At 44.3% G+C, this 115,343-nt stretch carries 106 protein-coding genes, 2 tRNA genes and 5 pseudogenes (1 of these 113 running past the window's edge); 62 read left to right on the top strand and 51 right to left on the bottom strand.

All coding sequences use genetic code 11. The annotated features are described in order from the left end of the window. Both R7E38_RS02675 and R7E38_RS02670 read left to right on the top strand, forming a co-directional pair. Window positions 1–492, top strand: partial view of an FAD-binding and (Fe-S)-binding domain-containing protein gene (locus R7E38_RS02675; RefSeq protein ID WP_042521968.1) — the final stretch only. Its footprint begins 2,544 nt before the window's first position; 492 of the gene's 3,036 nt are visible here — the last part of the coding sequence; its start codon lies off the left edge, out of view; it ends in the stop codon at window positions 490–492. 73 nt (window positions 493–565) lie between these two features. Beyond that, entirely contained in the window at window positions 566–1,027 is a 462-nt protein-coding gene (locus tag R7E38_RS02670; protein WP_054576439.1) for a methyltransferase family protein, read from the top strand. Window positions 1,028–1,137: 110 nt separating this feature from the next. On the opposite strand, the gene R7E38_RS02665 is transcribed toward R7E38_RS02670, so the two are convergent. From R7E38_RS02665 to hutC, 6 genes are all read right to left on the bottom strand, one after another. Beyond that, complete coding sequence (locus R7E38_RS02665) at window positions 1,138–1,863, bottom strand: DUF3581 domain-containing protein (protein WP_017821813.1); 726 nt, start codon at window positions 1,861–1,863, stop codon at window positions 1,138–1,140. A 335-nt stretch (window positions 1,864–2,198) separates the two neighbouring features. Then, on the bottom strand, window positions 2,199–3,734 hold the full coding sequence (gene hutH, locus R7E38_RS02660; protein WP_017634855.1) for a histidine ammonia-lyase: 1,536 nt from the start codon (window positions 3,732–3,734) through the stop codon (window positions 2,199–2,201). Between the two features lie 11 nt (window positions 3,735–3,745). Further along, on the bottom strand, window positions 3,746–5,443 hold the full coding sequence (gene hutU, locus R7E38_RS02655; protein ID WP_226082919.1) for a urocanate hydratase: 1,698 nt from the start codon (window positions 5,441–5,443) through the stop codon (window positions 3,746–3,748). Window positions 5,444–5,516: 73 nt separating this feature from the next. Continuing rightward, window positions 5,517–6,527 carry a formimidoylglutamase gene (hutG, locus tag R7E38_RS02650; RefSeq protein WP_226082922.1) on the bottom strand — a complete coding sequence of 337 codons (1,011 nt, stop codon included), beginning with the start codon at window positions 6,525–6,527 and terminating at the stop codon, window positions 5,517–5,519. Window position 6,528: 1 nt separating this feature from the next. After that, window positions 6,529–7,779 carry an imidazolonepropionase gene (hutI, locus tag R7E38_RS02645; RefSeq protein ID WP_064353834.1) on the bottom strand — a complete coding sequence of 417 codons (1,251 nt, stop codon included), beginning with the start codon at window positions 7,777–7,779 and terminating at the stop codon, window positions 6,529–6,531. A gap of 129 nt (window positions 7,780–7,908) precedes the next feature. Further along, window positions 7,909–8,616, bottom strand: a complete 708-nt coding sequence (gene hutC / locus R7E38_RS02640) for a histidine utilization repressor (RefSeq protein ID WP_054700691.1) — start codon at window positions 8,614–8,616, stop codon at window positions 7,909–7,911. A gap of 248 nt (window positions 8,617–8,864) precedes the next feature. Here hutC and R7E38_RS02635 point away from each other — a divergent pair, with 248 nt between their 5' ends. Continuing rightward, a complete protein-coding gene (locus tag R7E38_RS02635) occupies window positions 8,865–9,608 on the top strand; it encodes a sporulation protein (RefSeq protein ID WP_213896030.1) in 744 nt (247 codons plus the stop codon). Window positions 9,609–9,614: 6 nt separating this feature from the next. Here the strand turns inward: R7E38_RS02635 and R7E38_RS02630 are convergent, their stop codons facing one another. Next, window positions 9,615–10,592, bottom strand: coding sequence for a DUF3187 family protein (locus tag R7E38_RS02630; protein ID WP_005377942.1), 978 nt, complete (start codon window positions 10,590–10,592; stop codon window positions 9,615–9,617). Between the two features lie 402 nt (window positions 10,593–10,994). Here R7E38_RS02630 and thrS point away from each other — a divergent pair, with 402 nt between their 5' ends. The 6 genes from thrS (at window position 10,995) to R7E38_RS02600 (ending at window position 15,870) form a co-directional block, all read left to right on the top strand. Next, complete coding sequence (gene thrS / locus R7E38_RS02625; protein ID WP_005395892.1) at window positions 10,995–12,923, top strand: threonine--tRNA ligase; 1,929 nt, start codon at window positions 10,995–10,997, stop codon at window positions 12,921–12,923. A 3-nt stretch (window positions 12,924–12,926) separates the two neighbouring features. Beyond that, a complete protein-coding gene (gene infC / locus R7E38_RS02620) occupies window positions 12,927–13,478 on the top strand; it encodes a translation initiation factor IF-3 (protein ID WP_080276913.1) in 552 nt (183 codons plus the stop codon). Between the two features lie 120 nt (window positions 13,479–13,598). After that, window positions 13,599–13,793, top strand: a complete 195-nt coding sequence (gene rpmI, locus R7E38_RS02615) for a 50S ribosomal protein L35 (protein WP_005377932.1) — start codon at window positions 13,599–13,601, stop codon at window positions 13,791–13,793. A gap of 40 nt (window positions 13,794–13,833) precedes the next feature. Further along, entirely contained in the window at window positions 13,834–14,187 is a 354-nt protein-coding gene (gene rplT / locus R7E38_RS02610; protein WP_004727974.1) for a 50S ribosomal protein L20, read from the top strand. A gap of 189 nt (window positions 14,188–14,376) precedes the next feature. Then, window positions 14,377–14,694 (top strand): heavy metal-binding domain-containing protein, encoded by a 318-nt coding sequence (locus tag R7E38_RS02605; RefSeq protein WP_005377919.1) that lies wholly within the window; start codon window positions 14,377–14,379, stop codon window positions 14,692–14,694. Between the two features lie 366 nt (window positions 14,695–15,060). Next, window positions 15,061–15,870, top strand: coding sequence for a helix-turn-helix domain-containing protein (locus R7E38_RS02600; RefSeq protein ID WP_005377917.1), 810 nt, complete (start codon window positions 15,061–15,063; stop codon window positions 15,868–15,870). Here the strand turns inward: R7E38_RS02600 and R7E38_RS02595 are convergent. Beyond that, on the bottom strand, window positions 15,863–16,048 hold the full coding sequence (locus R7E38_RS02595; RefSeq protein ID WP_017821820.1) for a hypothetical protein: 186 nt from the start codon (window positions 16,046–16,048) through the stop codon (window positions 15,863–15,865). The genes R7E38_RS02600 and R7E38_RS02595 overlap by 8 nt on opposite strands. Window positions 16,049–16,318: 270 nt before the next feature. Between R7E38_RS02595 and R7E38_RS02590 the strand changes: the two genes are divergently transcribed. The 6 genes from R7E38_RS02590 to pheT all read left to right on the top strand — a co-directional run bounded on the left by R7E38_RS02590 (window position 16,319) and on the right by pheT (window position 25,331). Beyond that, the gene (locus R7E38_RS02590) at window positions 16,319–17,107 is read left to right on the top strand and encodes a TetR/AcrR family transcriptional regulator (RefSeq protein WP_005377913.1); all 789 of its coding nucleotides are present in this window, start codon (window positions 16,319–16,321) and stop codon (window positions 17,105–17,107) included. A 249-nt stretch (window positions 17,108–17,356) separates the two neighbouring features. Beyond that, window positions 17,357–19,735: an efflux RND transporter permease subunit gene (locus R7E38_RS02585; protein WP_226082924.1), complete on the top strand. Its 2,379-nt coding sequence runs from the start codon at window positions 17,357–17,359 to the stop codon at window positions 19,733–19,735. 19 nt (window positions 19,736–19,754) lie between these two features. Then, window positions 19,755–20,546, top strand: coding sequence for an outer membrane lipoprotein-sorting protein (locus tag R7E38_RS02580; protein WP_213915729.1), 792 nt, complete (start codon window positions 19,755–19,757; stop codon window positions 20,544–20,546). 10 nt (window positions 20,547–20,556) lie between these two features. After that, on the top strand, window positions 20,557–21,732 hold the full coding sequence (locus R7E38_RS02575) for a hypothetical protein (RefSeq protein ID WP_213889992.1): 1,176 nt from the start codon (window positions 20,557–20,559) through the stop codon (window positions 21,730–21,732). A 191-nt stretch (window positions 21,733–21,923) separates the two neighbouring features. Continuing rightward, on the top strand, window positions 21,924–22,907 hold the full coding sequence (gene pheS / locus R7E38_RS02570; RefSeq protein ID WP_065645301.1) for a phenylalanine--tRNA ligase subunit alpha: 984 nt from the start codon (window positions 21,924–21,926) through the stop codon (window positions 22,905–22,907). A gap of 18 nt (window positions 22,908–22,925) precedes the next feature. Next, the gene (pheT, locus tag R7E38_RS02565; RefSeq protein WP_226082926.1) at window positions 22,926–25,331 is read left to right on the top strand and encodes a phenylalanine--tRNA ligase subunit beta; all 2,406 of its coding nucleotides are present in this window, start codon (window positions 22,926–22,928) and stop codon (window positions 25,329–25,331) included. Window positions 25,332–25,545: 214 nt separating this feature from the next. Here the strand turns inward: pheT and R7E38_RS02560 are convergent, their stop codons facing one another. Continuing rightward, window positions 25,546–26,427 (bottom strand): AEC family transporter, encoded by an 882-nt coding sequence (locus tag R7E38_RS02560; protein WP_213886315.1) that lies wholly within the window; start codon window positions 26,425–26,427, stop codon window positions 25,546–25,548. 534 nt (window positions 26,428–26,961) lie between these two features. Here R7E38_RS02560 and ihfA point away from each other — a divergent pair. Next, on the top strand, window positions 26,962–27,258 hold the full coding sequence (gene ihfA, locus R7E38_RS02555; protein WP_005377899.1) for an integration host factor subunit alpha: 297 nt from the start codon (window positions 26,962–26,964) through the stop codon (window positions 27,256–27,258). A 122-nt stretch (window positions 27,259–27,380) separates the two neighbouring features. Here the strand turns inward: ihfA and R7E38_RS02550 are convergent, their stop codons facing one another. After that, window positions 27,381–28,160 (bottom strand): phosphoribosylglycinamide formyltransferase, encoded by a 780-nt coding sequence (locus tag R7E38_RS02550; protein WP_017821825.1) that lies wholly within the window; start codon window positions 28,158–28,160, stop codon window positions 27,381–27,383. 315 nt (window positions 28,161–28,475) lie between these two features. On the opposite strand from R7E38_RS02550, the gene R7E38_RS02545 reads away from it, so the two are divergent. After that, the gene (locus R7E38_RS02545) at window positions 28,476–29,126 is read left to right on the top strand and encodes a thiopurine S-methyltransferase (protein ID WP_021707633.1); all 651 of its coding nucleotides are present in this window, start codon (window positions 28,476–28,478) and stop codon (window positions 29,124–29,126) included. 72 nt (window positions 29,127–29,198) lie between these two features. On the opposite strand, the gene purT is transcribed toward R7E38_RS02545, so the two are convergent. The 7 genes from purT to R7E38_RS02510 form a co-directional block, all read right to left on the bottom strand. After that, window positions 29,199–30,374 carry a formate-dependent phosphoribosylglycinamide formyltransferase gene (gene purT, locus R7E38_RS02540; protein WP_226082928.1) on the bottom strand — a complete coding sequence of 392 codons (1,176 nt, stop codon included), beginning with the start codon at window positions 30,372–30,374 and terminating at the stop codon, window positions 29,199–29,201. Window positions 30,375–30,519: 145 nt separating this feature from the next. Beyond that, entirely contained in the window at window positions 30,520–31,407 is an 888-nt protein-coding gene (gene cdd, locus R7E38_RS02535) for a cytidine deaminase (protein ID WP_138939958.1), read from the bottom strand. Between the two features lie 430 nt (window positions 31,408–31,837). After that, window positions 31,838–32,515, bottom strand: coding sequence for an LrgB family protein (locus R7E38_RS02530; RefSeq protein ID WP_005385454.1), 678 nt, complete (start codon window positions 32,513–32,515; stop codon window positions 31,838–31,840). Between the two features lies 1 nt (window position 32,516). Continuing rightward, window positions 32,517–32,891, bottom strand: coding sequence for a CidA/LrgA family protein (locus R7E38_RS02525; protein ID WP_005385452.1), 375 nt, complete (start codon window positions 32,889–32,891; stop codon window positions 32,517–32,519). Window positions 32,892–32,946: 55 nt separating this feature from the next. Continuing rightward, entirely contained in the window at window positions 32,947–34,368 is a 1,422-nt protein-coding gene (gene sbcB, locus R7E38_RS02520) for an exodeoxyribonuclease I (RefSeq protein WP_085569561.1), read from the bottom strand. A 157-nt stretch (window positions 34,369–34,525) separates the two neighbouring features. Beyond that, window positions 34,526–35,899, bottom strand: coding sequence for an L-cystine transporter (locus tag R7E38_RS02515; protein WP_005377885.1), 1,374 nt, complete (start codon window positions 35,897–35,899; stop codon window positions 34,526–34,528). A 200-nt stretch (window positions 35,900–36,099) separates the two neighbouring features. Then, the gene (locus R7E38_RS02510) at window positions 36,100–36,789 is read right to left on the bottom strand and encodes an NAD(P)H-binding protein (RefSeq protein WP_053350419.1); all 690 of its coding nucleotides are present in this window, start codon (window positions 36,787–36,789) and stop codon (window positions 36,100–36,102) included. A gap of 248 nt (window positions 36,790–37,037) precedes the next feature. Here R7E38_RS02510 and cobT point away from each other — a divergent pair, with 248 nt between their 5' ends. The 8 genes from cobT (at window position 37,038) to btuD (ending at window position 45,103) form a co-directional block, all read left to right on the top strand. Next, window positions 37,038–38,081 (top strand): nicotinate-nucleotide--dimethylbenzimidazole phosphoribosyltransferase, encoded by a 1,044-nt coding sequence (cobT, locus tag R7E38_RS02505; RefSeq protein ID WP_226082933.1) that lies wholly within the window; start codon window positions 37,038–37,040, stop codon window positions 38,079–38,081. Then, window positions 38,081–38,887, top strand: a complete 807-nt coding sequence (locus R7E38_RS02500; RefSeq protein ID WP_054576446.1) for an adenosylcobinamide-GDP ribazoletransferase — start codon at window positions 38,081–38,083, stop codon at window positions 38,885–38,887. Before cobT ends, R7E38_RS02500 begins: the two co-directional genes overlap by 1 nt. After that, entirely contained in the window at window positions 38,884–39,417 is a 534-nt protein-coding gene (gene cobU, locus R7E38_RS02495) for a bifunctional adenosylcobinamide kinase/adenosylcobinamide-phosphate guanylyltransferase (RefSeq protein ID WP_226082934.1), read from the top strand. The genes R7E38_RS02500 and cobU overlap by 4 nt, the downstream gene beginning before the upstream one ends. Before the next feature lie 11 nt (window positions 39,418–39,428). Then, window positions 39,429–40,043, top strand: coding sequence for an alpha-ribazole phosphatase family protein (gene cobC, locus R7E38_RS02490; RefSeq protein ID WP_182016176.1), 615 nt, complete (start codon window positions 39,429–39,431; stop codon window positions 40,041–40,043). Between the two features lie 128 nt (window positions 40,044–40,171). Then, entirely contained in the window at window positions 40,172–41,968 is a 1,797-nt protein-coding gene (locus tag R7E38_RS02485) for a M3 family oligoendopeptidase (RefSeq protein ID WP_226082935.1), read from the top strand. 274 nt (window positions 41,969–42,242) lie between these two features. Continuing rightward, window positions 42,243–43,271 carry a succinylglutamate desuccinylase gene (locus R7E38_RS02480; RefSeq protein ID WP_017820882.1) on the top strand — a complete coding sequence of 343 codons (1,029 nt, stop codon included), beginning with the start codon at window positions 42,243–42,245 and terminating at the stop codon, window positions 43,269–43,271. Between the two features lie 82 nt (window positions 43,272–43,353). Further along, window positions 43,354–44,349, top strand: a complete 996-nt coding sequence (gene btuC / locus R7E38_RS02475; RefSeq protein ID WP_005377877.1) for a vitamin B12 ABC transporter permease BtuC — start codon at window positions 43,354–43,356, stop codon at window positions 44,347–44,349. Next, entirely contained in the window at window positions 44,336–45,103 is a 768-nt protein-coding gene (btuD, locus tag R7E38_RS02470; RefSeq protein WP_080960060.1) for a vitamin B12 ABC transporter ATP-binding protein BtuD, read from the top strand. Before btuC ends, btuD begins: the two co-directional genes overlap by 14 nt. Window positions 45,104–45,171: 68 nt before the next feature. On the opposite strand, the gene R7E38_RS02465 is transcribed toward btuD, so the two are convergent. From R7E38_RS02465 to R7E38_RS02455, 3 genes are all read right to left on the bottom strand, one after another. Beyond that, window positions 45,172–45,747, bottom strand: coding sequence for a nucleoside triphosphate pyrophosphohydrolase family protein (locus R7E38_RS02465; RefSeq protein ID WP_005397767.1), 576 nt, complete (start codon window positions 45,745–45,747; stop codon window positions 45,172–45,174). Between the two features lie 110 nt (window positions 45,748–45,857). After that, window positions 45,858–46,430, bottom strand: a complete 573-nt coding sequence (locus R7E38_RS02460; protein WP_017633946.1) for a DUF1415 domain-containing protein — start codon at window positions 46,428–46,430, stop codon at window positions 45,858–45,860. Between the two features lie 89 nt (window positions 46,431–46,519). Continuing rightward, the gene (locus R7E38_RS02455) at window positions 46,520–47,743 is read right to left on the bottom strand and encodes an MFS transporter (protein WP_005377873.1); all 1,224 of its coding nucleotides are present in this window, start codon (window positions 47,741–47,743) and stop codon (window positions 46,520–46,522) included. 106 nt (window positions 47,744–47,849) lie between these two features. Between R7E38_RS02455 and R7E38_RS02450 the strand changes: the two genes are divergently transcribed. Further along, entirely contained in the window at window positions 47,850–48,719 is an 870-nt protein-coding gene (locus R7E38_RS02450) for a LysR family transcriptional regulator (RefSeq protein WP_005377872.1), read from the top strand. Window positions 48,720–48,746: 27 nt separating this feature from the next. Here R7E38_RS02450 and R7E38_RS02445 read toward each other — a convergent pair whose 3' ends face one another. Then, complete coding sequence (locus tag R7E38_RS02445; RefSeq protein ID WP_005377871.1) at window positions 48,747–48,977, bottom strand: glutaredoxin family protein; 231 nt, start codon at window positions 48,975–48,977, stop codon at window positions 48,747–48,749. A gap of 138 nt (window positions 48,978–49,115) precedes the next feature. Between R7E38_RS02445 and R7E38_RS02440 the strand changes: the two genes are divergently transcribed. Both R7E38_RS02440 and rlmF read left to right on the top strand, forming a co-directional pair. Further along, window positions 49,116–49,631, top strand: a complete 516-nt coding sequence (locus R7E38_RS02440) for a M48 family metallopeptidase (protein WP_005377870.1) — start codon at window positions 49,116–49,118, stop codon at window positions 49,629–49,631. Beyond that, window positions 49,618–50,745, top strand: coding sequence for a 23S rRNA (adenine(1618)-N(6))-methyltransferase RlmF (gene rlmF / locus R7E38_RS02435; protein WP_226082937.1), 1,128 nt, complete (start codon window positions 49,618–49,620; stop codon window positions 50,743–50,745). Before R7E38_RS02440 ends, rlmF begins: the two co-directional genes overlap by 14 nt. 72 nt (window positions 50,746–50,817) lie before the next feature. Here rlmF and R7E38_RS02430 read toward each other — a convergent pair whose 3' ends face one another. From R7E38_RS02430 to R7E38_RS02405, 6 genes are all read right to left on the bottom strand, one after another. After that, a complete protein-coding gene (locus R7E38_RS02430; protein ID WP_005397755.1) occupies window positions 50,818–51,138 on the bottom strand; it encodes a hypothetical protein in 321 nt (106 codons plus the stop codon). Between the two features lie 70 nt (window positions 51,139–51,208). After that, window positions 51,209–52,804 (bottom strand): S41 family peptidase, encoded by a 1,596-nt coding sequence (locus R7E38_RS02425; protein ID WP_053350409.1) that lies wholly within the window; start codon window positions 52,802–52,804, stop codon window positions 51,209–51,211. Window positions 52,805–53,169: 365 nt separating this feature from the next. Further along, entirely contained in the window at window positions 53,170–53,934 is a 765-nt protein-coding gene (locus R7E38_RS02420) for a hypothetical protein (protein ID WP_005377865.1), read from the bottom strand. A gap of 30 nt (window positions 53,935–53,964) precedes the next feature. Then, on the bottom strand, window positions 53,965–54,639 hold the full coding sequence (locus R7E38_RS02415; protein WP_053303155.1) for a GntR family transcriptional regulator: 675 nt from the start codon (window positions 54,637–54,639) through the stop codon (window positions 53,965–53,967). Between the two features lie 152 nt (window positions 54,640–54,791). Continuing rightward, window positions 54,792–56,324: an aldehyde dehydrogenase (NADP(+)) gene (locus R7E38_RS02410; protein WP_053350408.1), complete on the bottom strand. Its 1,533-nt coding sequence runs from the start codon at window positions 56,322–56,324 to the stop codon at window positions 54,792–54,794. A 21-nt stretch (window positions 56,325–56,345) separates the two neighbouring features. Then, window positions 56,346–57,347: a 4-hydroxyproline epimerase gene (locus R7E38_RS02405; RefSeq protein ID WP_017820891.1), complete on the bottom strand. Its 1,002-nt coding sequence runs from the start codon at window positions 57,345–57,347 to the stop codon at window positions 56,346–56,348. 109 nt (window positions 57,348–57,456) lie between these two features. Here R7E38_RS02405 and R7E38_RS02400 point away from each other — a divergent pair, with 109 nt between their 5' ends. The 7 genes from R7E38_RS02400 (at window position 57,457) to R7E38_RS02370 (ending at window position 65,265) form a co-directional block, all read left to right on the top strand. Next, on the top strand, window positions 57,457–58,713 hold the full coding sequence (locus R7E38_RS02400) for an NAD(P)/FAD-dependent oxidoreductase (RefSeq protein ID WP_033905157.1): 1,257 nt from the start codon (window positions 57,457–57,459) through the stop codon (window positions 58,711–58,713). A gap of 123 nt (window positions 58,714–58,836) precedes the next feature. After that, window positions 58,837–59,910, top strand: coding sequence for a polyamine ABC transporter substrate-binding protein (locus R7E38_RS02395; RefSeq protein ID WP_017820893.1), 1,074 nt, complete (start codon window positions 58,837–58,839; stop codon window positions 59,908–59,910). An 86-nt stretch (window positions 59,911–59,996) separates the two neighbouring features. Next, complete coding sequence (locus R7E38_RS02390; RefSeq protein WP_005377853.1) at window positions 59,997–60,971, top strand: ornithine cyclodeaminase family protein; 975 nt, start codon at window positions 59,997–59,999, stop codon at window positions 60,969–60,971. A gap of 56 nt (window positions 60,972–61,027) precedes the next feature. Then, window positions 61,028–61,942 carry a dihydrodipicolinate synthase family protein gene (locus tag R7E38_RS02385; protein ID WP_005377851.1) on the top strand — a complete coding sequence of 305 codons (915 nt, stop codon included), beginning with the start codon at window positions 61,028–61,030 and terminating at the stop codon, window positions 61,940–61,942. Window positions 61,943–62,015: 73 nt separating this feature from the next. Then, complete coding sequence (locus R7E38_RS02380; RefSeq protein ID WP_005377849.1) at window positions 62,016–63,137, top strand: ABC transporter ATP-binding protein; 1,122 nt, start codon at window positions 62,016–62,018, stop codon at window positions 63,135–63,137. Beyond that, window positions 63,134–64,414 carry an ABC transporter permease gene (locus tag R7E38_RS02375; protein WP_053350407.1) on the top strand — a complete coding sequence of 427 codons (1,281 nt, stop codon included), beginning with the start codon at window positions 63,134–63,136 and terminating at the stop codon, window positions 64,412–64,414. Before R7E38_RS02380 ends, R7E38_RS02375 begins: the two co-directional genes overlap by 4 nt. A gap of 2 nt (window positions 64,415–64,416) precedes the next feature. After that, window positions 64,417–65,265, top strand: a complete 849-nt coding sequence (locus R7E38_RS02370; RefSeq protein WP_053350406.1) for an ABC transporter permease — start codon at window positions 64,417–64,419, stop codon at window positions 65,263–65,265. A 120-nt stretch (window positions 65,266–65,385) separates the two neighbouring features. Here the strand turns inward: R7E38_RS02370 and R7E38_RS02365 are convergent, their stop codons facing one another. Beyond that, window positions 65,386–65,820: a hypothetical protein gene (locus tag R7E38_RS02365; RefSeq protein WP_042521922.1), complete on the bottom strand. Its 435-nt coding sequence runs from the start codon at window positions 65,818–65,820 to the stop codon at window positions 65,386–65,388. 302 nt (window positions 65,821–66,122) lie between these two features. On the opposite strand from R7E38_RS02365, the gene R7E38_RS02360 reads away from it, so the two are divergent. Next, complete coding sequence (locus R7E38_RS02360; protein WP_017820899.1) at window positions 66,123–68,567, top strand: collagenase; 2,445 nt, start codon at window positions 66,123–66,125, stop codon at window positions 68,565–68,567. Between the two features lie 160 nt (window positions 68,568–68,727). Here the strand turns inward: R7E38_RS02360 and R7E38_RS02355 are convergent, their stop codons facing one another. From R7E38_RS02355 to R7E38_RS02325, 7 genes are all read right to left on the bottom strand, one after another. Then, a complete protein-coding gene (locus tag R7E38_RS02355; protein WP_053350405.1) occupies window positions 68,728–70,524 on the bottom strand; it encodes an aminopeptidase P family protein in 1,797 nt (598 codons plus the stop codon). After that, complete coding sequence (locus tag R7E38_RS02350) at window positions 70,524–71,516, bottom strand: ABC transporter ATP-binding protein (RefSeq protein WP_017633963.1); 993 nt, start codon at window positions 71,514–71,516, stop codon at window positions 70,524–70,526. The genes R7E38_RS02355 and R7E38_RS02350 overlap by 1 nt, the downstream gene beginning before the upstream one ends. 9 nt (window positions 71,517–71,525) lie before the next feature. Continuing rightward, complete coding sequence (locus tag R7E38_RS02345; RefSeq protein WP_017820901.1) at window positions 71,526–72,509, bottom strand: ABC transporter ATP-binding protein; 984 nt, start codon at window positions 72,507–72,509, stop codon at window positions 71,526–71,528. A gap of 10 nt (window positions 72,510–72,519) precedes the next feature. Then, entirely contained in the window at window positions 72,520–73,452 is a 933-nt protein-coding gene (locus R7E38_RS02340) for an ABC transporter permease subunit (RefSeq protein WP_213893804.1), read from the bottom strand. Window positions 73,453–73,461: 9 nt separating this feature from the next. Continuing rightward, complete coding sequence (gene oppB / locus R7E38_RS02335) at window positions 73,462–74,382, bottom strand: oligopeptide ABC transporter permease OppB (protein ID WP_005377838.1); 921 nt, start codon at window positions 74,380–74,382, stop codon at window positions 73,462–73,464. A gap of 144 nt (window positions 74,383–74,526) precedes the next feature. Continuing rightward, a complete protein-coding gene (locus R7E38_RS02330) occupies window positions 74,527–76,137 on the bottom strand; it encodes a peptide ABC transporter substrate-binding protein (protein WP_213893805.1) in 1,611 nt (536 codons plus the stop codon). 264 nt (window positions 76,138–76,401) lie between these two features. Then, entirely contained in the window at window positions 76,402–77,508 is a 1,107-nt protein-coding gene (locus R7E38_RS02325; protein WP_226082942.1) for a M20/M25/M40 family metallo-hydrolase, read from the bottom strand. Window positions 77,509–78,047: 539 nt separating this feature from the next. Between R7E38_RS02325 and hppD the strand changes: the two genes are divergently transcribed. The 8 genes from hppD (at window position 78,048) to R7E38_RS02285 (ending at window position 83,660) form a co-directional block, all read left to right on the top strand. Next, window positions 78,048–79,121, top strand: coding sequence for a 4-hydroxyphenylpyruvate dioxygenase (gene hppD, locus R7E38_RS02320; protein WP_005377835.1), 1,074 nt, complete (start codon window positions 78,048–78,050; stop codon window positions 79,119–79,121). Continuing rightward, window positions 79,114–80,244, top strand: a complete 1,131-nt coding sequence (locus tag R7E38_RS02315) for a homogentisate 1,2-dioxygenase (RefSeq protein WP_213972310.1) — start codon at window positions 79,114–79,116, stop codon at window positions 80,242–80,244. The genes hppD and R7E38_RS02315 overlap by 8 nt, the downstream gene beginning before the upstream one ends. A gap of 9 nt (window positions 80,245–80,253) precedes the next feature. Continuing rightward, complete coding sequence (locus tag R7E38_RS02310; protein ID WP_047100685.1) at window positions 80,254–81,291, top strand: fumarylacetoacetate hydrolase family protein; 1,038 nt, start codon at window positions 80,254–80,256, stop codon at window positions 81,289–81,291. Window positions 81,292–81,312: 21 nt separating this feature from the next. Next, window positions 81,313–81,981: a maleylacetoacetate isomerase gene (gene maiA, locus R7E38_RS02305; protein WP_005377832.1), complete on the top strand. Its 669-nt coding sequence runs from the start codon at window positions 81,313–81,315 to the stop codon at window positions 81,979–81,981. 195 nt (window positions 81,982–82,176) lie between these two features. Next, a complete protein-coding gene (locus R7E38_RS02300) occupies window positions 82,177–82,836 on the top strand; it encodes a DUF2726 domain-containing protein (protein WP_226082943.1) in 660 nt (219 codons plus the stop codon). A 119-nt stretch (window positions 82,837–82,955) separates the two neighbouring features. Further along, entirely contained in the window at window positions 82,956–83,294 is a 339-nt protein-coding gene (locus R7E38_RS02295) for a hypothetical protein (RefSeq protein WP_005377830.1), read from the top strand. A gap of 179 nt (window positions 83,295–83,473) precedes the next feature. Next, a tRNA-Val gene (locus R7E38_RS02290) sits at window positions 83,474–83,550 on the top strand. Between the two features lie 33 nt (window positions 83,551–83,583). Next, window positions 83,584–83,660 (top strand) — tRNA-Val (locus R7E38_RS02285). A 195-nt stretch (window positions 83,661–83,855) separates the two neighbouring features. On the opposite strand, the gene R7E38_RS02280 is transcribed toward R7E38_RS02285, so the two are convergent. Together R7E38_RS02280 and R7E38_RS02275 are read right to left on the bottom strand one after the other, a co-directional pair. After that, the gene (locus R7E38_RS02280; protein WP_033905174.1) at window positions 83,856–84,668 is read right to left on the bottom strand and encodes a tyrosine-type recombinase/integrase; all 813 of its coding nucleotides are present in this window, start codon (window positions 84,666–84,668) and stop codon (window positions 83,856–83,858) included. 51 nt (window positions 84,669–84,719) lie between these two features. Continuing rightward, window positions 84,720–85,001 (bottom strand): annotated as a pseudogene (locus R7E38_RS02275) (helix-turn-helix domain-containing protein); the annotation flags it as partial. A 172-nt stretch (window positions 85,002–85,173) separates the two neighbouring features. Here R7E38_RS02275 and R7E38_RS02270 point away from each other — a divergent pair. The 6 genes from R7E38_RS02270 (at window position 85,174) to R7E38_RS02245 (ending at window position 89,579) form a co-directional block, all read left to right on the top strand. Further along, window positions 85,174–85,389: a hypothetical protein gene (locus R7E38_RS02270; protein ID WP_033905175.1), complete on the top strand. Its 216-nt coding sequence runs from the start codon at window positions 85,174–85,176 to the stop codon at window positions 85,387–85,389. A gap of 551 nt (window positions 85,390–85,940) precedes the next feature. Beyond that, window positions 85,941–86,384: a hypothetical protein gene (locus R7E38_RS02265; protein ID WP_033905177.1), complete on the top strand. Its 444-nt coding sequence runs from the start codon at window positions 85,941–85,943 to the stop codon at window positions 86,382–86,384. 151 nt (window positions 86,385–86,535) lie between these two features. Then, window positions 86,536–86,844 carry a hypothetical protein gene (locus tag R7E38_RS02260; protein ID WP_033905178.1) on the top strand — a complete coding sequence of 103 codons (309 nt, stop codon included), beginning with the start codon at window positions 86,536–86,538 and terminating at the stop codon, window positions 86,842–86,844. A gap of 833 nt (window positions 86,845–87,677) precedes the next feature. Continuing rightward, window positions 87,678–88,334: a hypothetical protein gene (locus R7E38_RS02255; RefSeq protein ID WP_104975270.1), complete on the top strand. Its 657-nt coding sequence runs from the start codon at window positions 87,678–87,680 to the stop codon at window positions 88,332–88,334. Further along, window positions 88,334–88,615, top strand: coding sequence for a hypothetical protein (locus tag R7E38_RS02250; RefSeq protein ID WP_262663869.1), 282 nt, complete (start codon window positions 88,334–88,336; stop codon window positions 88,613–88,615). The genes R7E38_RS02255 and R7E38_RS02250 overlap by 1 nt, the downstream gene beginning before the upstream one ends. A gap of 556 nt (window positions 88,616–89,171) precedes the next feature. Then, window positions 89,172–89,579 (top strand): hypothetical protein, encoded by a 408-nt coding sequence (locus R7E38_RS02245; RefSeq protein ID WP_033905182.1) that lies wholly within the window; start codon window positions 89,172–89,174, stop codon window positions 89,577–89,579. Between the two features lie 174 nt (window positions 89,580–89,753). Here the strand turns inward: R7E38_RS02245 and R7E38_RS02240 are convergent. The 4 genes and pseudogenes from R7E38_RS02240 to R7E38_RS02225 form a co-directional block, all read right to left on the bottom strand. Next, window positions 89,754–90,731 (bottom strand): annotated as a pseudogene (locus tag R7E38_RS02240) (DDE-type integrase/transposase/recombinase). A 1,033-nt stretch (window positions 90,732–91,764) separates the two neighbouring features. Further along, complete coding sequence (locus R7E38_RS02235; protein WP_161781338.1) at window positions 91,765–91,929, bottom strand: hypothetical protein; 165 nt, start codon at window positions 91,927–91,929, stop codon at window positions 91,765–91,767. Window positions 91,930–92,539: 610 nt separating this feature from the next. Next, on the bottom strand, window positions 92,540–93,109 hold the full coding sequence (locus R7E38_RS02230; protein WP_064353863.1) for a hypothetical protein: 570 nt from the start codon (window positions 93,107–93,109) through the stop codon (window positions 92,540–92,542). Continuing rightward, window positions 93,109–93,438, bottom strand: a complete 330-nt coding sequence (locus R7E38_RS02225; protein ID WP_081248153.1) for an AHH domain-containing protein — start codon at window positions 93,436–93,438, stop codon at window positions 93,109–93,111. Before R7E38_RS02225 ends, R7E38_RS02230 begins: the two co-directional genes overlap by 1 nt. Before the next feature lie 652 nt (window positions 93,439–94,090). On the opposite strand from R7E38_RS02225, the gene R7E38_RS02220 reads away from it, so the two are divergent. The 4 genes from R7E38_RS02220 (at window position 94,091) to R7E38_RS02205 (ending at window position 96,663) form a co-directional block, all read left to right on the top strand. Continuing rightward, on the top strand, window positions 94,091–94,360 hold the full coding sequence (locus R7E38_RS02220; protein ID WP_225452469.1) for a YegP family protein: 270 nt from the start codon (window positions 94,091–94,093) through the stop codon (window positions 94,358–94,360). A gap of 1,000 nt (window positions 94,361–95,360) precedes the next feature. Continuing rightward, on the top strand, window positions 95,361–95,594 hold the full coding sequence (locus tag R7E38_RS02215; protein ID WP_033905186.1) for a hypothetical protein: 234 nt from the start codon (window positions 95,361–95,363) through the stop codon (window positions 95,592–95,594). Window positions 95,595–95,778: 184 nt separating this feature from the next. Continuing rightward, complete coding sequence (locus tag R7E38_RS02210) at window positions 95,779–96,072, top strand: hypothetical protein (protein WP_033905187.1); 294 nt, start codon at window positions 95,779–95,781, stop codon at window positions 96,070–96,072. Between the two features lie 165 nt (window positions 96,073–96,237). Further along, window positions 96,238–96,663: a hypothetical protein gene (locus R7E38_RS02205; protein ID WP_064353871.1), complete on the top strand. Its 426-nt coding sequence runs from the start codon at window positions 96,238–96,240 to the stop codon at window positions 96,661–96,663. A 356-nt stretch (window positions 96,664–97,019) separates the two neighbouring features. On the opposite strand, the pseudogene istB reads toward R7E38_RS02205, so the two are convergent. The 10 genes and pseudogenes from istB to R7E38_RS02155 form a co-directional block, all read right to left on the bottom strand. Continuing rightward, window positions 97,020–97,760 (bottom strand): annotated as a pseudogene (gene istB, locus R7E38_RS02200) (IS21-like element helper ATPase IstB). Window positions 97,761–97,770: 10 nt separating this feature from the next. Further along, window positions 97,771–99,283, bottom strand: a pseudogene (gene istA, locus R7E38_RS02195) (IS21 family transposase). Between the two features lie 193 nt (window positions 99,284–99,476). Next, window positions 99,477–99,680 (bottom strand): annotated as a pseudogene (locus R7E38_RS02190) (histone acetyltransferase); the annotation flags it as partial. Between the two features lie 150 nt (window positions 99,681–99,830). Further along, window positions 99,831–100,211, bottom strand: coding sequence for a hypothetical protein (locus R7E38_RS02185; protein WP_170893833.1), 381 nt, complete (start codon window positions 100,209–100,211; stop codon window positions 99,831–99,833). A gap of 153 nt (window positions 100,212–100,364) precedes the next feature. Further along, complete coding sequence (locus R7E38_RS02180) at window positions 100,365–100,769, bottom strand: DUF1801 domain-containing protein (RefSeq protein WP_031780989.1); 405 nt, start codon at window positions 100,767–100,769, stop codon at window positions 100,365–100,367. A 141-nt stretch (window positions 100,770–100,910) separates the two neighbouring features. Continuing rightward, entirely contained in the window at window positions 100,911–101,243 is a 333-nt protein-coding gene (locus tag R7E38_RS02175) for a YnfA family protein (RefSeq protein ID WP_005377819.1), read from the bottom strand. Between the two features lie 64 nt (window positions 101,244–101,307). Next, window positions 101,308–101,775 carry an Sbal_3080 family lipoprotein gene (locus R7E38_RS02170; RefSeq protein ID WP_005385757.1) on the bottom strand — a complete coding sequence of 156 codons (468 nt, stop codon included), beginning with the start codon at window positions 101,773–101,775 and terminating at the stop codon, window positions 101,308–101,310. 416 nt (window positions 101,776–102,191) lie between these two features. Continuing rightward, window positions 102,192–102,875 (bottom strand): DUF4336 domain-containing protein, encoded by a 684-nt coding sequence (locus R7E38_RS02165; protein ID WP_054574095.1) that lies wholly within the window; start codon window positions 102,873–102,875, stop codon window positions 102,192–102,194. Between the two features lie 249 nt (window positions 102,876–103,124). After that, the gene (locus R7E38_RS02160; RefSeq protein ID WP_005377816.1) at window positions 103,125–104,600 is read right to left on the bottom strand and encodes a Na+/H+ antiporter NhaC family protein; all 1,476 of its coding nucleotides are present in this window, start codon (window positions 104,598–104,600) and stop codon (window positions 103,125–103,127) included. Between the two features lie 18 nt (window positions 104,601–104,618). Then, window positions 104,619–105,962: a glutamine synthetase family protein gene (locus R7E38_RS02155; RefSeq protein WP_053306915.1), complete on the bottom strand. Its 1,344-nt coding sequence runs from the start codon at window positions 105,960–105,962 to the stop codon at window positions 104,619–104,621. Between the two features lie 340 nt (window positions 105,963–106,302). On the opposite strand from R7E38_RS02155, the gene R7E38_RS02150 reads away from it, so the two are divergent. From R7E38_RS02150 to gabT, 8 genes are read left to right on the top strand one after another with little or no spacing between them, the layout of a single operon-like run. Next, the gene (locus tag R7E38_RS02150) at window positions 106,303–107,049 is read left to right on the top strand and encodes a gamma-glutamyl-gamma-aminobutyrate hydrolase family protein (protein WP_005377814.1); all 747 of its coding nucleotides are present in this window, start codon (window positions 106,303–106,305) and stop codon (window positions 107,047–107,049) included. Between the two features lie 18 nt (window positions 107,050–107,067). Continuing rightward, window positions 107,068–107,625: an HTH-type transcriptional regulator PuuR gene (gene puuR, locus R7E38_RS02145; protein ID WP_005377813.1), complete on the top strand. Its 558-nt coding sequence runs from the start codon at window positions 107,068–107,070 to the stop codon at window positions 107,623–107,625. 35 nt (window positions 107,626–107,660) lie between these two features. After that, complete coding sequence (locus R7E38_RS02140) at window positions 107,661–109,145, top strand: aldehyde dehydrogenase (RefSeq protein WP_053303135.1); 1,485 nt, start codon at window positions 107,661–107,663, stop codon at window positions 109,143–109,145. Between the two features lie 37 nt (window positions 109,146–109,182). Then, entirely contained in the window at window positions 109,183–110,460 is a 1,278-nt protein-coding gene (locus tag R7E38_RS02135; RefSeq protein ID WP_226083650.1) for an NAD(P)/FAD-dependent oxidoreductase, read from the top strand. A gap of 17 nt (window positions 110,461–110,477) precedes the next feature. Further along, window positions 110,478–111,344: an N-carbamoylputrescine amidase gene (gene aguB, locus R7E38_RS02130; RefSeq protein ID WP_017820918.1), complete on the top strand. Its 867-nt coding sequence runs from the start codon at window positions 110,478–110,480 to the stop codon at window positions 111,342–111,344. A 12-nt stretch (window positions 111,345–111,356) separates the two neighbouring features. Further along, window positions 111,357–112,439, top strand: a complete 1,083-nt coding sequence (gene aguA / locus R7E38_RS02125) for an agmatine deiminase (protein ID WP_065274435.1) — start codon at window positions 111,357–111,359, stop codon at window positions 112,437–112,439. Between the two features lie 54 nt (window positions 112,440–112,493). Continuing rightward, a complete protein-coding gene (locus R7E38_RS02120) occupies window positions 112,494–113,921 on the top strand; it encodes an NAD-dependent succinate-semialdehyde dehydrogenase (protein ID WP_226083647.1) in 1,428 nt (475 codons plus the stop codon). A gap of 14 nt (window positions 113,922–113,935) precedes the next feature. Further along, window positions 113,936–115,207, top strand: coding sequence for a 4-aminobutyrate--2-oxoglutarate transaminase (gene gabT, locus R7E38_RS02115; protein WP_206959183.1), 1,272 nt, complete (start codon window positions 113,936–113,938; stop codon window positions 115,205–115,207). The last annotated feature ends 136 nt before the right edge of the window (window positions 115,208–115,343 follow it).

The following is a 115,343-nucleotide window of genomic DNA, read 5'->3' as shown; positions in this document are numbered from 1 at the left end:
GATTTGGATATCCCATTAGTTGGCGTCGATCCTGCTTTGGTGCTGTGTTATCGAGATGAATACGCTGAAGTGCTTGGCAGTAAGCGAGGTAATTTCGATGTACTAACAGCCCACGAATGGCTTTACCCAAGACTAGAAGCGTTTGAAAGCGGAGAGCATAAGGCGCAGGAACCTTGGTATCTGTTTGCTCACTGTACTGAGAAAACCAAAATGCCAAATGCGGAAAAAGAGTGGGGCGCTATTTTTGCTCACTTTGGTGCAGTTTTGAATACGGTACCTGTTGGTTGTTGTGGTATGGCGGGTACGTTTGGTCATGAGGTTGATAAGTTGTCGATGTCGAAAGACATTTACAATTTAAGCTGGAAGCCGAGCTTAGATAAGTTGGATAACGAGAGATGTTTGATTACAGGCTATTCTTGCCGCAGCCAAGTTAAACGCTTTGAAGGAACGAAGCCCAAGCATCCCGTTCAGGCATTGTTAACTTTGTTGTAATCGGACTAGATCAAGCCCAGTTTTACTGGGCTTTTTAGAAACCGTATTTAGACCCTTTCAAAGGATATGAATCTTGAGAAAACTTGAACTCAAAGTCCCACCTGTTGTGGTGTTTTTGCTAGTCATACTTTTGATGTACGGACTTAAAGTTTTGACGCCGAGCATGAACATTCGAGTACCCTTTGTTGAATTTGTAGTAGGTGTATTAACTTTGTTGTCTGGCTACATGGGCATTGCTGGCGTGTATGAATTTCGCAAAGTAAAAACCACAGTGAACCCAGTAAAACCTGAAGCAGCATCTTCTGTTGTAAGAACTGGTGTGTTTGCCTTTTCACGCAACCCTATGTACATGGCATTATTGCTTCTAATCATAGCAACTGGTTTGTGGTGGCAGCACTTGAGTGTGGTGCTTTGTGGCGTGATATTTGTCAGTTATATGAATCGGTTTCAAATCAAGCCTGAGGAACGCGTTTTAGAGCGATTGTTTGGTGAAGAGTATGTGGATTATAAAAACCATGTTCGTCGTTGGCTCTAAGCATTGCGTTTAGTTTTGTTTGGATGAGACATAAAAAGAAAGCCCAACGGTCGACGTTGGGCTTTCTTTTAGTAAACACGTTTTTTGTGCGCTTCTGATAGGGCAGTCTACTAGGCTGCCTTAACGAACTTTGCTAGGAATGCATCCTTACGTTCATTAAAGCGGCGTACAAGGTCATCAACCGCTTCTTGGTCATATGGCTTCAAGCCACTTGCAACCATGCGCTTAATACCTTTACCAACGACTTCACCGTCTTCTTTAAACGCAAAGTTTAAGGTGACTACACCTCGTTTTCCTTCTACGTCGAATGTTGCGCCAGTGAAATCCACCTCTGGATGCGTAAGGTCTAAGCGTGAAAATTCGACTTCCATGCTTTCATAAATAACTAATGGACGCTGGCAGTTGATCATCATTTGCTTCTCTTCCATAAGAGGAACCATGATGTGAGGGAAGTTCATACCAGAAAATTGCACGTAATTTGTCACTACATGCTCAATAAATGCCGGATCGTGGTTAGTTTCACCTTCACGGGACATGTGTAAGTATTCTTTACCTGCCTCGTCAACAACAGCGCTTTCTTTGTCACACTTATTTTCAATATGAAGTGCTACACCATCGTTTACCATGCCAGAGAAGTTAAAACGCATCTTTTGGCTAACGCCTTCTTTACTGAGAAGCACAGCGAAAAGTAAATCCCCAGGGACACAAAAGCGTTTGTTGTCTTCATCATGAATTGGGTTGTAGTCACCTGCGACACGTTTTGCAAAGTGGCTTGCTTGTTCGCGAGTGAACTGAAACTGGTGATTAGTGTTTGAAAAATAAGGTGTTAGAAACATAATTTTTACGTAGTAACCAAAACTGTGTGGGATTATATGCGAATATCTGCGTAGCAATGGTCCATCCAGTGAAAACTTCACCGTATCCTAACAATAAGACACTATTTCGGCGGATAAACCGTTAAAAACGCATACTTTAGCAACGCTTTTATTTGTGAAAACAATAAACAACGACCTTTTCGCTCGCCTATCTTTTAAAGTATAGCCATCAAAGTAGACAGGCGTTCATAAATAGTGCCATCAATATGTTTAATCGTATATAAAAAGGCTCCACGCAGAACGTAGAGCCTTCAAGTCATTATCTGTTTATTCGATGAAATGCCAGTTATGCTTGGTTATTGAACACTTGGTAACAAGCTCTCTGGCATGAGCGTGTTGTGGATAGCCAGCTTAAGCAGAGTATTTGCCTGTTCAATGTCTGGAGCAAAGTAGCGATCTTTATCGTAGAACGATACTTTTTCACGCAACATTTGTTTCGCAATCTCAATACGCTCAGAGGACTTGTTTGGCGCTCTAAAGTCTAGGCCTTGTGCTGCTGAGAGGTATTCGACAGCCAGAATACCGCGAGTGTTTTCGCCCATTTCTTTCAATCTGCGAGCCGCGAATGTTGCCATTGAGACGTGATCTTCTTGGTTTGCAGATGTTGGCAAGCTGTCTACTGACGCTGGGTGAGCGAGTGTTTTGTTTTCACTTGCTAACGCAGCGGAGGTAACCTGAGCAATCATGAAACCAGAGTTCACACCACCATTGTCGACTAAGAACGGTGGCAGTTTTGATAGCGCGCTATCGATAAGTAATGCCATACGACGTTCAGACAAGCTGCCGATCTCGGCAATCGCAAGTGCTAGGTTGTCGGCTGCCATTGCAACAGGCTCCGCGTGGAAGTTACCGCCAGAGATGATGTCACCATCTTCAGCAAACACCAACGGGTTATCTGATACGGAATTCGCTTCTACTTGTAGTACTTCCGCCGCATTGCGGATTTGCTGTAAACACGCCCCCATCACTTGAGGCTGACAGCGCAAAGAATACGGGTCTTGTACTTTTTCACAGTTAGTGTGCGAATCACCTATTTCACTCGATGTGTCTAACAAATGACGGTATGCGAGTGCTGCGTCCATTTGGCTGCGATGACCACGTACACGGTGAATGCGCGGATCGAATGGACGTCGGCTGCCGAGAGCGGCTTCAACAGACATTGCACCACAAACGGTTGCTGACGCGAAAAGGTCTTCCGCGATAAACAGGCCTTCCAATGCGAACGCTGTGGATGCCTGAGTCCCATTTAGTAGCGCTAAGCCTTCTTTTGGCGCCAGAGTGATAGGCTCTAGACCTGCGATTTTTAAAGCTTCTTGCCCGGAAATGATATTACCGTTGTGGCGAGCTTGTCCTTCTCCCAGTAATACTGTGCTCATATGGGCTAGAGGAGCTAAGTCACCTGATGCGCCAACAGAGCCCTTTTTAGGTACGCAAGGGTAAACTTGTGCGTTGACTAGGTCGGTCAGCATATTAATGACTTTTAGGCGAATCCCAGAAAAGCCACGAGACAGACTATTGATTTTTAATACCATCATCAGACGAACCGTTTCATCTGACATAAACTCACCGATACCTGCCGCATGAGAGAGAACGATACTGCGTTGCAGTGTTTCTAAATCTTCTGGTGCTATTCGTGTGTTAGCCAATAGCCCAAAACCAGTGTTAATTCCGTAAACCGTTCGATCTTCCGCGATGACTCGGTCTACGACCTGTGTGCTTTCTTCAATGGCCGGAATGGCTTCAGGATCCAAAGTAAGGTTGACTGGTGAACGGCTCACTTGGCGTAGTTCGTTTAAGCTAATATGACCTGGCTTTAGCGTTAAATTTAACATCTCTTTCATCCTTACTTGAGCTTCTTCAGTTCTTCGTTGAGCATTGGCAAATCTAGCCCTTGCTCTGCTGCACATTGTTTAGCGATATCGTATCCCGCATCAGCATGACGCATCACGCCTGTTGCTGGGTCGTTATGCAGCACGCGGGCAATACGTTCTGAGGCATCTTCACTGCCGTCACAGCAGATAACCATACCTGAGTGTTGCGAGAAGCCCATACCTACGCCACCACCGTGGTGTAGTGAAACCCAAGTTGCGCCGCCCGCCGTGTTGAGTAGCGCGTTTAATAATGGCCAGTCTGATACGGCGTCAGAACCGTCCATCATACCTTCGGTTTCACGGTTCGGGCTTGCTACAGAGCCAGAGTCTAAGTGGTCTCGACCAATGACAACGGGCGCCTTAAGTTCGCCATTTTTCACCATTTCGTTGAATGCTTGACCAAGACGCTCACGATCTTTAAGACCAACCCAGCAAATACGCGCAGGTAAACCTTGGAACTGGATGCGTTCGCGAGCCATATCTAGCCAGTTATGTAAGTGCGGATTATCTGGAATTAGCTCTTTTACTTTTTGGTCGGTTTTATAAATGTCCTCAGGATCGCCAGAGAGAGCAGCCCAACGGAAAGGACCGATACCTTCACAGAATAGAGGACGAATGTAGGCTGGAACGAAGCCAGGGAAATCAAATGCGTTTTCTATGCCTTCTTCCAAGGCCATCTGGCGGATGTTGTTGCCATAGTCGAGTGTTGCGGCGCCGCGATTTTGCAGCTCTAACATCGCTTGAACTTGCACAGCCATGGATTTTTTCGCGGCTTTTACGACCATTGCTTCATCTTGCAAACGCATTTCTGCTGCGTGAGACATGCTCCAGCCTTGTGGTAAATAGCCATTGAGCGGGTCGTGTGCAGACGTTTGGTCTGTTACGACATCAGGCGTGATATTACGTTCTACCAGCTCAGAGAAAACGTCTGCTGCATTACCTAGTAGACCAACCGATACTGGTGTGTCTGACTCTTTAATGATAGCTAGCGCTTCATCTAAAGAAGTCGCTTTCTTATCGACATAGCCTGTACGTAGGCGGTAATCGATACGTGACTCATCACACTCTACTGCAATCATGGAGAAGCCCGCCATTGTACCAGCGAGAGGTTGAGCACCACCCATGCCACCGAGACCACCTGTTAGAATCCAACGGCCCTTTGCTTCACCGTCAAAGTGTTTTTTTGCAACAGATACGAACGTTTCGTATGTGCCTTGTACGATACCTTGCGAGCCAATGTATATCCAGCTGCCAGCGGTCATTTGGCCGTACATCATCAAGCCTTGTTTATCGAGCTCGTTGAAGTGTTCCCAGTTTGCCCAATGCGGAACAAGGTTTGAGTTTGCGATAAGCACGCGTGGAGCATTTTTATGAGTAGGGAAAACACCAACAGGCTTGCCTGATTGAACTAAAAGCGTTTGGTCATCTTCGAGTCTTTCAAGTACTTCAACAATCTTGTCGTAACATTCCCAGTTTCGCGCTGCTCGGCCAATGCCGCCATATACAACCAGTGAATGTGGATGTTCTGCAACATCAGGATCAAGGTTGTTCATCAGCATACGAAGAGGGGCTTCGGTTAGCCAAGATTTTGCGCGCAGTTTATCTCCGTGAGGTGCACGAATTGTTCTGCTTGTATCAAGTCGTGGATCTTGTCCCTGGCGCTGTGTCATTTCAGACTCCTTTAGTTTCTCGTGATGACCAAGTACTTGCTTGGTCGTAATAATCAGTGGCATCTGGGATGCATTATGGTTTGTGCTGTTTTTCCGCCATTGCGTTGGCGATATCCCAACACAAACGGGCAGCTAATCGTGCAGTTTGACTATCGACGTCATAATTTGGGTTGTATTCGGCGATATCAGCCAGCATTAACTTATTTTTGTAATGAAGAATTCGATCTAAAAAGGGTGCAATAGTGTCGTAACTCACTCCCCGAGCTGCTGGTGCGCTGACTCCAGGTGCGGTTGCGGCAGGAAATACATCCAGATCAATGGTCAAATAGAGGTAGTCACAGTCGTCAATAAAATGCTGAAGCTGAGTTAAGTGATAACTGTGGTTTAAGTAGCAGAGCTGATTGTCCTCTACATACCAAACATTTAACACATCTGCTTTTTCAAATAGCGCTTTAGTGTTGCTACTACGGCTTACACCAATACAAGCGTAATGAAAGTCCCAATCGTTACGTTGACAAAAATGATGAATTTGGTTGAAGGGTGTACCAGAGCTCGGTCTTATGTCGGCGAGGTTACTCTCAAATGCGCGCAAATCGAAATGCGCATCGAAATTGATAATGCCGATTTTAGGTTTCTTCTCTGGATAGTGCTCTTTAAAATACCCCGCTAAGCCGGAAAACGAGGCCCACGCAATCTCATGCCCACCACCCAGCACGATGACTGGCGTATGGGGCAGTGCGCTTGAAATGGTTGCTGCACATAGAGCTTGGCTCTCCTCCAGTAAGTCGTCTTCACACACCACAGTACCTAAGTCATATAGTGGGGCGTCTTGGTGCCATGCTAAATTAGCGAGTGCTCGTCGGATTAAGTCTGGCGCTTTTTTCGCGCCAATGCGTCCTTTGTTTCTCGCAACGCCAGCGTCGGTAGCAAAACCGAGTAATGAGACGCCATGCGCAACGGCACTCAACTCATCTGCTTTTTGGCGTTGAACAACGTGATGAATTCGCTGACCAAGCTTGCCGTCCTCGGCATCATGACGGCCTTGCCAATGAAATAGGGGAGAGTGTAGGTCGAATTGAGACATATTAGTGGCCTCCGTGTGAAATGTATTCACCATTTACTATACGACCTACCAGACGTTTTGCTCCGACTTGATAGCTTAAATCCGCAGGGCTTTCGATATCCCAGATAGAGAAGTCCGCATCAAACCCTACTTTGATTTCGCCACGTGAGTTTTGATAACCCAGAGCTTTGGCTGCATGTTGCGTTACACCACGCAGTGCTTCTTGCGGTGTAAGGCGAAATAGTGTGCACGCCATATTCAGCATGAGTGTGAGATCAGAAAATGGTGATGTACCTGGGTTGACGTCCGTAGCAATTGCCATCGGCACGTTATGCTCTCTCAACAACTCGATCGGTGGTAACTGAGTTTCTCTTAGAAAATAAAAAGCGCCAGGCAATAGAGTGGCGACGGTGTTTGATCGAGCAAGTGCTTTAACACCTTGCTCATCTAAAAACTCGATGTGATCCGCTGACAGACCGTTGTATTGCGCAGTGAGGGCTGTACCACCGAGATTAGAAAGTTGCTCAGTATGCCCTTTAACCTTTAAGCCGTGGCGTTTTGCAGCTACAAACACTTTTTCTGTTTGTTCAAGATTGAAACCAATCGATTCACAAAAAACATCGACACTCGTAGCTAATTCTTCCTTTGCGACAACAGGGATTATGTCCTGACAAATGTGCTCAATATAATCATCTGCACGACCTTGGAACTCTGGCGGAATGGCGTGAGCGGCGAGAAGTGTAGTGGTGATTTTAACTTTGCGCTCTTGTTCAAGCATTTTGGCTGCACGGAGCATTTTTATTTCATCATTCAGTGTCAATCCATAGCCAGATTTCACCTCGACAGAAGTGACGCCACTCGCGAGTAACCCATCTAAACGTGGTAACGCTAACTCAACTAGTTGTGCTTCGGTTGCAGAGCGTGTCGCATGTACCGTTGAGAGAATCCCGCCGCCTTGTTTGGAAATTTCTTGATATGGCACGCCGTTTAAGCGCATTTCAAATTCGTTGGCACGATTGCCCGCGTAAATAAGATGAGTGTGGCAGTCGATCAAACCTGGCAGAACTAACTTGCCTTGAAGGTCGATACTCTGAGCGTAATGTTGGGCAGACAGCAGAGACTCGGTTTGCGGTGCGTCTTCACCAATGGCACAAGTACTGATCGCAACGATTTTTCCAGATTTAATACCAATGCGCGCTGGAGGCGTTGGAAGGTATCCGCATTCTCCCGATTGCATGGTAACTAGACGTGCGTTTTCAATCAGCAAATCCATGTTTGTGTCCCTGTGTTTATTTGTATCATTAAATGTATATACAAATAAATAGAGCAAAATAAGAATACTGACAAGATTGATGTTGCTAAAATGTGATCAAAACGTAGATCTAGAGGACAAATCTTGTCCTTAAATGAGCACTTTTGAGCTCAGCTTATATTTGTTACCAGGGTGATAAAGTAGGGCGGTACTGACTAATTTATCTTGGCTCCACGTTCTGCGATTCAAGAGAAGGCAAGGTTCATTGGCTTGCATTTTTAAGTCTTGCTTAATACGGCTTTCAGGCACAATTGCCTCTACAGTATGTTCTATCGCGCTGAGTGGGCAATTATTTGACAGGTATTGATTTGGAGTGATTTGTGTGAAGTCTTGATTTAAATAACTCGGGGCATATTGGCTATTCACCCAGCGGAGCTCCAATTGAATCGGCGTTTGGTCTTCATAGTGAATAATTTCACTGTAAAACACTGTCGTGCCTAGCATAACGCCGAGTTTTGTCGCAATGTTGTCATCTGCTTTTATAGCAATTTGTTTGAGCACTTTACTGCCATACTTTCGCCCTCTATCGCTGACTTCTTCGGCAATGTTTCGAATGTCTAGCAGAGGAGATTCTGACTTTTCACCAGGATCACACACGAACGTGCCTAAACGTGGGCGACGTTGTAATCGGCCCTCATTTACTAAATCCCGAATTGCTTTGTTCACTGTCATTCTACTGACACCAAATTGCTCGGTAAGCTCAATCTCGGTGGCGATGCGATGACCAACTACCCACTCTCCAGCCTCAATTTTATCCAGGATAAATTGTTTAATTTGAATGTAGAGTGGTGCAGACATAATCATTTTCCTTTATTTGACTATACAAATACTGCTTAATTTAGGTACAAATTGCAAACATTTCTCGACGAATGTACCGCTTAGTGACCGAGCAATCCTATTGCAGAGCTGAATGACTCTTGCTGCTGAGTATTATTTGGATTGATGATTGAATTCAAACATTTTCTTGTGGTCTATTGCTTGCACAGCAGAAAACAATTGTGTAAACAAACGATTATTAGAAGAAAAATCGCTAAAAAAGGAAAAGTATGTTTAAAAAATTGAAAGCATCACTGGGGATCGGCTCTGCAAAAGTAGATACCACTTTGGACGAAATGAGCGTGTTTCAAGGAGCGACGCTGAAAGGGCATGTTCATATCAAAGGCGGAGACGTCGAACAACAAATTGATGCTATTACGATTAAATTGAACACGGAAATGAAAGTCGAAGTGGATGATAGCGTAAGTTACCAAACCTTCACTATTGATCAATTGAAAGCAGTTGACCCTTTTGTGATTCAACCTAATGAAGAAAAGCAGGTTCCGTTTGAGCTAAAACTGCATGATGAAACGCCAATTACTGCGGTTAGCGCACTTAAGAATCAATGTCATGTTTGGGTCGAGACGACGTTAGATATTGATTTTGCGATTGACCCGCGTGACCGTGACTATATTGAAGTGAAACCACTACCAGTAGCATCTCGGGTTATTCAAGCGATCGAGCAAGCTGGCTTCACTATGGTTAAAGCCGATGTTGAAAAAGGCTTTTTGCGCGGTGGCTCGTTTGCCTCTCGCTCTGGTATTTATCAAGAGCTAGAGTTCCGTAACAGCGGCTTTATCTCATCAAAAGAAATTGAGCTCTCTTTTATTCTGGAAGGGCAGGTCATGCATTGTTTGGCAGAGATTGACCGTTCGCTCAGCTTGGCTGGTGACCAATATCGCTCGTTTACGTTGCCGATCAATGCAACCGATGCTCAAGTCGCTGCCGCAGTTACACCAACGCTAAATCTATAGCTCTCATCAACTTGATGAAAATATGTACCGATATCCTATTGTGAAAGCGATATCGGTACTGTTATCCATGTTTCTTGCGTTCTCTACGGCTAAAAACTCAAGCGCTGAATTTTCCATTAGATATCGATAGCCCAATACCAGTTCATTAGAGGCATCAGCAAACTCTGTGGGCCCTTCTGTTGAGCCTTGATACCAATGATATTCCAACATCAGGTGATGGTTATCTTCTAAGGCATAACGGTACCCACCCGCAATGGCAATCGTATTATGTCGATAGGGCAGATCGAGCAAGGCACGGTCATCCGAGCGAAAAGTCATGCCAATCATCGAATAAAATGCATGAGCATCACTTAAGTAGCTGTAGTTTAATTGGAAGCCTTGCTCGAAACTGCTACCTTGAAAAGTGCCGTGAGCCACATCGTTAAAATACAAACTGCCGCCAATCGATAGGCCGTGATGTTCATTTTGGAACACTTGATACTGTAAGTAAGTAGATAGGTTATTGGCCAGTGTTTGTCCTTCGAAATCATCTTCAAGCACATCATATTGCGGCATTGAAATGTAAAAACGATCTCTGTCTACTTTATCCCGCCCATTTTGTCCGATACCGAAAAGTTTATGGAAGCTTTTCGTCAGTCCATCTAAATGGTTGTCAGCGGCAAAGACCCATCGATAGTTGAGCTCCCACTGCCAACGGTTGCTGACTTGCCATTTGCTGCCTAATTCGATTTGATTGTGGTAATAATCCAGTGCGTATTCATCAGTATGAGCCCAAACACTTGCCACGGTTCCCGAACCATAGGCTTCGACAAAACCAGAGGGCAGACTATGCCCTGAACGCAGTATGTTGGTGTGACTAACCACTTGCATTGGGGATTGTGCGTAAGAACGCAGCGGGCCATATAAGTCATTTGATGCGAAGGCTTGCAAAGAACATATCGAGGTGCTTAGAAGTACCATAAAGCGCGATTTGAAATAGACCATGATGAATACCTACATACAAACTACTCTATAAAACAACTATATACCTAAATCGCACGTTGAGCTCTCGCCAAGCGTGTTAAGCTTTGTATCGGTTCAAACGTAATAGGCGATATTGTAATTTGTTGTGTAAGTTCATTGGGGGGCAATTCCGTTTACAAGTTATGCGGTCTCTTAAAAAGCATGATCAGATTGTCGTGACGGGTCTGCGGTTAAGTTCTTATGACAAAACAAAATCGCGCTTTGCATTCTAAATGTGAGCTAGGTACAATCCCATTTTCGATAACGGTCCGGTATTCGTGTTACCGAGAGGCCTTTATTGACTCTCAACTATTTTCAACAAATAGCTTCTAATTTGAATAACATGTGTTGCTTGGTGTGCAACACCACTGTAAAGGACATAGCATGCCTATTATTACTCTTCCTGACGGCAGTCAGCGTCAATTTGACAACCCAGTTTCTACTATGGAAGTTGCGCAATCGATCGGTCCTGGTCTTGCAAAAGCAACTATCGCTGGTCGTGTAAACGGTAACCGCGTTGATGCGTGTGATCTAATTGAAGAAGACGCAAGCCTTGAAATCATCACAGTTAAAGATGAAGTAGACGGTCTAGAAATCGTTCGTCACTCTTGTGCTCACCTTCTTGGTCACGCTCTTAAGCAGCTTTATCCTCAAGCTAAAATGGCGATCGGTCCAACCATCGACAATGGCTTCTACTACGATATCGACCTAGACGAATCTCTAACGCAAGAAGATCTTGAAAAGATTGAAAAGCGTATGAAAGAGCTAGCGAAAACCAAGTACGAAGTGGTTAAGAAAAAAGTAAGCTGGCAGGAAGCGCGTGATACGTTTGAATCACGTGGCGAACCATACAAAGTTGAAATCCTAGACGAAAACGTATCTCGCGATGATCGTCCAGGCCTTTACCACCATGAAGAATACATCGACATGTGTCGTGGTCCTCACGTTCCTAATATGAGCTTCTGTCAACACTTCACTTTGCTGAATGTTGCAGGTGCTTACTGGCGTGGTAACAGCGACAACAAAATGCTTCAACGTATCTACGGTACGGCTTTCCACGACAAGAAAGCACTGAAAGCGCACCTAACTCGCCTAGAAGAAGCGGCGAAGCGTGATCACCGTAAGATTGGTAAGCAACTAGACCTATTCCACATGCAGCAAGAAGCACCGGGTATGGTGTTCTGGCATCACAATGGTTGGTCTATCTTCCGTGATCTAGAAGTATTCATCCGCGCTAAGCTAGATGAGTACGGTTACCAAGAAGTGAAAGGTCCACTTATGATGGACCGTGTTCTTTGGGAACGCTCTGGGCATTGGGACAAATACGCTGATGCAATGTTCACAACTTCTTCTGAGAACCGCGAATACGCGATTAAGCCAATGAACTGTCCAGGTCACGTACAGATCTTCAACCAAGGTCTAAAATCGTACCGTGACCTACCGCTACGTATGGCTGAGTTTGGCTCATGTCACCGTAACGAACCATCTGGTGCACTACACGGTATTATGCGTGTACGTGGCTTTACTCAGGATGACGCTCACATTTTCTGTACTGAGAGCCAAATTCAAGAAGAAGTAACAAACTGTATCAAGATGGTGTACGATACGTACCAAACATTTGGTTTCGACAACATCGTAGTGAAACTGTCTACTCGTCCAGAGAAACGTGTAGGTTCAGATGAAATCTGGGATCAATCTGAAGAAGCATTGAAGCAGTCTCTTGAATCGATGGATATCCCATACGAAATTCAAGAAGGCGAGGGTGCGTTCTACGGTCCTAAGATTGAATTCACACTATACGATTGTCTAGACCGTGCGTGGCAGTGTGGTACTGTCCAGCTAGACTTCAACCTACCAGGTCGCTTAGGTGCAACTTATGTAGGTGAAAACAATGAACGTCTTGTACCGGTAATGATTCACCGTGCGATTCTAGGTTCACTAGAGCGCTTCATTGGTATCCTTATCGAAGAATATGCTGGTTTCTTCCCAACTTGGTTGGCGCCAGAACAAGCAGTTCTTATGAACATTACTGATAAACAGTCAGGTTATGTTCAAGAAATAGTACAAAAACTACAAAAAAGTGGAATTAGAGCTAAAGCGGACTTGAGAAATGAGAAGATTGGCTTTAAAATCCGCGAACATACTTTGAAGCGTGTACCGTATATGCTTGTTGTTGGTGACCAAGAAATGGAAGCTGGCGAAATTGCAGTGCGTACTCGTAAAGGTAAAGATCTTGGTAAATTTAAAGTGGATGATTTTATTGCATACATCCAAGACGAGATCTCTAGCCGTAAGCTCAATCTGGAGGAATAAGCTATTAAAGGCGGAAGACGTGGCCAACAGCCGGTAAAACAAAACCCGCACCGTATCAACGGTGAAATTCGTGGTATTCGTGAAGTTCGACTAACAGGCGCTGACGGTGAATCAGTTGGTGTTGTATCGATTCAAGAAGCCATTGCAGCTGCTGAAGAAGCTGGTATGGATCTCGTTGAGATCAGTCCTAACGCCGAGCCACCTGTTTGTCGTGTGATGGACTATGGTAAGTTCCTCTTCGAGAAGAGCAAAACTGCTAAAGAGCAGAAGAAGAAGCAAAAGCAGGTCCAGATCAAGGAAGTAAAATTCCGTCCTGGAACTGATATTGGAGACTATCAGGTAAAACTACGCAACCTGACGCGTTTCCTTGAAGAAGGCAACAAAGTGAAAGTAACAATTCGCTTCCGTGGCCGAGAGATGGCACACCAAGACATCGGTGTTGACGTTCTAAATCGTCTTAAGGAAGATACTGCAGAAATTGCTGTAGTTGAATCTTTCCCTAAGAAGATTGAAGGTCGCCAGATGATCATGGTGCTAGCCCCTAAAAAGAAGTAATTAACGGCTCATCAAGTAATTAAAACCTAGCCGCTTTCCTTTATATAAAGGCATATGGCTGGGTTTTGTTCGCCCTAATTACGTTGTTTATTAAACCTACTCAATGCGGAGTTATTCATCATGCCTAAGATGAAAACCAACAAAGGTGCTGCTAAGCGTTTTAAGAAAACTGCTGGTGGTATTAAGTACAAGCACGCTACAAAACGTCACATCCTGACTAAGCGTACTACTAAGAACAAGCGTCAACTACGTCCGAATGCAATCCTTCCAAAATGTGAAGTGGCTGCAGTAATCCGTATGTTGCCATACGCTTAATTCTTTTTAGTTATCAATCGTTTAGTTTAGGAGAAGCATAATGCCTCGCGTAAAACGTGGTGTACAAGCTCGTGCACGTCATAAGAAAGTTCTAAAACAAGCTAAAGGTTACTACGGTGCGCGTTCACGTGTTTACCGCGTAGCTTTCCAAGCAGTTACTAAAGCTGGTCAATACGCTTACCGTGACCGTCGCGCTAAGAAACGTCAATTCCGTCAACTATGGATTGCACGTATCAATGCGGCATCTCGTCAAAATGGTCTATCTTACAGCCGTTTCATCAACGGTCTGAAGAAAGCATCTATCGAGATCGACCGTAAGATCCTTGCGGACATCGCAGTATTCGACAAAGCTGCATTTGCAGTTCTAGTTGAAAAAGCGAAAGCTGCTCTTTAATTAGCAGTTTAGGATTAAGAGAAGGAGAGCATTAGCTCTCCTTTTTTATTGCTAAAATTTATACCCAAATGACTTTTAGCTTGGCTATTTAGAGTATTGTTTATCAGTCTTCTCAATTTATTGGTTAGCATCTTATGTTAGTTATAAGGTAGCTTGGGTATAAATTTTTACGTTTATAAGGGATTAAAAATGATCTACACAACGACCGAAAGCATTCCTGGCAAGCAGATCTCTGAAATCAGAGGGGTTGTAACTGGTAATGTTGTTCAATCAAAGCATATTGGCCGTGACCTCATGGCGGGTATCAAGAGCATTGTTGGCGGCGAAATTCGTGGTTACACGGAAATGATGACCGACGCGCGTGATATTGCTATACAGCGCATGGTGGCGGACGCTGAATCTAAAGGTGCCGATGCAATAGTAGGGATTCGATTTACCACAAGCTCAATCGTAGATGGTTCTTCGGAAATTTTGGCATTTGGTACTGCAGTGAAACTAGCGGACTAGTCTACTTGAATAGCATTGCAAAAATGCTAATAGAGAGCGGTGAATTATTATGCATTTACCGTTCTGTTCCTTTTAGGTTAATTATTCTAGATTTTTGTAGAGAGAATAGGTTTATATTCTCAACTTTACGTTACTATTAAAATTAATCATGATGATTTAGAGTAATTGCTTCACTTTTATTTTGCATATTATTTTATATCTATAATGAAATTGAATTCATATTGAATTTTTCATTTGTTGTGTGAATTCTCTTTTCGGTATATTAATTCATGTTTTTCTTATAAAAATATGAACTTATACCTTGCCAAGCGGTTCTAAATTGTTACAAATACTATACAGCTGTAACATTGCCAAAAGGAATTGTAGATGAGAGATCTGACTCCCGAATACTTGCTAGCCGCATTACGCCAAGCGATTAAAACAAAAGGGCTAACATATCGAGAGCTATCTGAGAAAATGGGTATGCCACTATCTACCTTTAAGAGACATCTTACAAGCACGAATCTCGCTTTAGATAAGTTGCTGGAATATTGTAGAGCGGTTGATTGCACGTTAGATGAACTACAAAAGCTCGCAAATCAATTGCAAGGTGAAGACGAGGATTACTTTAGTCGCACACAGGATGAAGTATTCTTTCAATTCCCTCACCTTTACGACTTTTATCGTGAATTGAGAATGTTACGAGGTAAAGACGGCTATTCTATTTTAAAGAAAAAGTATGACTTGTCTGAGCAGAGCATGTCCGATTACTTAAAAGCATTAGAGTTGTTGGATCTCGTTTACGTTGATGAAGATAAAAATATAACGCTGCACGGACCTTTATATTATAGCTATGCAGAGAACTCCAAGCTCAACGACAAATATACCGAAATCATAAAAGAGCAGACGACTACCCACGATAAGTGTGTTCGCGTTGCTTTGGCGCGTATGAAAATTACCGAAGAACAGCTTTTGTTACTGGAAGATCAAGTCGCAAAGACCGTCATCGATTTTCATTCCAAAAATGTTGTAGCAGAGAACTTTAATGTCTCTGATTTTACTAATATTGTTCTACTTGCTGGGCCACATCAGCCAGTCACATTCTCTGACGGCATTATTGAGACAGAGGGGCGATTTATTGATGATATTCGTTATGCCATCGCATCTGCAGGTGATAAGCCAAGCCTATCTATATAGATTTTGAGCCTTTTTTGAAGAGAGTTTCTGAAAGGGCGTTGCAAAAGAAAAAGCCTAAGACAGCAAATACTTTGTAAGTAGGGCATTCAGCGGTGTTTGCTCTTAATTCAGACTTAAAGTGTTTTGGGCTTATTTCGAATAATACCTGTTCAGTATCTACTTTCGTCATTTTTAACATGCTGATTTCCTTCGTTGTTCCTCCCAAAGCCTCTCTCGCTTCCTCTACAAAGAAACCATTCTCGTTGAACCAAGCATCCTGTAGCTACTTGGGTATGCATAATTGGTAGCTATTTATCTTCTAATTATAAATTCATACTTGAAATGTTTGTTTTTTGATCTATTATGACGAAGTGTCATTTGTGACGGTTCGTCAACTTTAGTTGCGTTCCTGTATTAAAGAATCGTGTTACAATTATTGGGAGTGTGTTGGTATACGGATCAAAGGATTATGTTTAACTTTCGCTGTAAAAAATATAGCAAGCAAGACGGATGTCGTGTGTCTTCAGGGCTAACAAAAAAGCAACAGGCGATTGCTGATCGTGAGATAGAGCTTATTCAATTGGCTAAGTCTTTAGTTCAAGAGCAAGGCTTTGCCAACTTAACGATGGACAAGCTTACAGCGTCAAGCCCTTATTCTAAAGGGACGATCTACAATCATTTTTGCAGCAAAGAAGATGTGATTCTTGCGCTTTGTATTCATTCGCTGAAAAGCGAAGCAATATTTTTCGAACGTACCGCCAAATTTAATGGCAATACCAGAGAAAAAATCATTGCGATGCATGTAGGTTATCGTATTTACGCTCGTATGGAGCCAGTACTATCAACTTGTGCGATTGTTGCAAAGACGCCTTGGGTTCTAGAGAAGGCTTCGCCTAAACGTGTGAATGAACTGAATAACTTGGAAGAACAAGTAATAGATGGTGCTGATGCGCTGGTGAACAATGCGGTAGAATGTGGTGATCTTAAGTTTTCTCCCGCAATTGGTTCTGATGCTATTGTATTCGCCAACTGGTCTATTGCATTCGGTTCAAACGCTTTGGCGCAAAATGCATCGAACAGTCGATGTATTCAGCGAATTCAAGACCCATTCTCAGTACTGCACAACGCGAATATGTTACTTGATGGTTTAGGTTGGTCGCCTTTATCTACAGAATGGGACTACCGTAAAACCTGGCGTCGTGTGGAGCAGGAGTTATTTAGTGAAGAGCTTGCTTATTTAGAGTCAGTGAATCGCTAATAAACTGGAAAGGCCAATCTGACGTTATGGTTGGCTTTTTTATCGCACTATTGTGACGAATCGTCATTAAATCTCAAGGGTTGGCGTTCAGCCAATGATCACGAGAAGCATAGGAAGTTACTAAAAACTGACTTATGTAGCCAAATTCATTCGATCTAAAGTTTGCATGTCGAGTTTGTCTGGTTATTTACAGCATTTGCTGTTTTTTTAGTTTTTAAATTTGACGAAACGTCACAAAAGGAGAGTGTGATGCCACATCACAACGTTCAACAATACGCCCGTTCAGGGTGGGGTAAGCTACCAACGAATTACAGTGTATTGGTGATGCTTGCTACCGTTTTATTGATTGTCATAGCAACTATTGGAGGAAAAAATCTTTACTTTAGAGGAGATTACGACATCTTCTTTGATGGAACAAATGAGCAGTTACTTGCGTTTGATGAAATTCAAACCACCTTTGCAAAATCTGACAGTCTTGCTTTGGTTATAGCGCCAAAGAGCGGCACTGTTTTTACTCCTAGCACATTATCTCTTATTCAGCAGATCACTGACGAGGCGTGGCAAGTTCCATACTCCACCCGCGTTGATTCCCTCGCCAACTACCAGCATACCGAAGCGTTTGAAGATGATCTTCTTGTCGAAGATTTACTGTATAGCGAATATGAATTGACACCTCAACGAATAGAGAAAGTCAAAAGTATTGCGTTGAGTGAGCCGGTTTTGAAAAGTTCACTGATTTCTGAAAAAGGAGGTGTCACGGTCGTAAACATTACGGTCCAACTCCGTGAAATAGATAAAACTGCTGAAGTACAAGAGGTGGTTGCTTACATAAACGGAATGATTGAGCGTTATCAGCAAGTGTACCCAGACACGGAATTCCACAAGGCTGGTATTATTGCAATGAACTACGCGTTTATGACCGCAGCCCAAGATGATAGCGCAACATTAGTGCCAACTATGTTACTAGTGATATTGGTGTTTCTGACCATCATGTTGCGCTCATTGCTTAGCGTCATCGCGACGCTCATCGTTATTATCGGCTCGGTTATGGTGACAATGGGCTTGTCAGGATGGGCTGGTATGTTCTTAAGCACGGCGACCGTTAATGTGCCTACCTTGGTGATGACGCTTGCCGTCGCAGACTGTGTACACATCATCGCGACAATGCGTCAGTCTATGCAAAACGGCTTTAGTAAAGCCCACTCTATTGAGCGAAGTATTGCGCTCAATTTCATGCCTATCTTGATTACCTCCATTACCACCGCGATCGGCTTTTTAATGATGAATATGTCGGATTCTCCAATCCTGAGAGATTTCGGCAACCTATCAGCCCTTGGCGTCATGGTTGCTTGTTTCCTTTCCATCACGTTACTTCCCGCCTTGCTTAATATCCTTCCGATTACGGTGAAGTTGGATACTTCTGATGAAAGAAAGCACTTTATGGATCATTTAGGAGATTTCGTGGTGTCAAAGCGACATGCGTTATTGCCGTTGTCGGTGCTTGTTATTGTCGCGAGTGCGAGCTTGATTCCGCTGAACAAAGTCAATGATGAATCCGTCGAGTACTTTGGCCATAGCAATGAATTTCGCCGAGCGGCTGATTTTATGGAAGAGCGAATCAGTGGCATGGCGAACATCAGTATCGCGATAAAAACCAACGAATCGCAGGGCATTGCCGATCCTAATTTTCTCAATTCCGTGGGTAAATTTACTGACTGGCTAAGGTTGCAGCCAGAAACGGACCATGTTGCGACCTTGAGCGATGTTTATAAGCGCCTAAACAAGAACATGCATGGAGATGATCAGGCTTATTACTCGCTCCCTCAAGACAGAGAATTAGCGGCTCAATATCTGCTGCTTTATGAAATGTCACTACCGTATGGTTTAGATTTGAACAACCAAATCAATGTAGATAAGTCGTCGATCAAGATGGTTCTCACCGTGGAGAACTTGGGCAGCGTCGAGCTTGTTGATTTGGAAAATCGCATTTACCAATGGTTTAACGAAAACGCGCCTCAATATGATGTTGTTGCGTCTAGTCCTTCACTGATGTTTGCGCATATTGGTGAAACGAATATGGCCAGCATGCTGTCAACCTTGCCCATTACTCTTGTCTTAATCTCTGCATTACTGATCTTTGCCTTGCGTTCGTTCAAGCTTGGCTTAATTAGTCTTGTCCCGAACATTGCTCCTGCGCTTATTGGTTTTGGTATTTGGGCGCTGGTTTCTGGCGAGATTAACTTGGGATTGTCTGTCGTTGTGACATTAACGCTTGGTGTTGTTGTCGATGACGCCGTTCACTTTCTTTCTAAATATCAACACGCTCGTAAAGATGGCCACAGTGCGGAGCAAGCGGTTCGCTACGCCTTTCGTACCGTGGGGCGCGCACTCTGGATTACGACGGTCGTGCTTGTTGCTGGTTTCTCTGTTCTGGCGATGTCGAGCTTCCGTTTAAATGCCGATATGGGACAGCTGAGTGCCATTGTCATCTTTATTGCCCTTGTTGTGGATTTCATCTTCCTACCGACTCTACTGATGTTGTTTGACAAAGGCGTTTACGACGAGGTGGAGCGCCGAAATAAGCTTAAATCAATTGACTCTCAAACCAAGACTGTTACTCAGTCATAACGAAATAAAAGGATTGAACATGAATTTAGTAAAAAATGCCGTAAAAGTATCAGTACTTTCTGTCTCGCTTATTATGAGTCATGCGGTGTTGGCGGATAAAGCCAAAGGACTAGAAATTGCTCAAGAGCGCAAAGCCCGTGATGAAGGGTGGGGGGATTCTGTTGCTACGATGCAAATGATTCTGCGAAACGCGCAAGGAGAAAGCAGCACACGTTTAATGCGCTTACAATCACTCGAAGTTGATGGCGATGGTGACAAAGGGCTCACGATATTTGATGAACCGAGAGATGTAAAAGGCACGGCGTTTCTCAACCATTCTCATACGGTGGATGCCGATGACCAATGGCTTTACCTTCCTGCACTGAAACGTGTGAAACGTATTTCCTCGCGTAACAAATCAGGTCCTTTTATGGGCAGTGAATTCGCGTATGAGGATCTCAGTTCCTTTGAGATTGAAAAATACCGTTTCAACTACCTAAAAGATGACAGCATAAACGGGCAAGATGTTTTCGTCGTAGAGCAAATTCCGACCGATAAGAACTCAGGTTATACCAAGCAAACGGTGTGGTTAGATAAAGCGCATTATCGTCCACTTAAAGTTGAGTTTTACGACCGCAAAGGCTCTTTGTTAAAAACGCTTTCTTTTTCCGATTACAAGCAATATCTCAACCAATATTGGCGAGCGCACACTATGGCGATGACAAACCATCAAACAGGAAAAAGTACTGAGCTAACGACTAGCGAAATGCGTTTTAACACTGGATTACAAGACAATGACTTTCATAAGAATGTGTTGAAGCGAGTGAGGTAGTGGAGGAAAAATGAAGCGATTAAATGTTGGGTTGTTGCTTAGTGCAGCAGCCTTTTTTTACTCGATGCCTCTGACTGCCGTCGAGCTCGCAGGACAAGTCAATATTGAGCATCGTCAGTTTTTTAAAACGGGCTCTCAGGGTCAGAGCAAAGCGCAAACGTCATTGGTTTTGCAGCCAGAATTTTACTGGGAGATGCAAAATGGTGATGCAAACTTTACTTTCACACCTTTCTATCGTCTGGATGGTCTAGACGATGAACGAAGTCATGGCGACATACGAGAGGCACTTTATCTGACTTATTGGGATGATTATGAGCTTCGAGTTGGGATTAGTAAGGTCTTTTGGGGAGTGACTGAATCAGCCCATTTAGTTGATGTAGTAAACCAAACAGATGCCATTGAAGCCGTCGATGGTGAAGATAAACTCGGTCAGCCGATGTTACATTTTACCTCTTTCAAAGACTGGGGCACCGTCCACGCAATGTTGTTACCTTACTTTAGGGAACGAACGTTTGCGGGTACAGATGGCCGCTTGCGAACCGAACCCGTTGTCTCTGATGATGCTATCTATGAATCAAGCACAGAAGAGAAGCACGTAGATGTGGCTTTTCGATATTCGAAAATGCTTGGCGATTGGGACGTAGGCCTAAGCTATTTATATGGAACAAACCGGGATCCTTACTTTCGTTTAGAGTACGGAGAATTAAAGCCTTACTACGCTCTGATGAGTCATGTCGGTCTGGATGTGCAAGGAATTGTTGGCGATTGGTTATGGAAACTAGAAAGTGTTTATCGAGATAGCGCTGATAATCATGTCGGTCTTGTGACGGGTTTTGAGTATACCTTCGTCGGTGCATTTGACACGGTTTGGGATGTGGGAGTTATTGGTGAGTACCTCTATGACAGTCGTGGGAACAACGCACAAACTATCGGTCAAAATGATGTGTTTGCAGGTATTCGTTGGGCGCTCAATGATGAGGACGGAACGGAAGTATTGACGGGAATTACGAAGGATTTAGATAACGCTGATGTTTACAATGCTAAGTTAGAAGCATCGAGCCGAATATCGAATCACGTTAAGTGGCAAATTGATGCTTGGTTGTTTAAAAATGAAACACCAAATGATTTGCTCTACTTCGCTAGAGATGACGATTTTATCGAGCTATCTATTCAATACTATTTCTAAAAAAAAAGGGCACAACTAAACGGCAGATCAACTAAAGATGACATTTTTGACGTTTTTGTGCTCTTTTTATTCAATAACCTCTTCTTTTCGTAATTCAATTTGGCATTGGTGCCCGGTTTGGCTACTATGTACAGCTATCAAAAAACCAATCACTCCCTTATGGACACTACCAACAGGTAGATGAGGAAACGATGCAACATCTAGAAGAGATCATTGCTAGCGCGAGCACTGCAATTGAAGCTGCCGAATCGCTAGTCGCACTTGATGAAGTGCGTGTTCAGTATCTGGGTAAAAAAGGTGAGCTAACTGCTCAACTTCAAAGCCTAGGCAAACTACCACCAGAAGAACGCCGTGAAGCTGGTCAAGAGATCAACAAAGCGAAAGGCGTCGTTCAGCAAGCTATCGCAGCTCGTAAAGATGCACTACAACGTGCAGAGCTAGAAGCGAAGCTAGCAGCAGAAACAATCGACGTAACACTACCAGGTCGTCGTATCGAGAACGGTGGTCTACACCCAGTTACTCGTACTGTAGAGCGTATTGAGAAGTTCTTTGGCGAACTTGGCTTTAACACAGAGTCTGGTCCAGAAATCGAAGATGCATTCCACAACTTTGATGCACTAAACATCGCAGCTGATCACCCAGCGCGTACTGACCACGATACTTTCTTCTTCAACCCAGATTTGATGCTTCGTACTCACACGTCAGGCGTACAGATCCGTACGATGGAAAATGGTAAACCACCATTCCGTTTCATCGCACCAGGCCGTGTATACCGTAACGACTACGACCAAACGCACACGCCAATGTTCCACCAAGTGGAAGGCATGCTGGTTGATGAGAACGTAAACTTTGCTCAGCTGAAAGGCATCCTGCACGATTTCCTATGTAACTTCTTCGAAGAAGAAGTAGAAGTACGTTTCCGTCCATCTTACTTCCCATTCACTGAGCCTTCAGCTGAAGTAGACGTGAAAGGCAAAAACGGTAAATGGTTAGAAGTGCTAGGCTGCGGTATGGTTCACCCGAACGTGCTACGTAGCGTAGGTATCGATCCTGAAAAATACTCTGGTTTCGCATTCGGTATGGGTGTTGAGCGTCTAACAATGCTTCGTTACGGCGTGAACGACCTACGTGCGTTCTTCGAGAACGATCTTCGTTTCCTAAAACAGTTCAAGTAATCCAGAGGGTTCATCAACATGAAATTCAGCGAATCATGGCTTCGTGAGTGGGTAAACCCTGCGGTTACTACTGACGAGCTAACTCACCAAATTACAATGGCCGGTCTAGAGGTAGACGACGTTCTACCTGTTGCAGGGTCTTTTACTGGCGTTAAAGTCGGTCACGTTGTTGAATGTGGTCAACACCCAGATGCAGACAAACTGCGCGTAACTAAAGTTGACGTGGGTGAAGAAGAGCTTCTAGACATTGTTTGTGGCGCACCTAACTGTCGCCAAGGTCTGAAAGTAGCAGTAGCAACAGTTGGTGCTGTTCTTCCAGGTGATTTCAAAATCAAAAAAGCGAAACTACGTGGCCAGCCATCTCACGGCATGCTTTGTTCATTCACTGAACTAGGTATCGACGTTGAGTCAGACGGTATCATGGAACTAGCAGAAGACGCAGTAGTCGGTACTGATTTCCGTGAATTCCTAGGTCTAGACGACGTAACAGTAGACGTAGACTTAACAGCAAACCGCGCTGACTGTTTCAGCATTCGTGGTCTAGCTCGTGAAGTTGGCGTACTAAACCGTGCTGACGTGACTGAGCCATCAGTAGAAGCAGTTGCCCCTTCAATCGACGATAAAGTGTCTATCGAAGTGAAAGCGCCAGCTGCGTGTCCTCGTTACCTAGGTCGTGTTATTAAGAACGTAAACGTTCAAGCTGAAACGCCACTATGGATGCAAGAGAAACTGCGTCGTTGTGGTATTCGCTCTATCGACCCTGTAGTAGACATCACTAACTACGTTCTTCTAGAGCAAGGCCAACCAATGCACGCATTCGATCTAGCGAAGATCGAAGGTGGCATCGTAGTTCGTATGGCTGAGCAAGGTGAGAAGCTAACGCTTCTTGACGGCAACGAAGCAGAACTAAACGCAGATACACTAGTAGTTGCTGACCACAACAAAGCACTTGCAATCGCAGGTATCTTTGGTGGTGAAGAGTCTGGTGTAACAACTGAGACTAAAGACGTTCTACTAGAGTGTGCATTCTTTGCGCCTGACCACATCCGTGGTCGCGCACGCAGCTACGGTCTGCACACTGACTCTTCAATGCGTTTTGAGCGTGGTGTGGATTACGCACTACAAGTGAGCGCAATGGAGCGTGCAACACAGCTTCTTGTTGAAATTTGTGGCGGTGAAGTAGCACCTGTTGTTGCAGTAGAGTCTGAAGCAGACTTACCTAAGCCAAACAAAGTTGCTCTACGTCGTACTAAGCTAGACAACCTGCTAGGTCACCACATTGCAGATAGCGACGTAGTAGAAATCCTAGAGCGTCTAGGTTTGACGGTTGAAGCTTCAGAAGAAGGTTGGATGGCAGTAGCGCCAACATGGCGTTTCGATATCGCTATCGAGCAAGACCTAATTGAAGAAGTTGGCCGTATCTACGGTTATGACAACATTCCTAACCAACACCCAGCAGCAGCACTTAAGATGCACAACCACGTTGAAGCGGATCTTCCACTGAAACGCGTTCGTGATCTTCTTGTTGACCGTGGTTACCACGAAGCAATCACATACAGCTTCGTTGAGCCTGAGCAGCAAAAGCTAGTTGTACCTGGTGTTGAGCCTCTAGTACTTCCAAACCCAATTTCTGCAGACATGTCAGCAATGCGTCTTGGTCTTATCCAAGGTCTGCTGAACACGGTTGTTCACAACCAGAAGCGTCAACAGCCACGCGTTCGTCTATTCGAATACGGCCTACGTTTCATCCCATGTGAATCTGCAGAAAACGGCATGCGCCAAGAGCCTATGCTAGCGGGTGTTATCGCTGGTACTCGCGGTGAAGAACATTGGGATATCGAAACTAACACGGTTGATTTCTTCGACCTTAAGGGCGATCTAGAAGCGATTCTAGAGCTATCTGCGAACGAAAAAGCGTACTCTTTCGCTGCACTGTCACCTGAAAGCAAAAAAGCTAACCCAGCACTTCACCCAGGTCAATCTGCGGCAATCACCGTAGATGGCAAAGAAGTGGGCGTGATCGGTACCGTTCACCCTGAGCTTGAGCGTAAGTTCGGTCTAAATGGTCGTACTATCGTATTCGAAATCGAATGGTCTGCAATTAACAGCAAAGTGATCCCAGAAGCGGTAGCACTTTCTAAATTCCCTTCAAACCGTCGTGATATCGCGGTAGTAGTGGATGAAGCTGTTGCATCTGGTGACATTGTTAACGCTTGTCTAGAGCAAGGTGGCGAGTTCCTTAAAGATGCGAAACTGTTCGACGTTTACGTAGGTAAAGGCGTTGAAGATGGTAAGAAGAGCCTAGCAATCGCTCTGACTCTACAGTCACTTGAGCGTACGCTTGAAGATGCAGATATCGCTGGTGCGGTTGACGCTATCGTTGCTCACGTTTCTGAGAAGTTTGGTGCGTCTCTGCGTGACTAATCTCGCGTAACGTATCTTCTTAAGAAAATGAAAACCCTGCCAGTTTGGCAGGGTTTTTTATTTTTAGGATTACCTTATCGTTGTTCAAGTTCCTTACTGCTCGCACCATCCCTCATTACTTTAAAATACTAGACCAAACTAGGGATGGCCCTTACCCGAGATTAGGAACGTATTGTTTTTCAGCTAATACACGCTAACGATAGCTTGTTGGCGGTTAGGCAGCGAGTGAGAGGGTATAGCTAAGCAGAAGAGGTAGCGTAAGAATGCTGAAAAAGTTGCCAAATAGTACCATTGACGCCACTTTCATGGGTTCTATATTCAGCCTTTCCGCAAATAGGTAATTCATGACGGCTGGCGGCAGCATTGTGAAGAGCACCATCATTTGCAATTGCATCGTTGGAAGGGGAATTAACCAATAAATAAGTGCAAAAGCGACAGCACCAGTTGCCAGTGACTGCACGGTACACAACACACCAATCTTTAAACCGTCCAACCTTAAATGACACATTTGTGCCCCCAGAGATAAAAGCATCACGGGTACGGCCGCTTGCCCAAGTAGAGCCGTGGCTTCGTATAAAGGCGCCCATGCACCCACATTTGACACGTTGAGAAACAGAGCCAACGACGCTGCTAAAAAGATTGGCATCTTGACTATTTGCTTAAAAGGGTTGCCATGACTAAGCAGCATTACGCCTAAGCTGATATGCAAGCATGCTGACACGACAAACAAAAGCACTGCTGACGACAGCGCAATTTCTCCAAACGTATAGGTAAACAAAGGAATAGCTAGATTTCCGCTATTGCGAAACATATGTGGTGGCGCCCAGGTTTTAAACGAGAGTGACGTCCATCGACATACCGGGAGCATGAGTAGTGCGGGAATTAAAACCGCGACAATTGCCGCCAAAAGAAGCGGCCCCTGATTTGAATCGAGCGGCATGCTAACGAGTGACGAAAATACCAGTGCTGGCGTGAATACCTCAATATTAATGCGGTTTATTGGGCGAAAGTCAGGCTTGATGTAACGACCGACCAAATAGCCAACTCCGACAAGAGCAAAAACAGGGAAAAGAATATTTATGATTTGATTAATCATGGTCGCCTAGAAGCAGTGTAAGAAGCTAATGAGGAAATACACGAACTTCCACATTATCAATCTTTATATATGGCGTCATCGTTAAACAGCGAGAAGCGTGGGTTTAATCAAGCTTTCTAAGCACAGTTACAAAGTACAGGTGGTCATACCTTTTAATCTAATTGTTACGTATCGAGTTACATACAAATCACTGAATTTACGACAAGTTCTATGTCAAGTGTCTGTTAAATAACCAATATCTGATATTTTTATTAAATAGTGTTTAATGTTGATATTTAAACTACTTTTAGTTTTATAATCTGGATGTTTTTCCTGATAAAGATGAAACAAAAACAAAAATATCAAATTCCTGGCGTTTAACAATAATTTACGTAGTGCTATTCCTTTTGTTCGCCAAGAAAAAAGTTGGCGAAAATCATAAGCTTGTCATACACTTCCTGATGTAACCCCGATATGTTGTTGAATTGGTAGGGTAAAACTGCTCTGGCGCTACACTAACGTAGCATTGTTTAACATAGCTTTGAGGAAAGTTTTATGGCGCTCACAAAAGCCGAACTGGCAGAAAACCTGTTTGATAAATTAGGATTTAGTAAGCGGGACGCCAAGGAAACGGTGGAAGTGTTCTTTGAAGAGATTCGTAAGGCACTGGAAAGTGGCGAACAGGTAAAACTGTCAGGTTTTGGTAACTTTGATCTTCGTGACAAGAATGAACGACCTGGTCGTAACCCGAAAACTGGTGAAGATATTCCAATTACTGCTCGACGTGTAGTGACTTTTCGCCCGGGTCAGAAGTTAAAAGCTCGTGTAGAAAACCTGAAGAAAGTACAGTAAGCCGAATAAATGGATCACGCTAAGGCGTGGTCTTTTTTTTGCGTAAAATTCGTGTGCATACAAATGAAAACCACCGCAATGCGGTGGTTTTTCTGTTTATGAGAGACGCCTAATGATATCGGTTACGCCGCTTCTAGATGCGTTGTTAAGTATGGTTGCCATGCTTGTTGGTACAAGTTCTTAGACTGTGTACGCATGTTGCGAATAGAGGCAAGCTCTATTTCGCTTAGCTCACGTTTTTCCAACATCGCTTGACGTTCTAGTTTCTGGATTTTTTCGTATAGGTCGTGTTCGGGACCGCTTTTTACATCTGCGATTGCTTTCAAGTGCAGTTGAACTTCGGCTACTAGGTTTGTTTTTGGTAAACGAACGAGCAAGTTCAAGTCTCTATATCCTGAAGGGCCAGGTTTTTTGAATCGATTTTTTACTTTCACAATCGTTGTTTCACGCTCTAACGTTTCATAAATGGAGACTAAGCTGGCCACGTCTTCAGCTACAATCGTTGCACGTGCTAGGTCAGTAATACGTTCAACTTTCCCACCTAATTCTAAAGCTATCTTTTCTTCTGCTCGTTGTTTGGATTTCACGCCTGCGAAGTATGGCTGAGCGTCATTAAGAAGTGCGGTACTCTTACAGATAGTTTCAAGTTCAAATTGTGCTTGGTGTGCTTTGCTGTAAAGAATGTCGAAGTCAGAATATGGCTGAGTTGGCGTGGTGTCGATTGACTGAATGCCGTATAAACCGCTAAGGCTGTGTTTAAAAAGTTTCGAACAAACTTCGTTTTGGCTGGTTGAACGATTTTGTTCGCCACTAGGTGCAGGGGTAATTGGAAGTGCGGCAAATGCCGGTGCACGGCTAAGTACCAAAAGCATCAATGCTGTAGTACGAAGAAATAAGCTCATTCACTCTCCTTAACTTGCTTGTACTTAGAAAATAGGGAACATAAAAGTCGCTAAGTTCGGCAAATCAGGTACTAACTTATAAATGGGGCCATTACGAAAGATTCCAAGGTTTCAGTTTTATCTTGAAGTAGAATCGTGCGTTAGATCACCATTTCTCTTTTCTTTATTCTGATTATCAGATAAAGGCGCGTCTCCTATGAGACCGATTACATCCTATCACCGCAGTATTAACCAAAGATGAACGGCATAGACAAATTGAAAAAAAACGTTAGTCTTACCTCTCAAAATGAAAACAGCCGACAAGTAGAAAGTAAAATGAGAGACCAAGAATTTTGGCATAACAAATGGGCCAGCAATCAAATCGGATTTCACTTGGAAGATGTAAACCCGCTATTACCAGTATATTGGAAACACACTAATCCAAAGCGTGAAGATAAAGTGTTAGTTCCTTTATGTGGAAAGTCAGAAGACTTGATTTGGCTAGCGATGAAGCATGATTCGGTTGAAGGTGTTGAGCTAAGCCATATTGCTGTGCGTGCCTTTTTTGCTGAACATTTTTACACGCCAACGGTAACGCCTCTTAATGGCATGCACGAGCTTTATCAATTTGATGAGCTCTCTATTTATACTGGGGACTTTTTCACTGCACCAGTATCTCAAGCCGATATCATTTATGATCGCGCCGCGTTGGTTGCTTTACCGCAAGATATGCGAGAGGAGTATGTAGAGCGTCTCAAGCAACTTTTGAACCCAGGCGGTCGTATTTTGCTTGTTACACTCAACTATCCTCAAGAAGAGATGGCGGGGCCTCCATTTAGCGTGCCGGTCGAAGAGATTGAGCAGTTATTTTCAGGTTACAAAGTTACTTGTTTGAACGTAGATGAAGCTGACGAGAATCATCCTAAAATTGCGAAAAAAGGCTTAAGTCGCTTCTCTGAAGAAGTGTACTTAATCGAGAGTGAATAGGCTCTCTTCGGTTTGGAACACGAAATAGCGCAGCAATTTGAGCTGCGCTATTTTTGTATGAGTGGTTCGTATTTAATAAATGATATTCACTTTTGAAGCACTTTCAACAGCATCTTGAACGGCTTCTTCGGCGGTTTTTCGTCGCGTAAGGACAACACCTAAACGGCGGCGACCATCGATTTCTGGCTTACCGAATAGACGAACTTGTGTTTGAGGTTGAGCTAAAGCTTTGCTTAGGTTTTCAAAGCGAATGTTTGTGGAAGTCCCTTGTCCAAGAATAACAGCAGACGCAGATGGGCCATATTGCACAATATTATTAATTGGCATTCCGGTAAACGCGCGCACGTGGAGAGCAAACTCAGACATTTCCTGCGAAATCATTGTAACCATACCCGTATCGTGAGGGCGAGGAGAGACCTCATTGAAAATGACTTTATCGCCTTTGACAAACAGCTCTACACCAAAGATGCCGTAGCCACCGAGCGCGTTTACCACTTTCTCAGCCGTGTATTCAGCTGCTTTTACTGCGTTTTCTGACATAGCTTGCGGTTGCCATGATTCGCGGTAGTCGCCATCTTCCTGACGATGACCAATTGGAGCACAGAAATGCACACCGTCAACGGCTCTGATGGTCAATAAAGTGATTTCGTAATCGAAGTCGATAAAACCTTCCACGATAACGCGACCTGCACCCGTACGCCCGCCTTCCTGAGCGTAATCCCATGCTTTTGTAACGTCGTCTTCGGTCTTGATAACACTTTGCCCTTTACCTGAAGAGCTCATCACAGGCTTCACCACGCACGGAATACCCACATGCTCAACCGCGGCTTTGAAGTCTTCAAAGTTATCTGCAAAACGATAAGGTGAAGTCGTCAATTCCAGTTCTTCTGCTGCCAAACGTCGGATACCTTCACGATTCATTGTTAGCCTGGTTGCCTTAGCGGTTGGAACAACATTCAGTCCTTTCTCTTCAAGCTCTACCAGTTTGCCGGTTGCGATGGCTTCAATTTCTGGTACGACGTAAGTAGGTTGTTCCTTCGTAATAACTTCTTCTAAGGCGTTCCCATCTAACATGTCGATAACATAACTACGGTGAGCGACTTGCATCGCTGGAGCATTGGCATAGCGATCACAAGCAATCACTTCTAAACCAAGTCTCTGGCATTCAATGGCGACTTCTTTACCGAGTTCGCCAGAGCCTAAAAGTAATACACGGGTAGCATTTGCGCTGGTTGCAGTGCCAAACATAGTGTTCCCTTACAAAATAGAGTGGTGAGACAGAAATTGCAGGAGATCATACTGAAGTTTTATGACAAAGCAAACGTTTGCTTTTGGTTTTTAGGCAATAAAAAAGCTCTACATGCCGTAGAGCTTTTTATACTGAAATTGTCGCTTATGCGTTGACAAAACTAAGTGGAATATCTGGATTCAACGCTTCTAACGTTGATTGCGTATCAGCCAAATGACTGATCTTGCCTTCTGAGTTTTCTACCAGAGCAGCGGCTTTGATATTGTCAAAAGTTTCACCCGCAAGTAGTACTTGGATCAGCGCAACTTGTAATGGCGGCAAGCTAGGGTTAAACGCCGCATTTTCCGCATAAGCACCTTGGAATACACGGCCGCTAGCCATTTCTAATGCTAAGCCACTCAAGTTGTTGGTGTATGGAGAGTGGCTCATGTTCATCGCTTCAACTGCACTTTGGATGAGTGCGTCTTCATCATCACATGAGAACTGGTGTTTAACTTCTGCCATTAAGCCGGACTCGATACCGAGATCGTTTGGTCCAAAGGCTTCAGGCAGGTATTCATGAAGTGACTTTTCTTCGCGTTCTGGGAGCTGGATTTTAAGCTCGTTTGCGGTAGATAACTCATTCATGAACTGGCGGCAGTGACCACATGGGCTGAAGTTGATAGTGATATCCTTAACACCACGTTCGCCTTTCATCCAAGCATGGCTAATCGCAGACTGCTCTGCGTGAACCGTTTGACCCAACTGTACACCAAAGAATTCCATGTTGGCACCGAAGTAAAGGCGACCTGAAAGACCACGAACGATAGCGCCGACATAAAAGTCAGAAAGGGGAGCATAGGAGTACGCTGCGGCAAAAGGAAGTAGCGCAACACGAAGCTCTTTGTCTGATAGACCGGTAGCTGAAAGCAACTGCTCAAATTGTTGAACTGAAAGCGTAGCATCAAAATCATCAGCTTGGATGATAGGAGCAAGTTGTTTGGAAAGTGCTTCTGGAGCGCCTGCTAGCGCCTGTTCAATGCGACTTTTCATGTTGAATCCTTGTTATTGCATGGACAGTTATTCTATGTGAAAGATAGAAATGTTCCGTGCGTTAGATCACGATAAATAATGCAATTGATAATTCTGTTACATAATTAGAGTGAGCTCACACATGTATTCGATTGCACAGGTGTGAAGCGTTATCTCCGTCTCACAATTAACCATATCAGTATATATTCATATGACCAAGGAGCAGGAGTATGTTACTAACGCGACTTTTACCGCTATGCTACTTTATGCCTACGTAATCTAGAGCGAGTAGTAGCACCTAGAATGCTAATGCTATGAATGTATATCTCGATCAAGTCCCTTCACGATATTACTGGGTGAGGTTGATAGATAAGATAGGGTTTTGAAAAGGGTAAGGAAGAAGCGGAAAGGCTACGGCCTGCCGGAAGGAGGGCAGACCGAGAGCGCTTAACTATTGATATAGCCAGACCGCCAAAGCAAAAAAACTTGGAGCCAAAATAGAAGTTATGATCCCACATAAAACCAATGCGAGTGATGAGAACGCGGCATCTATGGGCTGTTTCTCTGCACAAGTAGCGGTGCCTAAGGCATGAGAGACTGTACCCATTGTAAGACCACGTGCAATCGGGTGTTTAATTCCAATCAAGTTGTAAATTGGGTATGCCAAAATTGCGCCCAATAAACCGACAATCAGAACCAAGATCGCTGCAACGGCGGCTTCACCACCGAGGTGACTCGATATTTCCATCGCTATTGGTGTAGTGACGGATTTACCCACTAGACTCGCGATTAAACTGATATCCGCTTTGAAAGCGACTGCGATCAAGGTGGTTGTCATCATCGACATCACACTGCCTACTGTGCAAGCGAAAGTGATGATTCGCCAGTTTGCTTTAATTTGTGGTAGTTGTTCATATAGTGGATAAGCCAGAGCAACTACAGCAGGTTGAAGCAAAAAGCTAATTCCTTCGTTATCCGCATAATACGTTTCAAATGGCACATTTAAGTAAGTAAGCAAAGGAATGAGTACTGCGATACTGATCAGCAAAGGGTTTGCTAGAGGATTGTTCACTTTGATTGCGATTTGGCGAGCGATAAGAAAAACCGCAATGGTAACAACTAACCACATATCAGTGTTTCTCCTGTAGCAAGTAATCCAGCAGCCAAGCGAGGCTGACCAGTACAATGAGTGAACCGCCAACTGCGCTAGCAATGATAGGGAGGGCATTAGCGAGTAGCATATCGAAATGTTGCATTAATCCCACGCTAATAGGAACGAACAATAAGATCATATAGCGGATAAATAGCGTGGCGCCCGGTTTGACCCAGTCGACTTTTACAAGCCCAAGAGTCATGGAGAAAAACAGTACGAGCATACCGATGACACTTCCTGGAACGGAAACGCCAGTGAACTTTTGAATGGTAATTCCGATGCCAAGTGCTCCCATGATGAGGAAGATTGAAATGAGCAGTTGGATCAGTTGTAAGAATCGTTCTTTAATCATTTTGACAGTATATAAACAACAAGCACACCATAAGGTGCGCTTGTATTAGGAGGAGTTAGGAAGCTAAGCTCTCTACATAACGGTACACGGATTTTAATATCGCAATCTTCTTTTCGTCACTTTCATGTTCGTGAACTAAGTTTTCTAAATTCAGCATGTACTCTTCAATTTGGCTTTCAAACACTTCTCGACAGTGTAGTGCCCAGCGTCTTTGTTCTTGCTCGTCTAATGTGCCTGGGAAGTTACGCGCACGATAGCGGAACAATAGAGGTTTAATACGCTTGTCATCAAATTCAATGTCTAATGCAGCAAGATTATTCGGGTCGGTTTCTCGAATGATATCCATAGCTGCGCGATCAGCCGGAGAAAAGAACCCGTCGTAAAGCTGTGTATCGACGTCATCACTTTTATCGAATTTACGCTCGACGGAAAAGAGGCTAATCAGCTTTTCTCTAATTTCAGGATGTTGGCGCAACAAAGCGAGATTGGCGAGACATTGTTGGCGATCAATGCCAATAGACTCTGCATTTTCAGCCGTTAACGTTTTTGCAGGGGCGAGAATAGGGCATTTGTTCAAATGAACTAGTTTAACTGGCACTGGTAGCAATTCACCAAGATCTTCGCGCTTAGTGTAGAGTCTTTCGTGCAGCTCTTCTGCGGATAGCTCAAGAATAGGTTGAGGGTCTTTCGCTAAATCGATGGTGATAACGGCGTTATTATTGGTTGGATGCCAAGCAACAGGCACAATCCAGCTAGTGTACTGGCATTCGCGCCCTAGCATGCCTGAAACGTGCATCAACGGTGTCATGTTGACGATGTCGACTAAATCATTGAGCTTGCGCTTTTGGCGCATAGAAAAAAAGTAATCAAACAATTTTGGTTGCGCTGCTTTTACTTTCTTTGCCATTTCGATAGTCGCAACCACATCTGCCATGGCATCGTGCGCGTTACTATGTTCTATGCCGTTAGCCACAGACAAGTGTTCTAATTTAAAGCTAGTGAAGCCATCTTCGTTTTCTGGCCATTCTACGCCTTCTGGGCGAAGGGCATGGCACGCGCGTAGTACATCGAGTAAATCCCAACGTGAGTTACCGTTTTGCCAACTCCATGCGTATGGATCGATAAAGTTGCGATAACAAGTATAACGGGTCACTTCGTCATCAAAGCGAATGCTGTTGTAGCCTAAACTGGTAGTATTGGGTTTCGCGAGTTCAGCGTGAATCTTAGCGATAAACTCTGGCTCAGAAAGGCCTTCTTGAACCGTTTTTTGCGGAGTAATACCAGTAATAAGTGCAGCTTCAGGAGACGGAAGATAATCAGCAGGTGGCTGGCAGTACATGACTAAAGGCTCGCCGATGATATTAAAGTTTTCATCTGTACGAACACCAGCGAACTGGCTTGGGCGATCTTTCGCGGGGTTGGTTCCCCATGTCTCATAATCAAAGAAGAAAAAAGTGGGCTGATTATCTTGGTGCATTCTGCTTACCGTTTACAAAACCGATGACAGTATTAGACCATTCAACGCCTTGACTAGCAACGAAAGATGCAAGTTGAATTTTTGAAAATGAAAAAAGCCGATGGTGAACCATCGGCTTGATATTTTACGTTTTATCGCTTTGGAAGGAATTTGAGTTCTATGCTCGTGTTTCTTCCAATGTTGCTTCACTTTCTGGTGACTTCAGCACTCGGCTAGCAATTGTACCCGCAGTCATTGAACCTGAAACGTTTAGTGCGGTACGTGCCATGTCAATCAGTGGTTCAATAGAGATAAGCAGCGCCGCGATGGTCACAGGTAAGCCCATTGCAGGAAGAACAATCAAGGCTGCAAACGTCGCACCGCCGCCGACACCTGCAATACCAAATGAGCTGATGGTGATAATCGCAATCAATGACAGGATAAAGTGAAGATCCAGAGGGTTGATACCCATTGTCGGAGCTACCATCACTGCAAGCATTGCAGGATAGATACCCGCACAGCCGTTTTGGCCGATAGTGGCACCAAACGATGCTGATAGGTTTGCAATCGCTGGTGGAACGTTAAGCTTGGTGATTTGCGCTTCTACGTTTAGTGGGATCGTTGCTGCTGAGCTACGAGATGTAAACGCGAAGGTCAGTACAGGCCAGATTTTCTTAAAGTATTCCGCAGGGCTAACGCCGACAAAAGAGACTAATACACCGTGAACAACAAACATCAGTGCGATAGCAACATAAGACGCCACAATGAAGCCAAGTAGGTTTAAGATGTCGCCTGCGCTTGATGTCGCTACCACTTTTGCCATCAGTGCTGCGATGCCGTATGGCGTTAGCGCCATGATCATCTTCACTAATCGCATAACGATTGACTGAGCTGCTTCTACGAAAGTACGAATAGGTGATTCCAACTCTGCTTTTTCCATCATCACTTTACGAGCGGCGATACCAGTTAACACGCCGAAAATCACAACAGCGATAATTGATGTCGAGCGAGCACCTGTTAGATCAGCAAATGGGTTGGTTGGAATGAAGCTAACTAGCATTTGAGGAATAGTTAGGTCACTTACTGTACCAGCACGGCTTTCTAAAACGGCGATACGAGCGGTTTCACGCGCGCCTTCAGTTAAACCTTCTGCTGAAAGGCCAAATGTCGTTGTCACCAAGATACCGATAAGTGCAGCAATTGCAGTCGTTACTAGAAGAACAGAGATGGTCAGGCCAGAAATTTTACCTAATGATCCACCTTTCTCCAATTTAACAACTGCAGAGATCATCGATACCAATACTAGTGGCATGATGACCATTTTCAGTAGACCAACGTAGCCACTGCCTACAATGCCTACCCATTCAAGTGTTTGAGCAATAGCGCTGTTGCCTTCACCGTGAATGAGTTGCAAAGCAAGACCAAAAAGAGAACCGGTAACAAGACCGATCAAAACGAGACGTGAAAGAGTGTGTTTCTTTTGTTGTTGATTAAATAGAAAGAACAATATGCCAACAAAGACGGCTAGAGAGGCTATCACTGCAAAATTCATAATTTGACCTTATCAACCAGCCGAAGTGGCGGTTGTTTTTTATACGGGGTTTTATACGGATTTATTTATGGAGCGTAAGATAACGCTCGTGATATAACTTTAAAAATGACAAACGGGTATTAGCTAGATCTAAAATGAATATAAAAACGAGATCTAAGTCGCGTGAGAGTGTGAATTAGCACGTTAATTGTACAAAATGGTTATTCGTAGTGATGCAGTAAGTCACGCATTTCTTTCCTTTGTAAGTAAACCACCGAGTCTTCTTGATAACTGAAAAGTTGATAAATCATCGCTTTGGCGACATCTTCTGCTCGAATAGGTAAAAAGTTGGACAGTTTGCCTAGCATAAGTGGGCGAATTACCTTAAACAGAGTTTGTACTAACTTCTCGTCCATTCTTGGGTTTTGACGTTGACCAACAAGCGGGCCTGGGCGAACAAATACGATTTCCTCAAAATCCATAGCTTCGATTCGTTGTTCCATTTGTCCTTTACAAGCTAAGTAATGGGATGGCGATTTACTATTTGCACCGAGGCTAGAAACAACCGCAAGGCGTTTGACTCCGATTGTTTTCATTTGTTGGGCGACTTTGCACACCAGATCAACATCTACTCTACGCAAATTATCCTTACTGCCTGCTTGCTTAAGGGTCGTGCCTAAACAGATAAAGCCGATGGTTGGTGTTGGTTGGTTCTCATCCCATTGGTGGATAGAAAGGTCTGCATCAATGAGAGGAATAAGCTTGTTGTCCACATCTAGGACGCCATCGAGTGGGCGGCGAGAAAGATAATATAATGTTCCAACACCTGATTGATTAATGAGGTTTGCAATGACTTTTGAGCCTACTAAGCCAGTTGCACCGGCGATGATTGCGCAGGTGTTGTTATCCATATCTTTTCTCCTATATGGGAACATAGTCTAAGCTATTGTAGCGGATTTCAACGAGTTACTTATAATCTCGTGCAAGAAAGGTGAGACGCTCTGCGAACTCGGCAGACTATCCTGAGATAAACTTGATTAGCGCTGCCCCAATTGGATGCAAGTGTATACAATAGTGGGCGCGCAAAAACTGTCGCTGAACAAGACCTCTTGAACAACAGAACACCTCTCACCCAGACAACATCAAAGGAACGTAAAAAATGGATGACTCTTTTGCTGCGGAGATACAAGCACGCATAGATAACAAAACCAAACCCGTCGGTTCTTTAGGCTTATTGGAAAAGGTGGCACTGCAGTTAGCTCTTATTCAAAGTCAGAATAAACCTCAGCCAGTTGATTCCATCGCTATCTGCAAACCAAGCATGCTGGTATTTGCTGGAGATCACGGCGTTGCAGAGGAGGGTGTGAGCATTGCGCCAAGCGAAGTCACTCAGCAAATGGTGGCTAACTTTCTCGCTGGCGGCGCAGCCATCAACTGTTTTTGCGACATCAATGGCATTCAACTCAAAGTAATAGATTGCGGCATGTTGGCTCCTATTGATGTGCTTGTTCCAGAATTTAAAGCCCATCCCAACTTGGTTGAACAACGGTTGGGTAACGGTACGGCTAATTTTTCTAAACAATCCGCGATGTCCCCAGAACAAGTGGCGCTAGGTTTAGAATATGGTGCGAAGATTGCTGAGCAAACCATTTTGCATGGTTCAAACCTCTTGATGTTCGGCGAGATGGGCATCGGTAATACCAGTTCGGCCTCAGCACTGTTATCGGCGCTGAGCTCATTAGATATTGATTATTGTGTTGGCGTTGGCACTGGAATCAATCAACAGCAGTTGAGCCGCAAATATAAATTGGTAGCACAGGGGGTAAACCGATGTCGAGGTCTTGATACTAAAGCGATTCTTGCACAGGTTGGAGGTTTTGAAATCGTACAAATGGTGGGCGCTTTTTTAGAAGCCAAGCGGCTTAAAACTCCAGTTTTAGTGGATGGGTTTATCGTATCGGTAGCGGCTTATATTGCGACGTTGCTAGATGAAGAAACGCGTGAATACATGTTGTTTGCCCATCGCTCTGAAGAAAATGGACATAAATTTGTATTGGAACATCTTAAAGCAGAACCTCTGCTCGACCTTGGTTTACGGCTAGGGGAGGGAACAGGAGCCGCTCTTGCCTTACCCTTGTTAAAAGCTGCCGCTCAGTTTTACAACAAAATGGCGAGCTTCGAGAGTGCAGGAGTTACAGTATAGTGTCAGTCCCTGATAATTCTGAGAAAGTCACGCCGTCATCGTTAAGATACCAGTGGGAGTTATTTCTATTAGCTACCAGTTTTTTTAGCCGCTTACCCGTGCCCCAAGCGTTGCCTTACAGTGAAGAACGCATGAATCAGGCAGGCCGTTACTTTGCGTTAGTTGGTCTCGTGCTTGGAGCACTTTGCGCTTTGGTATTCTCGCTCACCTCAATTTTTTTCCCAGAGTCGGTTGCCATAGTATTAACGATGGTGTTTAGCTTATTGTTAACTGGGGCTTTTCACGAAGACGGCTTGACCGATATGGCGGATGGCATTGGCGGTGGCATGACCGTAGAGCGACGCCTCTCTATTATGAAAGACAGTCGTATTGGCACTTATGGTGCCGCCACTCTCATTATGGCGTTATTGGCTAAGTATGTTTTTTGGAGTGAACTGGCTAACTTGCCGCACTTTTGGTTGGTCATTGTCGTCGCTTACACCGCAAGCCGAGCACTAGCAGCGACGCTTATTTATGACATGCCTTATGTCAGTGACAGTGATACGTCGAAAAGTAAACCGCTAGCAAGTCGCCAGTCTTCTCTAGAAGTCTCCATTTTGTTGTTTACTGGTGGCGTAACATTGCTTGTGCTTGGTATCGCGGATGCGATCTTGATATCGCTTGTTCTCGTGGTATTTCGTTTGATGTTCAAACGTTGGTTAACCAAGAGAATTGGCGGCTTTACGGGGGATTGCCTTGGCGCAGCGCAACAGTTGTCGGAACTGCTTATTTATCTCACTATGATTGGGTTGTATCACTCCTCATGAAGCAATTGATACTCGGTGGCGCGCGCTCTGGGAAGTCGCATTTGGCAGAAAAAACAGCTAAGCAATTATCGGTCGCTTCTCATCGATCATTACACTATGTTGCAACCGCGCTGCCATTTGACCAAGAAATGCGAGAGCGAATAGCGCATCATCAAAAGCAACGCGGGGGCGAGTGGCAAGAGCATGAATGCCCCCTTCATTTATCTGAGTTACTGACAAATTTCTCTAACACCGATGTTGTACTGGTCGATTGTTTAACCTTGTGGCTCAATAATTGGATATTTGAGTTAGGTGATGAATGTTCCAATGAGAAGCTAGAAGCAGAAATTGAAAAGCTTATACAGGTGGTACGTGGCTCAGATGCGACGTTAATATTCGTCTCTAACGAGGTTGGAATGGGCATTGTACCTTTGGGGGCAGTTAGTCGTTATTTTGTGGATAATGCAGGACGGATGAATCAAAAACTAGCCAGTGTTTGCCATCGCGTTACCTTTGTTGCTGCTGGTTTGCCGTTGGTTCTTAAAGAGTAGGATGGAACAAAATGAAAACACTCAATATCTATCTTGTGCGTCATGGAAAAGTAGACGCTCTACCAGGACTCCATGGCCAAACAGATGTAAAAGTTACGCCTGCTGATCAAGAGAGTATTGCTCGGGCTTGGGCCGAGAGTGGACGAGGTGTGGGTGGAATAATTACTTCTCCGCTTTCACGTTGTCAAGAACTGGCAAACATCATTGCTGAACAGCAATTATTACCAGTAATGACGGATGAGTCTTTACAAGAGATGGCATTTGGTGATTTTGATGGTATGCCTTTTGATATGCTCACTGAGCAGTGGAAAAAGCTAGATGCTTTTTGGCAATCGCCAGCACAACATACGTTGCCGAATGCTGAGAGCTTAAGCACATTTTCTGAGCGCATATGTCGCGTTTGGTCTCAAATCATCAACGATATCAATGACAATCTACTTATCGTCACGCATGGTGGCGTCATTCGTATGATTCTTGCTCATGTATTGGAGTTAGATTGGCGTAACCCAAAGTGGTATTCGACGTTGTCGATAGGAAACGCTTCTGTCACGCATGTAACAATTACCATAGATGAGCAAATTTACGCCTCGGTGCGTTCGATTGGCGTACCTCTTTTAACTCGTTAATTTATAAATATTAAAATGCCTAAAGCGATATTGCTTATGGGCATAGTCACGGAAGATGTCAGTGGAAGCCCATCTGCTAGGTGCAGGAAGCGAAAATTGACTCAGTTACATAAAAAGGAAATATAGAAATGACAACGCCGAGTTGGGATTTGTCCATCGTTTATAACGACCTTTCTGACCCACGAATTCAAGACGATATTGCTCTTGTGGAACAATGTATTGATCTTTTGAATAAACAATCAGCAGATTGTGGCAACGTAGAGATCATGCAAAATGCGATTTTAACCAATGAAGCCGCGAGTCGTTTAGCGGGCACAGTTGCAAATTTTGCGAGTTGTTATGCTTCTGTTGATGCAACAAACGCCGAAGCGAAATCGTTACTTGGTAAAATGACCCGCATCTTTTCGGAGCTTTCCCAAGCGTTCAGTCCCTTTGATTTGACATTAACTCATGCCGACGAAGAGTTTATCTTGCGCGTGTTAGACCATGAGAATCCTGATATCAGTGGGCAAGCTTTTTCTATCTTGAATTCTAGAAAGTTGGCGGATAATCGTCTTAGCAACGCAGAAGAACAGTTACTGGCTGCGATGAGTGTGGATGGCAAATCGGCTTGGGGTAACCTATACGATAACCTGACTGGCTCATTGAAAGTGAAGCTTGAGTACACAGATGGTAATAGTGAAGAGCTTGGGTTTTCTCAAGCGGCAAGCATTCTTTATGGTTCTGAATTCGAGCGTCAAGAAGCCGCGTGGCGAGGCGTACAAGATGCAATGCAAACGCACCAAGAATCATTCGCTGCGATTTTGAATGCGTTAGCAGGATGGCGCTTAACTGAAAACAAAAAGCGTTCTACGAAGCGTGAAGTTCACTTCCTAGAGCCGAGTTTGCATGGTAGCCGAATCCAAGCTGAAACTTTAAATGCGATGATGACCGTAGCCAAAGACAGTCGAGCTATTGGTCAGAAAGCGGGTTTATTGATGGCGCAAGTACATGGTCTGGATGAGATGAAACCTTGGAATCATCTGGCGGCTATGCCTGCTTTGAGCGGTGAAGCGAAGGTTTACGACTTTGATGAAGCGATTGATGTTATTTGTGAAGCATTTGAAACAGTAAACCCTGAGATGTCGGAGTTTGTCCGTTTGATGGTACAAAATGGTTGGATTGATGCCGCGCCAAATGCTAACAAGCGTCTTGGCGCATACTGCACCAAACTGCCAGCAACGCGAACACCACTTGTGTTTATGACTTGGAGTGGCAGCCGTTCAGACCTTATGACTCTGGCACATGAACTTGGCCATGCGTTCCATAACTGGGTTATTCGTGATTTGCCACTTTGCCAAACTTACTACCCAATGACGTTAGCAGAAACCGCCTCTATCTTTGCAGAAAACATCGTTCGTGATCATTTGATTTCGAAAGCTGAGAGCGTTGATGAAAAGCTCGAGATGTTGTGGGAAGAGTTGTCATCTGCGCTAGCTTTAATGATCAACATTCCGGTTCGCTACGAGTTTGAAAAATCGTTTTATGAACGCCGCCAGGATGGAGAGTTAACCGCAGATGATTTCTGTGAGTTGATGTCAGAAACTTGGAAAGAATGGTATGGCGACGTAATGAGCGAACCGGATCCGTACTTCTGGGCAAGCAAGCTGCACTTTTCTATTGATAGCGTGAGTTTTTATAACTACCCATACCTATTTGGTTTCTTGTTTAGCAAGGGTATCTATGCACAGCGAGAAACCAAAAGCGAAGCGTTTTACACCGATTACATCAATTTGCTGCGCGATACAGGCTGCATGATGGCGGAAGATGTCGTCGAAAAGCACCTGTCGATGGATTTAACCCAGCCAACGTTTTGGCAGCAGAGTGTTGAGCTAGTGCGTGAAAAAGTCGATGAGTTTGAGCGTTTGCTCGCACAGCGCGGCTAAGTTTTTCGCAGTGTTGATGCATAATCTGCTTTATAGCTACAAAAATTTGATCAAATCATAATGATCTTAATCAGGGCTGTGGTAAAGTTCACAGCCCTAACACTTTGTAATTGTTTGAAAATTAAACGCCTCAATGCTTGATTTGAGTGCCTGGCGCGAAAAGGCATCGGATTTTCGAGGGAAATAGTGATTTCTACTCATAAGTGAGATCGCAGCAACAAAAATCCTTTGTACAATTTATTAACATATCCGCCGTGCTATTAAGGAGTAACGCATGACGAAGTCTCTCTTTCGCCAATCGTTTTTAACTGACACGTTAGATGTTCATATTGATGTTGCACCAGCGGAGCAGGTGCTTTCTAGCGGTGTAAAACTTAAACTCTATCAGCGTGGTGTATTAGAAGTAATCCCTGCGAATTATACTCAGGATACGAAGAACATCATCATCTCTTGTGGGGTTCACGGAGATGAAACCGCACCGATGGAGCTGGTGGATTCCATTATTCAAGACATAGAATCTGGGTTCCAGACGGTCGATACCCGTTGTCTGTTCATTATCGCTCACCCAGAATCCACTCTGGCGCACACGCGATTCCTCGAAGAAAACCTCAACCGTCTGTTTGACGAAAAAGAACATAAACAGACAAAAGAGCTTGTTATCGCCGATACACTTAAGCTGCTTGTTCGAGATTTTTATCAGGATACCGACCCGACAACACGCTGGCACCTTGATTTACACTGCGCGATTAGAGGCTCGAAGCACTATACGTTTGCAGTAAGTCCTAAGACTCGTCATCCTGTGCGCAGCAAGGCATTGATCGATTTCTTGGACAGTGCACACATTGAAGCTGTGCTCCTGTCAAACTCACCATCGAGCACGTTTAGCTGGTACAGTGCCGAGAACTTTGGTGCGCAGGCTCTCACAATGGAGCTTGGACGCGTGGCTCGTATTGGTGAAAATGACCTCGATAAACTGACCGCGTTTGATTTGTCTTTACGTAATTTGATTGCGGAAACGAAGCCAGAACACCTACCAAAACCATGCATTAAGTATCGCGTAAGTCGCACAATCGTTCGTTTGAACGAAGACTTTGACTTTATGTTCGACGATAATGTTGAAAACTTCACCTCATTTGTTCACGGCGAAGTGTTTGGTCATGATGGCGACAAACCATTAATGGCGAAGAATGAAAACGAAGCGATTGTCTTCCCGAACCGCCACGTCGCAATAGGTCAACGTGCAGCTCTGATGGTTTGTGAAGTGAAAACCCGTTTTGAAGAGGGTGAGTTGGTTTACGATTAATCCAACATTGCTTTGAGAAGTTAATTGCAATTTACCGAGGCTTAACTGTAAGGTTAAGCCTCGTTTGTTTTTATCGGCCGCTATGGATTTTCAACAACTTATCCTGAACAAGGAACGACGCTGGCAACGTAACCTGATGGTTATGTCGATCGTGCTCGCTGTACTCTCTGCCATTCACTTGATGGTCGGAGAAATTTTCCTTTCTCCTTTTCAATCCTTATCTGCATTTGAACAGAAGTTATTGGTGGACTTGCGTTTACCGAGGTTAGTGTCTGCGGCAATTATTGGTGCTGCGTTAGCGGTATCTGGCGCGACGTTACAAGTGTTGCTTGGGAACGTGTTGGCTGAACCTGGCGTGCTCGGTATATCTGGTGGTGCAAGCTTAGCAATGGTCTTAATCATGTTCGCGTCACCTGTTCTTCCTACCCCGATTGTTTTTATGTTGGCAGCGATTGCAGGCTCGATGGTCTTCACGTTTGTTTTGGTGGCGATAGCAAGGGCAATGCACCTGACGACGGCTCGATTGCTTTTGGTTGGGGTCGCATTGGGTATTTTATCGAGCGCGATTGTGACGTGGGCTTTTTACTTTAGTGATGATCTTAGCTTACGCCAACTGATGTATTGGTTAATGGGCAGTATTGGCGGTGCGAGTTGGTATCAACATACCGTTACCTTGGTGATGTTACCGGTGCTCATCTGGTTATGTTGTAAAGGCAAATCGCTTGATAGATTGATGCTGGGTGAGATTCATGCGACCCAATTGGGTGTCGATGTGCATCAAATGCGTTGGAAATTGATCCTCGCCATTTCTGTTTTGGTGGGTAGTTCAGTCGCTTTGGGTGGCATCATCAGTTTTGTTGGTTTGGTGGTGCCGCACTTGTTGCGTTTGGCTTTTGGTACGGAAAACCGTTATTTATTGCCACTTTCTGCAATATCTGGTGCTGCGTTGCTTGTATTTGCTGACATCGGCGCAAGACTGTTATTGGACTCCGCAGAGTTACCTTTAGGTGTCATGACAACATCGATTGGCGCACCTATTTTCATCTGGATGCTGGTGAAGAGTCATGATGCACGTTAAACATATGTCGGTTGGTAGTCGATTATTGCCTCTTTCTTTTGAATGCAAAGCTGGCGAAATCGTACATATCGTTGGGCCTAATGGTTCCGGTAAGAGTACTTTATTGGCTGCGATTTCTGGTACGTTAAGTCACCGAGACGGTATGAGTGGTGAAGTGTACGTTGGCAACAAAAACTTGCTTACTTTACCGTTGTCAGAGCAAGCTCATGTTCGAGGTTATTTGTGTCAGCAATCGCGCCCAGCGTTTAATGTTGATGTGTTTCAGTATCTCGCTTTATCTCTGCCAAGTGGTGCTGAGATTGCGGATATCAAAGTGCGTGATGCCGTCAATATGGTGGTGGAGCTGGTACAACTGCAAGATAAGCTTCATCGCAGTATTCAAACATTATCCGGTGGTGAGTGGCAGCGTGTCCGATTAGCAGGTGTATGTTTGCAGGTGTGGCGTACCATTAATCCTTTTTCGCAGTTTTTAATTTTGGATGAGCCAGCAGCACCGTTAGATATTGCGCAAGAGGGTCTGCTCTATCAATTGATTAACGCTATGGCGGCGCAGGGAATTGGAGTATTGGTTGCTAATCACGATCTCAATCGCACATTAAAGCACGCAGATAAAGTATTGCTGCTTAACAACGGTGTGCTGCACTCATCAGGAAATGCCGATACTGTGCTAACGGAAGAAGCTCTCGGGGAAGTGTTCAATACTCAAGTCAAAAAGGTCATCGTAGATGAGCAACCTTATTTAATCTTTGATTAGTATTTAGGGACAATAAAAAACGACCTACTTGAGGTCGTTTCTTTAATCGAGAAAGCCAAACTTAACGCTTACTGAGTTAACGGTTTTAGATCTGCTGGGCGGTAGTAAACAGATTTGAGTACTTTGCCTTTACGAATGGTTTTACCTTCCGATACGAAATCTTCGGCGCATTTCGCGATGATGTATTCACCTTTCTGCACCGCCATCAACTTGATGCCTTGTTCTGCGTAGAATGCTTCTGTTTCTGAGTACTCTTGCTCGTTACGGCATACTTTGCTCATGTTGCTTGAGTGTACTTCATCCCAGCAAGGAATAAACTCGATACCACGGTTTACCGCAACGTTTAATAGAAGATCAATTAAGTAGCTGATCGCCAGGTTGTCTTCTACTTTGCTGTGGCCAAGATGAACGAGACGGCCCATTAATACATACACGCTGTCTACGATGGCATCTGCTTGCTCAGTTTTACAATCTGCTTCTGCTAGCTCTGTTAGCTCTTCGATCGCCAAAGAGGTATGTAGTGTATCTGCTTGTGCATCAAGGCTTGCAGCGTCTGCGACTGGTAAGTCGAACGTACTACGGAACTCGGTGATATCACGGTATAAGTGATCAAAAATCTCTTGGGTTAGCTTTGACAGTTGCATTCTAATTTCCATTGAATCGATTGAAGCGGCAATGATACCAAACCGCACTTTGAACCCCAAGGGCATTGCATCTAACTGGTGATAAATCTGCCTTTGGGGAATGGTGGTGCTTAACGAAATAGGTAAGGGAACAGCTTTTTACGTTCTTCCTCTGAAAGGGCGGAAACACGAGCGATGTTCGTATCGGGAATGGATTCAGGATCAGGATAGTGTTTTAGTACCTTTTCCATACTCTCTTCGCGAATCAAATGGAAGATCGGGTAAGGAGAACGATTGGTCAGGTTTTCGTCGTCTTCAGGCCTTGCGCCGCCAAAACAGTAATCAGGATGGAAAGTCGCTACTTGGAAAATACCTTCCCAGTTTTGCTGCTTAATTAATCCTTCAACCCAATCTATGCAAAAGTTGTAGTCCCAGAAATCTTGTAGCATGTTGGGAACCACAACCAACGTGGTCTCAAGTTGTTCGGGCTCTGTGTTACTCAGCTCAATCAGTTGCAATAAAATATCTTCAAGAAGCGTTTCTTCTTGAGTCGCTTCACTAACAAAGATTTTGATTTGTTTATTACGTTGCGGCTTGGCAGCAAACGGACAAAGGTTGAGACCGATTACTACATCGTTGAGCCATTGATCGACCTGTTGAGTGATCGCTTCGATATCTGTGTTTTGTGTTGAACGCGTTGACATACGACTTTCTGGTTTTTATTAAAGTAGCGCAAGCATAGCAGAGTTGGTTATCCAAGTAACCAGAGAGGTATTACGCAAATGAGCGTACCTTAGCTACTCTTTAAACTCGCAGCGTCAGGTGTTTGGTCAGTGTGCTTTCTTTCGGCAATGTGTTTCAAATACGCAATCGCAGCAAACATCGCTAGGTAGACTGCGCTTCCCCCCATAAGAACACTCGACCAACCACCATGTTGCCAACAATAAAGAAGTAAGAATCCTCCCAAACTACCGCCTACATAGTAGTGTACTAAGTAGAGCGCAGTCGCGGTGGCTTTGGCGCGAGTGGCATTCTGACCGACCCAACCGTAGGCGAGGGTATGAGTAAAGAAGGCACCAAAACTTATCAGCAACAACCCAAATAGCATTGCAGTCAAGCTTTCAACCGCCGCAATCCACATCCCCGTCATGCTCACTATCGCGCCCAAGAACATGCCGAGGATTGATGAATAACGTTTACTCCAGTGGCCTGCGCAACGAGAGGAGAAAGTTCCTCCCAAGTAACAAATAAAGATCAGTGAGGCCAACCCGACGGGCACATTGTGAGGTTCACTCACCAGACGGAACCCCATTACGGAGTAAAGGTTGACGAACAAAGCAAAGTTGAGTCCTCCTATCAGCATCGCGAACCACACGCGTTGGTTTTTAAAATGACCAATAAGCGCACGATTTTGATGGCGCAAGCTGCTTGATGACGGGGTGAAGTTGCGCTGTGTTGGCAATAAATAGTGAACGCCAATGACACCAAGAAGAGTGAACACCATCATAACTTCAATGGCAACATCAACATTGAAATTGTCCGCCAATAAGCCGCCGCTAATACGTCCTGCAATACCGCCTAATGAGTTAGCCGCAATGTACGTTCCAATTGCCATCGAGAAAGCGTGCTTGTCGAGCTCTTCTGCCATGTAAGCCACGGCGACCGCAGCAAAAGCGGCGAGCGCGACACCGATCAGTGCTCGACATACCACCAAAAACAGGAATGAGTCACCAAACAGCATCAAAGCGGAAAGGGTAGGAATCGAAAACAGACCAGCCATCATGACTGGCTTTCGTCCCACTGATTCTGACAACACAGCCATCGGAACGAGGCTAAAAGAGAGAGCGAGTGTTGAGGCCGCAAATAACCAGTTCACTTGCGTTTCTGAGATCGTGAAAATTTGGGCAAAAGTGGGCAGCATTGGCTGTAGTAGGTATAAATTTGAAAAAACTAAGAAGGAACCAAGCGCTAGCGAGAGCGTAATGCGTTTGTATTCCGGTGTGCCAAAACTGACCATGAATCCTGCCTAATGTGAGCAAATGGAGAGACTGTGATCAATCTATCAGTTCGTTATAAATTAAAAAAATATATTAAAAATATGGACACCATATATTTTTGATCTAATGGAATCGAAACAACTTAAACATTTTCTGGCGGTCGCTGAACATGGAAATATTACCCATGCGGCGAAAGCCCTGCATATTGCCCAGCCCGCATTAAGCATTTCTATCAAAAAGTTTGAGCAGTCTTTGGGCGTTACCCTATTTCGCCGTGATGATAAAAAAATCAGCTTAACGAAAGAGGGCGAAACGCTACTTATACATGCCAAGCGGGTGATTCAACAGTTGCACGACGCGCAGCTCGCGATTGATGAGTTGAAAGGCTTAGCGAAAGGCGAAGTAAGGCTCGGGACGCCATCAATGATGGGCAGTTATTTCTTTCCACGAATTGTGATGGCGTTTAAAAGCCAGTTCCCGGAGTTAAAATTGACCTTGGTCGAAGCTGGGACTCAATCGATTCGTCGTATGCTGCTCAATGGTCAACTCGATATCGGTGTGATCAGTTGTGATAACGTGCCTGATGACCTAGAAACTGACCATTTGTTTACTAGCCAAATGGTCGCAGTTGTTTCACCTGAGCATGAGTTAGCCCAGCGAGACGCTCTTACTTTTGATGAGTTCTTTGAACACGATTTGGTTATGTTTCAGCATGGCTATTTTCACCGTGAATTTTTGGATCAGGTGAGTGAGGAGCATGGGTTTACCATGAAGTCATCATTCGAGACCAACTTACTGCCTTTGATTTTGAGTATTGTGAAACAAGAGTTTGCGATTACCGCGTTACTGGAATTGGTGACTCAACATGAGTCGGGCGTTGTTGGCCTACCGTTTGAACCACCCGTTACGCTGGATCTGGCACTTGCTTGGCGCAAGCAGGGGTACTTATCAATAGCAGATCGAACGTTTATCGACTTTATCAAGCGCTACGTTTAAATGCAGCGCAGATTCATCGTCCGAGCACTAGTCGCCTTTGTACATCTTCTCGAAGTTCTTTGGGTTCCAGCCAATCATTACCCGATCACCAATTTTTAAAACAGGCACTGAACGAGCACCAAGCGCATCAAGTTCTTTGCGACCGCGTTGCATCTTAGCATTGCACAAACGATAGTTAATATTTTTCGAATCCAGATAACGTTGAGCATCTTTGCAGTGAGGGCATTTATCTTTGACGTAAAGAACGACACGTTTCATTGAATTTCTCTCCATTATCATTGGGAGGCGAAGTTTAACGGCCTTTCGTCATAAATGAAAGGCGAAAGCTAAGGTGAAACTGTCCTTTATCTCAGGTATATTGAGCGCCTTTATTTTGTCATAACAGACGTTAACTCTATGCATCCGTCACTTCGATACATTCAAGGCTACCCACAAAACATCGTAGAGCAGGTGAGCTCATTGATAGCGAGTGGCAAGTTTGTTCCTTGGTTCGAAAAACGTTATCCCGATAGGCACCAAATCAAAAGCGAAAGGGCGCTCTATGAGTACGCCATGGCAATCAAAAACCGCTACATGAAGAAAGCCGCGCCAATCAGTAAAGTTGTCTACGATAAGAAAATTCACGCGGTAAACAACGCGCTTGGCTTGCACAGTGTAATCAGTAGAAACCATGGCGGTAAGCTGAAGTCGAAAAACGAGATTCGCATTGCCAATGTATTTAAGGATGCGCCCGAGCCACTATTAAGAATGCTGGTGGTACATGAGTTGGCGCATACTCGTGAGAAAAACCACGACAAGGCGTTTTATCAGCTATGTTGCTATATGGAGCCTGAGTATCATCAACTCGAATTTGATGCTCGTTTGTTTATGATTTACCTCGATTTAAAAGCGAATTTGAATGAAGAACAATAATCACAACGCGAAGCAAGCAAAGCCTAAGGCTTCAATGGCGGGTCAGAATAAAGACGCGAATAAAGCCAAGCCGAAGCGTGTTAAAGACAAAGTTGCGCGCAAATCCCCTCAGCCTGCAGGAAAGAGCGAAGTCGAGTTCATAAAAATAGCGAAGAATGGTTTGCATGAGCGTAATGTTCATCGAGGTCGTTACGATTTTAAAAAACTCGTGGAAAGTGAACCACAGTTAAAGCCATTCGTTATCAAAAACCCGAAAGGGGAAGACTCCATAAACTTCTCTGATCCTGACGCTGTTAAAATTCTCAATAAAGCATTGCTTGCTGCGTATTATGGTATCGAGTTCTGGGACATTCCCGACACCTACCTTTGCCCACCGATTCCGGGCCGCGCTGATTACATTCACCGAGTGGCAGAACTACTTGATGGTGAAGTAAAAGGTCAGTACGCGCACCAAAAAGTGAAAGCGTTGGACATTGGCGTGGGAGCAAACTGTATTTATCCGATTGTTGGTGTAACAAAATACGGTTGGCACTATACGGGCAGCGATGTCGATCCAAAATCCATCCAATCGGCTCAAACGATCGTAGAGCACAATCGTGCTTTGACGGGAAAAATTGCACTGGTACAGCAACACAATGATGCCAATATTTATCTAGGTATCATTCAACCGAATGATCGTTATGATGTGACGACATGTAATCCGCCATTCCACCGTTCGGCGGAAGATGCCGCTATGGGCAGCCAGCGTAAAATCGATAATCTAAAAGCAAACCAGCGTAAGAAAGGACTAAAACCTCAAACCACACAAGTAAAGACAAGTAAGCCGGCGTTGAATTTTGGCGGTCAAAACGCTGAATTGTGGTGTGAAGGTGGAGAAGCGGCGTTTATCCGAAAAATGGCGAATGAAAGCCAAGCTTTTGCCGCGCAGGTCTTGTGGTTTACAACACTCATATCCAAAAAAGACAACGTTCGCCCGATGCGCAAGCAGCTTGAAAAATTGGGTGTGAAAGCCATTCGTGTGGTTGAAATGAGTCAAGGACAGAAAGTGAGCCGCTTTGTAGCTTGGTCATACATGGATAAACAACAGCGTAAAGCATGGATGGAATTAAAGTAACGTTGACCGTTTCACACTGAGCAATAAAGTAGAAAGCCCGCTGATATCAGCGGGCTTCTCTTTTGGAGAGTTCTAAAACTTAATGATGGGCTCACAATCTAGTGAACTGAGAGAGACAAAAGTATCTGTTTTGGCGTAGTACAAGCCACAGGTTTCACCTCTTATCTGCAACGTATATTGGTCTGGAAGATCCGTATAGCTGCCATCCAGCAGTTGATTGTTGTTACCTTTTACTCGTCCTTTTTCAATCAACAAATGCGGTGAGGATTCAAATACGTTATTTGCGATTCTAGGTGCTGGTGTCCCTTGGATTTCTGCGATCGCGTTTTGAATTTCTATGACTGTTTCCGGAGAGTTCTTTTTACTCAATGCTTCAACGGGTTCTTGTGACATAGCTTGACATCCTATCAAAGAAATCGAAGTGCCTAGGAAAAGCGCAACCCGAATCAGCATTCGTAAAAAGTTAGTTGATCTCAACATGAATTGCCTCTGTTCGTAGCGGAGAGCGAAGATCGCTTAACTCCGGAGATGAAATGTTACGCGGCATGGCGTTGAAACTTGAAGGGGATACTGGCGGACAGGTTCCTGTTTCCATGTAGTTTAGCGCCGCAGAAAGCATACCTTCAGACGGATCGCCTAATGGTTTTGTTAGGTCATCATTGACCCAGCAACCTTCCACTCTATTGTTTAAGCCTAGCTCGGTATTGATTTGGCTCTTTGGAGTAGGAATAAAACCATCAGCGAAGTCGCCAAATTTTTTCTCGTTCGCCGACTTGAACTGAATAGTGTAGTACATAGTGCCGCAGTTTTGTTCTGGTGAGAACCCATACGGTTTACCTGTGGTTGTTGAACCTATTTGGATAACCTCCACATCAATGCCGCGCAAAGCGTTGATTAGCAGTTCACTTGAGGAAGCCGTGCCTCCTGAAGTCAGCACATATACGCGCTTTTTGTTCAGTGTCGGAAGCACTTGATCCGAATATTTCTGTGCTGCCCAGTCTATTGCTAGATTCGTAAAGCGATAGATGTTATCCCCATCTTTAATGGTACGCATCACTTTGTCATTATGAATCAACTCACTGAAGACTCGGTTCTGACCAGCACCGCTTAGCATGTAGCCTACTTGCGAGGACTGAAGGACTAAGCCACCGCCGTTGTAACGTAAATCAACGACGATCTCGTCAACATTCTCTGCTGAGAGCGTACTGAACGCCTCAATAAGCGGGGCTTGAGCGCTTGGTTCAAAGGAGTTGTATTGCAGATAGCCGATCCGCATACCATTTTGTGTAATCACTTTGGCATTTTTAACTGGAGAGGTCATGACATCAGAGGCGGTAAGCGTCACGGTTTTCTCTAGACCGCCAACACTCTCAAATGTGAAGGTGTAATCTTGATTGATGTCAGGGTTAAAGAGCGTTTTATTAATAAAATCAATGTCGGACTGACTACCGGTGTTAACCACATCAATATTATTGATTTTCAGAAGCTTATCACCACGAGCAATGCCGCTTCTATCAGCTGGCGAGGCTTCTTCAGTGTAGGAAATACGAACGTCTCGAGGTTGTACGCCACGTAGGAATGCCCAGTTAAAACCAAATCCAGCAACTAAACCGGATTGCGATGATTTCATATCATCCTCATAAGGGACGGTAAAATGGAAGCGATCTTTTGGTTTACCCTTCGCGGTAGTAGCAGAGGTGACCAGCGTATTGAAGTAATCAGTAACAGTTTTGTAGTTTGCTGGATTATTATCAGGAACCTCGTCATACCATAGATACGTTTCGTTAGTAAAAGCTCTTAAAAAGAGTTTTTCGTGTAATGCAGAGCCCAATTTATCTGGATAGGCGGCATAGTTGTCATATGGGTCCAGTCCGACGCGGGGCGTTTCACATTGGTTGATAAACGTTTTCGACGGTTGGCTAAAATCATGAACTTTCCACGTTGGACCGTTTGCACTGCTAGTGGACGGAGTAGGTGATGAGCTATCACCGCCACCACCGCCACAGCCTTGTAATAATGCGAGAGTGACTGCCGTTGCTAAAGAATACTTAAATTTCACTTTTCTATGTCCTTATAAATAATAGAATTATAATTATGTGTTTTGCTTTTGTTTTTATTAGCTAGGTGAATGTATTAATTTAATTTGTTCGTCTGCAAATTTATAGTTAAATAGTGTGAGGTAAATAACGTAAAAAAGTTGTCTTTTATACTTAAGCTAAATTAGTCATTACTTAAGTTTTCTGTCTATTTCAAAAGAGCTAACAAGACAATTAATAAGTGTGAAATTAAGACAAGTTCTTAGTTGACTAAGCGACGCTTGCTAAATAAAAAATCAGAATTAGGTTTGGGAATCGCATTGAATCAATAGTTTGGTAGGGATATATGATGTTATCTCGGGGGTGTTTGATTTATTTATCTGATGCTTTAACTTAATTTAGTGAGTTGAGCGACGTGCTTTAATAGGCTTCCGTCAATGTTAGGTAAATCATCAGCGAAAAATATCTGAGCACCGGGAGTGCAGCGCATTAATATATTTGTTAGTTCACCTTCATTGTTGGAAGTGTTAACTGCGTTAAGTTTCGCTAATTTATTACAAAGCTCGTCCTCTATTTGCACTTTCTGCTCTTCGGTGAGCCTAATGCGACCTATACATACGCCTGGGTTGATATCATGAGAAAGCGAATCTTGTTGAAATCGCTCTTTGAATAAGGTGTCTAATGCCGTACCTTCTTCCATAATAAATCGACGACCAGAACGGTAAAACAAGCCGTCTCCGAAGTTTTCGACATATCCTAGAATTTCCGCGATACGCAAATAGAATCGTAAGCTTGTATCAGAAAGTCCGTAAGTTTGGGCTATCTCTTGCGGTTTAATATCACGAGAAGTCAGCATATAAATAAAATCAAGTAAATAAGGATGCTCAACGAAAAGGGCGCTCTCTTCATCTGTTAGCATTTGCTCGTTTTGGTGCTGAAGCTCGTTGGCTAAGGTTGCGAGTTCGATGAGATCGGTATTCAGGTAGTTCAGGTAAATAAGTACTTTATCCAAACCTAAAGCTGGATTATGTAGGTGGCGTTTAATACTAGATAAAGGGATGCCACTTTTCTCTGACAAGGAATTGTAGCAAAGCCCTTCTTCTTTAATCTTTTGTCGTAGCGCTGCGAGTAAAAACTTTGGTCCAACATTCATCCTCGAACATCACCTTATTCGTTATTCCGTTTACTGGCTGATATTTTGCCTTTCAAGCAGCAGGTTCCGAATCGCTGTGCCCGCTTCTAGAATGTGTTTTTTCAGCAGGTACTTGGCGCCTTCGATATCGCGATTTTGGCACATTTCAAACAAGTTTAAGTGCTCTTCTTCTGCCTTTTTAATGCCTGTAGTAAACAATAGCTGCATGCGTATGTATCGGTCACACTTTGTGTTCAGGTTGTAAATGACGTCCATAGTTTCAGGCATGTTGGCTGGCGCATATAGGGCTTTGTGGAACTCGTAGTTGTAGTTGCTCCATTCTTCTACTTCGTCGCCACTGTTCACTACTGACTCGAAACGTTCGCGAACTTCGCGCGCGCGTTCAAGGTCAGCGTCTGTCATATTTTGAATCGCGCGCTCTAAAATGTGGCATTCCACGACAGCGCGCAGTTCAAATAGCTCATTGATTTTCTCTGGAGATAGCTCAGTGACCGTCGCACCTTTGTGAGGTTCAAAGCTAACGAGTCCTTGTGCTTCCAATTGAACTAACGCTTCACGCACAGGAATTCGGCTAACATTAAACTCTTTTGCTAACGCATCTTGACGTAAAGGTTGACCAGTTTTTAACTCGCCCTTCAAGATCTGAGTTCGAATTGCTTCCTCAACGAGCTGAGTGCGCGTTTTAAAAACAGGTTTCTGTGACATTGAAGTCTCCCGTGAAATTAATACTGTATCCAATCCATTTTACTTTAGTAGTTTATTGTTTTTCTGGCACAAACCAACTAGGAAAGAAGGTTTTGAGAAGTAGAGTGAAATAAAAGGCATCAGTTGATGCCTTTTTGAGCCATTTGGTGAGCTTATTGGGAAACTTTGCCATCTATGGCGCGTTGAATACCAAGTGGGTTCGACGCTTTTAATGAATCCGGCAATAAAGATTCTGGCAAAGCTTGATAAGCGACCGGACGCAACCAACGATGAATAGCCTCCGCACCGACAGATGTTGAGGCAGAATTGGTTGAAGCAGGATATGGTCCACCATGAACCATAGCGTAACCAACCTCGACGCCAGTTGGCCAACCGTTGAATACAATGCGTCCCGCGATTTCTTCCAAACTTGGAAGCAGTTGCTTCGCTTGTTCTTCGTCTTCAGCGGTAGTGTGAAGGGTTGCGGTGAGCGAGCCAGTCAGTGAATCACTCAGTTTCAACATGTCATCGAAATCTTCACAGATTACGATTAACGATTGAGGACCAAATATTTCTTCCTCCCATTGTGGGTTTTTACGCCAGTTTTTACTGTCCGTCACGAACAGTGCTGGTGAGACATTGGTCGCTTCTGCTTGTTCAGAACGAGTGACGTTAATGCCTGTTTCGGAAGTTCGCTTATCCACTTCGGATTCATATGTTTCTCGGATTCCTTGCGTTAGCAAAGTGGCCGTTGATTGTTGTCGAATTAACCCTTGAGCGGTTTCGATAAAGGCTTGCGTTTCTGGGCAATTCAAGACAAATACAACGCCTGGTTTTGTACAAAATTGTCCACAGCCCAAAGTCATAGAAGCCACAAATTCTTCAGCCAATGATGCGTTTGCCCGTATGGCTGAAGGGAGAATAAATGTTGGATTAATCGCCCCTAGTTCGCCATAGAAGGGGATTGGCTCTGGTCTTTGCTGGGCTAGATTGAACAGCGCACGGCCACCACCGACTGAACCTGTAAACCCAACCCCTTTAATTTTTGGATGGGTAACGAGTGCTTGGCCAAGTGCACGTTTGTTACCTTGCAATAGCGTGAAGATGGCTTGCGGTAAGCACTCTTTCTCAAGTGCAGCCTCAATACACTCAGCAACAAGTTGACTGGTGCCAGGGTGGGCGGTATGGCCTTTTACAATCACAGGGCAGCCAGCAGCCAGTGCCGAAGCCGTATCACCTCCTGCAGTAGAAAATGCGAGCGGAAAATTAGACGCACCAAACACGGCGACAGGGCCAATTGCTATTTGCTGACGACGAATATCTGGTTTTGGCAGTGGTTGGCGGTCTGGGTTTGGCGTATCGAAGATTGCTTGATAGTGATTACCCGAGCTCACAACCTCGGCAAATAGTCGTAATTGGTTGGCGGTACGTCCTATTTCACCGCTTAAACGTGCTTCGGGAAGGGCAGTTTCTAAATGAGCACGAGCAACGATTTCTTCACTCTTCACTTCCAATTCAGAGGCGATAGAGCAAAGTAAGCTCGATCGCTTTGCATTACTTAGTTGGCGAAACTCACGCGCAACGTTTTGGGCGGCTGAGGCGGCTTGATTAACTTCTTGCTCTCCATGTACCGGAAACGCAATAGGTAGAGGCTCACCAGTAAAGGCGTTGACTGCGTAAAAAGTGGTTGGTTCTTGTGGGGTCATCATTCTTCCTTACTATCCTTATTACTTCACTTCAAATCCGTACGCATATGGGTCTTCATCGTCTACCCATATTGTGTTGTGACCGTATACTTGTGCCCATCCTTCAATACTTGGCAAAATAGCGGCTTTGCCATTCACTTCGGTAATGCCTTCTATACGTCCTTGAAATAGGCTGCCGATGATACTTTCGTGAATAAAGTCTTCTCCTTGATTGAGTTTGCCTCTTGCATGCCATTGCGCCATGCGTGCACTAGTACCCGTACCACATGGCGAGCGATCCAACGCTTTGTCGCCGTAAAACACAGCATTTCGAGCGGTGGCGTTTTCTTGAGTGGGCTCTCCGGTCCATAGCACGTGAGAAACACCGCATACTGTTGGATCTTCTGGATGTACGCACTCAACCGCTCGAGATACCGCTTCGCGAACTTTTGGTGAAAGCATCAAAATTTCATCTGGAGAGTAGTGTTCAAGTCCGGCATAGTTTTCTTGAGGATCGACGATTACGTAATAGTTTCCGCCATAAGCAACATCGACAGTGAGCTCACCTAAGCCCTCTATGTCCACGGTTACGTCTTGGTGGGCAAGGTAAGCTGGTACGTTAAATATCCTCACTGACGTGACCTTGTCACCTTTTGTTTGGTAGTGCACTTCGATTTGTCCTGCTGGGACATCAAGTATCAAACGGCCTTCTTTTTTGGGAGTGATAAGGCGATTCTCGATAGCGGTAGTGACGGTTCCAATGGTGCCGTGGCCACACATTGGTAAGCAGCCACTGGTTTCAATAAACAGAATTGAAGCGTCTGCGTTATCGCTGCAAGGAGGCAAGACAACTGACCCCGACATCATTGAGTGTCCGCGAGGCTCAAACATGAGTGCCTGACGAATCCAATCATAATGCTCAAGAAAGTATTGGCGCTTTTCGCTCATGGTATTGCCTTCGAGTGGAGGCACACCGCCTGCGACCAGCCTAACTGGGTTGCCGCAGGTGTGGGCATCAATACAGAAAAAAGTTCCTTGTCTCATTTTTCGCTCCTTGCTGAAAAAATGGTTGAATTAAACAATAGTGATGTTAACGTAATGTAAAATATATTGTATACAATCTACGTTTTCAAGTGTGACTCGGAGCATATTTATGTTGGTCAAGGATGAAACAAAAAAGGAAAGGATCGCCGTGATAGGTGCGGGGATTATTGGCTTATCAATTGGATTGAAGTTGCAGCAGCAAGGTTATCAAGTCACAATTTTTGATCCCAATGGCGTGGGGAATGGATGCTCTAAGGGAAATGCAGGTCATATCGCGACTGAGCAAATCTTCCCTCTTGCAACGCCAGCGCTGCTTCCACAATTACCTAAAATGCTGCTAGATCCCAAAAGTCCGGTTTCGATCCGTTGGCAAGATATTCCAAGCACTATCGGGTGGATGATTCGTTTTCTATTACAAACAAAGCCATCAGCCGCGGAGCAGGCAAAAAACGCGATTAAAACTCTTAACGAGCGGTCAGTGGCAAGTTGGCGTGGCGTGCTTGATTCAATCGGAAAAGCGCATCTAATAAAAATGAATGGTTCATTGCTCACTTTTGAAAACGAGAAACTGTTTAAAGACTACCAAAGTACGCTTAACTCACTGGCCAAAAACGGTGTGGCGTATCAAGTTTGGACGCAAGAGGCGATTCGAAAGCGGATACCTGATCTCAGCCATAAGGTTCGTGTCGGCGTCTTTTTTCCCGATACAGGACATACGCTAGACCCTTATCAGATCTGTGTTGAGCTAAGTGAAGCTTTTGAAGCTCTTGGCGGTAAGATTTTACAAAAAGGTGTATCTGCGTTGGAGAAAAATGGTGATGTGTTGGTTGAGTCTCAAACACATTCATTTGACCGAATCATTGTTGCCGCTGGTGTACATTCTAAGCCTTTGATATGGCAGCTAACCGGAGTCAAAGTGCCTATTCAAGCCGAGCGTGGTTATCACCTAATGGTGGATGACAAGCGTGATGTACTGCCATTTCCTATTAGCTCTGCCGATAGAAAATTCATCATGACTCCGATGTCTGGCGGGCTACGCTTGGCAGGCACTGTTGAGTATGCCGATGTAGAATCACCACCCAATATGAAACGTTCAGAAATGCTTTTTCAGTTAGGTGATGAGATGTTTGAATCGGAGTTAAATCCACTCAAGCAAGGAGAAAAGTGGATGGGTAATCGGCCTTCAACAGTCGACTCGTTACCGGTTATTGATAGCATTTGGGATGGAAATGTATTACTGGCATTTGGCCACCAACACCTTGGATTAACTCAAGCGGCGATTACGGCAGATCTCCTTTTAGAGCTTATCGAAGGAAAGCCGACATCGATTGATCTATCACCTTTTTCATTACAACGATTCGCCTGAAAAATTTAATATTAAATATTGTATAAAATATATTAAATGCTAATGTTAACTTAATTTTAACAAAAATGGTGTCCAACAGCCGTACTCGGATGCCTCCAGAAAAACAACCAAAAGGAGTAAAACATGTCACGAATGACCAAAGCACCATTGGCGCTGTTGATTTCAGGAATGCTGTTGGGGGCCTCTGCTTATGCTGAAGACAAATTGACGGTCGTATCTTGGGGTGGTGCATTCACCAAGAGCCAAGTGGAGGCATATCATAAGCCTTTCATTAAAAAAACAGGTGTTGAGATCGTATCCGAGGATTTCAGCGGCGGATTAGCTGAAATTAAAGCACAGGTGGAAGCGAACAACGTGCGCTGGGATTTGGTTTCTCTCGACAAGCCAGACATTGTTCGTGGTTGCGCCGAAGGGTTACTAGAACCAGTGAACCCAAGTATTTTGCCTCCGGGCGCAGATGGAACACCAGCACAAGAGGATTTTATTGATGGTGCGATTCACGAGTGCGCAATCAATACCATCGTAGTGTCCACTGTATTAGCGGTGAACGAAGACGCGTTTAAAGGTAAGGCTTTGCCAAGCAAGTTGACCGATCTTTTTGACCTAAAAACTTTTCCAGGTCGACGTGCATTGCAAAAACAACCTCAGGGCAATCTTGAGTGGGCACTATTGGCTGATGGTGTAAAGCCAGAAGAGGTCTACAGCCTGCTCGAAACCGAAGCGGGGCGTGAGCGTGCTTTTGCTAAGTTGGATACGATCAAATCAGAAGTACTGTGGTGGACAACAGGTGCCCAGCCACCTCAAATGCTTGCAGACAAAGAAGTGGTGATCGCCTCGGCGTTTAACGGCCGAATCCACAATGCCCGTAAGGATGAAGGTCAACCATTTCGGATTATATGGGACCGTCAAATGGGTTACATGAATGGATGGGCGATACCTAAAGGGAGTGAGAACACAAAGCTTGCATTGGACTTCATTGCTTTTTCTTCAGGAACAAAACCATTAGCTGATCAAGCTAAGTACGTTGCCTATGGGCCTACGCGTAAGTCGTCTTCGGCGGAGGTGAACCCAGACATTTTAGCGAACCTTCCTACCGCACCTCAAAACTTCCAAACCGCCTTCCTGATTAACGATGAATGGTGGTCAGACTACGCGGATGAACTCAATGAAGAGTTCAATACCTGGCTGCTTAACTAGGCGTTAATTTGTGTATGGGGTCGAGTTTTCATCCATAAGCGAGGTTCCGTACTTTCCTCAACTGTATTTATGTTTTCGGAGAAATGATGAAAGTCATCGAAGCACAGCAAGTTGCGCAATGTTTAACAATGAAGTCTCTTATTGAAACGATGCGTGAAATGTACTCGCGGCCAGCAACAATACCTCAACGCCGAGTCATGCCCTTAGAAGAGGGAGAATACGAGGCGTTTGCGCTACTTCCAGCTTGGAACCAGGAGTTAATTGCGGTGAAAGCCTTTACGTATTTCCCGCATAACCCTGAGCAAGGCAAAGATACGCTTGCATCTAAGCTGCTTGTTTTTAGACGAAACGATGGTGAGCCGCTCGCACTCGTGGACGGTAAAGTTTTAACGTTTTGGCGCACCGCCGCAGCTTCTGCGTTGGCAGCGGACTATTTGGCGCGTCCCGATGCTGATCGTCTGTTGATCTGCGGAACGGGCAATCTTGCGCCTTATTTTGCGTGGGCATACGCTGCGGTTCGCCCACTTAAGCAGGTTTATATTTGGGGGCGTAACTCAGATAAAGCCGAGGCGACGGTAGATGCCATTGTGTCATCTTCAGAGTATCAGTCGCTTCCTGATGAGCGTCGGTTTCGCGTTTCAGTCGTAGAAAAAGTGGACCACGTTATCAAACACGTTGACATCATCAGCTGTATTACTGCATCAGCAGAGCCTTTGTTTAATGGCGCAGACGTGCAGCCGGGCACCCATATTGATTTGGTCGGTAATCATGACTTGGACAAGCGTGAATGTGACTCCGAAGCAGTGCAACGAGCACAGGTGTATGTTGATAGCCGTATTAATGTATTAGCCGAAGCGGGCGATCTTCTCATTCCAATTCAAGAGGGCGTATTCACGTCAGACGATATCAAAGGGGAATTACCGCAGCTTTGCGCCCAACAAATCTCAGGACGTCAAAACGATGAGGTCATTACTTTATACAAATCAGTTGGCAGTGCTTTGGCTGATTTGGCCGCTGTAAAGGCGGTGTTGTTAGAAAATGGCATAGATAGCCATGTCTGAGCATTTTCGCTCGTTCATTTAAATTGCATACAATATACATATAAGGAAAGTAGTTCATGAAAATTGATTGGAAAGGTGTTTATCCGGCGGTCAGTACGCAATTTCGTCAAGATCAGTCAATTGACTTAGACGCAACGCAAACCGTTATAGACAACCAGATTAAAGATGGTGTGAATGGCATTATCTGCTTGGGTACTGTCGGTGAGAACTGCGCGTTGTACCCGGAGGAGAAACGCCAGGTTTTGCAAGCGGCAAAAGAAGTCGTAAATGGCCGTGTGCCTTTGATTGCTGGTACAGCAGAGTCTATTACCACAGCAGCTGTTGATTACATGCAGGATGCGTACAAAATTGGTATCGATGGTTGTATGGTGATGCCTGCCATGGTTTACCGCACGTCTGAGAGCGAAACGTTCGAATATTACCGCACGCTAGCAGAAGCAACGCCAGAAATGCCAATCATGATTTACAACAACCCGGTTGCTTATGGTGTCGATGTAAACCTCGATATCATGGCGAAACTGGCTGAGTTTGAAAGTATTGTAGCTATCAAAGAGTCGACCACTGATACTCGTCGTATCACCGAGCTTTACAATAAATTTGATGACCGCTTTACCGTGTTCAGTGGTGTTGATGACATCGCTCTTGAATCATTGATGCTAGGTGCGACCGGCTGGATTTCTGGTTTAACCAACGCATTCCCAGAAGAGTCCGTTGCGATTTATAAACTGGCAAGCCAAGGTCGTTATGCTGAAGCGTTAGAGATCTACCGTTGGTTCTTACCCCTACTGCGTTTAGACACCATTCCTACGCTGGTTCAGTGCATAAAATTGGCCGAGCAAGTCTGCGGACGTGGCTCTGAACAAGTTCGTGCGCCACGCCAACTCTTACAAGGTGAAGAGCGTCAACAAGTCATTCAAATGGTTGAACATGCGTTAGAAACCCGCTTAGACCTATCCAAATACAATCTGTAATTGTGCTGTTTAGTAGAGCGTTAACTGACGCTCTACTCATTCGTAATATTCAAAAAATGAGAAGAGGGAAGTCATGAGCACGGAAAACAAGGACTATGTCAGCTTTCAACACGTTAAGAAAACCTACGATGGCACGAATTTGGTGGTGAAAGACTTCAACTTAGATATTACTCCTGGAGAGTTCGTTACTATGTTGGGGCCGTCAGGATCGGGCAAGACCACTTGCTTGATGATGCTAGCAGGCTTTGAAACTGCGACCGGTGGAGACATTTATATCGATGGCGTTCCTGTCAATCATCTCGCGCCGCACAAGCGCGATATTGGTATGGTGTTTCAAAACTATGCGTTGTTTCCACATATGACCATTGCTGAGAATCTTGCGTTTCCTTTAAAGGTGCGAAAACTCGACAGTGACACGATTCAAAGCAAAGTTCAGAGTGTATTAGAAATGGTCGAGCTTGAGCATGTTGCGACTCGATACCCGAAGCAGTTATCAGGTGGTCAACAACAGCGTGTTGCGTTAGCGCGAGCATTAGTGTTTGAGCCTAAACTCGTGTTGATGGATGAACCACTAGGCGCGTTAGATAAGCAGCTGCGTGAGCAAATGCAGATGGAAATTAAACATTTGCATGAAAAGCTTGGCATTACCATTTTGTATGTGACGCACGATCAAGACGAAGCTCTCACTATGTCCGACCGTATTGCGGTTTTTAATCACGGCGAAGTGCAACAACTCGCGACACCAACCGAGCTTTATGAATCTCCGAGTAATACGTTTGTTGCGCAGTTTATCGGAGAAAACAACCAACTCTCAGGTTTAGTCAAAGAGTGGAACGGAAAGTATTGCCAAGTGCTCGTTGGGAAAGAGTTATTTACTGCGAAACCTGTCAGAGTCTCTGAGCAAGGGCAGAGAACAACACTTTCCATTCGACCAGAAAAGATTGTTATTCAACCAGAGAAAGCGTCTTGTGAGAACCAAGTCTCGGGCGTCCTACGAGAATTGATTTATCACGGTGATCATTATCGTCTGGTCGTCGAAGTAGAGAGCGTTGGTCACTTCATCGTTAAAGTACCTAACGATAATCGTAAACACTTGCAGTTAACGCCTGGCTCAATTTGTCGTATTGGTTGGCAAAGTGACGATTGCCATGCTCTTGATGGGACACAAACTCAAAGTAGCGAGGTAGCAGCATGAGTCGAGAGCTAACCGCATTAGATTCTGTATTGGAAATCGAACGCCAAGTTCATGAGCAAGAAACCAATTTGAAAGCGCAGTTGCAAAAGGCCGAGCGCCGAAAAAAGCTTCGCTCCATTATGCTCACAACGCCATTGGTGTGTTTTATTCTGCTTACGTTTGCTTTTCCTATCCTCGACATGCTTTATCGAAGCGTGGATAACCGAGAAATATCCCTGTCACTACCACAAACTATTCAAGCCTTAGAAAGTTGGGATTATCAAGGTCAGCCTCATCAAGAAGTCATTGAGGCATTCTCTGTTGAAGTACTTGCGCTTTATCAAAGCAAAGAGCTGCCGAAAATAGCCAACCGGATGAATATTGAAGAGTCTGGTATGCGCAGTTTACTCATGAAAACCGGCAGAAAGTTGTCTCGTTTGACGTCGCTGCCGAGCTCGGTGACACAGTTGGCTAAGCTGGATAAGCGATGGACTAATCCTAAATATTGGGCGGCGTTTAAGAATCTTAGTGGCGCATTAACATTCAGTCACTATCTTGCAGCGCTAGACTTGCAAGTGAATGAGTTTGGAGACATTGAGCCCCAACCAGAAAAACGCCAAATATACGTCGACCTTTTCTTTAAAACTTTTTGGATGTCTATTTCAATCACCTTAATTTGTTTGGTGATGGCGTACCCCGTTGCTTACCTGCTTGCCAATTTACCTGATAAGCGCGCGAACTTACTTTTAATCATTGTGCTGCTGCCATTTTGGACATCATTGTTAGTCAGAACCACGTCTTGGATTGTTCTGCTGCAAAACCAAGGGGTCATTAATGATCTCCTTATTTGGTCGGGTTTTACTTCTGAGCGAATTCAGATGATTCACAATACCTTCGGAACGGTGGTGTCTATGGTGCACATTCTGTTGCCTTTTATGATCCTGCCTCTGTATAGCGTAATGAAAGGAATTAGCCCAACTTATTTCCGTGCCGCTCGTTCTCTAGGCGCGACGCCTTTCATTGCGTTCATCAAAGTTTATATGCCGCTTACGTTACCGGGGATAGGTGCGGGGGCCTTGCTTACTTTCATTCTTTCTATTGGCTTCTACATTACGCCCGCTTTGGTTGGTGGAAGAAGCGGACAGATGATCTCCAATATGATTGCCTATCATATGCAGACATCACTGAACTGGGGGATGGCTGGCGCATTGGGTGGACTGCTTTTGTTCGTTGTACTGGTTCTGTTTTATATATTCAACCGTGTGGTTGGTATTAATAACCTTAAGGTAGGAGGATAACCATGGCATTACCAAACTATGCATCAAAAGTAGAGCGAGTTGCTTACGCAGGTTACTTAGCTTTTTGTGGGTTGGTGCTGTTCTTTTTAATCGCTCCAATTCTGACCATCATCCCGTTATCGTTTAATGCAACGCCTTACTTTACTTTTACCGAGGGGATGTTAAACCTTGACTCGGCAGCGTATTCTACTCGCTGGTATCAAGAAATGTTTACTAGTGATCAGTGGCTGTTGGCGCTGAAAAACAGCACGTTCATTGCTTTTATGGCGACACTCGTTGCAACAGGGCTGGGAACTCTGGCGGCGTTGGGTTTAGCAAGTAGTAACTTGCCTTTTCGCAATACGATTATGGCGCTGTTGATCTCGCCCATGATCGTACCAGTCATTATCTCTGCTGCTGCGATGTACTTTTTCTACACACGCCTTGGCTTATCACAAACTTATTTAGGCGTCATTTTGGCACACGCTGCGTTAGGTACGCCTTTTGTCGTCATTACCGTTACTGCGACGTTAAGCGGCTTTGACCATAGCTTGGTAAAAGCGGCGGCTAGCTTAGGAGCAAACCCTGTTTATACTTTCAGACACATTACCTTTCCTCTGATTCGTCCGGGGATGATTTCTGGCGGCTTGTTTGCTTTTGGCACTTCGTTCGACGAGGTTGTGGTGGCGTTATTCCTGACTGGGGCAGAACAAAAAACCGTTCCTAGGCAGATGTGGTCAGGAATTCGAGAGCAAATCAGTCCGACTATATTGGCGGTCGCTACGTTGCTGATTTTTATGTCGGTGTGTTTGCTCGTGACTTTAGAAGTTCTACGTAGGCGTAATGTACGCATTCGAGGCATTCAAGAATAACCAAACTTTTTCTTTGTTGCTCGCTACGCACTTTTGTTTAGGTGCTCCTCAATTTTTGACCAAATGCGCCTCATTGTAGGCGCTTGTCTTTTGTGTTTATCATCAGCGATGACTGACATGTCACTCCTGTAGATTAATGCCAGCCTGCTCGAAACGTGCCAAAGGCGACTTGTTTGATCGCTGATACCAACTAGCTGGCATGTTTGGTTTAAGTCGGGCTTTCTCTTCCTTGCTAATCACAACATAGTGCAAAAACGCATTAAGTGTGGTTACCATCACGTTAAACGTCATTTCCCCATCTTTGCTGATGGATTTCAATAACCCAACGACGGTTTCCTCAGAGACTAACGGTTCAACCACCGCCTTTTTTCGCTCTTTTATTGATGTTGAAGCGGGCAGTCTTGCACGTGCCGTCTCCCAACAAACTTTGTTGGTTTTACTGACAAGGTTGTGCTTGTAGCAGTAGTAACTGAATAAAAAGCGTGGCAGGTTTTGCCAGCGTTCGGCTTGGACTTCTAACCAAAGATGTTGTAGCTCAATATCAGCGTCGGTCATAGGAGTTGTTTAGCAAAAAGAAAAGAAACCATTTTATCGCTTTTGTGAGGAGCAATAAAAGATATTTGAATGGAAAGATAAACAACTAGTTGATCAATATTACTAAAGCAAATCGATTTCTGGCAAGCTCGTGCAACGGCAACTCGAGTACCAAAAACTGACACCGTCACGTTCAGTTGTTAACAAAATGTTTCATCTTGTCTTGCGAGTAGATTATATGGAGATGCTCTTGCAGTAATAAGGGCAGTGGCGATGCAAAAGACGTAATGCATTTAAGGAAAACTCAATATAGAAGAAATTAGATGGAACTGAAGACTTTGAGTGTCGCGATTGCGACAACATTAACCAGCACTGGCGTATTTGCGTTAAGCGAGCCAGTTTCTCAAGTTACAGAGCAACATGCACATTCGGCTCATACACACGGTGTTGAATCCAATCGAGTTGAATACCAACCAACCGCAACTCTCCCTATTCAGCCCTCCAAGGCAACTCGAGTACAGTCACTTGAAAGCCTTGATGAGTCGAGCACTGCTTGTGATTTGGAAGCATTGGTTACCGAAAGCAGTAACCAATTGATCAGCGAAATTTTAAGTCAGGGCGCGACGTGCGTGAACCAGTTATTCTCTGCTGAAAGTCGGATTCAGGAGTCGGTATTTAGCTCCGATCATATGTACAACATTGCGAAGCGCACTACGACATTGGCGAAGGGGTATACAGGTGGCGGGAGCGATGAACTCGAAACGTTTTTCTTATACTTGCGCGCGGGTTATTACGCCGAGTTTTACAATGACAACATCTCATTTATTGAATGGGTTACCCCAGCGGTGAAAGAATCCGTGGATGCGTTTGTTAATAACGCAAACTTCTATGAGAACAGCGACCGTCACGGCAAAGTGCTTAGTGAAGTCATCATCACTATGGATAGTGCGGGCTTGCAGCACGCGTACTTACCGCAAGTGACCCAGTGGCTTACACGTTGGAATGATCAATACGCCCAGCACTGGTATATGCGCAATGCAGTTAACGGTGTTTTCACTATTTTGTTTGGTGGGCAGTGGAACGAGCAATTTGTGCAAATAATTGGCAACCAAACGGACCTTGCCAAAGCTTTAGGCGATTTTGCTCTGAGGGCATCATCAATCGGTGCTGAAGATGAGTTCATGGCCGCGAATGCGGGGCGAGAGCTCGGGCGTTTGACCAAGTATACGGGTAACGCGAGTTCTGTTGTGAAGAGTCAGCTGAGTCGAATCTTTGAACAGTATGAAATGTATGGTCGGGGTGACGCGGTTTGGCTTGCGGCGGCGGACACTGCCTCATATTACGCAGATTGTAGTGAGTTCGGAATTTGTAATTTCGAAACTGAGCTAAAAGGCTTAGTGCTATCGCAAACTTATACTTGTAGTCCAACAATTCGAATATTGTCCCAGAATATGACGCAAGAGCAACACGCGGCCGCATGTTCTAAAATGGGTTACGAAGAGGGTTACTTTCATCAGTCATTAGAAACTGGTGAACAGCCAGTAAAAGATGACCACAATACTCAGCTCCAAGTCAATATCTTCGATTCAAGCACCGATTATGGTAAGTACGCAGGGCCAATTTTCGATATTAGTACTGACAATGGCGGTATGTACTTGGAAGGCGATCCTTCCCAGCCGGGGAATATTCCCAACTTTATTGCTTATGAAGCCTCTTATGCGAACGCGGATCACTTTGTCTGGAACTTAGAGCACGAATACGTGCATTACTTAGATGGTCGATTTGATCTCTATGGAGGGTTTAGTCATCCAACTGAAAAAATAGTGTGGTGGAGTGAAGGCATTGCAGAGTATGTCGCTCAAGAAAATGACAACCAAGCAGCACTTGAGACGATTTTAGACGGCTCGACATATACCTTAAGTGAGATTTTCGAGACTACTTATGATGGGTTTGATGTCGATCGAATTTATCGTTGGGGGTACTTAGCTGTACGTTTTATGTTTGAAAATCATAAAGATGACGTAAACCAAATGCTGGTGGAAACACGCCAAGGGAATTGGAGCAATTACAAAGCAACGATCACCCAATGGGCGAATTTATATCAAAGTGAGTTTGAGCAGTGGCAGCAAGCCCTTGTCTCAAATGGTGCACCTAATGCAGTCATAACCGCAAACAACAAGGGGAAAGTCGGTGAAAGCATTACATTTAGCAGTGAAAACAGTACAGACCCAAACGGGAAGATCGTCAGCGTCTTATGGGACTTCGGTGATGGCTCGACAAGTACACAAACCAAGCCGACGCACCAATATGGGAGTGAAGGGGAGTATTCGGTCAGTCTAAGTGTGACAGACAGTGAAGGCTTGACGGCAACCGCCACTCATAGTGTTGTTATCTCAACGTTGGGCGGTAATGACACATTGCCACAAGACTGCGCGGTGCAAAGTAAAGTAAGCGGTGGGCGCCTAACAGCAGGAGAGCCTGTTTGCTTGGCAAATCAACAAACCATTTGGCTGAGCGTGCCAGCGGTGAATGAGAGCTCAAATCTGGCGATAACGACGGGGAACGGTATGGGCAACCTAAAGCTTGAATACAGTAACTCTGGTTGGCCGGATGGTGCTAATCTTCACGGGTGGTCAGATAATATTGGTAATGGAGAGTGTATTACGTTGTCAAATCAGAGTAACTACTGGGGCTACGTTAAAGTCTCTGGTGACTTTGAGAATGCCGCCATCGTCGTTGATTTTGATGCTCAGAAGTGTCGTCAGTAGGGCATTTTAACTGCATCATTTTAATTTAATTGATCGCCTCGCTAACATTGCGGGGCGTTTTTGTTTTTCACGCCGTTATCTCTATAAAAAAACCAGCCCGAAGGCTGGCAAACAAGGAGTTTGAGATGAAAATGAAAACGTTATAAAGCTTGCTGATATCCTATTTCTCAATAAGTTGGGTTGTGCGTTGAAGCCAGTTTTTATCTTGCGTATCAAGAAAAGGGCTAAGTGCTTGATAGACTCGTGAATGGTAATGATTGAGCCAGTCTAGCTCTGCTTGATCTAGCATTGATAAATCAAGGGCGTTGGTCGCAATTGGAGCAAGAGTGATGGTCTCAAAACCGTAAAACGTGCCGAACTCATTTTGTTCTACTTCTACAACTTTAAGAATGTTCTCTATTCTTACCCCGTACTCACCTTCGCGATAAACGCCTGGCTCATTAGTAATGACCATACCCGGTTTTAGTTCAACCTCGTGGTGGCTTTGCGAGAAATTTTGTGGGCCTTCGTGAACATTCAAGCAAACGCCCACGCCGTGTCCAGTGCCGCACTTGTAATCAATACCATGTTGCCATAAGACGCCACGCGCCATGATATCAAGATTGGCACCCGTAGAGCCTTTCATGAATCGAGTCTGAGTCAGTCGGATGACCGCTTTGAGCACCAAGGTATAATCTTTGCGCTGCTTAATGGTCGGTGACCCGAAGTGGAAAGTACGGGTGATGTCTGTTGTCCCGCCAAGGTATTGGCCACCAGAATCGACGAGAAAGAAGTTGCTTTCATTGACTGCCGCATTGCTTTCTTCATCGGCGGCATAATGCATTTTTGCCCCGTGAGCTGCGAAGCCTGCGATAGTGCGGAAACTGTCACTCACATAATGTCGGGTTTGACGGCGATAGTGATTCAGTTGTGCCTCAGCAGACAATTCTGTAACGAGTCCGCTTGGAACTTGCTCTTCGAGCCAGTTCATAAACCTTACGATTGCCACACCATCATCTGTTAATGCCTGTTCTAGGCTAGTTAGCTCGGTCGCATTTTTTATGGCCTTCATTGCCGTTACAGGGCAAGCCATTGGCTTTAGATTCACATTCCCTTCAATCGAACTCACCAATAAGCTGTCTGTGTGGGTCGGGTTAAAAGCGAGCGATAATCCCTCACATTGCTGATTCAAATACTGACTTACGTAGTTGTAATGGCGAATGTGTACACTCTGATCGGTCAGCGCTCTTTCAACGTCTTGAGGCAGTTTGGCTTTATCAATAAACAGTGTCGCAAGTGATTGCTCTACGACTAGATAGGCTTCAGAAACTGGGCAGTAATTCGTATCACCACCTCGAATATTCATTGTCCACATGACATCATCTAGCGTTGACACTAATAAGCTATCTACTTGGTTCTCGGTTAACCAAGAACGGATTCTCGCTAACTTATTTTCAGTGTCAACGCCAGCAAAAGCGGTGGGGTGCTCGAATACGGGTGCACTTGGGCGAGGTGGTCTTTCAAGCCAAATCGGTGTGAGTAAATCCAGGTCGAGAATGATCTTAATGTTTTTCGCTTCAAAGGTTTGTTTGAGGCCTTGATAAAAAGCGTAACTGATGGCGCGCCCGTCAACCGCGATAATACTGTTTTCTGGTAGCGTGGTAGCCAGCCATTTGGCAACTGTCGGCGTTTCTGGTTGTTTGGCTTTAAACAGTTCAAGTCCTGTGCCGTGTAACTGTTCTTCAGCTTGAATATAGTAACGACCATCAGTCCACAGGCCACCACCTTGTTGGGTAATGACGACATCGCCTGCTGAGCCGGTAAAACCTGAAATCCAGCTTCGCGCTAACCAATGATCCGCTGAGTATTCACTGTTATGTGGGTCATTGTTGGTCACGATATATGCAGACACGTTGTGAAAGGACATTGCCTCACGCAATAACGTAAGGCGTTGGTTTACTGAGTTAGTATTGTTCATTAAATGGTTCCTAAAGTCATATTTGAGCAATAGATATGATGCTGCTCCGAGCCTGTTTTTATTGGGTTCTGTTGCCCGCATACTTCTGTTGCTTCTGGGCATCGAGTACGAAAAACGCAACCGCTCGGTGGGTTAAGTGGAGAAGGAAGATCGCCGGGCAATAGTTGTATTTCACGGTCACGTGCTAATTGCGGATTAGCTATCGGGACAGCAGATAACAGTGCTTTGGTGTAGGGGTGTTGAGCATCATCAAATACTTGATCGTAACGTCCTACTTCCATAGGTTTACCAAGATACATCACCATAACGCGGTCGCTGATATGGCGCACCACGCTTAAGTCATGCGCAATCATCACCAGTGTTAACCCCATTTCTTGTTTAAGATCATCTAGAAGATTGATGACCTGAGCTTGTATGGAGACATCTAGTGCACTAACGGGTTCATCACACACGACCAAATCTGGATTGAGAATTAATGCTCTGGCAATGCCCACACGCTGGCATTGACCTCCGGAAAATTCATGTGGATAGCGGTTTCGCTGGCTCGCCAAGAGACCCACTTTATCCATCATAGCGATGACACGCTTTTCTACCTCTGCCCGTTTAAGCTTTGGCTCGTGGGTGAGCAGTGGTTCGGCGATGCATTCTGAGATGGTTAACCTCGGATTCAAACAAGCGGATGGGTCTTGAAACACCATCTGAAATTCTCTGCGTCGAGAGGAAAGCTCTTTTTTACTAAACCCGAGCATGTCTTGACCTTTCCAAGTCAACTCGCCATGTGTAGGTTCAATTAAGCGAAGTAAGGCGCGAGCAAGTGTTGATTTTCCGCAGCCTGATTCCCCCACAATGCCAAGTGTCTCACCTCGGTAAACATCTAAGTCGATACCATTGACCGCTTTCACGATTTTACGTCGACTTGGAATAAGATGACGTGAAACAGGAAAGTGGACGTTTAAATCACGAGCAGACATGAGGACTTCTTTTTTATTCATAACGCCTCCTTAAGCTTTTATTTGAATGGGAGTGATAACACTGGGTGCTTTAACGTGACAGGCAATGGACTGGCTCGTGTTTAATGGAGAAAACCGTGGGGTTTCGTATTGGCAACGCGTCTCTCGATGCTCGCACCGCTCTTTAAACGGACACCCTTGATGGTTAATCAACGCACTTGGTGGGTTACCTGGGATGGTTGGTAAACGCGGCATATCTTCAGTGATGGAAGGAATCGCCTTTAGCAGGCCTTGAGTGTAGGGGTGCGCAGGTTGAGCGAACAATGTCTCGGTATCTGATTGCTCCATTTTTTGACCACCATACATGACCAATACGCGATCACACATCTCGGCGACGACGCCCATATCGTGAGTGATCAGTAAAATAGCCGTATTGAACTCTTGTTGTAAGTCTCGTAATAGCGTCAAAATTTGAGCTTGAACGGTTACATCTAACGCGGTGGTTGGTTCGTCTGCAATTAACAACTCGGGCTTACACAACAAGGCCATCGCTATCATGATTCGCTGACGCATTCCGCCAGATAATTCGTGAGGGTATTGATTCATCCTAGTTTCGGGAGAGGGAATACGCACCGCATCCAACATGTGAATCGATTCAATTTTTGCTTGTTTTCGGGTCATTCCTTTATGAATCATGAGAACTTCACAAAGCTGTTTGCCAATTTTCATAAATGGGTTGAGTGACGTCATCGGATCTTGAAAGATCATTCCGATTTTCTCTGCACGGATGCGGTTGAGCTGCTTTTTAGACATCGCGAGTAAATCATCACCGTGGAACATTGCGCTTCCAGACACGGCGCCGTTATCCGCGGTTAACCCCATTAATGCGAAAACAGACTGGCTTTTTCCCGAACCTGATTCCCCAACAATCCCAAGAGTTTCGCCCGCTTTAATCGAGTAGGAGAGATTACTGACCGCTTGCACTTGCCCATCTGGCGTATCGAAGCGCACGTTCATGTTTTCAATAGATAGCATGGGTTTGTCCTTATCGGTCTTTCGGGTCAAGAGCATCACGCAAGCCATCGCCGATGAAGTTAAAACAAAAGAGGGTGGCAACTAAAAACAGAGAGGGAAAAAGCAGCATCCACAATGCAACGTCAATCGTTTTTGCGCCTTCGGAAATTAGGATTCCCCAGCTCGTGTCTGGTGGTTGAACACCAAGCCCTAAGAAGCTCAAAAACGATTCGAACATAATGAATCCTGGTACCATTAAGGAGGAATAAACCATCACGATCCCAAGAACATTAGGCAGAACATGGCGTCGGACAATTGTCAATTTAGAAACCCCAATAGAGTGTGCGGCTTCGATGAACTCTCGCTTTTTTAGACCGAAGGTGACGCCACGTACAACACGGGCAATGCCCAGCCAAGATACCATTCCGATCACGATAAAAATCAGGTAGATGTTGTTGCCAAAAAGGGTAACAAACAGGATAACCATAAACATAAATGGCACCGAATCGAGCACCTCAATAATGCGCATCATTACGCTATCGACAACGCCGCCAAGATAGCCGGAAATACTTCCCCAAATCGTACCAATAACAACGGCGACTAAGGCGCCAACAAAACCTACCAAAATAGAGAGCCTGCCGCCTTGCATCGTGCGAGCAAAGACATCTTGCCCGAGATCATCGGTACCAAAGTAATGGCCACTGCTCAGTGAAGGTTTCCCTAGCTCGTATGGATCGATGAGCACTTCCCAGTCAATTTCATCATGGCCAAAAGCGGCAAGAGAGGGGCCGAAGGTGATGCATAAGGTAATGAACGCCAAAACATACACTGATGTCATCGCGGCTCTGTTTTTACGAAATCGAGTCCATGCATCCTGCCAAAGACTGCGACCTTCGACGGCTTCAATATTGTCGACGACTTGATCTTGAAGAGCTTGTGTATCCAGTTTTTTGACCGTTAACATACCGGACTCCTAAACGCGTATACGAGGGTCGATAATCGTATATAGCAAGTCGACCACAAGGTTAAAGAAGATAGTGAGTGAAGCGACAATCAGAGTAATGCCCATTACTAGGCCGTAGTCGCGGTTGAGAGCCCCAGACACAAAGTGTTGTCCCATGCCACCTGTACCAAAGAAAATGTCGATAATCACCGAGCCTGTCACGACAGAAACAAACGCAGGGCCGAGCATCGCAACGACGGGAATCAGGGATGGTCGCAAAGCGTGATGGAATAAAATGTAGGTTGTGGACAAACCTTTGGCTTTTGCCGTTCGAATGTATGGTTGGTTGAGCGTTTCAATCATTGCGCCACGCATGACGCGTGCAATACTCGCAATGGAGCCAATCGCCAGGCTGAGCACGGGAAGAACAAGAAAAGCCAGCTTTCCTCCTTCCCAACCACCAGCAGGGAACCAGCCGAGCTGAATAGCGAAGATCATGACTAAAACTGGAGCAAGCACGAAAGCCGGAACTACAACTCCAGTCATCGAAAGTGTCATCAGGCCGTAATCTAGGCGGCTATTTCGGTTCAATGCCGCAATGGTGCCAAGCAACATGCCAAGTGGAACGGAAATACAAAAGGAGAGTACGCCTAATACTGCTGAAACTGGCCATGATTGTGCGACGAGCTGTGTAACACTGAAGTCTTGATAAACGAAGCTCGGACCGAGATCTCCTTGTATGAAATTACCAATGTAAATCCAAAACTGAGTAAGGAAGGGCTGGTCCAAATGGAATTTTGCTTCGATATTCGCACGTACCACCTCTGGCATAGGCCGTTCCATATCAAATGGCCCCCCTGGTGCAATGTGCATCAGCCAAAATGATACGAGTGCGATGAATAGAAGCGTGGGGATAGCGATAGCTAATCGCTTAACAATGTACCAAATCATGATCCATCATCCTTTGGTCATCCGAAATCACTTCGAACGGTTATGAATAAAAAATGGTCTGAGCTCAGGTTGCCTTCTCCACCGAGAGATATGAGGAACGGCAAATAAACATTGAACTTGCCGACTCAGACCGAAAACATGCTTTTAGTGGGCTTTTACATAGACATTCTTGCGGTAGTACGACGACTCAGGGTTTGTCAGTTCGTAGCCGCCCACGTAAGGCTTGATGAGGTATTGATCGTTACCCGGACGATAAATAGGAATAATGGCCATGTCTTCAATCAGCATGCTTTCTGCTTGTAGATACAGTTCTGATGGGTTGCTCATGGTCTTTGATCGAGCCATTAACTCGTCGTATTGCGGGTTGTTATAACGAGAATCGTTGTACTCGCCACTAGAAACGAAGATATCCAACCATGTAGAGGCTTCATTGTAGTCGGCCGTCCAGCCGCCGCGAGTAATGTCGGTCGGCTCTTTAAGTGCGTAGAACACTTTCGGTTCTAGCTGTTTTATCGTGACTTGCGCACCCAATCGGCTTTTCCACATGCCTGCCATGGTGGTTGCCATTTTTACGTCCATCGAGAAAGTTGGTACGGTAAAGGTTAACTTAAGCGGATTGCTTTTATCGTATCCAGCTTCTGACAGTAATTGCTGCGCTTTTTCGATACGTTTATGGCGGTTCCAAGTTGCGAACTCAGGAGTGTGAGATTTAAAACCATCTGTTTGAGGTGGCACAAGGGTATACATTGGAACCCCACCGTTTCTCAAAATAGCACTCGTTAACAGTTGACGGTCAATGGCATATGAGAGGGCTTTACGAACTCGCACGTCTTTTGTTGGCCCTTGTTGAGTGTTGAGGTAATAGAATGTGGAGCCAAGAGACGCACTGTTGCTTGCCACTTCTTGTGGGCGTTGTTGAATTAACTTTTTCTTCTGAGCGGCAGGAATGGAAACCGCTTGGTCTATCTCACCAGCTAGGTAGCGGTTTAGCACTACGTTTGCATCACCAATTGGTAGCCAGGTGACTTTTTCCAGCACTACATTGCTTGCGTCCCAATAATGTGGATTTTTAACCATCACCAGTTTTTCGTTAACTTTCCATTCAGAGACAGTAAACGCACCATTTGTAACGATATGTTCAGGCTGGGTCCAACGGTTGCCATGTTTTTCAATGGTCGCTTTATGAACGGGGGCAAGCACAGGATGACTTAATAGTTTCGTAAAGAAGGGAATAGGCTCTTCGAGTGTTACCTGGAACGTTTTTTCATCCAGCGCCTTCACGCCCAAGGACTCGGGTGCGGCGTCGCCTTTCATAATGGCTTGCGAGTTTTCGATATTTGGAATGGCCGCAAACCAAGCGTAGGGTGAAGCAGTGCTTGGATTCAGTAAGCGTTGCCAGCTGTAGACAAAATCTTGTGCAGTGACCGTTTCGCCATTTGACCATTTTGCATCACGTAAGTGGAAGGTATAAACCGTATTGTTGTCATTGACTGACCAAGACTCAGCAACACCAGGAATGGTTTTACCTTGCTTATCTTGAATGACCAGACCTTCAAACAGGTCTCGACCAAGATTAAAAGCGGGCTCTGCGGCTTGCTTGGCTGGGTCAATAGAAGTAACTTCAGCCCCATTGTTTAGCGTAATTTCTTGTGTCTCATCGAGGGTCACACCTGAGGGATACGGCGCGGCATAGCTTGATGTTGCCAGTATTGGACTCATCATCGACGCTAATAAAAGCAACTTAGGTAATTTCATCCTTGTCTCACTCTTTTCATCCTGAAAGATGCCAAAAATGTATATTGTATAAATTGTCTACACAATCGAGTTTTAACATTACTGTAACAGGGTGTCAGGTGTTGAGCTGTCTGGTCTCAAAAAGTGAGCTAGGGGAATTTCTTTGAAGATCTGATATCAAGTTGGCATGACGGGAAGTAATTTTGCTTCGATACAAATTAAAATCCCCTTCAAGCACAGGCTAGAAGGGGAAGATAGTCAGCCTGCTCTTCAAAAGGCATGACGTTAACTGACTAGGAAATGTTTCACGAACTCAGTGATTTTGACCATATCACTTACCGCGATAAACTCTTCTGTCGTGTGTACTTTTGCCATGCCAGTTGAAAGGTTGGCAGTTGTGAGACCTTTCTTGTTAAAGTTGTTGGCATCGCTACCGCCGCCAGTGCCTTTTGTGAAGGCGTCAATTCCCAACTCTGAAAACGCTGCTTTTATAGCGTTTACGTGTGGGTGGTTTTCTTCAATAACAAAAGCGTCGTAGGCTCGGCTAGATTCAATTTCGACTTCTGCACCGTGTTTTTTACAGACAGACTCTAATGTTGAGATCATATGATTGACCTGAGCATCTAGTTTATCGCCATTCAGGGAGCGTGCTTCTGCCACGATTTTTAATTCAGGCATAACAATGTTTGTGGCCTGACCGCCGTTAACTATACCGATGTTGGCTGTCGTTTCTTCGTCGATGCGAAGTAGCTTCATTTGGTTGATGGCATCTGCCGCCACCATGATCGCACTGATGCCTTCTTCTGGCGCAAGCCCTGCGTGTGCTGGTCGGCCTTTGATTTTTGCCATGATCTTTTGCTGGCCTGGGGCTGCGGTCACAATGGTGCCAATAGGGCCACCTGTGTCTAACACGATTGCTTCCGTTGAAGTGACGTGTGACATATCGAAGTATTGTGAACCGAATAAACCGCCTTCTTCATACACGGTGAAAGCAAGTTCTAACGTTTTGTGCTCACGGTTTTCCGCTTGAATACAACGAACGGCTTCCATGATGGCAGCAATACCAGATTTATCATCGCCACCAAGAATCGTATTGCCTTTTGAACGGATAACGCCGTCTTCGATGATTGGCTCAATGCCAATACCTGGAGTGACCGTATCCATATGACAGCTCATTAGAATAGAGCCGTCTTTTTTGCCGTCTAAACGGGCGTACACGTTAAAACCGTTAGAAATGTGCTCAGGTACTGGAAGTTTGCGTACGGTAAAGCCTAGCTCGCCTAGCTGTTCTGCCAGTGTTTCTGCAATTTGTTTTTCGTTTTTTGATTCGCTGTCGATACGTACTAGTTGGCAAAAGTGTTCAACTAAGCGTTCTTGATTGATGTGTGTCATTAGATGTCTCTTTTTCTGATCGAGCGTGAAGCCTTGTGGCTCGGCTCGATAGGGAACAGAGCACCACTTATGGCACAGTTACTTTTGAATAAAACTGAGGTGAATCAATAAAGGGGTATCCATGACACGATTCTGACCGATGAGCCTTTCGAACTGTATGAAGCGTCACGAAACATTACTTTTGATGTTTTGTAGGACCAAATGAATGAAGCAGATAGAAATAGGGGGCAATAGGCTTTCTATCCCTCTTTTACTTTTTGAGCTACGTTGCCAAGATAAAATGCCAAAGTAACAACTTGTTTACATTTTTCATGTTGGCGTAAAGCCGAAAATATCAATCTAATGTATTGAAAATAAGCAATTTGTTTGATTTTTGCGAAAGTGGATTCGATGCGCCTTCTGTGTGTAACATATATTTTACAATTATGCGTAAAAGTCGCCAAGATAAAGATTTCTCCCCACGTATTCCAATTTCTCAAGACCTGCGCCAAGTTAGACAAATAAGTCCAAACAAAAGCTACTGAGACAAGGAGAAAGTCATGGTTGATGCATATAACCCACTAGGAACAGACGGATTTGAGTTTGTTGAATATACTGCTGCAGACAACAAAGGCATTCAACAGCTTAAAGATCTGTTTATATCGTTAGGTTTTGCGGAGATTGCAAAGCATCGCTCAAAAGAAGCGTGGTTATATCGACAAGGTGACATTAGCTTTATTGTGAATGCGCAGCCGCATAGCCAAGCTGAGGGATTCGCCAAAGTTCACGGTCCGTCGGTTTGTGGCATGGCATTTCGTGTGAAAGACGCCACCGTTGCTCTGGCGCATGCGTTAGAGAATGGCGGTAAAGAATATAAAACGGAAATTGGGCCGATGGAGCTAAGCATTCCTGCTATTTATGGCATCGGTGAAAGCTTGCTTTATTTTGTCGACCGTTATGGAAAGCAGAGTATTTATGATGTCGATTTTCGTTTTTATGATGATGCTGATGAGCGTTTATCAAAAGCGAATGTTGGTCTTTACGAAATCGACCACTTAACGCACAACGTTAAGCAAGGCAACATGGATGTCTGGTCTGGTTTCTATGAGCGCATTGGTAACTTCCGCGAAATTCGTTATTTCGATATCGAAGGTAAGCTGACTGGTCTTGTCAGCCGTGCGATGACCGCACCTTGCGGCAAAATCCGAATTCCTATCAATGAGTCGTCAGATGATAAATCACAGATTGAAGAGTTTATCCGTGAATACAATGGCGAAGGTATTCAACACATCGCATTGACCACAGACGACATCTACGAAACGGTCAAAACCTTGCGTGAGCGAGGCATGGACTTTATGCCAACGCCAGATACTTATTACGAGAAAGTCGATCAGCGTGTTGAAGGCCACGGTGAAGATGTAAGCAAGCTTCGTGATTTGCAGATTCTTATTGATGGTGCGCCAACGAAAGATGGCATCTTGCTACAAATCTTTACTCAAACCGTTATCGGCCCTGTGTTCTTCGAAATCATCCAACGTAAAGGCAATGAAGGCTTTGGCGAGGGTAACTTCAAAGCGTTGTTTGAATCGATAGAAGAAGACCAAATTCGCCGAGGAGTATTGAGCGATGCATAAATGGATCACATTCCCTCATCGGGAGGGAGTCTGCTCTAAACAAGCACATGCTGACTTCCCGGAAGAGGCAATTTATGAACGTGAGGCAGGTCGAAGTGGCTTCTTCGGCCCCGCAACACATTTTCATCATCAACATGCCCCAACGGGGTGGTCTGAGTGGGAGGGCGAGCTACGTCCACGAGCGTTCGATTTTAATCTAGTGGAGAAAGTCAGCCATATTACCCCGTGGGCAGTCCCGCATCTATTACACAACGCGAATTGTAAAGTTCGTGTTTGGCGTATGGATGAAAAAATGGATTTCTTGGTGAGAAACGCTGATGGCGACGAACTGCTATTCATCCACCAAGGTACGGCAGATCTCTACTGTGATTATGGTCATTTGAAAGTGAGCGAAGGGGATTATGTCATGATCCCTCGCTCAACGAGCTGGCGTTTAGAGCCAAGCGAGCCGATGTTCATTCTGATGATCGAAAACACCGATGCGGCTTATACATTGCCCGAAAAAGGCATGGTTGGAAACCACGCGGTGTTTGATCCGGCGGTGTTAGAAACGCCGTCGATCAACGATCAGTTCCGTGCTCAATATTCTGAGAATCAAACACAGGTTCAGGTGAAACGCCACGATAAAGTCAGTGTTATCACTTACCCATTCAACCCGCTGGATGCGATTGGCTGGCATGGTGATTTGGCGGTAGTAAAAGTGAACTGGCGTGATATTCGTCCACTTATGTCACATCGTTACCATTTACCGCCTTCTGCACATACTACATTTGTAGGAGCAGGATTTGTGGTGTGTACCTTCGTTCCTCGTCCAATTGAAAGTGATCCTGGAGCGCTCAAAGTACCGTTCTACCACAACAATGACGATTATGACGAAGTCTTGTTCTACCATGCAGGTGATTTCTTCAGCCGTGACAACATTGAAGCAGGTATGGTGACATTCCATCCAGCAGGATTTACACATGGCCCTCACCCGAAAGCATTCAAAGCAGGGCGAGAGCACAAGAAGACTTTCACCGACGAAGTTGCGGTCATGATCGATACGCGTCACGCACTTCAGTTTGCGGATGAGCTGGAAAAAGTAGAAAACAAAGAATACGTCTATAGCTGGCAAGAGAAGTAAGAGGCAAGGATGAAATTAGCAACCAAGAAAAATGGCACTCGTGACGGTTTGTTGATGGTCGTGAGCAAAGACTTAACGCGCTGCGTACCTGCGACAGAAATTTTCCACCCTATGAACTTAGCACCGACGATGCAGGTGGCGCTTGATAACTGGGATACGCTAGCACCGCAACTGGAAGAGCTATACGTTGCACTGAACAATGGCACGGTTGCAGGGTATGAAGAGTTTGAAGCGCACTACTGTGAGTCGCCGCTTCCTCGCGCTTATCAGTGGGCTGATGGCAGTGCTTACGTAAACCACGTTGAGTTGGTTCGAAAAGCTCGCGGCGCTGAAATGCCAGAGAGTTTTTGGACGGACCCGTTGATGTACCAAGGAGGCTCTGATGCCTTTATTGGACCTTGTGACAACATCGAGTTTGCGAGTGATGAATGGGGTATTGATTTCGAAGGTGAAGTTGCTGTGGTAACTGGTGACGTACCAATGGGCGCGAGTGTTGCAGAGGCTCAGGAGTCGATTCGTTTGATCATGCTGGTGAATGATGTCTCACTCCGTGGCCTAATTCCGGCAGAGTTAGCTAAAGGGTTTGGTTTTTTCCAATCTAAACCTTCTTCTGCGTTTTCTCCTGTGGCAGTAACACCTGACGAACTCGGCGAAGCGTGGTACGAAAACAAAGTGCATTTACCATTGCTCTCGACCTACAACCACAAGCCGTTTGGTCGCCCAAATGCGGGTATCGATATGACGTTTGATTTCGCAGACTTAATTGTTCATGCGACTAAAACGCGCCCGCTATCTGCTGGGGCAATTATAGGTTCTGGCACGGTATCTAATAAGCAAGGCACCGAACATGGCACTTCGATTGAGGAGGGTGGTGTTGGTTATTCATGTATCGCGGAAGTTCGCATGATTGAAACCATTCGTGATGGTAAGCCGTCGACTAACTTTATGTCGTTTGGAGATTCAATCAGATTGGAAATGTTCGATGCGGATGGCAACAACATATTCGGCTCGATTGACCAACAAGTTAGCCAATATCTCAAGCACTAACAATGCTGGTTGGGAGACGATATGAGCGATAGCATGATTTTATACGGATACTGGCGATCATCGGCGGCATATCGTGTGCGTATTTGCTTGAATCTTAAAGAGTTATCGTATGATTCAAAATCGGTACACTTGGTGCGCAATGGTGGCGAACAACACAGTGATGAGTACCATGAGTTAAACGCTTCTGAACTGGTTCCTTTGCTGGTGGATGGGGAGGTTCAGTTAACCCAGTCACTGGCGATCATTCAATACTTAGAAGAACACTACCCGGATGTCACTGTGATCCCCGAGCAAACGCCGCTTCGATACCAAGCGCTAGCTTTGGCTCAGGATATTGCAATGGAGATTCATCCCCTGAATAACTTAAGAGTTCTACAGTATTTAGAGGGGGAGCTAGCTTGCGAACCAGAGCGCAAAGTCGCTTGGATTCATCACTGGATCCACAAAGGTTTTACAGCATTAGAAGAGAAACTTCAGAAGCATCGTAAACTAAATGGTGATTGCAAGTTTAGCCTGACAAGCTCGCCATCTATTGTCGATATTTGTCTGGTACCACAATTTTATAACGCACAACGCTTTGGTGTAGATACTTCTCTTTATCCAACCATTAACGCTGTTGTGCAGTCATGCAATCAACTGCCAGCTTTTATTGATGCGATGCCAGAGAATCAGCCAGACGCTAATAGTTGATTCTTAGCATACATAATGTATTAACAAAATTTAAACGAGCCAATCCAAGTGTGTGATTGGCTCGTTTTTATTGGTGAGCAAAATTTTCTGTTTCTCGCTATCGTCGTGGCGCCTCAAAATTGCGAGGTTTTGTTGCTCTGCATAACATTTCCATTTACGCTTTGAGCAACGAGTTGTTTTGGATGCACTTTATTTATGACCAACATTTTTATCATTGTTGTTCTTCTGGTTTTATTCTTCTTTGTTATTCAAAAGTACGTGATTAAGCACGATGACACGCGTGATTATCCTTATCGCTCGAAAGGCACTCTGCTCAGAGGTCAAGAGGGTGCGTTCTATAATGCGTTAAGAGCGGCGGTAGGGGAGCATGCCGTAGTATTCGCGAAAGTAAACATGTCCAGTTTGGTTACGCCAAAAGAAATCAAAAATAAGAAGCAGTTTTTTGTCGCGAACAATCGTATATCTCGAAGCTATTTTGATTACGTTATTTGTGACCCAAGGACACTAGAGCCGCGCGTTATCGTTGAATTGGATAATGGGCAGGAGCTAAACAAGGGTAAGATAGAAAGACAAAAGTTATTGATTCATGTTTGTAAGACGGCCAACCTGCCTTTAATTGGCGCCTCGGTAAAGCACAGTTATCAAGTTGGGCGATTACGTCGTTTGCTTGCGGCACACATTGATTTGATTGAGCCCGATAAAGAAGTGCGTTTTTGTAAAAAATGCGGCAGTCCGATGATCATTAAAACCGCAAGCCAAGGTGAGTTCAAAGGGAGACGTTTCTTTACTTGTAGCCGTCAGCCGAATTGTACATACACCGAAAATTATAACGTTGTGTTTGAGGCGGACGACTAAACACGATAATTAACCTGCAGAAATAAGGGGCTTTGATTAGAGATGATCAAAGCCTTTTTTGTATCAGTCATCAAGGCAGGGCCTATACTTTGAAAAAGAGTGCAGAATAGGGCAGCCATATGCGATACGGATGGATTTTGTCAGCATTGTTCATCGCATCTAATGTTAGTGCGATACCTAATTTGAAACCACTGGAGTGTGAATTGACAGAGACACCCCAAGATCATTTCTTGTTTTACCGAGAGCAAATGGTTTACCACAGTGAGCAGTTTGTCATATTTCAAAACTTCAAAGGCAGGGTGAGCACTCAAGTGGACGTCAAAACAGGAGAGTTGATCCGTACAACCTATATCGGCGAACCATTTAAACCTAAATATCAGATTTTGTTCGGCACTTGCCCTAAGGTATCGCAAACCTTACAGATTTGGATGCTCAGTGAAGTGCCTTACGACAATTAAGTGAGATAATAAAAGTTATATAGATCACACTTTTAATCCATGAAGGATTCAGCTTTGCTGATAAAATCATCTGAAAACGCGTGTTGAGTTTACATTTTCGCCAAACGGTTCAAAGTTGGTAAATTTGTGCTTGCACCACCGTTCGCTTATAGCTAATATCCTCCTCGTTCCAGAGAAATGCGTCCGTAGCTCAGCTGGTTAGAGTATCGCCTTGACATGGCGGGGGTCGGTGGTTCGAGTCCACTCGGACGCACCATTCTGAATTGAATGGTTAGGAACATAAAAATTTGGGTCCGTAGCTCAGTTGGTTAGAGTACTACCTTGACATGGTAGGGGTCGGCGATTCGAGTTCGCCCGGACCCACCAAATTTTAAAAAAGCCCACCTTTTGGTGGGCTTTTTTGTGTCTATAACTTATTGATATTCAAGTGGAATTCCTTCTTTTTTCCTTTTTATCCCCTTGTTATTACTCTGCGTTAGTACTGAGTAAAGTTCGAGGGGGTGGTAAAAGGGTGGTAAAAAGGTGGTAAAATACAGTAGTTTGTACAGCGCTTGAAATGGGCTATATTGCGACGCTTATGGCTGGTACTTCATGCCATTCTACGTCGTGACTATCAGTGTAAATCTGAGTGGTTCTATCACTGGCATGTGCCATGCGTTGGCGAGGGTTTACACCCATTTCATCGATGAGTTTTGCCGATAGCCTTCGGATTTCATGGAAAGTAGGGCGCTTAGCTTTTTCTACGTTAGAGTACAAACCGAGTTCGTCGCGTACTTTGGAAAATGTTTCGCTGATCATGCGACTGGTCACTTGGTAACGGTGGTCACACTGCTTAGCGATATTATTGTTTCTTGCAGGTCTACGATGCACTACGTAAGGGCAATGTAGCTTATCTGTTTTAGATAGCTCTACAACTTCTTTGATAGCGCTTGTCACCGGAATAGCAACATAAGACGTTTTAGCATTCTTAACCTTTGCTCGATGTATGTACAAGGTACCAAATACAATTTCTCCGTTCTCTGGTTTTGGAGTATCAAACCAGACAATTCCACATGTATCCGGTTTTGGTATACGGTATTTTATTCTATGTAGTTCAGCTACTGCGTGAGTCGATTGAATCGATAACCCCATCGCTACTTTTAAAAATAGAGGGGCCTCTTTTTCAATTGCTTTGAATGCTTCTATATCTAAACCCAAGCGTTCTTTCTTATTATCAGAAACATTTAGCCATTTTGGTTTTTTGTTAAACATAAAGTTTTCACTAATTGCGGATTCATCTGCTAGATAGCTAAAGCTCTTCTTTAATCGAGAAAGTTTCTTGTTATAAACCTCTTTGGATTTATCGCCATAATATGTATTTAGAAAGTCGTTCATGGTTTCCTAAGTTAATTGACTTGGAAAGCTTGTCTCCTACAAACTCATTAAGTCGAGCATTATAAGTGCGTCAATAATTTTGAAATCGTGCTTGGTATACCGCTTGTTACGCCGTGATCGGCTTAACCTGTTTCTAGCTCTTTGTTGCGCTCTAGCTGGCTGATAGGAAGGGTTGGGGCGATAGGCATTATATCGAGAGTTACGTTTAAAGTCTCGGTAGATAGTGCTCTTGTGACGCCCTAGCTCTTTAGCGATGTTGACGACACTAATGCCTTGCTTTCTAAGTGCGGACATCATATACCTTTCATTCTCAGTGAGGTGTGTGTAATTCATGGTTTTTCACTTCTTGGCGGGAGTAAAACTTATGAATAGCACATCTCACAGTTTTAAATTTCAGGGGTGTCGCACTTCGTACTTGAATCCAAGCGGTATAACAAGTTACTTCAGAGTGATTCGCAACGCACTAAGTCGACATGATATTTATAAACATTATTAAGAGGAAAAGATGAAATTTGATATGTCTGTTAATGATAACTCTGCTTCATTCTTTTATGAGGGGAGTGAAATGTGTATTTTCGTTGATAGTTTTGATAATAAAAGCTTTGATGTGAGACTAGGAAATATAAGTGAATCAGAGTTAATTGGCTCAATTTCTGCGAAAAGTGACTCTGAATTGAACTCGAAGCTTGAAGAGCTTTATCGTAGCTTTATGGAGGGGTAAACATGATTTCACGATCTCAAATAGCTGCTCTCGAACGTTCAGTGAATAAGATTTTACGTTGCCATAAATGTCATTTAAGTCATCTAAGCACTTTGTTAAAGATAGAATGAATGGCATACGTAATAATCTATTGATAATTATTACTGAGCTTAACTCTATATTTAACAGGTTAACAGTATTACATGTAGAGGTGCTTAAGAAGTTGAGTTACAATGATACTTTTAATATTAGGTGTACGGTTTCGCATATAAATATGCCTTGCGCTGTTAATAAGATTCACGTTGATGGTGATGAGCATCAACGTGAATATAGTTATTACAGTAATGAGGAAAAAAGGACTGGAAGTCAACGGACCCCAAAGAATTTCTTGTTTAACTTAATAGCGCGCTAACAAAGCGTTTAAGAGGGATTTTGCACACGTGGCATTTTTACTATGCGTCGATTTAAGTTATTAAGGTGGTATGCGTCAGCTTCGGCATTGCGTTGCTCACACCTTAACAGGGTGTTAGCTGTAATGCCAGATATTGCCTAATGTAAATTGGAGGAATAACATGAATGGAATCTTACCTGACTTGATTCAAAGCTTTGAAGAGTGCTTAAAAATGGTTGGCGGCCAAAACGATCATTACGATGTTGACGCAGCATTGGCGATGACTCTTATTTTGATGCAAAGAAAAGTTTTCAACGAACAAGAGCGCAGTATCTTGTCCATGAAATTATCCAAAAAGTGTCTAAAACGGGAAAATATATTTAATGATGTGAATGAGCAAGCTGAATTTTTAGAAATGGCCAGTTTTTATCCTGAGACAGTAAAATATTTGGTTAATAACGGAGTGTTTAATCTTTCAACTCTTCGTCTTGCGCTAGATAATTTGAATCATGAAGTACGTAAGAGTAGTGGCTATAGCTCTATGGCACAATGCGCGATGCAAACTCAAAGTAAAGCTGATAGTGCAATCATCATTCAAAACTGTATCAATTTGATAGATAGCTAACAAACTGTTTAAGAGTGATTTCCAACGCTTGGCATTTTTACTATGCGTTAATTTGAGTGATTAAGGTGCTTTGCGGTGCATCGGTTTTGCGTTACTCACCCCCTTAATTGGGCGTTAGCAGACAAAAGTAAATCAAGGAAGAGGGTACGTTATGTCTGATAAAGTAATTAAGTCTTCAACAGCTACAACTCAATTCGGTGCGACTAAAGCAGATGGGAAATTAGAACTAACGAAGCCGGATTTAATTTTTATTCCGTACAACGAAAAGTTGGGTTTTGGTCCATATCAATTAAAGCGCCAAGGCATTGCTGCCGTAGCTAAGTACTTGGGCAAAGGTGGTGGTGTAACTCCAACCAACACGAATGCATTTCGCATAAAGCTAGCCAACAACACGTGTTACGAGTTTATTGTAGCGAAGCCAGAGCAATGGATAGATGCACTCGGTGAAACTTTCAGCTAACAAACTGTTCAAGATGGATTCTCGATTTCATTACAAGGCATTGTTTTATATGTAATATTATCTTGGTGTTACCCTCTAGGGAAACATTGAGAGGAACTGCGAAAATAACTCCTAATTGTGATTTAAATCACTGTTTGTGCTTGTTTTTGTTTCGGATCTTCACCGAATAGCCTCTAAGATCAAAATGTGCTCAAGAGGAGTAATTCAAGTTTATGGAATTAATCTCAGGATTTAAGATAGCGCCCAAGTTTTTTAAAGTGGAGTTCAAATTCGTTAATTTGCCTCATTTCCTGCTGGCAATAAGTAAGAAACCCTTACCCGTTGCTTTCCAACTCAAAGCAACTCTTTAGTTGTTGCGTCCGTATATTCGGTTTCTTGATGAAGGAGCTACCCTCTAGCCTTTTATGCTTCATCATCTTGTAAAGTTATTGAATTTATTAATGATTAAGCACTGAGCAATATGGGTTTGTATTCGGTGTGCTCTATTCCAATGATACTGGGCGCTCAAATAAGCGAGTTGCCATACATCAGTTAATTCATGCTCTACTAAATTAGAAAAACGCAACTCTGAACTGTGCAAAGGCGTGTCAGATGTCGACCACGGCAGACTCACCTTTGCCTCAAAATAAGTTTCACCAAGTTACAATCAACGATGCAACTTTACAAGTTTGCATCAGCTTTTGTAACCTAAAAGTGGATACCCCTACCAGATCTCACTTTTAATATAGTTCTATATATCAATACATTAGAAGTAAATGACATTTTACAAACGAAACGCCTACTTAATATTATGTAATGATTTGTGTATTGAAATTACCTAAGGACTTTTAGGCATGGACTCTTTAAGCGTCACATCTTCCAGATACACCCATCGGCAACACAATCAAGATCCGTTAAAGTTTTTCATTGTTCTCATGGGTCTAGAACCATATAAAAATGATTTACATCGTGAAAATCAATCGTTAAGCCTTTTATCTGGTATTGTGTTGTACAGACATTTATCGAAGCCCGACCAAAGAAAAGTAACGAGTAGTGTGTTGAATTTAAAAAACAATCGCTTGAAGTCTAAACTCTATGGAATGATAGGCCAAATCGGCGCAAATCCATACTGGTTCTGCTGGTCACTAAGTGATTCTGAGTTAAAAAGTTATTATAATTCAAACAAGAAAATCTCTGACTTACTCAGTAGCCCTGGCTTTGATGTTCCAACGATTTCAGTCGGAGTGTTACCCGCTGGCGTATATTCTGTTTTTAATGAAGGAATGAAAACAACAGTGACCAAAGGTCTAACGAGTATCGTTAGTTCGAATAAGGTGTTAGAGACAGCGAAAAAATTGGGATTAAGAAAGCAACTTGTAGGTGAGTCAGGGCGAATGCTTGGCGCTTTTGTGATAATGATTATTGGTTTTAATGCAATGCAAACCAAAGGCATGAAAGATGCCAGAAAAGAGCTGATCCTCAGAGGTCTAATCAATCCTTCGGAGTTATAATGATTATAGCAATATTGGGTCTTTTCGGTGGGTGCACTTTACTCTTCTTTTACTTGCAAGGACTAAAGACAGAGCTAAGAGAGGGCTCATCCGGTATAGTTAAATTCAACGCTTTTCCATTCAACGTAGCGATGTTGATTGGTGTTATTGTCGGCTGCTTATTCTACATCGTGATGGCTGTAGACCGTTTGGCTGTGGTATCAGCGACGATAGCGATAACATGGTTTATCTTACGTATATTTCGCGATCGAATAATTCGTGCACTCTTAAAGGGCCTATGAACTACTATCTACCCTTTGATGTTTGCTTCGAGTTCTTAGTATCAAGTTTGAAGTGCGACACTTAGAGTAACTGCTATTTTTGAGTGTGTTAGAGTGCTTTTTGTTTCAGTGAGGTACGTACAGTGTCAGTAATTCAATTTGTCAAGTTGTGGAAAAACCATCCATACCCAAAATCTCCTTGTGATAGGGCTCATTTTCCTAATCAGTGTGCTATTCGTACGGGTTGCTCTGGAGGAAACAGGTATCGACACTTCAAGTTTTGACCAAAAATATCCTAATAGGCGCTGCTACCCTGGCTTTAAACATAGTCCTAGACACATTTTAGCAGCCCAAGAGTTAGCAAATTGGATCTCTGTTAACCCTAATATATTTGGAAATAAAGAGCTTATTAAAGAGCAAAGAGAAAATCATTAATGGGTCGGAGAGGGATTATCTTTATCAGGAATGGGTGGGGTAGTACCGATCACATTGACGTTTGGGATGGCGAGCATATGAAGGGAGGCGCCCCTGATTGGATTAATCTTGGTGATGAAGTTTGGTTTTGGGAGATAAAACAGTGAAACAAACAACTACGCTACTTTTATCGTTTGTTAGTTTTTCTTCCTTAGCATTTAATCTGTCAGTTAACAATGGATCATCTTGTACTTTGTTTGAAGAGTCTACCATTTTTGAAACAAAACTAACTTCTCAATGTAATTGGGCAGTTAATGCTCAAGGTGATTTACAGACACTCAGTGTAAAAGGTAACAAAGTAGCCATTCTTCTAGGCCAACCTATATCTTCTAATCAAGCTGAAAAATGGGGGGTGAGTGTCGAACAGAACTGTTCTCTTGAATCTGTTGGTGTAATGATTGATGAGGTTTCAAAAGTAATCGCGGTCAGTAAGCCGCTTGAAGGGGCATTGTTGTGCCCGGTTCTTCCTATAGATGATGTGTTTTTCAAAAGCTACAATTGGTCTCTCTAGCCGCTATACATAACAAAGCATTTAAGAGTGATTCCCAACGCGTGGCATTTTCACTGTGTGTTGGTTTCGGTGTTTAAGGTGGCATCAGTATTGCGTTGCTCACCCCTTAACAGGGCGTTAGTCGCCAGAAAAAGCTAGCAATCAAAATCATGTTTCTAAGCTTAAATGTGTGATTCATAGAGATGGTTTCACTTTTCTTAGCTGAAGATCGAGCTTGTAATTCTGCTCTTGATACCTCTCTTTCTTGATCTCGTAGTTCTGAGATACCTCTTCAGACAAAAGGGTTTGATCAGAATCTTAGTAATCCTGTCTATCCGAGGTTAGCCCATTTAACGAGCTGTGGGGCCGTTCCTAGGTGTAGTAGTGTTGCCATTCAGCTAGCAGCAGGTCCAGTTCTTCCAACCCCACATAGACATCTATGGTCGGATAGAACTCACTTTTATCTGTTTTCTGCGAGAGTTCCATTTTACCATTCAAGTGAGGTGAACCAGGGTTATTTGGGCGAAACTTGATCCCATAAATCATGAGTTGTTTCTGGACTTTCTCAGCAAAGAATTCACGCTCTCTGTCCGTCTGAATACGCTGGATAGGAAATGGTATCTCTTCCACGACACAATCGATAAAGTCAACTGTATTTGCTGCTGTGCGCCGAGAGCAGCACCTTAGAACCCGATAGCGAGAGCAGTCATCAATAGCTGTATAATGGTAAATTCCAGGCGCTATTTTACAGGTGTTCATGTGGACTCTATCACCAGGAATTGGGCGCTCATATCTTTGGAAATCTTTTTTTCGTCGGTAAGTTACGATGAGTTTGACTGGTGCTTCGTATAAAACTTTATGGAGTGTCGCTGTGCTTAGATGTATTTGGTGAAGTCGGATTACTTTCGTTTGTATACGCCGCGCCCCTAAATTGCCTTTCTCACGCATCGTAACGATCAATGCTCTTAGCTCATCATAGAGCTTGGCAACTGGAGATGAATGAGGGCGTCTGCTCTGGCTTTCCAGACCAGCGATTCCATACTGCTTCTATCGCCTAGCCCACTTATGTAATGTTGGTCTGGAAATACTACAGCGTCGACATACCAGGCCTGCATAACCACATTCCTCATACATTTTTACCCACCGTAGTCTTTGTTGGATTTCTCTGTCCATAGACACCCAGCATAGTTGAAAGAATGTCTATGAATCACACAGTTTAGGATAAAGACTCTAAAATCTGAAGGGGCTGGTTTGTGTACGGATAGCGTCTTGGTTGTAGAGGTTTAAATTAGAGACATCCTTTAAAACATGATAGGGCCAAGCTTTGAAAGTTAACTCTAGTCACTTCGTAATATCTTGTATTTGAGGTTGAAAATCCTCCCCTATGGCTGACCGATAAATTAAATTCTTAGCTAACTCACGCATCACTTTAGTACGCATTGACATAAAATGATTTATTTTGTCTCGGTCGACACTATAAGTAATTAAATGAATCAACCCCATTCTCATGTGTTAACTTCAGTTTCTTGCGGAGTTTCTTAATATACTGTTTATCGTCATCTTTTTTGCCCTTGCAATCTCCTGGCTCAAACACATAATTAATTCGTATATCTTCCAATTGTTGATATTTTAGAGGGTGCTCGTCATTTTTCGGCGACGTGAATTACGCTGAAGCCAGTCCGTAACCACTACTAGTTCTTCATCGGATTGAGTAGTAATCAGAAAGCTAGTTGTAGATAGAATAATCAACATCTTTGGTATATTCTTGGGTTTTTCGTCGTCATTTGTGTTTGGGGTACATAGATAATTTGACTCCCTTCTGGATCATACCCTGCACAATTTCGAGAACCACAGTATAAAAATATCATACTAGTCTCATACTCTTTAGTCCGGAATGTGACTTTGTCATTTCCATTGCTTTTTATAACTGCTATCACATCATTTTCTCTAGTGACGCCTTGTTTTTCATGATTGGATATATGACAATAAAAATGAATTTTGCTAAAAGCAATCCTCAAGATACCTTTAAATATGATAGATATTTATCTTCTATTTTCGTTGGATTTTTAGTATTTAACCTAAAGTGCTTTTGACCTGCTACTTTTCTGGCTAAAAATTTTACGTATATTTGTACTGATTGATATTCTAAAAAATGAATATACAAACACACATCCAAACGAAAGAAGCTAAAAATCTACAATATTATTTAAGACTTATATAAAACCTCATAAATAATTTCTTGGAAGCTTCGCTCTAATAAATCGCCATCAAGACCTAAGGTTCTAAAATATCCATGTTTAAATTCTGTGCTAGCACAGTATAAACATTCAGTAATTAAAGCAGTAGCTCCCGCGCTGTCAACTAACTTCATATAATTCCCTTTTAAGACTATAATGGAATATTACTTTGTGATAATTTTAATAATTAACTTTAACCACGAAGGTCGCTATTTAATTGAAAATGCCAAGCGTTTGAGTCATTCTTAAGGGATTTTATAAAAGCCGACGTATGTTTACCACAAAGGAAAATACTTTGCTATTGATGTACTCAAAGAAACAGCTATGAGAAATAGCAAACCAAACATAAACATAGGATACATGGTGAAGTTTGTTATAAAATTAAAGTATTTTTGCTCTAGGCCTAGTAGTATTAACTTTGTCTTCTCGTCTGATTTTGCTTTAACTCTTAACTGCCAAGTTTTATGAGGTAAATACTGGGAGCCATTAATCCTTACAAAGAAAATAACGAGTAAAGAAAGAACCCGATTTACCGACGGTGAAGATGTTCCCATATACGTTATTGCCAGAGTAAAAGTTAACACCCCGAACCTGTATTGAGGAAGTTAGCCCACAGTTTAAATTGTTCGCTAACTAGTGCAATGTACTCGTTTGTTCATTCTATTTTATCCAATCACGGTTTCCTCATTGTTACTCTTGAATAATTTAATACATTTCATAGCTGCTACTTGAAATTTAAGTTGGCTAAAACACTCTTAGCAGCTCTTCTTCAAACCGAAGCCCACGCAAGTCATAGTGGTCACATAAGTGTTTAAAAGATTCAGTGGCATACAGTCTTTGACAACCTTCAAGTCGTGATTTAAATAGATATCGCTTCTCGATATCCGATTCTTCGAAATAAAGTATTTCGTAACCATCTTCGATGCCATCAAGATATTTCTTCACGCAAACAGATTCGTCTTCTTGGCCAAAGGAGAGGCAGTTAAAGACATAAACTTGTTCCTCTCCGACAGTTACCAATAGAAACTCACCTTCATTTTCTAAGGTGGGTTTTAATATTTCGTAAGCACGATGGGACAGTACTAGGTATGTCATAGACCACAGCGACACATCAGGGATGTCAGCGTTAGTTCCTAAAACGTCATCGAATGAGGCGGATACATTTTTCCAAATATCTAGTAATGACGTGTTCTGAGAGCGCTGGCGGTGTATGGTCATTAGATGTTGTTTGCCTATGGCACCGAAGAGTTCCGTTGGACCTAATTGCAAAGCCTTGTAATCATGCGGCGCCTCTTTCAATTGGTAGACGTTCATTATTCATCATTCCAGTTCGGGTTTTTGCTAGAAATCATACCTTCGGGGTAAGTAGAAGTTTTTAATTTAATTTTGATATTACGAAGACGGTTAATGAACACATCTTTTTTAAGAGAGTTATTGCTTAAATTTGTAACTACCCATGCTTCATAGTCATAGCGATGAACTTTCTTATATGCTTCAGCATCTGGAGAACTCCAATATCCTTTGTTTTTCACATTTCTAGGTAACCAAACACCATTGGATGGGTCATTGATTCCAAGACCAAGCGTATGAAGGTTGCGTGTTACAAAGATCATTTCCATTTTTCGGAAATGCCCAGTTCCCATAATAATATGGTGGCTTCATGTCGTTTAGTTTGCTTGGTGTCACCGATACTGGGTAGGTATCTTGCCAAAACACGGGTAAGGTGATGAGGTTCATCCATTAAATCGTCTGGCGAAGTCACTGCGCTTCGCTCTTGATATTCTGTAAGTTATTTTGTAATGATACCGTGCATTTAAGCTACGTCTCAAGGTTTTGAGGTGTTTCAAATCTTCTTGAGAAGCTTTGAAAGATTTAGGGTTGTCTCATCCAAGTTTGATTATAAAGTTTAATAGTTGAAACCTCATATCGGTGTACAGCTAGTTCAAGTGCCATTGGATTTTGGGACGTAGTGGTACAGAAAGTGATTTGCCTCTAGGTTGCACAACATAATCTCCATTTCCGATTGTGCGTCTATCATATGCACAACTACAGATAGCTTCAACGCTAATTAGTTGATATTGTAATTAGCTCTCAAAAATGTCCTTGGTTGTTTATAACTCTATAGATGGCAGCTACTTGTGAGTGCATTAAGTTCTTTGAGAACACACCTACAGAAGCTAGTGTGTATTACTTATTCAACATAATTGAAAATTTTGAAAAATTGATTATATTTTGTATGATCTGACATGCATATATCTTTAATGTTTGATTTGTCAATAATATTGTGGGGCGTCTATGTCTGGAAAATTTGAACTTTATAAAGATACAGCGGGAGAATATCGCTTTCGTTTAAAAGCAGGAAATGGACAAAATATCTTAGCTAGTGAGAGCTACACAACAAAACCAAGTTGTGAGAATGGCATTGACTCAGTGAAAAAGAAGGCGCCTGACGATTCAAAATATGAAAGGAAAGAAACAGCGGCTGGCAAATACATGTTCAACCTAAAAGCTGGTAACTATCCAAGGAATCTAAAGCTAGAGGTAAACTTGGCAGAGGTGGTTTAGCTATGTTTGTCATTTTGGGAGCTGTTGCGTTTAATAAGTCTGAATTAAAAAAAGTAAATACAGAGTTAGAAAATCGAAGTGTGCGATTAGTTTCGGGGCTTCATCAATGATTTCAAATATTATTTCTTATGTGCTTGTCACTGTCTTCGCTATATGGTTGTGGAATGATGCTCCAGCTCAACATAGAGATAACCTGTTCTATGTGGCCGTAGTATGTTCTCAAATCGGTTTCTTTATTTATTCTCGAAAGTTAGAGAAACTTAAAAACAGGTTAGACGACTTGGAAAATAAGCACACTCTAGAAACAAAAAACTAACAAGGTATTTAAGAGTGATTTCCAACGCGTGGCATTTTTATGTCATCGTTGGGTTTTGTATTTAAGGCGTATAAGTTAGTGTGGTGGTGACGTTGCTCACACCTTAATGCGGCATTAGTGCGGGTTTGGCGTCGAAGGTCATAAGTTTTGGTATTTATCTGTGTTGGCGCTCGTTTTTACACCTTTCAGTTTGTGTCTTTCATGTTCTTTCCGGTGGCACTATATATGGATTGTTCGCTTCGATTTCATCGTTTACGGTTTCTAACTATTAGCCTACTTCTTTGGAGCTTCTTCGTTTTCGCTGTACTTCCTAAGTTAATCTTGTCGTTTTTCGGGTGTTGCCATAAAAGTGCGATGAATGAATCCTTTTCTAATTTGAAGCCAGTGAAAGTAGGGCAGTTCAGTGCATTTTTCTTCTAGTCAACTCTCGTCCATTAATCGAGTTGAAGTTTTGTAGCTGCCCGTCTCACTTCAGTGTTCAAATTCTTTCATATTATGCCACTTTTCAATATTTTTGAGCGTATAAATAGAAGTGGCGCATGTACGAACAAATTGCTTAAGAGTGATTCGTAACGTGTGGCATTTTTACTTTACGGTGGCTTATGGTGATTAAGGCGCTGTGCGGTAGCTTATTATTGCGTTACTCACACTTTAGCAAGGCGTTAGCATTCATGGAGAAAAAGAATGTCTCACAAAACAGAAGTTCGTTACTGTTCAGATTGCGGTACGGATACTCATCACGTAGTTGTCTTGGTCAGAAAGCCGAGTGCTTTTAAAGGTGCCAAAAATCAGAAATTTAAGGAATTTATAGCAGGCGCGATTAAAGGCTGGGCTCTTGGAGCATTTGTTGCCTCTATGGATGAGTTTGAACGCCACCTAGTTTGTGAAAAGTGCGGTAAAAAGACAGTAGAAGGTTAGCTACCTATATAACGTAGAAAATTTATAGTATAACTTGGTGCTGAATGCTAACAAACGCTTTAAGACGGATTCGCAACGCGCTGCATTTTCACTATGCGTTGGTTTTAGTGTTTAAGGTGGTATGCGGCGGCTTCGGTATTGCGTTGCTCACCCCTTAGCAAGGCATTATTGCCCAGAGGAAAAAATGAAGCATAAACAAAGAGAGCTGTTAGCATATATTGAGTTGGAAAGTGGTACTGTTTTGATTGATATCGTCAAACTGACTCGAAACGGTCGCTCTTATTATTTTCAAGGTAAAAGATGGTTACGCAATCAATATGGATTAGGTTGCGATGATTGCACATCAGAATCTGGGGATAAGCTAAATATTTCCATTTTGAATCGAAGACATGCTCCTAAGTGGATTGAGGGCACAGTGTTGCGTGTATCTGAAAGGGCAAAAGAACGGTATGAATTTTGGCTATCAAATGGGCGCTGACAGCGTAGCCGTTAGCTCAGTGCAATAACAAACTATTCAAGAGGGATTCGCAACGCGTGGCATTTTCATTATGCGTTGGTTTTAGGGATTAGAGTGGTGTGCGGCGGCTTTCGTATTGCGTTGCTCACACCTTCACAGGGCGTTAGCTTTCTTTGGGAGAATGAAATGAACCAATATTTGATCGAACCAGAAGTTCCTGGAAGCTTGGGTGAAAATACGCTGGCAAATTTCGATTTGCATCCACCGACAATAGAAAAGCTACATTTTCAGTTTGATGGTTGGTTAGGTGATGATTTATTGACTTCATTTCCATGCTTTTTAGTCTCTGAGCGTTTAGCCATGGCCTTACGCTCATCGCAGTTGTCAGGATACAATCTGGAAGTGGCTGAAATATCTATTTCTGACATATTTGAAGAACTGTATCCAGAGTGTACGTTACCTCGTTTTTCGTGGTTCCAAGTCTCTGGAACCATAGATAAAGACGATTTTAGCGTGACAGATACTGGGCTACTCTTAGTTTCTGAAAGGGCACTGGTTTTGTTACAAAAATATCAACTAAAAAATGCTGACGTCGTAGAGTACGAAAGCTAACAAAGCATTTAAGAGGGATTCCCAACGCTCGGCAGTTTCAGTTCAAAGTTTTAGTGCGGTGTTTATGGCACTATATTTCGGGTTAGGCGGTGAGTTGCTCACCACTTAATGCGGCGTTATACGCAGGGTGAATTTTGCTTCTAATTCCTTGCGTCAAAGGCTCCTTCTCTGTAGCTTATCGCTTTGTTTTATATGCATTAGTTCCTCTTAGTTTTGCTAAATCATTAGGTAATGGACTCCAAGCCTTCATGCCAAAATTCTAAATTTGCGAGTGTTTTGCGTATTTCGGTGATTGCGATCGCTTGTTTCGTTTTATTCCGATCACCTGATCCTGCCGTTTTTCTCTCTTCCTATTTTTACTCTAAGTGATCGGATTGCGCCAGTTTTCTCATCGACTCACCTCCTAGTTCTGTTCGATGACTATTATGTACCAGCCGATCCATGAGAGCGTCTGCGACGGTTGCGTTGCCGATCATGTTGTACCACTCTTTTACAGGTAACTGAATAATGACGATTGTGCTGCTGTTTTGGTAATGATCTTCGAATACTTCCAGAAGATGGCCTGCATGCTCTTGAGTCAGTTTTTCCATCCCCCAGTCGTCAAGGATCAGTAAGGCTTTCTTAGCCTTCGATTGGAGTTGTTTTTGATAGCTGCCATCTAGACGTTCTGCGGTCAGAGCATCAAGCAAGCGAATTAATCGGTAGTACCTGACGGTTTGTTGTTGGTCGAAGGCACTGGTTGCCAGTGCGCAGCCAAGATAGGTTTTGCCTGCGCCTGTTGGGCCTGTGATCAAGATGTTCTGATGCTTGTAAAGATAACTACCCGTCATAAGTTCGCTTATCTGTTGACGATTGAGATTTCGTCCTTCTTTGTAGATGAGTTGGCTTGGCTTCGCATCTACTCTCAGCTTGGCTTGTCGCTTTAGACGTTGGATTTTGGTCTGAGTACGATTCAAGATTTCACTTTCCAGAAGCAGGCTTATTCTTTCCTCGAAGTCCAACTCTGCGTAGGTGCTTAGTTGTTCCTGTTACTGCTCTAACGATTTTACAGCATGGCTCAGGCGGAGAGTTTTGGTTTGGTCGTTAAGTGAGTTCATGTCTTTTCTCCTAGTGATAACAGTTCGGGCCACGGACATTGCTATGAACTAGGTTCGGCGTGCTCGCCTTGTCTTTGCTTAGTTGCCCTTCTCGATTATTTTTCAGTAGATTGCTGATGAAGGTGTAGTTCGGTTTTGTCAGCATCAGCGCATCGTTACAGGCTTGCTTTAAGCGCGATTCGCCATGCGCTTTGTTCAGATTGAGCAGCTCAAGGCAGGAGCGATACGACTGCTCTGGATGAGGCTTGGAGTTGAGCATCTTATTAACGGCTTCTCGCATAGCTGGGCCGATATTGGCTCCCTTAGTTGAGCAGGCGTCCAAGCGACCACTTCTGATGTTGATGATTACTCGGCATGTGCTCTGGTTGGGTGCTGTTTCCGCGCTCTCTTTGGCTGAGTGGATGCTGGGCGACCAAGTTACCTTGATGGTAGATCTGCACGAGACGGTTGTAGGCTTCCAGTTCGACATGGTGACCTACAAGTTGATGTGGCACGAGTAGTGGTGGCGGCGATATTCGATGTGATAATCAGGCCCGACTTTGGCTCGTTTGGTTTAGGTATACAGGTAACGCTGTATTTTTTTTGGGGGGGGGGAACGGAGGCTTATCGAGTTTGTCGAACAACGCTTTACGACTTGCACCATACTGTTTCATCTCACGTTGGTTTAAGTCGTTCATAAGCTGACGGATGGCGAGATTCAGTTCCTTGAAGGTATGGAAGGTTTGTGTCGTAGCCGCACCATGATCCAGCGCTCTACTAAGAGTTCGGCATTCTCGGCCTTCGCTTTGCCTTTTGGTTTGAAGGGACGAGCTGGCATTACGGCAGTTTGATAGTGATTCGCCAGTTTCTGATAACTCTCGTTAAGCCTTGGCTCATATTGGTTAGCTTTGGTGACCGCGCTACGCAGATTATCGGGAACCAAGTGTTGTGGTACGCCGCCGAGGTGCTCTAACGCATTGGCGCGCCTCTAACCTGTATGACTTACCTTGGCTTGAGAAGGCTTCAACATAGGTGTAATTGGACGCGCCCAAGGTCGCCACGAACACTTCTGCTTCTCGTACTTCGCCTGTGTCAGGATTGACTACCTGAAGCCGAAGCCCACAGTAATCGATAAACAGCTTGTCACCTGCCACATGGAGCTGACGCATGCTGCGCTTTTGGGTTTTGAACCAACGAGTGAAGTGCTCGCAGAACTGAGTGTAAGCGTAAGCTTGCTCTTGATATTGCTCATGATGTTCCTGCCACAACAACATCTTCGTCATACCTTTACGTCTGAGTTCGACTGCGTATTGAATGGAGTCTGGCATGACTTTATCGCGACTGGCTTTGTTGCCGTGATACAGAGCTTGAGTGAGATCAGCATCGCTACAACTTTCAGGTAGAGGCCAACCAAGTTGGCTTTGTTTAAAGCGAGTAAGGAGTTCCGATATGGTGGAAGGGCCGAGTTTAAGGCAAGAAGCGATGCTGCGATTTGAAAGACTGCAGTCGTACTTAAGGCGTAATACCTCTCTTATTTTGTTCATTGGATTCCTCTTTTTGCCATTGTCGCTTCCTTACTTACTTGTTTAAGAAGTAAAGAATAGCGAGCTATTGTTCTAAAAGAGGAAAGGTAGGAATTCGGGCTTTCCGATCGCGGTTTTCGCTATTCCGATCACCAATTTCGGAGTTAGGTTAAAAGTGATCGGATAATCCCGAAATGACTGATCGGAATGTTCCGAAATATGCAACTTGTGAGCTATTTTCGGATAAAGCGACTGTAAACACGCCCCGTTCTGGGAAATGAGTAATGAACTCTTTTTCTTCTTCAGGTGTGAAAGGCGTATCTAATACAGTGTATAAACCTTCAATAATGATGGGGTTGAGGACGTTTGTAATGCCTTCAGCATCACCTAAAGTTACCTGACGTACAATTAAATTCATGCCACTTATCTCCTATTAAAATTAGGGCTGTTTTGTACATGAGTTGGAGACTTGCGGCAACAAGTAACGTCATTAAGTCGTAAAGAATATGCCTATTACACTTAAACGGCGGTTAATAGTGCTGATTGTTACTTTAGTATTTCTGATATATCACTTTTTAAGTGACGGCTTAACTTCTACAGAATATTTCCACATCACGATCCCATTTTCTACAAGATCATAACTCGCGCTTTGACCCTCGGAGTTGAGTACAAATACCGGCATTTCTATCCTTGACGTAGCGCCATCTCGGTTGCATGACATGGTAGCTTCAAGCTGTATGCTATTTTTGCTCGGTTCTGAAAGGGTTCCTAAGTACGTGCAGCCGTCGACAAAACTGGTTTTGCTTTTTCCTTTAGAGGATATTTCAAAAGTCGGAAAAATGAATGTTGATTGAGGCTCTGTTACTACCACATTTACTTGATAGTTCGTCGCTGAAAAAGCATTGAAATGAGCTCCAAGCATAAGTAAGAACAAGATTTTTGATTTCATAAACTCTTCTTTATTTCGATATTACTAGTTTGGTTACGGCGCTATTAAGGTGACCACTTAATCTAAAACTTTACTGCGTAAGCATTAAAAAGGATACAAAGGTAGAGTAGTTGAATATGGTTAATCGGCCGTAAATAGTTTTATTAAGCGATCTTACATACCTAAAAGAGGTAAGTTCTTTCGCTTTTGATAGGTTAATGCTAATTCTAAACAGCTCTTGATTGAAGCTTCTGGCAAAGGAGCTGATAAAGATAGAATTATTGCTCGATTACCCTGAAACTCAAGTGAGTCACTATACAGTTCGCGGAATGTGTCGACGAGCTTAGTTTGGCAATTAAAGAACAGATAATAACGACTAGGCGTTTTCTGTTTCCAATCCATCCTTACCGGGCTACCTGTTTTCACACTGTAGCTTGGCTCTCCCCATTTTAGAGATTCTTCAACTTCCCCCAGTTTTAATTCAGAAGCGATAGTTAAGACGATATTTCGTAGCTCTTCTATCCGAATACGCACATGTTTTGGATACTCATCAAATCTTGCCTTCACTGCATGGTTCATTGGTATCTCCTATAAATAGCGCTGTTTTGGGGTGAAGCCCAAGCGTACTTTGGCTATGTAGCAATTACGTCATAATGTTATTAATCAATAAATCTAGCACATAGCCAAAATACTAAGCGTAAGGGTTTCCCTCGGTTACGTTTAGGATGCTCTGGGTGAAAACATGATGATTGACATGCCAAGCATAGCGACAGAAACCCCCACTATGTCCCAGAGCGTTGGTCGAACGCCGTCGATACACCACAACCATAGAATTGCGACAAAAATATAGACACCACCGTAAGCAGCATAAACTCTGCCAGTAGCGGTAGGATGTAAAGATAGAAGCCAAGCAAACATAGCAAGGCATAGCGCTGCCGGTACCAAAAGCCAAACTGACTTATCTTCCTTTAACCAGAGATAAGGTAAGTAGCAGCCTAATATTTCTGCAATGGCGGTTATAAAGAAAAGCCCAATGGTTTTGACTTCAGTCACTTAAACATTCCTATCTTTATCTACAAATATATGATGCTGGTTAAATGGGCAATTGCTCGGCTCATTACATTTCGCCCAGCTTAATCTTGGATTGAGCCTCACTCACGGTTTGTTTACCGAATAACAAATCCATCATCGAAATGATTCGTTTGTTGTCTTTACCCCATTTATCTGGATTCGCGCTGTTTGGTGCTTTAAATTCAACTTGTCCTACTTTTTCGTTATTTTTGTAGGCTTTGATCTGAGCATCAGCGATAAATGTTCTAAAATCCCAGCTCCAGCGTGATACGTAAGTAAGTGTCAGCTCAGAGCTAACAGGAGGAGTGCCGTCGCTTACGACTGTGCATTTATGGGCGGTATCCAAACACCAGTCTTGCATCGAATCTAAGAAAACATCTCGCGTGGCGTTGTCTTTTACGATGGTGATTTCCTTGCTCTGATTTTCTTTCGAGATTGTTTCTACCGTATACTTTGGTGCCGCACATGCGGCTAATAGAATAGGCAAGCTTAGAATGATGAGTTTTTTGTGCATCTTATGTCTCTTTTTTAAATTTATATATTCAAACAACTTCAAGATACTGAGTTCAACGAGAATAACTAACAAGCATGGCAACAGTTATTAACAAAACCTTTAGAGTCGAAGGGTTTGTTTCGGGAGTATGCCAATGTCTCGAAGCAAAATAATTAGTAAGAGATTGCTATAGCGTTATGTTAACTCTTGAACTTATGTCCGTATCAATGTTCAGAATTCTTCGCATTGAAGTTTTTGAAGTGCAATTCTAACGGAATTTTAAATTGCTGCATAATGCTCAATTAAGAGGAATAGGGGAGCTTATCGTTAAACATAACGTGTAGTTCTGTAAATTGCCCCCTAAGACTAAGCTAAAAGGGCCTAATGTTTTAAAATAGCTTCTTGTCTATTCTGTTGTGTGAGTTTTCAATGTTGTCTCATACTAGCCACTTAAAAGAGCGCTGTAAGAACTTGTCTGCATTATCAAGGACGATTTCACCGTGAGCCATAACCAATATATTAGGTTTCCAAGACAGCAGTTTATTTAAGTGTTTTCGAGCCTCTTGTTTGCTAAACATAAAACTTAGGCGCCAATCCAAAGGCATTTTTCCATTCGGAGCAAGAATACCGGCCCCTTTAGCCACAAACCGCTGCCAGTAGTTAAAGTCCTGGCCAGAAAAATTCTCGACGAGGTCAGTAACAATTAAGGTCTTTGAAAGTCGATGATAAAACACACACTCTTCCATTAATGGAGAGCCAGAAAATAGTTCTTGTTCAACCTCAGAGTTCCAAGCATTACCGCCTTGGTTAAGTGAAGCGTGAAAGTGTATATCACGGCACTTCTTGATGACTTCATCTGTGCCATAAACTTCTGCGCTAGGATAGGCAAATACCCATTCAGATAAGAACAAGTGGTGTAAATGATTAGGAGCGATTAAGTATTTCACTTGGCCTAGATTGTTGATTTGCTCTCTAATCGAATTTGATAACTTAATTGGACTATGAACCCAAAGGCCACCATCAGAAAGCCTAACAATAGTCATACGAGTGGTGTATGGGAGTCCTAAGAATTGGACGGGATCTCCGTCAAATATCCATATCTCTTGGGCTAACTTTTTCATGTCTCTCCAACCGTTAACACTGTATTAAGGCGGCATTTAAGTTACTCAAAAGCTGCCTTGTTGCACAATAAACGCTTCGCTAAGCGTAAACCAAAAATATTAGGTTTACCAAACCCTTATTGAGTGCAGCTGTACATCTTTGAGTATTTTTATACTGAACGAACGTAAAGTAGTTTTAAGAGGATCATTTGACTTGATAGAACAAAACCCCGCTATTTTTGAGCAGGGTTTTGCAATTAGATAAAGGGGCTAACCGATGATGAAGAAGAAAATCGCGGTTGCAACAATACCAATCAACGCATAAGGAAACTGTGTGGTTGCGTGTTGCATTGCTGTACAGCCCGAACCTTGTGCAGATAACACGGTTGAGTCACTAAAGAAACAAGAGTGGCTCCCTGCCGCTGATGCTGAAAGCAGCGCTGCAACGGTTAAGTGTAGAGGCACACCAAGCTGTTCGCCCAAAGGTAGAACAATTGGCATCGCTACTGCAAACGTTCCCCAAGACGATGCCGTTGCAAATACCAACGCGCCCGTAATCATAAAGATAATCGCCGGGAAGTAAGACGCTGACAGGTAAGGGCTGACGGTCTCAATGACATACTGCGTGACGCCCAATGAGTCGTTGACCGATTTCAACATGAAACCACCAATAACGGTCGCAAGCGGCAGTAGCATAACCTTAATGCCATCATAAACAGCTTCGAACATGTCGTTCATCGAGATCAGTTTTTGTGCGCCGTAAAAGCTAATAGTAAAGATTAACGCGACGAAAACACCAGCAAGTAGATCGATACCAAAATACCAACTTGCTGCAACAAGTACGATCATTGGTAACAAGAAGTTGACAAGGCCCATGGTTGGGTTGGTATGTGCAGATACATCGGGACCAAAGTCGACATCTGTTGCACCGTCTGGACGAACTTGACCATTCTTCGCACGCTTTTCTGCCTTTTTCATCGCACCTAGATCTGGGATCTTTTCCATTGCAACCAGCAAAACAATCACCAGCGTTACCCAGCCGTAAGCCATGTATGGAATAGCTTCAATGTATGCTTTGATACCATCTCCCGCTTCTGCTACTCCGTTTGCTTCTAGCAACGAACTGAAGAAAATTGCCCAAGTGGAAATCGGTACGAGGATACAGATAGGCGCGGCGGTTGAATCCACAAGATATGAGAGCTTTTCACGCGAGATTTGGTAGCCGTCCGTAACTTTTTTCATTGAGGAAGAAATTGCAATCGCATTCAAATAATCGTCGATAAAGATCAGAATACCTAAAGCAAAGGTCATCAGCATCGATTGCTTACGGCTTTTTACTTTCGTGACCAGCATGTCGGAGAAGCTTAAGATACTGCCGCCTTTCTCCAAAATAGCAATTAGGCCGCCCATCAAACCACAAACGAGGATGATCCAAGCAATAGTTTCATCCATCATTACACTCATGGAAATATCAACAATCTGTTCCACCGCTTCAGTTGGGTTAAGCAGAAGAACACCGGCAATAGCGCCGCTAAAGAGGGCTTCCACAGTTCGGTGTGTTGTCAGCGCAAAGACCAATACCAACGCCGTTGGTAAAAGACTCATCCATCCGTAGGCTTCGCCTTCCTCATGGTTCAAACCGATTGTGGTAAAAAAGACAAACGTCGCAACCGAGATTAAAGAAACAATAATGTGTTGAGAGTTGATTTTAAGAGGCGCATCCAGCGCCTTGGTCTGCGTAGTCATAAAGTTCATTTCCTTTGTTTATGCCGAGTGCAACATCCAGTCGATTTCCAATGGAGTAATCGCTCGCTCAAATTCTGCGAGTTCACTCTGTTTGCAAGCTAGATACAAATCGATAAAATCTCTTGAGATGTATTGAGCCAGCTCACTGTGCTCCAGTCGCTCTAGAGCTTCTGACATACGCAGAGGTAACTCAATTGCATCATCACTGAGAGTCGGTGGACATTGATCTTTGGTGTAGCTTTCACTCGCTAATACTGCGGAAAGTACTACTGCAGCGAGAATGTATGGGTTAACGTCAGCGCCTGCTATACGATGCTCTATACGGCGATTTTTGCTATCGCTGATAGGCACACGCAACGCAACACCGCGGTGGTTTTCTCCCCAATCGGCTTTGGTTGGGACGTAAGCGCCAGGAACAAAGCGACGGTAAGAGTTAACGTTAGGACAGATTAGGGCCATGGCATCGGATGTTTGTGACAGCATCGCTGCCATGGTTTGATAGAAGAAGGCGCTCGCTTGACCGTCTGGTTGGCTAAAGTGGTTGTTACCATCTGTATCAACCAAGCTGAGGTGAATGTGCATGCCATTACCCGCTTGCTCACTAAAAGGTTTCGCCATAAATGTGGCGTCAAATCCGTGCTGATGAGCGACCTGGCGAATCAAGCGTTTTGCGATGATGATTTCATCACATGCTCGAAGCACATCTTTAGAATGGTTGAAGTTGATTTCGAACTGCCCTGGTGCCGATTCAGATAGGGCTCCGGAAGTGTTTAAACCTTGTTCTAATGCAATTCGATTAAGGTCGGCCAAGAAATCAGCGTAGTCATCTAGTCCATCAAGGTCGTAAACCTCGGTATCTTTTTCTCGAGTTTTTTTCGTGGGGTTAATTGCCGTTAATGGTTCGCCATTTTCGCCGCGGGTTTTGTCTATTAAATAGAACTCCAGCTCGAGCGCGACGCAAGGATATTGGTCTTTAGCATGCAGTGTTTGCAATATAGAAGCGAGAATGTTTCGGATGAACAGTGGGTTAGGGTGCTGCCCGGTTTCATCCATCATACTAAGCAGTAGCTGACCAACTTGTTCTTTTGCCGTCGGCATTAAGGTGCCGCTGATTGGATAGCAGAGATTATCTGGTTCTCCGAGATCTTCTCCCAACCCGGCTGTTTCAACGACGTTACCTTTGGTATCTAGGGTGATGGTCGAAAGGGGGAGGGCAACACCTTTATTCAGTTTTTCTAGAGCATCTATCGGGATGCGTTTTCCTCTTGGGGTGGCATTTATATCGGTAAAGATGAGATCGATAAATTCAATATCGGGCCATTTTTGTTTAAAATTTTTTACTTCCTGTAGATACGATTCCATTTTCTTCTCCAAATAGCCTGACGAGTAGAAATTAGAAATAACCAAATTAACAAATAAATTACAGTACTCTGAGCGAGTTGTTTGTTTTTTAGGTTATTTTTAATTTAAACATGCACTTACACTGTGTTTTTGATGTTTAACGGCTGGTTTTTATGTCTTTCTGTTAACTATTTTGTAACATTTGGTTTTGTTTTGTTCAATATAATGAGCATAAATATTCAGTTTTGAAGCCTAAAAAGTGCGTCAGATCACGTTGTGACGATAATAATGGTCATCTGTGTTGATAATTTTGTACATGGTTTGTAGGGTTTGTGTTAAATAAATTGAACACGGACATATCATGGCAGATACACACAAACCCATCATTGGTGTGGTTAGCTGCGCTAAAGAGTTGGGTGGCTATCAGATACAAGCGGTCAACGACTTTTACCTTCGCGCCATAAAGGATTTTGGAGGACTACCGATTATGTTGGCTCCCGACATGTCGGGCGATGACGTAACCACCATCCTAGACATATGTGATGGTTTTCTTTTTCCTGGCAGCCACTCTAACGTTGCGCCACATCGATACAATGCAACGCACGAAGAGAGCTACAAAGATGAAGCTCGTGATGAGCTCTCATTCACGTTAATTCGTCATGCGGTTGACCAAAACATTCCGTGCCTTGGTATTTGCCGCGGCTTTCAAGAGATGAATGTCGCACTTGGTGGCTCGTTAAACCCAGCCGTTCATGACTCCGGCTTCAATGACCATCGTGAAGCGCCTGTTGAAGATTTCGAACAAAAATACGCGCCAGCACACGCTGTACTAGTTCAAAAGCAGAGCTTATTTGAACAATGGCTGGTGCAAAATCATTGGGAAAATACCACCTTCTTTGAAGTGAACACACTACACAACCAAGGCGTCGATCAGCTTGCTCCTCTATTACAAGTAGAAGCTAAAGCCCCGGATGGCTTGGTAGAAGCATTTAGTCTTCCTAATCAAAAATTTTTCGTTGGCGTGCAGTGGCACCCAGAATGGGAAGCAAAAACCAATCATTTCTCTCAAATTTTGTTCAATGAATTTATGATGGCTACCTCTCGTTAAACGTTTGGAGCTGTATGAATGGACAATCAAGAGATTGGTAAAAATATTGTTCAGTTACGAAAAAAACATGGATTGTCACAAAGGGAACTAGCCGAGCGCGCAGGTATTACCCACAGTGCAATCTCATCCATTGAAAATGGCAAAGTGAGCCCGTCGGTCAGCTCACTACAAAAAATCGTTAATGTATTTTCTTTATCGTTATCAGAGTTTTTCACTTTTGAACAACCTTCGAACGATGAAGTGAAAGTAGTCATCAAGCCGTCAGATCTTGTGGAAATCGGGAGCGAGACGGTGTCCATGAAACTGGTAACGAATGGTGACAAAGATCAAGTCATCGGATTCTTGATCGAGGAATACGCACCTTATGGAACCACTGGTGCGGCAGAAATCAAACACGAAGGCGAAGAGATTGGCACCGTATTAGAGGGTGAAATCACTCTGGAATATAAAGGGCAATCTCATGTCATAACAGCGGGCGAGTCGTACATTATTGATACGACGAAGCCCCATCGATTTACAAATCACACAGACAAGGCTTGTCGAATGATAAGTGCGCATACGCCAACCACATTTTAGTGGGGGCTTGCCTTGTGTGATCACAAGGAGAGCGTATGAAAACCCAAGAGCAATGGATTGAACTAAAAAACAATCTAAACATCGAAAACAGGGCGTACATTAACGGTGAATACAGTGCCGCTTTAACAGGGCAAACCATCCCGGTAGTTAACCCAGCAACAGATGAGATATTCACCGAAATCGCCCGTTGCCAAAATGAAGATGTTGATCTCGCGGTTTCATACGCTCGCCAAGCATTTCAATCCGGTCAGTGGAGCGAGAGTAGCCCAGCTCATCGCAAAGCAGTGCTTAAACAGTTTGCTGACTTGATTGATCAAAACCAAGAAGAATTGGCTCTGCTAGAAACGCTTGATACCGGTAAGCCTATCTCTCACAGCTTCTCTACCGATATTCCTGGTGCGGCGAGTGCATTACGCTGGTACGCAGAAGCAATCGACAAAGTATACGGCGAAGTTGCCCCAACCGAAAAAGATGTACACGCTTTTATTTCTCATCAACCAATTGGTGTGGTTGCTGCGGTTGTACCGTGGAACTTCCCCCTTTGGCTTGCGTGCTGGAAGCTTGGTCCTGCTTTAGCCGCTGGTAACAGCGTGATTCTAAAACCGTCAGAAAAATCTTCTCTCACCGCGATATTTCTAGGTCAACTTGCTTCTCAAGCGGGCTTACCAACAGGCGTTTTCCAAGTCGTTACGGGTTTTGGTCATGAAGCTGGCGACGCGCTGGCGAAACACCAAGACGTAGACTGCATCGCCTTCACAGGCTCGACGCGCATTGCAGGTCAACTGATGGTCAGATCGGGTGAGAGCAACCTAAAGCGCGTGTTTGCAGAAGCGGGCGGCAAGAACGCGAACATCGTGTTTGAAGATTGTGATGATTTAGACCGCGCAGCAGCAGAAACCGCCGCAGGGTGTTTCTACAACCAAGGTGAGGTGTGCGTCGCGGCAACCCGCCTGCTTGTTCACGAAAGCATCAAAGAGCAGTTTATAGAAAAAGTTATTCAAGCGTCGAAAGCGTTCACGCCAAAAGACCCAATGGACCCAAGTTCATCAATGGGTGCGCTCATCGACCAAGATCATAAATCAAAAGTATTGGAATACATCTCGTTAGGTGAATCAGAAGGTGCAAACGTACGTTGTGGCGGCGATGTCGATGGGCAGGGCGCATTTGTTTCCCCAACCATTTTAGACAACGTCGACAACAAGATGCGTGTCGCCCAAGAGGAAATTTTTGGTCCGGTGCTGTGTGTCATTCCATTCAAAGACGAAGCGCAAGCAATTGAGATCGCTAACGATTCGAAGTACGGCTTAGGTGCTGCACTTTGGAGTAGCAATATCAACCGCGTTCATCGCGTAGCAAAACGACTGCAAGCCGGCTCGGTTTGGGTCAACAACTATAACGAAGGTGACATGACGGTTCCATTTGGTGGATTCAAAATGAGCGGAAACGGTCGAGACAAGTCTCTCCACGCGATTGAAAAATTCACCGAAACCAAAACCACTTGGATTCGCCTCCATCCTTAAGCCTGCTGACGATTACGATAAATAAAGGAATAGTTCTATGAACAAGCATACGGATTCGTTCTACGCGCACTCTGTGCCAAACATGCCGGAATACCCACAGTTGCAAAACGACATCGAGTGCGATGTGTGTGTAGTCGGTGCGGGATTTTCTGGTCTTTCTTCTGCACTACACCTTGCAGAAAAAGGTTTTAAAGTCGTTGTGCTAGAAAGCGCAAAAGTGGGCTTTGGAGCAACTGGTCGTAACGGTGGCCAAATCGTTAACAGCTACAGCCGAGATGTTGACGTGATTGAAAGCCGTTACGACCAAAACCAAGCCAAAGCTCTGTGCGATATGATTTTTGAAGGCGGCGATATCATCCGTGGCCTGATCGACAAATACGACATCAACTGTGATTACAAGCAAGGCGGCTTGTTCACGGCACTGAACAGTAAACAACTCAAAGGGCTAGAAGAACATAAGAAGAACTGGGAGCGTTACGGCAACGACCAACTGACTCTGCTTGACGCAGGAGAGGTAGAACAAGCGGTAGGCACTAAAGTATACACTGGCGGCTTACTGGATATGCGCGGTGGTCACATTCACCCGCTTAAACTGGCATTGGGTGAAGCTGCTGCGTTTACGTCTCTAGGTGGTCAAATCTTTGAGCAGTCGGCGGTCGTGTCGATTGACAAAGGGATTAACCCAGTAGTTAAAACGGCGCAAGGCAGCGTGAAGAGCAAGTACGTGGTTTTGGCAGGTAACGCCTACCTTGGTGGTTTGGCACCAAACATCAGCAACAAAGCGATTCCGTGTGGCACGCAAGTGGTAGCGACTCAGCCTTTGAGTGATGAGCAGTTAAAACAAGTGCTGACCAGTGACTACTGCGTTGAAGACTGTAACTACTTGCTTGACTACTTCCGCTTAACCGCCGACAAGCGTTTGTTATTCGGAGGTGGCGTGGTTTACGGCGCACGTGACCCAGAAAACATTGAAGCACTGATCCGTCCGAAGATGGAGAAAGTCTTCCCACAATTGAAAGGCATCAAGATTGATTACACCTGGACGGGTAACTTCTTGCTGACTTACTCACGCATGCCGCAATTTGGCTCGTTTGCAGACAACATTTACTACCTACAAGGCTACAGCGGTCACGGTGTAACGTGTACTCACCTAGCAGGCAAGTTGCTGGCTGAAACCTTGACTGGACACGCAGAACGCTTTGACGCGTTTGCCGCTCTGAAACATTACTCCTTCCCGGGTGGCCGCCACTTCCAAATTCCGTTTACGGCAATGGGCGCGGCTTACTACAACCTACGTGACAAACTGGCGATTTAAGAGATAAGGAATATCCAATGAGCAAAGTAGTGAAATTTGCAGCCCTTCAACTGACGAAAAGCTGGGATCTGGAAGATAACTTAGCCAAAGCAAAAAATGCGATTCGTGAAGCAGCACAAAACGGTGCGAACGTGATTCTTCCTCAAGAGCTGTTCGCCGCACCTTACTTCTGCAAAAAACAAGAAGCGAAGTATTTCGAGCTTGCAGAAGAAACGGAGAATTGTCGTCTTATTAAAGAGATGAGTGCGTTGGCTAAAGAGCTCGGCGTGGTGATTCCTGTCAGCTACTTTGAAAAAGCGGGCAATACGTTTTTTAACTCGCTAGTAATGATAGATGCCGATGGCACGGTACTAGATAACTACCGCAAGTCACACATTCCTGACGGCCCGGGCTACAGCGAGAAGTACTACTTTAGCCCTGGCGATACCGGTTTCAAAGTGTGGCAAACCAAGTTCGGTAAGTTCGGTGCTGGCATTTGCTGGGACCAATGGTTTCCAGAGCTTGCACGCAGCTTGGCTCTGCACGGCGCGGAAGCGATTTTTTACCCAACTGCAATCGGTTCTGAGCCTCAAGATCCGACACTGGATTCACGTGACCACTGGCAACGTACAATGCAAGGTCACTCGGCAGCAAACCTCGTTCCAGTGATTGCGTCAAACCGAGTGGGCACTGAAGTCGATGATGGTATCGAGACGACGTTCTACGGCTCTTCTTTTATCACTGACCACACTGGTGCAAAAATTGCCGAAGCACCGCGTCAAGGTGAAACCATCATTTACGCAGAAATCGACCTAGCTACGACAGCGAAAGCGCGTCACGCGTGGGGCTTGTTCCGCGACCGTCGTCCAGACCTTTACACCAGCGTTGGCAAACTAGCCGTTTAAAGAGGCGTTAAAATGAAGTTATCGACAACACCAGCGCAAGATGGCTTCTATTTTCCGGCTGAGTTTCAGCCGGTTAGTGAAGTTTGGCTAGCGTGGCCAGAAAGGAAAGACAATTGGCGTGATGACGCATTACCCGCGCAAGAAACCTTCGCCAGAATCGCGAACTTAATCGCGGAAGTGACCAAAGTGTGTGTGGCGGTGTGCTCGCACAACTTTGACCGAGCGCGTCAAATGCTTCACTCAGATGTACGTTTGGTGGAAATCCCATTTAACGATGCGTGGATGCGAGACATCGGGCCGACCGTGCTTGTTAACCAAGCGGGCGAGCGCCGTGGGATTAGTTGGCAATTCAACGCGTGGGGCGGCGAATACAACGGCCTTTACGACAACTGGCAGCAGGACGATCTTGTCGCTGGCTCGGTATGCGACATCATCGGTATTGATCATTACCGTGCTCCGTTTGTACTTGAAGGAGGGGCGATTCACACCGATGGTGAAGGCACCCTTTACACCACAGAAGAGTGCTTACTCAGTCCGGGGCGAAATCCGCAATTGAGCAAAGCGCAAATCGAAGAGCAGTTAAAGGCGTATCTCGGTATCGAAAAAGTCATTTGGTTGCCAAATGGTTTATTCAATGACGAAACAGACGGCCATGTTGACAACCTGATGCACGTGATCGCACCGGGTAAGGTGGTACTGAGTTGGACCGATGACTCAAGTGACCCGCAATACGCGTTATCTCGTCAAGCAGAGCAAGTGCTGAAATCGCAGCACGATGCGAAAGGACGCGAGATTGAAATTGTCCGTTTGCCATTACCGGGTCCGTTGCATTACAGCGAGCGCGAAGCCAATGGCATTGACGCCAGTTCAGGAATGAGTCGACAAGCTGGCGAACGCCTAAGTGCCTCTTATGCGAACTTTCTTATCGTCAACGAGCATGTGTTCTTGCCGATGCTGGACGAAGAGACCGACGCTATGGCGATCGATATTTTGCAAAACGCGATGCCGGAATACCAAATCATCGCGATACCGTCGAGAGAGGTTCTACTCGGCGGAGGGAACATTCACTGTATTACGCAGCAGATCCCTGCTTAAACATAAACTCGCCGCTGGCTTAGCGGCGATGATGAGTTGTCAAAAGGAATGACCATGCAACAGATACAAAACCAAAGCCTTGTTTCGTTTATGGTAGCGAATCCACAACAGGGCATTGCAGTGACTAATCCGGCGACCGGAGAACTCCTCGGGTACGCACCAGTCTCAACCGAAAACGACATTTTAAATGGCATTGAACGTGCCAGTGTGGCGCAGAAAAAGTGGGCGGCACTGCCAGCAAAAACGCGCGCTGGCATGCTCAATCGTTGGTTCCAACTTCTGTTAGAAAACAAAGCCGACCTTGGCCGCTTAATGACGTTAGAGCAAGGTAAGCCGCTAGCGGAAGCTCAAGGTGAAGTGCTTTACGGCGCGAGCTTTATCGAATGGTTTGCTGAAGAAGCGAAGCGTACCTACGGTGAGACGATTCCTGCGCCAAGTGCGGACAAGCGTTTGGTGACCATCAAACAGCCAATTGGTGTCGCCTGTGCGATTACACCTTGGAACTTCCCAATTGCGATGATCACGCGCAAAGCAGGGCCAGCTTTAGCAGCAGGCTGTAGCTTTGTGGTAAAACCATCTGAATCTACGCCGCTGTCTGCGTTTGCGGTTGCAGAGCTTGCCTATCAAGCGGGTATCCCACGCGATGTGCTGCAAGTGGTATTGGGGGAAAACTCCCGTCAGGTCGGTGCTATCTTCACTTCACACCCGTTGATTCGTAAGTTGTCTTTCACTGGCTCTACTCAAGTCGGTAGCGTGCTGATGCAGCAAAGCGCGGCTGACATCAAACGTACCTCAATGGAGCTCGGTGGCAACGCGCCATTTATCGTATTCGATGATGCGGATATTGATGCAGCTGTGGCAGGCGCGATGGCGTCGAAATTCCGTAACGCAGGTCAAACGTGTGTTTGTGCGAACCGTTTCTATGTACACAGCAAAGTGTATGACGAATTCGTTGCTAAGTTTGACGCTGCGGTTCAGCAGCTCAAAGTTGGTAACGGATTGGAAGAGGGGGTCAACATTGGTCCAGTTATCAGCGAGTCAGCGAAGCAAGGCATTCAGACGCTTATTGATGGTGCTATCGAGCAAGGCGCGAAGCCGGTTTCAGAACTTAAAAAGCTCGATGGTCTATTTATGCAGCCAGTGGTTCTCAAAGACGTTACTCACGACATGAAGATTGTCTCCGAGGAAATCTTTGGCCCTGTCGCGCCAGTGATTCGTTTTGACAGTGACGCACAGCTGATCGAAATGGCGAACGACACCATTTACGGTCTTGCGTCGTACTTCTACAGCCAAAACATCCACCGTGTTTGGAAAATCGCAGAAGCGCTCGAATACGGCATGGTTGGCATTAACGAAGGCATGATTTCTACTGAAGTCGCTCCTTTCGGCGGTGTTAAGCAGTCTGGCATCGGACGCGAAGGAGCAAAACAAGGTATCGATGAATATATGGACGTGAAATATCTCTGCTTTGGCGGCAACTAATTAAGGACAAAACAATGACAAACCAACAACTGCACGAAAGAAGAAGCCAAGTTATCGCTCAAGGCATGGGCGCACTGTACCCACTTTACGTAGAGAAAGCAGAAAACGCTTACGTATGGGATATCGAAGGCAACAAATACATCGACTTTGCAGCGGGTATCGCGGTAACTAACACCGGGCATTCTCACAAGCGCATTAGCGAAGCGGTAAAAGCTCAGCTGGACAATTTCTCACACACGTGTGCGATGGTTACGCCATACGCGTCATTCGTAGAGCTGGCTGAAAAGCTGACAGAACTTGTACCAGGTGAGACTAAGAAGAAAGCGATCTTTCTAACCACTGGCGCCGAGGCGGTCGAAAATGCCGTAAAAGTGGCACGCGCTCATACAGGCCGTAGCGGCGTGATAGCGTTTAAAGGAGGCTTTCACGGTCGCACAAACATGACGATGGGGTTAACTGGTAAAGTTGCGCCGTACAAAGCGGGCTTTGGTCCTTTCCCGAACGAAATCTACCACGCGCCTTACCCAAATGCGTTTCACGGCATCAGCGTTGAGCAAAGCTTACAAGCGATCGACGATCTATTTGCTTGTGATATTGAACCATCGCGTGTTGCGGCGATCATCTTCGAGCCAGTACAAGGTGAGGGCGGCTTCTACAAAGCACCTGAAGCGTTTGCACAAGGCTTGCGTCAGCTGTGTGACAAGCACGGTATCATGCTGATTGCCGATGAAATCCAAACGGGTTTTGCTCGTACCGGTAAAATGTTTGCAACAGAGTACCTAGGCATTGAACCAGACCTAATGACAATGGCGAAAGGCATTGCTGGTGGTTTCCCAATCTCAGCGGTAGTTGGGAAAGCGGATGTGATGGACTCTGCACTACCCGGTGGTTTAGGTGGCACTTATGCGGGCTCGCCACTTGGTTGTGTTGCTGGTCTTGAAGTGCTGAAAATCATCGAAGAAGAAAACTTGTGCACTAAAGCGATGGGCATTGGTGAAGTGGTCAATGCACGAATGACTAAGCTGCAACAGTCAGTACCTGCTATCGGTGAAATCCGCACTACTGGTGCAATGATGGCGATTGAGTTTACTGACCCAGAATCAGGCAAACCACTGCAAGAGATGACCAAAGCGGTGATTTCTAAAGCGCAAGAAAACGGCCTTATCCTGCTTTCTTGTGGAGTAAAAGCGAACGTGATTCGTCTGTTACCTCCACTGACCATCGAATCTGACGTGCTAAATGAAGGCCTAGATAAGTTGGAAAAAGTGATTCTTGAAGTGGCGTAATTCACGCACTTTTAAATAGCAATAACAAATAAAGGAAGCGGTTGGCATCAATCGTTTCCTTTTTGTTTTCAGCCCTAAACCACCTACTTCAGTAGGTGGTTATCATCCGTTTCGGCTTTGCCTGTAAAACTACTCA

This window comes from Vibrio sp. Vb2131, assembly GCF_033338535.1.
GTDB classification, from domain to species: domain Bacteria; phylum Pseudomonadota; class Gammaproteobacteria; order Enterobacterales; family Vibrionaceae; genus Vibrio; species Vibrio alginolyticus.
The sequence above is the reverse complement of the archived record's forward strand: the minus strand, read 5'-3'. Positions and strand labels throughout refer to the sequence as shown.

Bases quoted from the DNA above. Each gene is read 5' to 3' on its own strand.
- R7E38_RS02550 (WP_017821825.1), bottom strand. From the start codon at position 28,160: ATGAGCTTATTTCTTCGTACTACAGCATTGATGCTTTTGGTACTTAGC.
- R7E38_RS02380 (WP_005377849.1), top strand. From the start codon at position 62,016: ATGAGCACGGAAAACAAGGACTATGTCAGCTTTCAACACGTTAAGAAA.
- gabT (WP_206959183.1), top strand. From the start codon at position 113,936: ATGACAAACCAACAACTGCACGAAAGAAGAAGCCAAGTTATCGCTCAA.
- R7E38_RS02415 (WP_053303155.1), bottom strand. From the start codon at position 54,639: ATGTCACAGAAACCTGTTTTTAAAACGCGCACTCAGCTCGTTGAGGAA.
- cdd (WP_138939958.1), bottom strand. From the start codon at position 31,407: ATGAAAAGTCGCATTGAACAGGCGCTAGCAGGCGCTCCAGAAGCACTT.
- R7E38_RS02315 (WP_213972310.1), top strand. From the start codon at position 79,114: ATGCATAAATGGATCACATTCCCTCATCGGGAGGGAGTCTGCTCTAAA.
- hutI (WP_064353834.1), bottom strand. From the start codon at position 7,779: ATGGATTTGCTGATTGAAAACGCACGTCTAGTTACCATGCAATCGGGA.
- puuR (WP_005377813.1), top strand. From the start codon at position 107,068: ATGGACAATCAAGAGATTGGTAAAAATATTGTTCAGTTACGAAAAAAA.
- R7E38_RS02510 (WP_053350419.1), bottom strand. From the start codon at position 36,789: ATGGATAACAACACCTGCGCAATCATCGCCGGTGCAACTGGCTTAGTA.
- aguB (WP_017820918.1), top strand. From the start codon at position 110,478: ATGAGCAAAGTAGTGAAATTTGCAGCCCTTCAACTGACGAAAAGCTGG.
- R7E38_RS02165 (WP_054574095.1), bottom strand. From the start codon at position 102,875: ATGAAAAAGTTAGCCCAAGAGATATGGATATTTGACGGAGATCCCGTC.
- purT (WP_226082928.1), bottom strand. From the start codon at position 30,374: ATGTTTGGCACTGCAACCAGCGCAAATGCTACCCGTGTATTACTTTTA.
- R7E38_RS02255 (WP_104975270.1), top strand. From the start codon at position 87,678: ATGGACTCTTTAAGCGTCACATCTTCCAGATACACCCATCGGCAACAC.
- R7E38_RS02590 (WP_005377913.1), top strand. From the start codon at position 16,319: ATGTTTAACTTTCGCTGTAAAAAATATAGCAAGCAAGACGGATGTCGT.
- maiA (WP_005377832.1), top strand. From the start codon at position 81,313: ATGAGCGATAGCATGATTTTATACGGATACTGGCGATCATCGGCGGCA.
- R7E38_RS02560 (WP_213886315.1), bottom strand. From the start codon at position 26,427: ATGATTAATCAAATCATAAATATTCTTTTCCCTGTTTTTGCTCTTGTC.
- pheT (WP_226082926.1), top strand. From the start codon at position 22,926: ATGAAATTCAGCGAATCATGGCTTCGTGAGTGGGTAAACCCTGCGGTT.
- R7E38_RS02575 (WP_213889992.1), top strand. From the start codon at position 20,557: ATGAAGCGATTAAATGTTGGGTTGTTGCTTAGTGCAGCAGCCTTTTTT.
- R7E38_RS02350 (WP_017633963.1), bottom strand. From the start codon at position 71,516: ATGAATAAAAAAGAAGTCCTCATGTCTGCTCGTGATTTAAACGTCCAC.
- aguA (WP_065274435.1), top strand. From the start codon at position 111,357: ATGAAGTTATCGACAACACCAGCGCAAGATGGCTTCTATTTTCCGGCT.
- R7E38_RS02295 (WP_005377830.1), top strand. From the start codon at position 82,956: ATGCGATACGGATGGATTTTGTCAGCATTGTTCATCGCATCTAATGTT.
- R7E38_RS02405 (WP_017820891.1), bottom strand. From the start codon at position 57,347: ATGAGACAAGGAACTTTTTTCTGTATTGATGCCCACACCTGCGGCAAC.
- R7E38_RS02345 (WP_017820901.1), bottom strand. From the start codon at position 72,509: ATGCTATCTATTGAAAACATGAACGTGCGCTTCGATACGCCAGATGGG.
- hutH (WP_017634855.1), bottom strand. From the start codon at position 3,734: ATGTTAAATTTAACGCTAAAGCCAGGTCATATTAGCTTAAACGAACTA.
- R7E38_RS02515 (WP_005377885.1), bottom strand. From the start codon at position 35,899: ATGAATTTTGCAGTGATAGCCTCTCTAGCCGTCTTTGTTGGCATATTG.
- R7E38_RS02395 (WP_017820893.1), top strand. From the start codon at position 58,837: ATGTCACGAATGACCAAAGCACCATTGGCGCTGTTGATTTCAGGAATG.
- R7E38_RS02460 (WP_017633946.1), bottom strand. From the start codon at position 46,430: ATGTCAACGCGTTCAACACAAAACACAGATATCGAAGCGATCACTCAA.
- R7E38_RS02450 (WP_005377872.1), top strand. From the start codon at position 47,850: ATGGAATCGAAACAACTTAAACATTTTCTGGCGGTCGCTGAACATGGA.
- R7E38_RS02235 (WP_161781338.1), bottom strand. From the start codon at position 91,929: ATGAAGTTAGTTGACAGCGCGGGAGCTACTGCTTTAATTACTGAATGT.
- R7E38_RS02440 (WP_005377870.1), top strand. From the start codon at position 49,116: ATGCATCCGTCACTTCGATACATTCAAGGCTACCCACAAAACATCGTA.
- R7E38_RS02140 (WP_053303135.1), top strand. From the start codon at position 107,661: ATGAAAACCCAAGAGCAATGGATTGAACTAAAAAACAATCTAAACATC.
- R7E38_RS02270 (WP_033905175.1), top strand. From the start codon at position 85,174: ATGAAATTTGATATGTCTGTTAATGATAACTCTGCTTCATTCTTTTAT.
- hppD (WP_005377835.1), top strand. From the start codon at position 78,048: ATGGTTGATGCATATAACCCACTAGGAACAGACGGATTTGAGTTTGTT.
- R7E38_RS02465 (WP_005397767.1), bottom strand. From the start codon at position 45,747: ATGCAACTGTCAAAGCTAACCCAAGAGATTTTTGATCACTTATACCGT.
- R7E38_RS02445 (WP_005377871.1), bottom strand. From the start codon at position 48,977: ATGAAACGTGTCGTTCTTTACGTCAAAGATAAATGCCCTCACTGCAAA.
- R7E38_RS02230 (WP_064353863.1), bottom strand. From the start codon at position 93,109: ATGAACGTCTACCAATTGAAAGAGGCGCCGCATGATTACAAGGCTTTG.
- rplT (WP_004727974.1), top strand. From the start codon at position 13,834: ATGCCTCGCGTAAAACGTGGTGTACAAGCTCGTGCACGTCATAAGAAA.
- ihfA (WP_005377899.1), top strand. From the start codon at position 26,962: ATGGCGCTCACAAAAGCCGAACTGGCAGAAAACCTGTTTGATAAATTA.
- R7E38_RS02430 (WP_005397755.1), bottom strand. From the start codon at position 51,138: ATGTCACAAGAACCCGTTGAAGCATTGAGTAAAAAGAACTCTCCGGAA.
- R7E38_RS02135 (WP_226083650.1), top strand. From the start codon at position 109,183: ATGAACAAGCATACGGATTCGTTCTACGCGCACTCTGTGCCAAACATG.
- R7E38_RS02330 (WP_213893805.1), bottom strand. From the start codon at position 76,137: ATGAAATTACCTAAGTTGCTTTTATTAGCGTCGATGATGAGTCCAATA.
- R7E38_RS02205 (WP_064353871.1), top strand. From the start codon at position 96,238: ATGAACCAATATTTGATCGAACCAGAAGTTCCTGGAAGCTTGGGTGAA.
- hutU (WP_226082919.1), bottom strand. From the start codon at position 5,443: ATGACACAGCGCCAGGGACAAGATCCACGACTTGATACAAGCAGAACA.
- R7E38_RS02665 (WP_017821813.1), bottom strand. From the start codon at position 1,863: ATGTTTCTAACACCTTATTTTTCAAACACTAATCACCAGTTTCAGTTC.
- R7E38_RS02120 (WP_226083647.1), top strand. From the start codon at position 112,494: ATGCAACAGATACAAAACCAAAGCCTTGTTTCGTTTATGGTAGCGAAT.
- R7E38_RS02160 (WP_005377816.1), bottom strand. From the start codon at position 104,600: ATGACTACGCAGACCAAGGCGCTGGATGCGCCTCTTAAAATCAACTCT.
- R7E38_RS02580 (WP_213915729.1), top strand. From the start codon at position 19,755: ATGAATTTAGTAAAAAATGCCGTAAAAGTATCAGTACTTTCTGTCTCG.
- R7E38_RS02485 (WP_226082935.1), top strand. From the start codon at position 40,172: ATGACAACGCCGAGTTGGGATTTGTCCATCGTTTATAACGACCTTTCT.
- R7E38_RS02225 (WP_081248153.1), bottom strand. From the start codon at position 93,438: ATGGGAACTGGGCATTTCCGAAAAATGGAAATGATCTTTGTAACACGC.
- R7E38_RS02170 (WP_005385757.1), bottom strand. From the start codon at position 101,775: ATGCACAAAAAACTCATCATTCTAAGCTTGCCTATTCTATTAGCCGCA.
- R7E38_RS02260 (WP_033905178.1), top strand. From the start codon at position 86,536: ATGTCTGATAAAGTAATTAAGTCTTCAACAGCTACAACTCAATTCGGT.
- cobC (WP_182016176.1), top strand. From the start codon at position 39,429: ATGAAAACACTCAATATCTATCTTGTGCGTCATGGAAAAGTAGACGCT.
- R7E38_RS02150 (WP_005377814.1), top strand. From the start codon at position 106,303: ATGGCAGATACACACAAACCCATCATTGGTGTGGTTAGCTGCGCTAAA.
- R7E38_RS02355 (WP_053350405.1), bottom strand. From the start codon at position 70,524: ATGAACAATACTAACTCAGTAAACCAACGCCTTACGTTATTGCGTGAG.
- R7E38_RS02370 (WP_053350406.1), top strand. From the start codon at position 64,417: ATGGCATTACCAAACTATGCATCAAAAGTAGAGCGAGTTGCTTACGCA.
- R7E38_RS02185 (WP_170893833.1), bottom strand. From the start codon at position 100,211: ATGAAATCAAAAATCTTGTTCTTACTTATGCTTGGAGCTCATTTCAAT.
- rpmI (WP_005377932.1), top strand. From the start codon at position 13,599: ATGCCTAAGATGAAAACCAACAAAGGTGCTGCTAAGCGTTTTAAGAAA.
- R7E38_RS02525 (WP_005385452.1), bottom strand. From the start codon at position 32,891: ATGATTAAAGAACGATTCTTACAACTGATCCAACTGCTCATTTCAATC.
- cobU (WP_226082934.1), top strand. From the start codon at position 38,884: ATGAAGCAATTGATACTCGGTGGCGCGCGCTCTGGGAAGTCGCATTTG.
- R7E38_RS02390 (WP_005377853.1), top strand. From the start codon at position 59,997: ATGAAAGTCATCGAAGCACAGCAAGTTGCGCAATGTTTAACAATGAAG.
- R7E38_RS02585 (WP_226082924.1), top strand. From the start codon at position 17,357: ATGCCACATCACAACGTTCAACAATACGCCCGTTCAGGGTGGGGTAAG.
- R7E38_RS02375 (WP_053350407.1), top strand. From the start codon at position 63,134: ATGAGTCGAGAGCTAACCGCATTAGATTCTGTATTGGAAATCGAACGC.
- R7E38_RS02400 (WP_033905157.1), top strand. From the start codon at position 57,457: ATGTTGGTCAAGGATGAAACAAAAAAGGAAAGGATCGCCGTGATAGGT.
- R7E38_RS02545 (WP_021707633.1), top strand. From the start codon at position 28,476: ATGAGAGACCAAGAATTTTGGCATAACAAATGGGCCAGCAATCAAATC.
- hutC (WP_054700691.1), bottom strand. From the start codon at position 8,616: ATGTCTGCACCACTCTACATTCAAATTAAACAATTTATCCTGGATAAA.
- R7E38_RS02480 (WP_017820882.1), top strand. From the start codon at position 42,243: ATGACGAAGTCTCTCTTTCGCCAATCGTTTTTAACTGACACGTTAGAT.
- R7E38_RS02630 (WP_005377942.1), bottom strand. From the start codon at position 10,592: ATGGTCTATTTCAAATCGCGCTTTATGGTACTTCTAAGCACCTCGATA.
- R7E38_RS02410 (WP_053350408.1), bottom strand. From the start codon at position 56,324: ATGACCCCACAAGAACCAACCACTTTTTACGCAGTCAACGCCTTTACT.
- R7E38_RS02310 (WP_047100685.1), top strand. From the start codon at position 80,254: ATGAAATTAGCAACCAAGAAAAATGGCACTCGTGACGGTTTGTTGATG.
- R7E38_RS02600 (WP_005377917.1), top strand. From the start codon at position 15,061: ATGAGAGATCTGACTCCCGAATACTTGCTAGCCGCATTACGCCAAGCG.
- R7E38_RS02530 (WP_005385454.1), bottom strand. From the start codon at position 32,515: ATGTGGTTAGTTGTTACCATTGCGGTTTTTCTTATCGCTCGCCAAATC.
- R7E38_RS02635 (WP_213896030.1), top strand. From the start codon at position 8,865: ATGTTTAAAAAATTGAAAGCATCACTGGGGATCGGCTCTGCAAAAGTA.
- R7E38_RS02420 (WP_005377865.1), bottom strand. From the start codon at position 53,934: ATGAATGTTGGACCAAAGTTTTTACTCGCAGCGCTACGACAAAAGATT.
- R7E38_RS02210 (WP_033905187.1), top strand. From the start codon at position 95,779: ATGAAGCATAAACAAAGAGAGCTGTTAGCATATATTGAGTTGGAAAGT.
- R7E38_RS02280 (WP_033905174.1), bottom strand. From the start codon at position 84,668: ATGAACGACTTTCTAAATACATATTATGGCGATAAATCCAAAGAGGTT.
- R7E38_RS02595 (WP_017821820.1), bottom strand. From the start codon at position 16,048: ATGTTAAAAATGACGAAAGTAGATACTGAACAGGTATTATTCGAAATA.
- oppB (WP_005377838.1), bottom strand. From the start codon at position 74,382: ATGATTTGGTACATTGTTAAGCGATTAGCTATCGCTATCCCCACGCTT.
- R7E38_RS02360 (WP_017820899.1), top strand. From the start codon at position 66,123: ATGGAACTGAAGACTTTGAGTGTCGCGATTGCGACAACATTAACCAGC.
- R7E38_RS02265 (WP_033905177.1), top strand. From the start codon at position 85,941: ATGAATGGAATCTTACCTGACTTGATTCAAAGCTTTGAAGAGTGCTTA.
- R7E38_RS02340 (WP_213893804.1), bottom strand. From the start codon at position 73,452: ATGTTAACGGTCAAAAAACTGGATACACAAGCTCTTCAAGATCAAGTC.
- pheS (WP_065645301.1), top strand. From the start codon at position 21,924: ATGCAACATCTAGAAGAGATCATTGCTAGCGCGAGCACTGCAATTGAA.
- R7E38_RS02155 (WP_053306915.1), bottom strand. From the start codon at position 105,962: ATGGAATCGTATCTACAGGAAGTAAAAAATTTTAAACAAAAATGGCCC.
- btuD (WP_080960060.1), top strand. From the start codon at position 44,336: ATGATGCACGTTAAACATATGTCGGTTGGTAGTCGATTATTGCCTCTT.
- rlmF (WP_226082937.1), top strand. From the start codon at position 49,618: ATGAAGAACAATAATCACAACGCGAAGCAAGCAAAGCCTAAGGCTTCA.
- R7E38_RS02385 (WP_005377851.1), top strand. From the start codon at position 61,028: ATGAAAATTGATTGGAAAGGTGTTTATCCGGCGGTCAGTACGCAATTT.
- thrS (WP_005395892.1), top strand. From the start codon at position 10,995: ATGCCTATTATTACTCTTCCTGACGGCAGTCAGCGTCAATTTGACAAC.
- btuC (WP_005377877.1), top strand. From the start codon at position 43,354: ATGGATTTTCAACAACTTATCCTGAACAAGGAACGACGCTGGCAACGT.
- R7E38_RS02605 (WP_005377919.1), top strand. From the start codon at position 14,377: ATGATCTACACAACGACCGAAAGCATTCCTGGCAAGCAGATCTCTGAA.
- R7E38_RS02250 (WP_262663869.1), top strand. From the start codon at position 88,334: ATGATTATAGCAATATTGGGTCTTTTCGGTGGGTGCACTTTACTCTTC.
- R7E38_RS02455 (WP_005377873.1), bottom strand. From the start codon at position 47,743: ATGGTCAGTTTTGGCACACCGGAATACAAACGCATTACGCTCTCGCTA.
- sbcB (WP_085569561.1), bottom strand. From the start codon at position 34,368: ATGCACCAAGATAATCAGCCCACTTTTTTCTTCTTTGATTATGAGACA.
- R7E38_RS02220 (WP_225452469.1), top strand. From the start codon at position 94,091: ATGTCTGGAAAATTTGAACTTTATAAAGATACAGCGGGAGAATATCGC.
- cobT (WP_226082933.1), top strand. From the start codon at position 37,038: ATGGATGACTCTTTTGCTGCGGAGATACAAGCACGCATAGATAACAAA.
- R7E38_RS02215 (WP_033905186.1), top strand. From the start codon at position 95,361: ATGTCTCACAAAACAGAAGTTCGTTACTGTTCAGATTGCGGTACGGAT.
- R7E38_RS02325 (WP_226082942.1), bottom strand. From the start codon at position 77,508: ATGACACACATCAATCAAGAACGCTTAGTTGAACACTTTTGCCAACTA.
- hutG (WP_226082922.1), bottom strand. From the start codon at position 6,527: ATGTCTCAATTCGACCTACACTCTCCCCTATTTCATTGGCAAGGCCGT.
- R7E38_RS02300 (WP_226082943.1), top strand. From the start codon at position 82,177: ATGACCAACATTTTTATCATTGTTGTTCTTCTGGTTTTATTCTTCTTT.
- R7E38_RS02180 (WP_031780989.1), bottom strand. From the start codon at position 100,769: ATGAACCATGCAGTGAAGGCAAGATTTGATGAGTATCCAAAACATGTG.
- R7E38_RS02365 (WP_042521922.1), bottom strand. From the start codon at position 65,820: ATGACCGACGCTGATATTGAGCTACAACATCTTTGGTTAGAAGTCCAA.